A 113,375-nucleotide genomic window follows, 5' to 3' on the forward strand; every position below is an offset into this window, starting at 1 on the left:
TGAAGCCCGTCGTCATCATCGACTTCAACCGAACCGCGACCATGCAACTCGTCAAGGCGAACCTGCTCACGGTCGTCGACTTCGATTCCGGCCGCCGGCACGACATCCGCTATGCGACCTCGATCGACGAGATGCTGCGCGACCGCGCCAATGGCCAGCCGACGCGCAACCTGCATTTCCCCGTTGTCGTCGCCAAGCAACTCGTCACGTCGCAGGGCATACCCGGCCAGGTTCGCGCCCAGGTGCAGACGGACGAATATTTCTACCACAATCCATTCTACGACGTGATCAATCGCCGCTTTATCGGCTTCTCGGAGGTCGAGAAGGTCTCTTACGGCGACGAGAACGCGGCCGGCCAGCGCGTCACGCAGCGTTCAAGCCTCGATCGCGAACAGTATTACACCTTCGCCGAAGCGGCAGCCGACCTGAACCTCGCCGGCAAACTGAAGATCCGCAAGACCTATGAGGTGAAGCCCGAGGCGACGCTCGTTGCAAGCGCGGAGACAACCGAAACGCTCGATCCGGCGTCGGCGGCGCTGCATTCGCTGTCGACCGCCACGCGCAGCCAGAAGCTACCGACGACCGGCATGATGCTGAAATGCGAATCGTCGGTGTGGGAGGCATTTCCGCGTGGCGACGGCTCGTCCTATCTGAGGAAGGTGAAGGAGACGCTGACCGAGTCCGCCGGCGAGGCCGAACAGCAGGACGTGGCCGATCCCGAATGCAAGGATCCGGTCAAGACCCAGACCTATGCGGGTTTTGACGAATTCAACATGCCTGCGTCGGAGACGGTCAGGGTGCGCGACATTCCGGGACCGGAGAACCTGACGGTTCCTGGCTTCAGCCGGACGACCCAGACCGACTACACCCAGTCGCGCGCCGATCTGGCGGCGCTCGGCATCGTCAACGCGGCGTCCGAGCAGCGCATCCTGGCCGGGACCCGGCTGCTTAGCCGCGAGAGTTTCACCTACCTGCCAAATTCCGGCGGTCGGATGGGGTCGCGAACCCTGGAAGTGCTGTCGGGACTTGGCGCTCTGCCGCCCGCGCTCGAACAGTTCCGCAACGCCAGCCGCAAGCTGGCGAAGACCATGGGTTACGATCTCTTCGGCAACAGTATTTCGATCGCCGACGAACTCGGCATCACCGAGTCGGCGATCTACGACCCAACCGGTACCTTGACGCTCAGCTACACCAAGCCGTCAGGCGGTGCGGCCGAACTCGATCAGACGACGAAAATGACCTATGACGGGCCGCGCCAGGGCGCGGTGGCAACGACGACCACGCCCTTGGGCATGGTCGTGACGAACAGCTACGATGCCCTCGGCCGCAAAACCCGGGAAACCGCCACGGACGGCGCCGAACGCTTCTACACCTACAAGATCGGCGAGCATGGGCTGCCGTCGCTCATCCTGACGGCGCGCCGCCGCTATGCGAGCGCCGCCGAGACGCCGGAAGGCGAGAGCGAGTTCATCGCGGACCTCGCCGCCTATGACGCGCGTAGCGAAAAGGTCGCCGACCTGGAGAACGTCGCCGAAGGCGGGGTCCGGGTCAATAATTTCTCGCTCTACAACCGCAATGAGAAGCAGATCTTCCGCTGGACGCCCTTTGTGGTGACCAGCTTCGGCGGCGTTGATGATCTCAACCTGCAGAAGGTGTTCGATCTTGGCGACGTTCCGCGCCCCGATCACGAAGTCGGCAATGCCTACACCTATGACCCAGCCGGCCGGATGGTCCGCGAAACCCATCCGTCGGGCAAGACGTCCGACATGACCTTCCGACCCTGGGGTACGCTCACGGTCACGACCTACAACGACCAGTTCGACGGCGCCGTTCAAAGCAGCGAGTATTCGCTGAGGAACGAGAACGGCGTGACCGCGACTATCGCCAGCAATGGCGGCGGCACGGTTCATATTTCCCGCTTCGTGCGCGATTCTTTCGGCTACCTGAGCGAAATCTGGCTGCCGGGCGAGACGACGCCGCGGCGGCTGATCTACAACTCCGTCGGCGACATCGAATTCCAGTCGATCCCGGGAATGGGCGACCGCTACGCTTTCTACGATGCGCGCGGTCGCCAATCGGTGATCGGGCGGGTCGGCAGCAATGGCGAAACGTCGGTCCAGACCTTCACCTACGACTTCCTCAACCGCAAGCTGACCGAGGTGAACGATGGCGTGGTGCACCTAGAATACCGCTATGACCGCGCCGTTCAGGTCGCCTCAGCGGCCGGCTTCGAAACGCCGATAGCGCTGCCTCTCGACAAGACGACCGAGGTGATCATTCACGATCCCAATGGCGCGTTCGACGCCGTCCAGCGCTACGCCTACAATGCCAACGGCCGGATGGTCACCAACGAGGTCGAGATCGGTGGCGCGAAATACGCCGATCATTTCCATCACACGCTGGATGGCCGCATCGATTCGTCCGAAGGTCCGCGCGGCCTGGCGTCGAAATTCGCGCTGGGGCCCGACAAGAACCTGCGGTCGGTGACGGTCACGCATCCCGATTTTTCGGGACCGGAGAAGATCATCGAGAATATCACCTACAATCCCGAATCGCGGATCGAGCGGGTCGATTATCGTCTGGGCGCATTCACCCGGATGACCTACGACCCAGCGACCCTGTTCCTCACCCACATCGTTACGCAGGCCGGCGGCAAACCGCTGCAGGATTTGAGCATGACCTTTAACGGCAACGGCTCGATCACCCAGATCGTCGACGCGTTGGCGCAAGGCGCGGGCAGCGACGGACATGTCGACCGGTCGGGAACGTTCCACTACAATTTCAAGAACGAACTCGTGCGGATCGACCGTTACGGCCAGCAGGCGGAATTCGCCTATTCGGCGGCGGGAACGTTTGCCCGCAACGACGAGCTCGAGCCCGGCGCGCCGATAGCGCCGTCGACCGGCGCCGCGACCAACCTCATCCCGGCCGGCAGCGCATCGAAGCCCTACTCCTTTGACGGATTCGCCCAACTTGCGAAATCGCCGACCTTGACCGGAACGGTGTTCGACATCAACGGACGGTTGATCCGAGCCCAGACGGCGACCCATGAAGTGCTCTACGGCTACGATCAGACGGGGCGCCGCCTCTATAAGAAGGTCATCCCGACCGACGGATCAGGGCCCGAGCAGCTTTACCTCTACCCGGTTGAAACGTTCGAGATCGGTCCAAAAGGCGAGGAGAGCTACGTCAACATCGCATCCAGCAAGCTCGTTCGTCTCGAACACGGCACCGGCAAATGGTTCTACTATCTGAAGGATCATATCGAGAGCAGCGACTATGTCATCGCCTCCGACGGCGTTCCCGTCGAGCAGATGCTCTACAGGGCGTACGGCACTGAACACAAGCCGGAGACGCTGGCCTCTGCCTGGGCCAGCCACCTGGCAGATGTGGCAGCGGAGTTGCCGCGCGAGAAAACCCACCATCGTTTCACCGGCAAGTATCTCGATGACGATACCGGGCTCTACTACTACGGCGCCCGCTACTACGATCCGGCGCTGGGGCGGTTCATTTCACCCGATCCGCTTTATGTCGGCGATCCGGAGAAGTGTACCGGCAATTCCACGTCCTGCAATCTCTTTGCCTACGCCAACAACAACCCGATGGCGTTCATCGACCCGACCGGCCTGAAGGAGATCGTCGCCGGCGACGCGGCCTACCGGAGGCAGGTCGAAGAGGACATCCAGCGAATCGATCCGACTGCACGCGTCGACAGCAAGACTGGCGAGGTATCTCAAAGCTGGCTGCACGGCGCGTGGCTGGACGTGAAGAACTTCTTTGTCGGATCCAACTCCTTCGACAGCGGCCGCGACCTGATGCACCGGGTCATCGCCGACCCGCAAACCACGACGATCCAGAACGAGCCGGGCGTCACCGCGGCCCGCAACAAGGATCCGTTGGTGAACCCGGAAACGACGAAGGGCGACGTGATCATCGGCTATGACCCGGCTACGTCACGCACGCGCACGTCTGTCGAGTTCGACAAGGCCTCTGGAACGACTGCCTCCAATCCGGCGGATCCTGGCATCGTGCTCGGCCATGAGCAAATCCACGCAACGCACCGCATGGCCGGCCAGCATTCGGGGTTCAGCGATGCGCCCTACATAGGCCTCGATGGCAAGCCATATGCTTATCGCAACGAGGAAGCACGTACCATCGGTGTCGGCGGCACACGTCGACCCGACGACATAACGGAGAACCAGCTGCGCGACATGCTCGGCATTAAGCCGCGCGTCCATTGGTAACCGAACCAAGGATGGAGACTTTGACATGCGACGACTCCCGAAGCTCCCGGCGATCCTTGCCGGTTTCGTGCTCCTGTTTGCGGCAGCGGCGGCGGCCCAATCCATGAGTAAGCAACTCAAGGAACCGCAGGCCGTGCCGCTCGATTTCCTGACATGGATCAACCGCGATCCGGCTTGGCTGCAGCAACAGATGGCCACACTCGGCGCCACCGGCGGGGTGAAAATCGGCAATGACATGCTCGAAACAAGAGACGTGGAAGCGTTGAAGGCGGTTAACCGCATCCGCGGCTTCGCCTACCTCGCGGCGAAGGGATTGAATCCGCCCTATTTCGACCTGTCTGTCGCCGGCCCGGACGCGACCGTCCGATGCGTGACCTCTAATCCCAGGGGCATCGCGCCCGGCATCGGGCCGATGGACTTCGCCAGGGCGTCGTTTCCGGCGGAGGCCGCCGACCAAACCGAACTGAAATCCTGCACGGTCGCAGGCAAGGGCGGAGACTATGCCGAGCTTGATCGGGCGGCCTTTCGCGATCGTTACTTCAACGCGTCAGGCACATTGAAGCCGGAATTCCGGGATCTGGGCAACGATTCTGCCTTCAAGGCCAAGGCGATCGACGAGGGCTTCTTCCTGACGACGGAGGACTATAGCGGCCTGCTGCAGCTGGATCTGCGGTAGGCGGCTGAGACTTTTAGGCACAATGGCCGTGCCGGTGAAGGCAAGCTGGACGGTCGCTCTGTTTCGCGGCCTGGCCGCTGAGCAGCCAGGCATCACATCGCGAAAGCTGGGGCTCCGTCACGACTTGCCCGGGTGCGAGTGTCGAGCGCGAGCTGCCCGCTGGGTGCGCCACCGCGGCGGTTGTCTGATGCCTGAAGGAGACTTGGTTGCCCAAAGGCGACTTGGCGTAAGAGTGTCTACTCCACGCCTGTGGCCGGCATTCCGAAGACGCACCATACCCCGGCCTTGTTGGTCGCTTCAAGCGGATGCACCACAGTCGTGCGTGCGCTGAACGTGACGACCGCGAAGGAGCCTGCCGCCCCAGGCCATTCAGTGCGGGTCCAGTAATCGGTTTCGCTGCGGGCGAGCGGTGGCAGCTTGTATTGCGCGAACGCATCATGCTGTCTTGGCCAGTCCGCCGAATCGAGACTGGTCAGTTCCGCCATCGTCGGAAGCTGCCAGCCCATGTCGCCGTTCGGACCGCCTTGTCCGAGGGTGGCGCAGTGCCCCATCGCATCGCTCAGCGTGAGCGGCTGATCAACCCTGTCCAGCCTGGCGACAAGGCATGTGCGCTGGTCGACGAAGGCCTTGCCGTCATGTTCAGCAAGCAGCCAGAAATTCTGGTCATTCAGCGGCTGGCGGGTCAGTTTGTGGACTGTGCCACATGGTTCGGCTTGGGATGGCGGCACTGACAACATTGCAAAAAGCGCAAGTGCCGTGTTGAAAGTCGCAAGAGACGCGATCCGAAACATGCCTTCCTCCTCGCTGGTTTGGCATCATGACGGGCGTTCGACGTGGCAACCAAACAAGTATACTTGAAGCGGCGAACAATTGAAAGTCCTGTCACTTCCCGATACTTAACGTCATTGCCCCGGAATGAGTTGGAGCTCCGCAGGTCTCCTCTGCAAATTGGCGCCGGGCGGCAACTTGGAAGCCACCGCTCGACTTGGCCGCGACGCGTTGCAGGCCGCGGTGCCCCCCGGTTGAGACCGCAGGCAACCAGCCGGTAGGCAGCTGGGTTCCGGCAACTCATACCTATTGGCTTTGCTTAACCTAGGGGCATCTCAAAATGGCCTGCCCTCCACTTGCTGTAGCGAATTTTTCTACCTCGACGAGAGCAGACTGAGCCGAGGGACCCTGGCCGAGGAACGTGCTAAAGCACCGTTAGCGAGGAAACGTCACGCGAAAGGCATTTTCCATATATATTTCAAAGCGTTGACCTATAGAAAAGTACCGTCAGGAGCGGAAACCTGCGACGGTACTTTTTCTCGGACATCAAGCAGCACATGAAAAGTACCGTCAAATTGATCTAGTAGCCTTCACTTTCAGCGCAATCCTGGTTCGCACTAGCCATAAAAATCAGCGGCTTAGGTAGTCGATGACTTCGATTGGCAACATAGGTCCGATGGTGAATGAAATGAGCCGCAAAACATTGTTTTTTCTGCGAAAAACTACGTCGCAGTACTCCAAACTGCGCTAAACCCCTACTCCCACTCGATCGTACCAGGCGGCTTCGACGTCACGTCGTAGACGACGCGGTTGATGCCGCGGACCTCGTTGATGATGCGGGTGGCGGCGGCCCCCAGGAAGGCCATGTCGTAGTGGTAGAAGTCCGCCGTCATGCCGTCGACCGAGGTGACGGCGCGCAGCGCGCAGACGAATTCGTAGGTGCGGCCATCGCCCATCACACCGACGGTCTGCACCGGCAAGAGCACGGCGAAGGCCTGCCAGATGGCGTCGTAGAGCCCGGCCTTGCGGATCTCGTCGAGATAGATGGCGTCGGCCTCGCGCAGGATCTCCAGCTTCTCGCGGGTGATGCCGCCCGGGCAGCGTATGGCAAGGCCAGGACCTGGGAACGGATGGCGGCCGATGAAGCTTTCGGGCAGGCCGAGCTCCTTGCCCAGCGCCCGCACCTCGTCCTTGAACAGTTCGCGCAGCGGCTCGACCAGTTGCATGTTCATGCGCTCAGGCAGGCCGCCGACATTGTGGTGCGACTTGATGGTCACCGACGGGCCGCCGGTGAAGGAGACGCTCTCGATGACGTCGGGATAGAGTGTGCCCTGTGCCAGGAAGTCGGCGCCGCCGAGCTTTTTGGCCTCTTCCTCGAACACTTCGATGAACAGCCGGCCGATGGTCTTGCGCTTCTTCTCGGGGTCAACCTCGCCTTCCAGCGCCGAGATGAATTTTTCCGAGGCATCGACCAGGATCAGCGGCAAATTGTAATGCTGACGGAACATTGCCACCACGCCCGCCGCCTCATCCTTGCGCATCAGGCCATGGTCGACGAGGATGCAGGTGAGCTGGTCGCCGACCGCCTCGTGGATCAGCAGCGCGGCGACCGAGGAATCCACACCGCCCGACAGCGCGCAGATGACCTTGCCCTTGCCGACCTGCTTGCGGATCGCCTCGACCGCGTGTTCGCGATAGGCACGCATCGTCCAGTCGCCCTCGATGCCGGCGATGTTGTGGACGAAGTTCCGGAGCAGCCTGGCGCCGTCGGGCGTGTGCACCACCTCGGGGTGGAACATGATGCCGTACATCTTGCGCTCGACATTGCCAAAAATGGCGAAAGGCGAGCTTTCCGACTTGCCGAAAACCTGAAAACCCGGCGGCAAGGCAATGACGCGATCGCCATGGCTCATCCACACCTGGTGGCGCTGGCCGGTCGCCCACAGCCCCTCGAACAGTGGGCTGTCCTTCTCGATCTCGACGAAAGCGCGTCCGAACTCGCGATGGTTGGAGCTTTCGGCGACACCGCCCATCTGCACGCACATGGCCATCTGGCCGTAGCAGATGCCAAGCACCGGCACGCCGGCATCGAAGACGATCTGCGGCGCGCGCGGGCTGCCGATATCCGATGTCGAAGCCGGGCCGCCCGACAGGATGACGGCTTTGGGATTGATGCGCTTGAACGCGGCTTCGGCCGATTGGAACGGCACGATCTCGGAAAACACGCCGGCCTCACGGATGCGGCGGGCGATGAGCTGCGTAAACTGGCTGCCGAAATCGACAATCAGGACGGTGTCGGGATGATTGGCTGTTTTCATGGCGAGCGTTTAGAGAAAGAAATGAGTCGACGCAATGGGTTGCGTAGCCTGACTTTCAGACTGGTCTGGCCTGGTCGTTGGACGGAGCCGTCCGCAGCAGACCCGAGCCGATCGCCTGTTCGAGGCGCATGACGGCGTCGGCCAGCCTTTCGTCGATGACATGAAGATATTCGGTCCAGTCGCCGACATGCCTGAGATCGGCAGCGCCGTCAGAAATACCGCGCAGCCCGATCAGGGGCACATCGAACAGCTGGCAGGCGCGCAGGCAGGCGAAGGTCTCCATGTCGACCATGTCGGCCGCGATTGCGTCATAGGCAGCGCCGGTGATGATGGCGCCGCCGGTCGACAGTGTGGCTTGTCTGATTTCAGGAATACGAAACGGCAGCGGCACGGTGACCGGCAGATCGAGGAACGGCGTCGCACCTTTCTCGAAACCCAAAGCCGAGGCATCGATGTCGCGATAGCTGACCGAGACGGCCTGATAGATTTCCGTCTGTTCCAGCGTCCGGCTGCCGGCTGAGCCGAGCGAGACGACAAGGTCCGGCAACGCCTTCTGCGACTTCAGCCAGGACAGTTCCGCACCCAGCCGGACGGCTGCCTCGACCGGACCGACGCCCGTCATCAGCGGTGTGAACAGTTTTTGCAGATGCGAACCATATTCGGCCTGCGCCGCCATGACGAAGAGGACGTCCTTGCCGCCAATTCGCGTAACGTTGGCCATCACCCAGCAATCCCGTCACGCCCAACCACCGTCATCATCGTTCCGGTCATGGTGGCGATGAGCTTGGCCTCGCCATCGGCGGCGAAGGCGTAGGCCTGGCCGTCGGCGACGATGATGGTGCGGCCGGGCTTGGTCACCGAGCCGCGGAACAGGAAACGTTCGCCCCTGCCCGGCGCCAGTAGGTTGACCTTGAATTCGATGGTCAGCACGCCGGAATTCTCAGGCATCAGCGAAAAAGCCGCGTAACCGCAGGCCGAGTCCAGCGCCGTCGAGATGACGCCGGCATGGAGGAAGCCGTGCTGCTGGGTCAGTGCCGCCGAATAGGGCATCTCGATCTCGATGATGCCGGGCGTCACCAGCGTCAGTTCGGCGCCGATCGTCGCCATTGCCTGCTGGCGCGCGAACGACGCCCTGACGCGATCCTCATAGTCCGGGGCCGGTACGATCTTTGCTGCCATCGCAATTGCCTTCAGTTTTGCCGGGAAAGCTTATCGCAGAGGCACGCGCGGCAGGCAAATGCTTTTGCTGCACTGCAACAAAACGATCTGAAGCAGCTAGTTCAACCCCAGAAGCGAAGCATTGAGCACGGTGGCGAAGGCCACCCAGGCCGCGTAAGGCGCGAACAACCAGCCGGAAAGCCTGTCACGGTTCCAGACGCTGGCGATGAACAAGACGATGCTGGCGAGGAGACAGACGATGACGACCAAGGCAGGTCCCATCATTTTTGCGCCGAAGAAGGTTGGCGACCATGCGAAATTCAAGATGAGCTGGACGCCCCAGACCTTCATTGCCGCTCCCGTCGGCTCTCGTCTCCATGTCCGCCAGCCGGCTATCGCGATCAGCACATAGAGCAGTGTCCAAGCGGGCCCAAATACCCAGTTGGGCGGATTGAAGGGCGGTTTGACCAGCGATGCATACCAGGCGCCCGGCAATGTGGCATAGCCGATCAGCAGGCCTCCACCGAGCACCATGACAAGGAAAAGCAGCAGCGACAGATATTTCTTCAAGAATCCCACCCCAGTGGCGGCACGGCGCCGCGCAACTGCAACTGGGGCACGATCGCTACCTGTCAACGGCAGCGTTCAACTCACGTTGCGCATGGCGCAGAAGTAAAACCCGTCCGTGCCGCTCAGCGCCGGGGACAGCGATATATCCCCGCCAGCGCCGATCCGCGTTGCGGCCTCGTGGCCCGGAAAATAGCGATCCCACAACGCGCGGTGGTCCACCGGAACAAAACGGCTGTTGCGCTCGCGGAACGCGGCGATCTGCTCGTCATTCTCCTCGGAGAATACCGAGCAGGTGATGTAGACCAGCAGGCCGCCGGGTTTGACATAGGCTCGTGCGGCATCGAGGATCGCCGACTGCTCGCCCTTGCGGGCATCGAGCTGCCTTTGCGTCAGCCGCCATTTGGCATCGGGACGGCGCCGCCAGGTGCCGCTGCCGGTGCAAGGCGCGTCGACCAGCACGATGTCCATGTGATTGGAGAGCGGAGCGAGTTCGACCGGCTTGGTGACGACCTGCACGTTGCGGTTTTCTGAGCGGCGGATGCGATCGAAGATTGGCGCAAGGCGCGCCTTTTCGGCATCATGGGCAAAGATCTGGCCGCGATTGTCCATCGCAGCCGACAGCGCCAATGTCTTGCCGCCGGCGCCGGCACAGAAGTCGAGCACCTGCATGCCGGCCTCGGCGCCGGCAAGTGTTGCCGCTATTTGCGAGCCCTCGTCCTGGACCTCGAACCAGCCTTTCTGGAAGGCGGGCTCGACCTGCACGTTCGGGTGCCTGCCGTCGCCGTCGATGGGCGGAATGCGGATGCCGAGCGGCGCGATCCGCGTGGCCTGCGCCCCTGTATCGGCCAGTTCCTTGAGCACCCTGGCGCGATCGGCCTGCAAAGTGTTGACCCTTATGTCGAGCGGCGGGCGGGTCGCCAGCGCCGCGCCCTCCCCGACCCATGCCTCGCCGAAAGCCCGTTCGAAAAGCGGTTCACACCAATCTGGTATGTCGGCACGCACCGCGGGCGGCGCGTCGGCAAGCCGGCGACCGGCAATCGTCTGCATCTCGGTGGCGCTGAGCAGCGGCGGCGCGAACTTGTCGCCATCGAGTGCGTCGTTGAGCGACTGCGCTGTCTGGCCCCATTCGAGCAGCAATGCGCCGAAGCCGACGGCGCGCGGCGTGTCCTCGCCGAGCAGCCAGCCGGCGGAACGTTTGTGGCGCAGCGCGTCGTAGACGATGTTGCCGATCGCCGCGCGATCACCGCCACCGGCGAAGCGGTGTGACAGGCCCCAATCCTTCAGCGCATCGGCCACCGGCCGGTGCCGCCGGCCGATGTCCTCCAGCACTTCGATGGCCGCAGCCAGCCGTCCGCCCAGTCGCATTGATCATTCCATCAAATCAAGATTTATCGCCTGCTCTTAGAGCCTTTCGCGTCCGGATTGAACCCCGCTGCGTCACGCGACGAAGAGGTCGCCTGAAATCTTCCGATCGATAAATATCGCGGGCCGGCAACAGCAGATCGACCAATAAATGCAAGGTCTCTAATGTTCGCAACTGGCGACTGCAAGCACGGCCTGTGGCGCAACCGCTCTGCTTTCCAAGTTTTTCCGTTGGGAATACTCTTCACGCTATGATTCGCGGCGCGGAAAACGCGAACCGGCGGATCGCTACGAGGAGAGGGCAATGAAAACTTATCTGGCGGAAGTTCTAGGCACATTTCTGTTGGTGTTCATCGGCACGGCGTCGGTGGTGACGGGCGGCTTCGGCGGCGCGCTGCCGCTCGGTCAGGAAGGCATCGGTCTGGCATTCGGCATCGGCCTCATCGCCGCGGCCTATGCGATCGGCCCGATTTCGGGCGCGCATCTCAATCCGGCGGTGACGCTCGGCGTCTTCCTCGCCGGCCGGCTGCCGGCCAAGGACGTCATCCCCTACTGGATCGCGCAGATCATCGGCGCCATCCTGGCTTCGCTGGCACTGTGGATCATCGTCTCGGGCAAGGCCAGCGAACCCATCACCAACTTTGGCGCCAATGGCTGGGATGTGGCCAAATGGGGCATGAGCTCGGCGTTCCTGTGGGAGCTGATCGGCACCTTCACCTTCGTCACGGTGATCCTCGGCGTTACCGCTGAAAAGCACTCGACGGCATTTGCCGGTCTGGTCATCGGCCTGACGCTGGCGGGCATTCACTTCGCCATGATCCCGGTCACCGGCACCTCGGTCAATCCGGCCCGCTCCATCGGCCCGGCGCTGTTCACCGGCGGTGCAGCGCTCAGCCAGCTCTGGCTGTTCATCGTCGCCCCGCTGATCGGCGGCGCCATCGCTGGTGTCGTCGCCAAGGCACGCATCTTCGAGAAGGATTGATCTCGAGAGCCTCAATGCAAAAGGCGCGGGCCACGGCCCGCGCCTTTTTTGTTGGATAGAGCCTTGTCTGGATCAGCCGGCGATGTCGAAACGGTCGGCGTTCATCACCTTGGTCCAGGCCACGACGAAGTCCTTCGCGAACTTCGCCTTGGCGTCCGCCGTCGCATAGACTTCGGCCAGCGCGCGCAGTTGCGAGTGCGAACCGAAGATCAGGTCGGCACGGGTGCCGGTCCACTTGACTTCACCGGTCTTGCGGTCGCGGCCTTCGAACACGTCCTTGGCGTCCGATGTCGCCTTCCACTCGGTGCCCATGTCGAGCAGGTTGACGAAGAAGTCGTTGCTCAGCGTTTCCGGCTGTTTGGTGAACGCGCCATGCTTCGACTGCCCGGCATTGGCGCCGAGAACACGCAGGCCGCCGACGAGGACCGTCATTTCCGGAGCCGTCAGCGTCAGCAGCTGCGCCCGGTCGACCAGCGCTTCCTCGACGGTGAGCCGCTGCTTGCCGCTGACATAGTTGCGGAAGCCGTCAACAGTCGGCTCCAGCGGCGCGAAGGAGTGGATGTCGGTCTGCTCCTGCGAGGCGTCCATGCGGCCCGGCCAGAAGGGAACGTCGACGCTGTGGCCGGCGGCCTTCGCGGCCTTCTCGATCGCGGCGTTGCCGCCGAGAACGATCAGGTCGGCAAGCGAGACTTTCTTGCTGCCGGTCTGTGCGGCGTTGAAGTCCTTGGCGATCGTCTGGAGCTTGTCGAGCACCTTGGCGAGCTCGGCCGGCTGGTTGACGGCCCAGTCCTTCTGCGGGCTGAGGCGGATGCGCGCGCCATTGGCGCCGCCGCGCTTGTCCGAACCACGGAAGGTCGAGGCCGACGCCCACGCCGTCGAGACCAGCTGCGACACCGACAGGCCCGAAGCCAGTATCTTGGCCTTGAGCGCTTCGGCATCCTGCTCGTCGATCAGCACATGATCGACCACCGGGATGACGTCCTGCCAGGGCAGCTCTTCCTTCGGAACCAACGGGCCGAGATAACGGGCGACCGGGCCCATGTCGCGGTGGGTCAGCTTGTACCAGGCGCGGGCGAAGGCGTCGGCGAACTGATCCGGATTCTCGTGGAAGCGCTTCGAGATCGTTGCGTAGGAGGGATCGAAACGCAGCGCGAGGTCGGTGGTCAGCATGGAGGGTGCGTGGCGCTTGGCCGAATTGTGTGCGTCCGGCACCGTGCCGGCGCCGGCACCGCCCTTCGGCGTCCACTGATGCGCGCCCGCCGGGCTTTTGGTCAGCTCCCAGTCGAAGCCGAACAGATTGTCGAAGAAGTTGTTGCTCCATTTGGTCGGCGTCGTCGTCCAGATGACTTCCAGACCGCTGCCGATGGCGTCACCGCCCTTGCCGGTGCCGAATTTGCTCGCCCAGCCAAGGCCTTGCTGCTCGATATCGGCGCCTTCCGGTTCGACACCCACCAGGCTCGCATCGCCCGCACCATGGGTCTTGCCGAACGTATGGCCACCGGCGATGAGGGCTACGGTTTCCTCGTCGTTCATCGCCATGCGCGCGAATGTATCCCTGATATCGCGCGCCGCGGCCAGCGGATCCGGATTGCCGTTCGGCCCTTCCGGGTTGACGTAGATCAGCCCCATCTGCACGGCGCCGAGCGGGTTCTGCAGGTCACGGTCGCCGCTGTAGCGCTCGTCGGCCAGCCATTTGCCTTCGGGACCCCAGTAAACGTCCTGCTCGGGCTCCCAGACGTCGGCGCGGCCGCCGGCAAAGCCAAAGGTCTTGAAGCCCATCGATTCCAGCGCGACGTTGCCGGTGAGGATCAGAAGGTCGGCCCAGGAGATCTTGCGGCCATATTTCTGCTTGATCGGCCACAAGAGCCGGCGGGCCTTGTCGAGGTTGACGTTGTCCGGCCAGCTGTTGAGCGGCGCGAAACGCTGCTGGCCAGCCCCGGCGCCGCCGCGACCGTCGGCGATGCGGTAGGTGCCTGCGCTGTGCCAGGCCATGCGGATGAACAGCGGGCCGTAATGGCCAAAGTCGGCCGGCCACCATTCCTGCGAATCCGTCATCAGCGCATGCAGGTCCTTGATGACAGCGTCGAGGTCGAGGCTTTTGAATTCCTCGGCATAATCGAACGCCTCGCCCATCGGATCAGACAGGGATGACTGCTGATGCAGGATCTGGACGTTCAGCTGGTTCGGCCACCAGTCGCGGTTGGTCCTGCCAACGGCTCCGTGCGCAACCGGGCATTTGCCCGCGCTTTTGTCATCGGTGTTCGCGTCCATCTTCAGTCTCCGATTTTTGCCGAGTTTTGATCTTGCCAGGATTTTGGGTGCGGGCTGGTCGGCCGCACCATCTTGGAATGATTCCAGACTAGGCCGCATTGGCGATAAAAACAAATTGCCTTTCCTGTTCATTTCGATAGGATTTTCCTATGATCGGATTGACAGTTCGCCAGATGCATTATTTCGACGCGCTGGCGCAGACGCTGCATTTCGGACGCGCGGCAAAACTCGCCGGTGTCAGCCAGCCGGCGCTGTCCTCGCAGATCGCGGAGATGGAGCAGAGGCTGAACTGCCGGCTGTTCGAACGCGGCGGCAAGTCGGTGCGCATGACCGACGAAGCGATCGCGCTTTTGCCGCGCATCGAACGCATCCTGGCCGACATACGCGATGTCGAAACGACGGCAAGGCGCGGCCGCACCGCCATGGAGGGACGCTTCCGGCTGGGCATCATCCCGACGGTCGCGCCCTATCTCCTGCCGCGCGCTTTGCCCGAACTGAAAAAGCATTTTCCGGCCCTGCTGCTCGAATTGCGCGAGGCGGTCACCGCCACGCTGGTCGATGACATCGCATCGCGCAAGCTCGACGCCTTTATCGCAGCGCTTCCACTCGATCATCCGGGCCTGATCACCGAGGCGCTGTTTTCGGACCGGTTCTTCCTTGCCGTCCCGGCTGGCGACCCGGCCTTCGCCTCGCCGCCGGTTCCGCCCGAAAGCCCGGCGCTGGAAAGGCTCATGCTGCTGGAAGAGGGCCATTGCCTGCGCGAACAGGCGCTCGCGGTCTGCGGCAATGTGCGGCCGGTGGCGATGGCCAGCTACGGCGCCACCAGCCTGACCACGCTGTTGCAAATGGTGGCGCACGGGCTCGGTGTCACGCTGATCCCGGAAATGGCGACCGGCCCCGCCGGCACCATCCCCGACCTCAAGATCGTGCCGTTCCAGGAACCGATGCCGCAGCGCATGATCTGCCTCGCCTGGCGGCGCAACAATGCAAGACATGGCGAATGCGTCGAACTCGCCAAGATCATCCGCAGCCTCGGCGCGGCGGTGTTGGCCGCGTGAGAAATGATCAACCGGACGTCACAGAACGCGGGACAGAAACTCGCGGGTGCGCGGCGATTTCGGGTTGGCGATCATCTCGCGCGGCGCGCCACGTTCGACGATCACACCACCATCCATGAAGACGAGCTGATCGCCGATCTCGCGGGCAAAGCCGATCTCGTGGGTGACGACGACCATCGTCATGCCGCTCTCGGCCAGATCGCGCATCACCTGCAGCACCTCGCCGACCAGTTCCGGGTCGAGTGCCGATGTCGGCTCGTCGAACAGCAGCACCTTCGGCTTCATCGCCATGGCGCGCGCAATCGCCACACGCTGCTGCTGGCCGCCGGACAGTTCGCGCGGATAGCGGTCGACCTTGTCGACAAGGCCGACGCGCCTTAGCAGGACTTCCGCCTCGGCCTTGGCCTGGTCGACCGGGATGCGCCGCACCTGCGTCGGCGCCTCGATCAGGTTCTCCATCACCGTCATATGCGAGAACAGATTGAACGACTGGAACAGCATGCCGATCTCGGCCCGGCGCTGGCACAGGAGATCGTCCTTGACCTCGTAGAGCCTGTCGCCCTGGAGGTCGTAGCCGACGAACTGGCTGTCCACCAACAGGATGCCGCCGCTGAGTTTTTCCAGATGGTTGATGCAGCGCAGGAACGTGCTCTTGCCAGATCCCGACGGGCCGATGATGCAGGCCACCGAGCCCTCGGGCACGTCGAAGTCGACACCCTTGAGGACCTCGAGCGAGCCATAGGTTTTGCGCACGCCCCGCGCGAACACCATGGAATCGGCAGGCACGCCGAAGCGAGCGCGATTATCGGACTTCACATCGCTCATCGGGCAATGCCGCGCAGGCTGACCAGATTGCGCAAGGCGCGCATCGTCAGAGGTTCACGGCGCGTGTCGCTGCGGCCGAAATGGCGCTCCAGGAAATGCTGCCCCACCGACAGGATGCTGACCACGGCGAGGTACCAGAAGGCGACCACGATCAAGAGCGGGATCGTCTCGAAGGTGCGGGCATAGATGCTTTGCGCAGTGTAGAACAGATCGTCGACCGCAATGAAGGTCACCAGCGAGGTCATCTTCAGGAGATTGATCGCCTCGTTGCCGGTCGGCGGCAGCACGAAGCGCATGGCTTGCGGCAGGGTGATGCGCTTCAGGATCATCCTGTAGGGCATGCCGAGCGCGCTCGCGGCTTCCGCCTGGCCCGTCGGCACCGACTTGATGCCGGCGCGGATGATCTCGGCCATATAGCCGGCCTCGCACAGCGAAAGCGCCACGACGGCGGAGAAGAACGGGGTCATGAAATCATTGGTGCGCACGGAAAACAGCGTGCCCAGGAAAGGCAGAGTGAGCGAGATTTCTCGCACCAGCAGCGACAGGTTGAACCAGAAGATCAGCTGGATCAGCGCCGGGACACCCCGGAAGAACCAGACATAGACGCCCGCGAAGGCGCGCAGCACCGGACTTGGCGACACCCGCATGATGGCGATGACGGTGCCGACCACGATCGCCAGCGCCATGATGATGACGGTGAGCACCAGCGTGTTGCCAAGGCCGCGCATGATCGAGGGATGGAACAGGTAGCCGGCGGCCGTGCCCCAGGCGAAGGCCGGGTTGCTGGCGAAAGCGCGGATAATCAGGAAGGCCAGCAGCAAGGCGAACGCCGTGCCGACCCAGATGCCATAGCGGCGCTGCGGCACGACGGTCAGTCGTGACACGGCGGCGGCAACGCCGGGCTCGACGCCGATCTCGGTCGGGTGGGCCACGCCCATCAATGGTCTCCTGGTTGCTGGCCGGCGCCTGACCAGGATCAGGCGCCGGGTAATTCCTATTCGGCGCGAAGCGCGTCCATGGTGCCGACGAAATAGGGTTCCTTGATCGCGTAGGCGCCCATGCCGTATCTGCCGAGGATAGCCTTGTAGGTGCCGTTCTTGAACAGTTCGGCTAGTGCTGCCACCATCATGTCGGCGGTCTCCTTGTCGTCCTTGGCAATCGCCATGCCGAGCGGCGCGACGTCGTAAAGCGTCGGCAGCACCACCAGCTGGCCCTTGCTCGTCACCTCGAAATAGCTCGAAGCGGTCGCATCGTCCATGCGAGCGTCGACGCGATCCGACAGCACGGCCTGGACGATATCGGTCGAGGAGTTGAAGACCGACTTCTCGATGGCCGCCTGGCCCTTGTCCGTGCATTCCTTGCTCAGCTTGTCGACCAGGAAGTCCGAGGCGCTGCCGGCCGAAACGCCGATGCGCTTGCCGCAAAGCGGGGTGTCGCCGCTGAAGCTCGCCTTCTTGTCGGGCGATGTCGAGACGGCGAGGCCGGCCTTGAGGAACATGACGAAATCGACCTGCTTCAGCCGCTCCGGCGTCGCCGAGAACGTCTCCCAGGCGATCTTGAAACGGCCGGCCGCAAGGCCTGGGATCATCGAGGGAAAGGGCGTGCGCTGCACGTCGAGCTTGGCGTCGACGAGCTTGGCCACCTCGCCGGCCAGCTCGATGATGATGCCGGTCTGCTTGCCGTCGGCATCGAGATATTCGAACGGAGCATAGTCCAGCGTGTTGGCGACGGCGAGCGTTCCGCTCTGCTTGACCTCGGTGGATTTCGCAACCTCGGCGGCCCGGGAAACCCCGCCCCAGGCCACGGTGGATATCGCCAGCGCAAGGCCGGTCATTCGCAGATATGCATTCATTGCTGTTCCCCTTTCTCTTGCTTGTTTGCCGTTATGCGCCGGCGGCTTCCGCCGCCTTCTTCTTGCGATAGTGGTAGTTCTTGTCGATGCGCTCCATCAGATAGTCGCCGTAGAGCACCGGCCCGTATTTCGGCTGCGTGCCGGCCGGCACGCAGACCGACAGCGCCTCGATCGTCTCGTCCATGGATGGATCGAAGAAGAAGGGCTGCGAATAGCGCTCGCGTCCCGACCGGTTGATGACCCGGTGCGGCGTCGAGACGAACTGGTCGTTCGACCAGCGCGCCAGTATGTCGCCGACATTCATCACGAAGGAATCCGGGACGGGAGGTGCCGGAACCCAGTCGCCGGCCTTGTTCTTCACCTCAAGGCCGCCGACATTGTCCTGCGCCAACAAGGTGATGAAGCCATAGTCGGTGTGCGGCGCCGAGCCGAAGAGGCCTTCTTCCTGGGGCTGGGTCGGATAGTGCAGCAGCCGCAGGAAGGTGGTCGGCTGCTCGAAATGGCGGTCGAGACTGTCGGAGGGCAGTCCGAGCGAGAGCGCGATGGCGCGGACCATCTTGCGCGCGAGCGTTCCCATCTCCTCGACATAGCGCTCTATCGTCTCCCTGAAACCGGCAAGCGCTGTTTCGTCGGGCCATTGGTTGGGGCCTTGCAGCGGCTTTTCGGCCAGGGCCCTTGGATCGTCGGCGCCGACCTCGTGCATGAAGAAGATCGATTCGCTCTGGTTGGGCTTGCTGACGGTTGCCACCGACGAGGTGACGATGGTCGAACCGGCAAAGGGCAGATAGCCGCGGAAATTCCTATCGATCTTCAGCTTCGCCTTTTCCTCCTCGGGCAAGGCAAAGAAGCGCTTGCTGGCTTCGCGCACGGCTTCGACATCGGCGCGCGGAATGGGGTGCCCGGTTACATAGAGGAAACCGATCGTCTCGAGATAGCGGCGCAGCGTCGCCGCCGTTGCCCGGATGGCGCCCTCATCGTCGCCATAGAGCGCCGAAACGTCGAGGATCGGAATTTCGGAAAAATCGCCGCGCTCTTGTGCATCCATTTTCGAACACCCTGTCTTGAACATAAGATACAGTACTGTATTTCTACACATCCGAACGGCCTCATCAATAGGCTTTCGATCGCGAAAGGAAGAGCGCTGAAACATGGCACCACGCAAGATCATCATCGACACCGATCCGGGCCAGGACGACGCCTTCGCCATCCTCTTCGCGCTGGGGTCGCCGGCCGAGCTCGACGTGGTCGGCATCACCACGGTCGGCGGCAACGTGCCGCTTGCCCTGACGTCGAAGAACGCACTGAAGGTGGTGGAGCTTGCCGGGCGGCCTGATGTGCCGGTGCATGCCGGATGCCCGGCGCCGATGGTGCGCAAGCTGATCACCGCCGAATATGTTCACGGCGAAACCGGCCTCGACGGCGCCGATCTTCCCGAACCGGTGACGCCACTGCAGAGCGAACACGCGGTTAATTATCTCGTGCGCACCATCATGGACTCGCCGGAGGGCGAGTTGACCGTCTGCACGCTCGGGCCGATGACCAATCTCGCAACGGCCATGACCATGGAGCCGAGGATCGTGCCCCGGCTGCGCGAAGTCGTGCTGATGGGCGGCGGCTTCTTCCAGGGCGGCAACGCCACGCCTGCGGCGGAATTCAACATCTTCGTCGATCCGCATGCCGCGCATAAGGTATTCGACAGCGGCGTGCCTGTGACCATGGCAGGCATAGACTGCACCTACACCGCGCTGATGACGCCGGAATGGCTCGACCGACTGCGGGCAACCGGCAGCCGGGCGGCGATCGAGGCCGCCAATCTGGCCGACTTCTACCGCCAATACGGCACGCACAAATTCGAAACGCCGGCGCGCCCCATCCATGATGCCTGCGTCACCGGCTATCTGCTGGCGCCGCAAATCTATGAGCAGCGCCAATGCGCGGTGACGGTCGACATCGTCTCGCCGGAGACGATCGGCATGACCGTGGTCGACTGGTGGCATGTGACCGGCCGGCGGAAGAACTGCAACGTCCTGCGGCGCATCGATCCGGCGCCATTCTTCGAACTCATGCTGGAGCGGATCAGCGCATTGCCCTGAGCTGCGCCTTCCGCGATAGATGGACACTTGATGAGTCGCGAAGCGCATCGAAGCCGGCGAACGGGTTGCAGGCGTCGCATATGGCGATGAAGGTCTTGATCAGATGAAAGCGGACCCTGCCCCGGCCCGGGCCAAAAGACCGAAGGCCGCCCCGCCTGCGAAGCCGGCGCGGCAGACGCTCAGCCGCGAGGCCTGGATCACGGCTGCGCGCAAGGTGCTGGAGAAGCGCGGCATCGGTGAGGTCAAGATCGACCGCCTGGCGCACCAGTTCAAGGTGACACGCGGCAGTTTCTACTTCCACTTCGCCAGCCTGGCCGACCTTCGCGACGGCCTGCTGCAGGAATGGCGAAACACCAATTGCGCGCCGTTCTGGGCCATGCGCGACGTGCACGACATAGACGGCCTGCAATTCTTCACCGACATCGTGCATGTCTGGGTCGATGAGGCGCCTTTCAGCCCGCTGCTTGATCTGGCCGTGCGCGACTGGTCGCGAACGTCGAAGAAGCTGGCGCAGGAGGTCAAGGACATGGACGATCTGCGCATCGCGCTGTTGATCCGCTCCTTCCGCGCCATGGGCTATCCGGAGGACGAAAGCCTGGTCCGGGCGCGCATCACCTATTTCCACCAGATCGGCCAGTATGCGCTGTCCTTCAAGGAGGATCCGGCGGTGCGCAGGAGCTACCAGCCGCTGTTCGGAGAGGTGCTGCTTGGACCGCTCGTGCAGGAACCGGGCTCGGCGCCACGGCCGTCGGAGATTCAGAGCGGACGGCGTTAAAGGGCGTGCCAGCGATAGCGGGCTGCGGTGCGTCCAGCGACCTGCCAATCATCTAGGAAGCAGCCGCATCACCTGCCATGGCGCGAGTCGCGTTCTGCTGGGGACGTAGCAGAAAATAGAACGCGGCGACGTGCGTGATCATCAGCAGCGGCACGTAGATGACCGGGATCGCATAGGTCGCACCCAACAATCCCGCATGGGCGGGAAGACCGGCCTGGATCGCTTGGTAATAATCGACGATGAGGTCGATGGTCCCGACGACATTGAAGGCAACGACGAATAACCAGAAAAGCGGGCGTACCCTCACGGCAGACAGTGCCAGCATGGCCAGCACCCCGGTTGCGAAGTCGCCGTAGGCGGCGAAGGTAGCGAAGCTTGCGGGCAGGTCGGGGCTGACGACGCCCGGAAGGATGAAGACGAGCCCGAAGAAACGGAAACTGTGCAGGGTGGCAATGGCGCGTTGCGCTGCGACCCCGTCCATCGAGCTCAGCCAGGGCCAGATGTACACACCGAAGCACAGCAGCCATACAACATAGCCGAGAACGAGCTGGATCTGAAAAAGGACTTCCGTCGACATTGTGGTCTCCCGTCAGCTGTTGGTCGACGCGGCCTCGAACACCGCGGTCAGGATGCCGAGCCGGCCTTCCATGAGGTTTCGTCCCAGATTGGCTGCAAGCTCGGCGAAGTCCGGCCCCATCACCACGCCGAGATTTGGCGAAGGCGGCGGACCCGACGCCCGTAGTTGCGCGAACCAGGCCTTGGCGGCCTCGGTGTCGTCTTGCCATGCCAGCATACGGAAGCCGACCGGCTCGATCGCCTCACGCGTCGCATCGATTGTCATGAGGAAGCTCGTCGCCGGTGTTCGCGCCCAGGGAAGCGGATAGTCCGGCTGCCCGCCGCCTAACACGACATCGAAGGTGGCAAACCTGCCGCCTGATTTCAGCACGCGCCGAATCTCACGATAGAGCCGCCCCCGGTCGAAGATGTTCATTGCTACATGCTGCAGCAGCACGATGTCGAAACAGCCGTCATCGAACGGAAGCTCCAGGGCGTTGGCGGTCTGGAAAGACAGCCGCTCGCCCTGCCCCGTGCGCTCGGTCAGGTAGCGCGCGGCATCCACGAATGGCTCGCTGAGGTCCACGCCGGTAACCCGGCAGTCATAAGTCGCAGCCAGGAAGCGCGCCGGCCCGCCGACGCCCGAGCCGACGTCCAGAACCGACATGCCAGCGATGATGTCAGCCAATTGGGCAAGCTCGGCGGTGGCGGCAAGCCCACGGGTGTGAAACTGGTCGAGGGTGCCCAGTTGCTGCGGCGTGAGAAGCTGATCCTCAGGGCCAAGAGCAGCCAATACCGCCCTCAACCGTTCAGTCAGGCCGGTCGCGCGATAGTGGTCGCGCACTCCATCAAGTTCATCGGTCATGGCAAGATGCTCCTGTCTCAAGCTCTTACCTAAACCCGCTTCCATCGTTCGACTATCCGCTGTAATTACAACAACCCATGAAGCAGAACTACACAATCCGGCACGGGGCGCTGGAGGGCGTCGAGGTGTTCCTGGCTGTCGCCAGACACCGCAACTTCCGCCGCGCCGCCGCCGATCTCGGGGTGACGCCATCGGCTGTGAGCCAGGCGGTGCGCGTGCTCGAAGCGCGGCTTGGTGCGGCGCTGTTTGTCCGCACGACGCGCAGTGTCGGTCTGACCGAGGCCGGTCAGCGCTTCCTCGACCGTGCCGGCCCTGGCTTCGAGGAGATCGTCGCCGCAGGCGAGGCCGCGCGTGATGTCGGCCAACGACCGACCGGCCTGCTGCGCCTGTCGGTGCCGCGCGCCGTCGTGCCGTTGATCCTTGAGCCGGTGATCGCGTCGTTCTGCCAGGCCTATCCCGAAGTCGAATTGGAGATCGCCGCGAGCGACGAGATGGTCGATCTGGCGACAGGCGGGTTCGATGCCGGCATCCGCCTCGGCCAGTTCATTGCCACCGACATGGTGGCGGTGCGGCTGACCCCGTCCTTCCGGTTCGTCGTCGTCGGCAGTCCCGACTATCTCGATCGCCAGGGCCGCCCTGAGCGTATCGACGATTTGCGCCGGCATGCCTGCCTGCGCCTGCGCCGTTCCAACGGCGCCATCGCGCCGTGGACATTCGTCGACGGCAACGAAGCGATCGAGGCGATGGTCTCAGGTCCGCTGATCGCCCACGACTATCCGACATTGCTCGGCGCCGCGATGCGAGGGATTGGGCTGGCGCAGATCCCGCGACCGGTCGCCGAAGGTCCGATAGAACAGGGAAAACTCGAGCCTGTGCTGGACACCATCGCGGCGACGACGCCGGGCGTCTTCCTCTATCATCCCGGCAAGCGCCAGATCCTGCCGAAGCTGCGCGCCTTCATCGATCACCTCAAATCCTCGGTCTGAGGCAGCGAAGGATGTCGGAGCCTGATCGCTCACTTGCACCAAAGCTCTCATGGTATAAATATCAGAAATATATAGGTAAAAAATACGACAAGATGGACCATTCCGGTCAAGAACGTCGTTCTTTCCGTGCTGAAACTTACATTGCATATGAAAAGCGCCAGGACCAAAAGGACCGCATCAGCAGCCGGCAGCCCCAGGGTCAGTCCTCTCCCCGTCAGCAGGCTGGCGGCTGCGACTGCCGGTATGGTCAGGCCGATCGTGGCGCAAGCCGAGCCCATCGCGACATTCAAGCCGCGCTGCAGCTCGTTGTTGAGTGAAGCGCGCACCGCCGAAATGGCCTCCGGCATCAACACCAGCCCCGCGATCATTGCTCCGACAATGCTGTCAGCCTGGGTCACCTGGTAGGCAACGAGCGTATCTTCGACGCTTGCCGCGACCTGCTCGGCGAGCATGACAATTCCGATCAGCCCGGCCATCAGCAGCAGAGCGCTGGAAGAGATGTTCTCGTGAGGGGCAGCGCGCACCGAAATGTCGTGTGGTTGTCCTTGGATAAAGTCTTCCCGGTGCCGGACCGTCTGCGCGAACACGAAGCTTGCATAGAGCAGCACTGAAAGGACGCTGACGAAACCAAGTTGGGCTGCGGAAAACGTGCCGGGATCCGTGGTCTGGGTGTAGGTCGGCAGAATAAGCGTCATGACGGTCAGCGCGATCAGAACCGCCAGATAGGCACTGGTCCCCTGCCGCACGATGGCCTGCTTGCGATGACGCCAGCCGCCAAACGCGAGACACATGCCGACGACGCCGGTGGATGCGATCATCACCGTCGAGAAGACGGACTCCCGTGCCAGCGTCGGGTTGTTCTCTCCATGCAGCATCATGGAAACGATGATCGACACTTCAATTGCCGTGACGGCAAACGTCAGCACCAGCGTGCCGTACGGCTCCCCTACCCGCCGAGCTACCGCCTCGGCGTGGTCGAGCACCACGAAAATGGTGACGAACATGATCGCACTCGACAGCGCACCGACAAGGATCCTGGCGTTCAGCAAACCCTCGTCCACGGACAGCCCGCTGGCTCTGACCGCGACAGCCATCGCTAGCGCAGCGAGGGGCATCGCGTAGGAAATCGCCGATCGTCCGAAACCGCTCATCCAAGCCCCTGTGCGCTTCTGCGAACCTTGGCTGCATTCGCGCACCGACAGATCGAAGCGTTCACCCGTTCACGCCGTCTTCTGCGCCACCAGCCCCAATTCCTCGACCATCGCCTGACGCATCAGGAACTTCTGCGGCTTGCCGGTCACCGTCATCGGCAATTCGGTGCGGAAGCGGATGTGGCGCGGGATCTTGTAGTGTGCGATCTGGCCCGCACAAAAGGTTTTGATCTCCTGCTCGGTGGCGATCTGGCCGGGCTTGAGCACGATCCAGGCGCACAGCTCCTCGCCATATTTCTGGTCGGGAATACCGAACACCTGCACCTCCCTGACCTTGGGATGGCGGTAGAGGAATTCCTCGACCTCTCTGGGATAGACGTTCTCGCCGCCGCGGATCACCATGTCCTTGACCCGGCCGACGATGTTGCAATAGCCCTCGGCGTCGATGGTGGCGAGGTCGCCGGTGTGCATCCAGCCATCGGCGTCGATCGCCTCGCGGGTCTTTTCGGCGTCGTCCCAATAGCCCTTCATCACGGAATAGCCGCGTGTGCAGAGCTCGCCCGGCGCGCCGACCGCGACGGTGGAGCCGTCGGCGTCGATGGCCTTGACCTCGACATGAGGGTGGATGCGCCCGACGGTGGAGACGCGCTTTTCCAGAGGGTCGTCGACGCCGCTCTGGAAGGAGACCGGGCTGGTCTCGGTCATGCCGTAGGCGATGGTCACCTCGGACATATGCATCAGCGACACCACCTTCTTCATCACCTCGATCGGGCATGGCGAGCCGGCCATGATGCCGGTGCGCAGGCTGGAGAGGTCGAAGGTCGCGAAATCCGCATGGTCGAGCATGCCGACGAACATGGTCGGCACGCCATAGAGGCCGGTGCAGCGCTCCTGCGCCACGGCCTTCAGTGTGGCGCACGGATCGAAACCCTCACCCGGAAACACCATGGTCGCACCCTTGGTGACGCAGCCCATCGTGCCCATCGACATGCCGAAGCAGTGATAGAGCGGCACCGGGATGCAGAGCCGGTCGTCGACGGTGAGCTTGATCGCCGAGGTCACGAAATTGCCGTTGTTGACGATGTTGTGGTGGGTCAGCGTCGCGCCCTTGGGCGCGCCCGTCGTGCCCGAGGTGAACTGGATGTTGATGGCATCATTCGGCTTCAGCCCCTCGGAAATGCGGTCAAGACTATCATGCTCGTCGCGGCCGGCCATGGCCAGCACGTCGGCAAAATTGAACATGCCCGGCGAATTGTCCTCGCCCATGCGGATGACGATCTTCAGGGCCGGCAGTTTTTGCGCCTTCAGCTTGCCTGGCGTGGCCTTGGCGATCTCCGGCGCCAGCGTCTCGATCATGCCGAGATAGTCCGAGGTCTTGAAACTGGCGGCCGTGACCAAAGCCTTGCAGCCGACCTTGTTCAGCGCATATTCCAGCTCGGTCAGCCGGTAGGCCGGGTTGATGTTGACCAGGATCAGGCCGATGCGGGCGGTGGCGAACTGCGTCACCAGCCATTCCCAGCGGTTGGGCGACCAGATGCCGACGCGGTCGCCTTTCTCGAGACCCAGCGCCAGGAAGCCGGCGGCGAGCGCATCCACCGTGTCGGACAGTTCGCTCCAGGTGAAGCGCTTGTCCTGGCCGACGAAGACGGCGGCATCTTGCGTGGCGTATTTGCTTGCGGTGTCGGAGAAAAGCGCCGGAATGGTCTTGTCGAGCAGCGGCACCTTGCGCTCGCCCGAGACATGCGCCCTGCCATCGATGGGTGCGATAAAGACGCTGCCGGCGCGCGCAGCGCGGCCGCGCAGATTGGTGGCGTTCTTCAGCTCGTCGAGATTGACCGGCATCGCTGTTTCCTCCCCAGGCCGCGCCGAGTCTATCAGCCCGGCGGGGCAGTGGAAATCCTGTCGATGGTCGTGGAGTTCTGGTCCCTCGGACGGACGGGATGGCTATCCGACCGCCACCGCCATCTTCGTAGCGATGTCGCGCAAGACCGCCTCGTCAGCCGCCGAACGCGATTTGCGCGATGCCACCAGACAGGCCTGCGACTTCAAGACCACGCCGTCGCCCAGCACCTTGAGATGGTTGGCGCGCAGCGTCGAGCCGGTGGTGGTGATGTCGACGATGACGTCGGCCAACCCAGCCGCCGGCGCGCCTTCGGTGGCACCCAGGCTCTCGACGATGCGATAGACCTGGATGCCGTGTTTTTGCGAAAAGAACTGCTGCGTCAGCCGCCAATATTTGGTGGCGATGCGCAGCCGCCGGCCGTGGCGCTGGCGGAAATCGGCGGCGACGTCGTCGAGATCGGCCATGGTGTCGACATCGAGCCAGATTTCGGGCACCGCCACCACGACATCGGCATGGCCGAAGCCGAGACGGGCGACGATCTCGGCGCGGGCTTCCCAGTCGGCGAGATTTTCGCGCACCAGATCCTCGCCGGTGATGCCGAGATCGACCGCACCCTGGCCGATTTCGCCTGCAATCTCGGAAGCCGACAGGAAAGCGATCTCGACATTGTCCAGGCCCTCGACACGGGCATGATATTTGCGCTCGTCGCCGGGCAGGCTGATGGCGAGGCCGGCCTTGGCCAGCACTTCCAGCGCCTGTTCCTTGAGCCGGCCTTTCGATGGGATCGCCAGCGTGATCATGGTGCCGTCTCCCGCAACGCCTCGATGCGGTCGACCCAGACGGAAAAGCCGACGCCGGGGATCGCCGTCTTGGCGCCAAGCAGCGTCAGCAACCGATCGTAGCGGCCGCCACCGGCCAGGGGACGCTCGCCGCCTTGCGCCGCGATTTCGAAGACCACACCGGTGTAATAGTCGAGCGGACGGCCGAAGGCGGCATCGTAGCGGATTTTTTCCGCCGGCAAGCCATGCGCCTCGATCGCCTTGGCACGGGCAGCGAATTTCTCCAGCGCGGCACCCAGCGACAGCCCGGCACCGGCAGCAAAGGTTTCCAGCGCCTCAGCCGCACCATCGAGCGGCACGTCGATCGCCAGAAAATTCTTAAATGCCGCGAAGGCTTCGTTCGACAGCCGCACACTGCGCAATTCGGCCTTCTCGATCAATCGCCGCGCAATGTCTGTGGGCGCGCGTCCGGCCGATGCCGACAGGCCTGCCTCCTCCATGCCGCCGGCAATGTGCGTGGAAAGACTTTCGAGATCCCCGTCGAGGACAAGGGCGGCGACCTCGCCGGAGAGCTGGCCGTTGCGCGGCGGGTTGGCGAGGTCGGCAAGTGCCGCCTGCAGCATCGGCGCCGAGCCGAAGGCTCGGGCCAGCCGCATGCGCCAGCCGCGCGGCAGGCCGAGTGCGGCCAGCACCGCTTCGAAGATGCCCTGGTCGCCCAGCGTGACCGCCAGCGACCGGCCGGGCAGCACCAGCGACAGCAGCGCATGCGCGTCGGCCACGGAGCGGGCGTCGGCCTCAGCGGTGTCGCGGTCGCCAAGGTCCTCGATGCCGGCCTGGAAGAACTCGTTGCCGCCTTCGCGGCGCTGGCGAAACACTTCGCCGAGATAGGAATAGCGGCGCGGCGTGCCGGCCTGCGAGCTTATATGGTCGAGGCAGACCGGAATGGTGAATTCCGGCCGCAGGCACAATGTCTGCCCGGTCTCGCTTTCGGTGAGGAAGATGCGGCGGCGCAGATCCTCGCCGGCCATGTCGAGGAACGGGTCCGCCGGCTGCAGGATGGCGACCTCGACCGCGTGCGTGTTGCGCGTGGCGAAGAGGCTGGTGATGTCGGCCGCGATGGCGGGGAAGCGGGAGGTCATGTGGCGCGCCCTTCCCTTCTCCCCTTGTGGGAGAAGGTGTCGCCGAAGGCGACGGATGAGGGGTGTTCCAGCGAAGTGAGACGCTGGCATTCCCTGGAGCACCCCTCAACCGTCTCGGCGCTGCGCGCCGATCCACCTTCTCCCACAAGGGGGGAAGGGAAGAACAGCGCGGCGCTCATCATTTCGCCCGTTCCTCGGCCTGCGCCGCCAGGATCTTCTTCACCTCTGCGACCAACTCACTTTCCGCAACCGTCACCTGCGCCGGGCGCGCGGCGCGCCATTCGGCGTTGTCGGTGATTTCGGCGGACATGCGCGCGCCTTCGATCAGGTCCTTGATCTGCAGTTCGCCCTTGGCGCGCTCGTCGCCGCCCTGGATGACAGCGACCGGGCAACCGCGCCTGTCGGCATATTTCAGCTGCGCCTTCATGCCGGCGCCGCCGAGATACATTTCGGAACGAATGCCGGCGGCCCGCAACTCGCTGACCATCTTCTGGTAGCGGCCGAGGCTTTCGGTGTCCTTGTCCATGACCAGGACCACGACCGGCGCGATCACATCGGCGCTGTCGAGCTTGCCGAGGTTCTTTAGCGCCGTCATCAATCTGGAGACGCCGATGGAAAAGCCGGTCGCCGGCACCGGCTCGCCGCGGAAGCGCGAGACCAGGCCATCATAGCGCCCGCCGCCGCCGACCGAGCCGAAGCGCACGATCTGGCCGTCCTCATTGGGGATTTCGGCCAGGAGTTCGGCTTCGAAGACCGGGCCGGTGTAATATTCCAGGCCGCGCACCACCGAGCGGTCCATGGCGATGCGGTCTTCGCCGTATCCTGCCGCCCTGACCAGGGCTTCGATCGTCGCGAGTTCGCCGACGCCTTCCTGATAGGTCGCGTTGGAATTGACCACGGAATCCTGGCCGGCCTGCGCATTTCTCGCGGTTGCTTGAAGAACCGCCTCGGCTTGCCCGTTGTCCAAGCCCGCGCCCTTGGCGAAATCGCCTTCGCCTTCCTTGCCGCCATCCCAGCGCCCCGGGCCAAGCAGAAGCTTCACGCCTTCCGGCCCGAGCTTGTCCAGCTTGTCGATGGCGCGCAGCACGGTCAGCCGGCGTCCGGCATTCTCGTCGCCGCCAAGGCCGATCGCCTCCAGCACGCCGTCAAGCACCTTGCGGTTGTTGACGCGGATGACGTAGTCGCCACGCTTGATGCCGAGCGCTTCCATGACGTCGGCCATCATCATCGCCATTTCGGCGTCGGCGGCGACGCCCGGCGTGCCGATCGTGTCGGCGTCGAATTGCATGAACTGGCGGAAGCGGCCGGGGCCTGGCTTCTCGTTGCGGAACACCCAGCCCGAGCGGTAGCTGCGATAGGGCTTGGGCAGGCGCTCGTAGTTCTCGGCTACGAAACGCGCCGTCGGCGCGGTCAGATCGTAGCGCAGCGACAGCCACTGCTCGTCATCGTCCTGGAAGGAGAACACGCCCTCGTTCGGCCGGTCCTGGTCGGGCAGGAATTTTCCGAGCGCATCGGTGTATTCGATCAGCGGCTGGTCGGCCGGTTCGAAACCATAGAGCTCATAGACCGAGCGGATCGTCGCCATCATCTTCTCGACGGCGCGGATGTCCTCAGCGCTGCGGTCGGCAAAACCGCGCGGCAGCCGCGCTTTCGTCTTTTCCGATTTGTCGGCCATGAGATGGGTCTTTTTGCTAAGTAAAGGATGACTTATTTTCGAGTGCGCGTGTCCTAGCCGAAGCTACCGAGAGCGGCAAGGGTTAGCGCCTCTCCCTTCTCCCCTTGCGGGAGAAGGTGGCCTCGCGAAGCGAGGTCGGATGAGGGTGCTCCAGGGAATGCCAACGCCTCACTCCGTCACGCACCCCTCAACCGTCTCGGCGCTGCGCGCCGATCCACCTCTCCCACAAGGGGAGAAGGAAAGATGACTGAAACAGAAACGCACCGAGAATGAAACAATCCGCCACGGGCACGGCATCGTGCCGACACAATCGGCGCCGATACAGCGCAGGACACGAAGGGGTTCGGAACATGACCAGCGCAGCGGAATTCCATGCCAACAGCGATGCCGGCGAATTGCCTGGGCGGCTGCGCCCGGCCGGCACCCACGCGCCGAAACTGGTTGGCCAGGCTGCCGGGCCGTTCAATGTGCCCGCCGACACCGGCAAGGGCCCCTCCCTGCGCGATGCATTGGTGACCGGCCTGCTGGTGATCTATCCGACGGTGGCCACGGTGGTGGCAATCGTCGCCGGACTGTTCCTTGCCAGCGTCAACGGCACCTGAAACCGCCCGCTTCGTCGGGTTCCATATTTTCTGATCGAGGGATTGAGCAGGCGACTGGGCTTCTCCCCGTGAACGGGGAGAAAAATCGAAGCCGGCGAAGGCCTCGCGAAAATTCTCGCGCTTTCGCAGGATGGTCAGCCACGACAGGCCCGACTGAAAACCTTCAAGGCAGATCTTTTCGAACAGCCTGCGGTCGTCGGCCACCGGCCGCCCCCATTCATGATCATGATAGTGCAGATAGTCGGGCAGGTTGCCGTGCCAGAAGCAGCGCACGACACCGTCGGGTCCGGCGAGCAGGCCGGTGTTTTCATTGCTCATTGCGAAAAATCCATCCGTTAACGCGCTTTAGCGCTGCTTTTACCGTGGCTTTACCAGATTCCTGAACCCGGCGGTAACCACACCAAAAGGTTTACTGACAAAGCCGCATTTTACGCATTCCGATTCATGTTTCGGTTGCTGCTTGCGCGCCAATGATCGCTGGACCGGGGAGCGTTTCCACCCGGTGTATCAGACGATCTAAGGTGCGTTCCCGATGAAGAGAGTTGTGTTTTCCGTGTTCGGCGCCGTGGCTGTGTTTGCCGGCGTCACACCCTCGGCCGCTGGCGACCGCTATGCCGACAGGCCGCCTGTGATGGTGAGCCCCGACCTTTCCGCCCCCTGGGTGCTGCAGCTCGGCAATGCGCCCGGCACCGCGCAACCGGCACAGCCAGACCGCGTGCAGACGGCGGCAGTGCAGGCACCGGCGAAGCGCATGGTCATGCGCCCGCAGATCAATCCGATCTACCTGCCGCAGGAAGTCGCCTATGACGGCACGCAGAAGCCGGGCACGATCGTCATCGATACGACGCAGAATTTTCTCTATCTGGTCGAGAAGAACGGCAAGGCGCGGCGCTACGGCGTCGGCACCGGCAAGCCCGGCTTCGAATGGTCGGGCACGCACAAGATCACCAACAAGCGCGAGTGGCCGGACTGGCGCCCGCCGGCGCAGATGATCAAGCGCGAAGCCGCCAAGGGCCGTTATCTGCCGACCTATCTGGCCGGCGGCATCGAGAACCCGCTCGGCGCCCGCGCGCTCTATCTCGGCACGACCGAATACCGCATCCATGGCACCAACCAGCCATGGACGATCGGCGGCGCGGTGTCGTCTGGCTGCATCCGCATGCGCAACGAGGACGTGGTCGACCTTTATGAGCGGGTCAATGTCGGAACCACGGTCGAGGTGATATAATAGCTGCAGCGAATCACCTGGTAGGGAAGCACATCGTTTCCTGAAGTCGAGAGGAACAACGGGGGACGGGCCGTGTGGGGATGCGGTCAGTCAGGAAGGGCAGCACGGGAAACCGCGCTGCCCTTCTTCTTTGATCGGCGTCCTGTCCCAGCGACAAAGCCCGCGTCGTTGCGTCGCGCAGAAGGCATGGCGCTTCGCTTTCATGCTGCCATTTTCGGCGGTCCTTTGCTATGTCGGCGCCAACGCAAGCAAAGAGTCCCACCCATGTCCCTGCCCGACGACAGCCGCTATCTCAAGGGCGGCCCGGTTGCCCAGCGCATCATCGCCGCCGTGCGCGAGGATGCGGCGATTGCCAAGGCCGAGGGTTTTCCGCCCAAGCTGATCTCGATCACCGTCGGCGATACCGATGCCGTGGATGTCTATGTGCGCAACCAACGCGCCAAGGCGCAGCTTGCCGGCATCGATTTCGAGGAACGGCGTTTTCCCGCCACCATCACCTCGGGCGAACTGGAAGCGGCCATCCATGGCCTGAACGCCGATCCACGCGTCACCGGCATCATCATCCAGCGGCCGGTGCCGGCGCATATTTCGGTCAAGACGCTGCAGGCGGCTGTGCATCCGCTCAAGGATGTCGAAGGCATGCACCCGGCTTCGATCGGCAACATCGTCTACAACCAGCTTGATCTGGCGCCCTGCACGGCGGCTGCATCCGTCGAACTGCTCAAGGAGACCGGCCTTGACCTCAAGGGGCTGAAGTCGTCATCGTCGGCCATTCGGAAATCGTCGGCAAGCCGATCGCTTTCCTCTTGATGAGCGAAGGCGCGACGGTCACGGTCTGCCATCACATGACGCGATCGGTCGCAGCGCATGCGCGCCGCGCCGACGCGCTGTTCGTCGCCGTGGGCAAGCCGCGGCTGATCAAGGCCGATATGGTCAAGCCAGGGGCTGCCGTCATCGATATCGGCATCAATTCCGAGATCGGACCCGATGGGACGAGCCGCATCGTCGGCGACGTCGACACCGACAGTGTGAAAGACGTGGCCTCCTGGATTACGCCGGTACCGGGCGGCGTCGGCCCGATCACGGTGGCGATCCTGCTGCGCAACACGATGGTGGCGCTTAGCCGCCAGCGCGCGCTGTACGAGGCGACCTACGGCACCGCGGACAGGCTGGCGGCGGAGTAAGCGCCGATCCCTACTCCGCGGCGATTAGGCTCTCGTCGCGAACACCCTCCGGCTTTGGCCCGCCATAGGCCCAGTCAAGCAGCTTGATGGTATGTATGACGGGCATGCTGGCGGCCGACGCAATCTGGGTGATGCAGCCGATGTTGCCGGTGGCCACGATCGAAGCCCCGGTCGCCTCGATATTCCTGACCTTGCGGTCGCGCAGCTTGGCTGAAATCTCGGATTGCAGGATGTTGTAGGTGCCGGCCGAGCCGCAGCACAGATGACCCTCGCGCGGCTCGCGCACAATGAAGCCGGCCTTGGCCAGCAACTCTTTCGGCTGGCGTGTGATCTTCTGGCCGTGCTGCATCGAACAAGCGGAGTGATAGGCGACGATGGTACCTGGCTTGCGCACCGGCTCCGGCAAGTCGAGGCTTGCCAGATATTCGGTGATGTCCTTGGCCAGCGCCGACACCCGCGCGGCTTTCTCCGCATAGGCCGGATCGAGCCGCAGCATGAAGCCATAGTCCTTGATCGTCGTGCCGCAACCGGACGCGGTGATGATGATGGCGTCGAGCCCGCCCTGGTCTATGGTGCGCGTCCAGGCATCGACATTCTGTCTTGCCGAGGCAAGTGCGGCCTCTTCTCGCCCCATATGATGGACCAATGCGCCGCAGCAGCCCTCACCGGGCGGCACCACGACCTCGACGCCGAGGCGCGTCAGCAGCGAAATCGTCGTGTCGTTGATGGCGGGATCGAGTACCGACTGCGCGCAGCCGGTGAGAATGGCGACGCGGCCCTTTTTGGCCCCCTGCCCGGCATGGACGCCCGGCGAGGCCATCGGCGAGGCTGCCGGGATCGAGGCCGGCGCGAGCTTAAGCATGGCGGCGAGCGGCTTTAGCGCCGGCAGCTTCTCGAACAGGCCGATGAAGGGCTTGCCGAGTTTCGCCAGTCTGAGAGCGGCGCGAAAACGCCGGGGATAGGGCAGCACGAAGGCCAGCATGGCGCGCGTCAAGCGGTCGAGCAGCGGCCTGTCATAGGTCTCCTGGATGTGGGCGCGGGCATGGTCGACCAGGTGCATGTAGTTCACACCCGAAGGGCAAGTGGTCATGCAGGCAAGGCACGACAGGCAGCGGTCGATATGGGTGACGATCTCCTTGTCGGCCGGACGGCCGTTCTCCAGCATGTCCTTGATCAAATAGATGCGCCCGCGCGGCGAATCGAGCTCGTTGCCGAGCGTCACATAGGTCGGGCAAGTGGCCGTGCAGAAGCCGCAATGCACGCATTTGCGCAGGATCTTTTCGGATTCCGCGACATGCGGGTCGGCGAGCTGGGCGGATGAGAAATTCGTCTGCATCGCTGATGTCCTAGGCCATGCGGCCGGGATTGAGGATGTTCTTCGGGTCGAATTCCTGCTTCAGCCGCTGGCTGAGCGCTGCCAGCGCCGGCGGCTGCGGCTCGAACACCGGCAGCGCGGCGCGATGGGCAGGGGCGGCGCGCACCAGCGTCGCATGGCCGCCGCCATGTTTGCGCAACAGGCCGCGCAGCAGGGCGGCTTCGGGGTCGCCCTCTTCCATGCGCAGCCACACCAGCCCGCCCTGCCAGTCATAGAAGGCGCTGGCGGCCGCCTGCATGCGCAGGGTCAGCACCATCTGATGCGCGTGAAAGGGCGCCATCGACACGCGCCAGACCGGTTTCTCGCTGCCGTCGGCGAACGGCCTGATATCGCGCACATCGCGCCAGATCAGATGCGAAGCCTCGCCGGCAATCTCCTCCAGCGGCCCGGCCTTGCCGAGCAGCGTCTTCAGCGCGGCGATGCGATAGGCGACGGACGGGCCAAAACCTTCAACGCGCAGCAGCGTGGCGGCGTCGCTGCCGAGCGCACCGCCGGCGACGCGCGCGGCAATGCGCTCCGGCAGATGGGCAGCGCTCGACACTTCGGCACTGGACCCGAGCGCCAGCGCCATGGCACTTGCCGCGGCATCGTCGAGCAGCCCACGGATAGCGAGCGTCACCTCGGTCTCGGCTGATGGCAGCACCTTGAAAGTGACGTCGGTGAAAACGGCGAGCGTGCCCCAGCTGTTGGCCATCAGCTTCGACATGTCGTAGCCGGTGACATTCTTGACCACGCGGCCGCCGGACTTGAAAGCTTCACCACGGCCGGACACGACGTTGATGCCGAGGATATGATCGCGCGCCGCACCGGCCTTCAGCCGGCGCGGACCGGAGAGGTTCGCGCCAAGCACGCCGCCGATCGTACCTTTGCCCGGCTCGCCGCCGAGCAGCGGGCCATAGTCCATCGGCTCGAAGGCCAGCTGCTGGCCGTTTTCCGCCAGCAGCTTTTCGATATCGGCCAAAGGCGTACCGGCCTTTGCCGACAGCACCAGTTCGGCGGGTTCATAGAGGGTCACGCCGGTGAGTGTCGACAGGTCGAGCGTGTGTTCCGTCTGCAGCGGCCGGCCAATGCCGCGCTTGGAGCCGTGGCCGATAATTTCGAGCGGCGTCTCTTCCCCCACCGCCCAGGCGACGGTGGAAAGGACCTCGTCTGACGTGGTTGGGGTCAAAGTCGTCAAAGCCTGTGCTCCCTGAGCTTCTCGAGCACGGCTTCGCCCCTCGGCGACAGCCGGTAACCGCTCTCGAGGCTCTCGGTCAGGCCGAATTCCCCAAGCTTGCGGACACCCTGTTTGAACTTCAGCGTCTCGACCCCGGCCTTGGCCGCCAGGTCAGCCGCCCGCACTTCCGGATGGGCGCCGATTGCCCGCAGGATCGACGGGAAATAGCCGGGTGCCGTCTTGTCCCAGCGGGCAAAGCGTGCGGTCAGGGCGTGCCAGTCCGCATCGGAAAGCGAAGCCTCGCCGCGCAAGGCAACCCGTTCGTCGGGTTCAAGACCGATGAGTTCGATGCGATAGACCGGGGCGCCGTCGTCGGACCCCAGCATCTCCCGAAGAGCTTCGAGTGTTGGAAAGCCGGCGGCACTCGAATCCTTTTCCGACAATGCGGACATCTCCACGACCGCGATACCGCCGATCAGCACGACACCCGACGCCGTTCTCACCCGCCCGCCAGCCTTGACCGTCGGTCGCTTCCAGCGGCGAAAGGCGAGCGTCACTTCGCCCAACGCAATGGCCGCAAGGGTCTGGTCCCGGAACAGCATCCCCTCAAAACCTCGGAATGTCCGGAAATGCCACCTGCCCCCGGTGCACATGCATGCGCCCAAGTTCGGCGCAACGGCGCAGTTGCGGGAAGACTTTTCCCGGGTTGAGCAGATGGTTGGGGTCGAAGGCGCATTTGACGCGCATCTGCTGCTCGAGATCGACCTGGTTGAACATTTCCGGCATCAGATCGCGCTTCTCGACCCCAACCCCATGTTCGCCTGTCAGCACGCCGCCGACCTTGACGCAGAGGCGCAATATATCGGCGCCAAAACTTTCGGCCTTGTCGAGTTCGCCGGGAACATTGGCATCGTAGAGGATCAGCGGATGCAGATTGCCGTCGCCGGCGTGGAAGACATTGGCGACGCCGAGACCGTATTTTTCCGACAACTCGCGCATGCCGGCGAGCACGCGCGGCAATTCCTTGCGCGGGATGGTGCCGTCCATGCAGTAGTAGTCGGGTGAGATGCGGCCGACCGCCGGGAAGGCCGCCTTGCGGCCGGCCCAGAAGCTCAGCCGCTCCTGCTCGGATTGCGAGATGCGGCAGGTGGTCGAGCCGTTGCTTATGGCGATCGCCTCGACAGCGGTGATGAGGTGATCGACCTCGACGCCCGGTCCGTCGAGCTCGACGATCAGCAACGCCTCGACATCGAGGGGATAGCCGGCATGGACGAAATCCTCAGCGGCATGGATCGCCGGCCGGTCCATCATTTCCATGCCGCCGGGGATGATGCCGGCGCCGATAATGTCGGCGACGCACTGGCCGCCCTGCTCGCTGGTCGGAAAGCCGATCAGCAGCGCGCGCGCCGTTTCCGGCTTCTTCAGGATGCGCACCGTAACCTCGGTGACGACGCCGAGCAGGCCTTCCGAACCGGTCATCACGCCAAGCAGATCGTAGCCTTCGGCGTCGAGATGGCTGCCGCCGAGCCGCACCACCTCGCCATTCATCAGCACCATCTCGATGCCGAGCACATTGTTGGCGGTGAGGCCGTATTTCAGGCAGTGCACGCCGCCGGAATTCTCCGCGACATTGCCGCCGATCGAGCAGGCGATCTGGGAGGATGGATCGGGGGCGTAGTAAAAGCCCTCCTGCTCGACGGCGGTGGTGATGCCGAGATTGGTGACGCCCGGCTGGGCCACGACGATGCGATTTGGAAAATCGATCGCCAGGATGCGGTTGAAGCGGCTCATCACCAGAAGCACCGCGTCTTCCAGCGGCAGCGCACCACCCGACAGCGAGGTGCCGGAACCGCGCGGCACGACGCGGATGTTGCGGTCGTTGCAGTATTTCAGCACCCGGGAGACCTGCGCCACCGTCTCGGGCAGAACGACGACCAGCGGCAATTGTCGATAGGCGGTCAGGCCATCGCTCTCGAAGGCGCGCATGGCGTTGGCCGCGTCGACCACGCCCTCGCCCGGCACGATGATGCGCATGTCGGCGACGATCTCTTCGCGCCGACGCATCGTGGCGTCGTCTGGTTTCGGCATGGCCAGGCCGGACATCAGCAGCCTCATTTTGCTTCACTGGTCAAAATCTTTTACCAGTGAAGCGCGCTGCTTGCAAATGCCGCGGTGATGGGAGGCGCCCGCGTCGGGCCGGGACAGGTTTCCGCAGCGGCAATCTGCCGCTATTCGCCCGGGTGCTTGGCCGGCTCGGAATGCATCCGCCGCACGCGGCGCACGCCCCACCAGACCAGCAGGATGGCGACCGGCACCGAGGCGGCGGTGACGACTTCCGGCGCGAAAGCATGGCCGAAGATCGAGGCGCCCTTGGCGACATAACCGATGAGCCCGACGACGTAGTAGGAGACGGCGGCGACCGAGAGGCCCTCGACGGTCTGCTGCAGGCGCAGTTGCAGCCGGGCGCGGTTGTTCATCGAGGCGAGCAGGTCACGATTCTGCTTCTCGACCTCGACATCGACCCAGGTGCGCAGCAGCGTCGTGGCGCGGGTCAGTTTGCGCGACAGATTGGCTTGCCGCTCCTCCACCGAGCGGCAGGTGCGCATGGCAGGCGCAACGCGGCGCTGCAGGAACCCACCCCAGGTGTCATAGCCGGGCACGGCCTCTTCCTCGAGCGCTTCCAGCCGCTCGACGACAATGCCGTCATAGGCGCGGCTGGCGCCGAAGCGGTAGAGGCTGGAGGCAGCGTCGGCCTCCAGTTCGGCGGCAAGTTCGGTCAGGTCCGCCAGCAAAGTCTGGCTGTCGCGGGTCTCGGCGACCTTCATTTCCAGCGTGGTCTGCGCCAGCCTGTCCTCGATGCGGCGGGCGCGGCCGGACAGGGTCAGCGCCAGCGGCAGGCCGAGCATGGCGAGCGTGCGATAGGTCTCGATGTCGATCAGCCGCTGCGACAGCGCCCCGGTACGCGCCGGCGTCAGGCCACGGTCGAGCACCAGGATGCGGGTCATGCCGTCGCCATCCTGGCGGAAATCCGTGACGATGGCTGCGTTGCCGCGCTCAACCAGCGAGTAGCACAGGCTGGTCGGGTCGAAAGCCGCAATCAGCCGCTCGCTCGTCTGCGTCCATTTGCGGATCTCCAGCCGAATGCCCGAAATGACGGTGCCCGGCGGCGAAAAGCCGTTGCCGAAGGGCGTATCCTCCTGCGCCCTGCCGCTTTCGGAAAGCGGGCCTTCCCAGAGATAGGTCGAGAACTCCGTATGCCGTTCCCAACGCAGCGAACCCTTGCCCCACTTCATGGCATGGTGACGGGCCTGGCGATCGGGCGCGGCGATACCGAGGCGCCGCGAAAGTTCGGAAAGCACGGCATGGTCGACGCCGGAGCCACCCTCGGTCATGAAGGCGAGTTGCACCAGGACGCGCGGCTTCTCGATCAGCGGATGCGGCCGGGCATGGACCTCTCCCAGCGCGCCGGGCCGGCCCTCATGCGCGGGGAAACCCATGACGCTGCCCTTGGCGCGCGGCTGGAATTCGAGATTGGACGGGTCGTCTGACACGGCTTGCCCCCCGGGGTTCTCTAGACCCTCTTTCTCTGACCTTTTGGCAGTCGCGTCCCTCTAGAGCCAATAGGCTGACGACGCAAACAGCAAAGTTTAGCCGAAGATGATATTGCGCCGGGCGGCGAAACCGACACGCTTCGACCAATTGGATAAATAATTTGACCAGTTGGCGACGCAGGCTTTATCCTGCGCGACACCGGTTCAATTCCCAGGCACAGCTGTTGAGCGATATTTTTTCCCGGATCGAGCATTCGCGCACCGCCGACGAGGTGGTGCAGCAGATCGAAAGCCTCATCCTCGAAGGCGTGCTGCGCACCGGCGACCGGCTGCCGGGCGAGCGCGAGCTGGCACGCCAGTTCGACGTATCGCGGCCGATCCTGCGCGACGCGCTGAAGGCGCTGGAAGGGCGCGGGCTGCTGACGACCAAGGCCGGCGGCGGCACGCATGTCGCCGACATCATCGGCCAGCTGTTCACCAAGCCGGTGGCCGACCTGATCTCGACGCATCGCAAGGCGGTGACCGATTATCTGGAATATCGCCGCGAGATCGAAGGCATAGCCGCCGAATATGCGGCGCGGCGCGCCACCCCCGAGGATCTGGCGCTGCTCGACCGCATCATGGCGCGCATGGACGAGGCGCATCGCACCGGCGATTTCGACGACGAGGCCGAGATCGACGTCGAGTTCCACCAAGCGATCTGCGAATGCGCGCACAACATCCTGCTCTTGCACACGCTGCGTTCCTGCTACCGGCTTTTGTCGGAAGGCGTCTTCCAGAACCGTCTGCTGGTCTTCACCGTGCCTGGCGCGCGCGAGGCGCTGCTGGCGCAGCACAAGGCAATCCACGCCGCGGTCAAGGCCGGCGATCCCCACGCTGCCCGGCACGCGGCAATGGACCACATGACCTATGTCGAGCGGTCGATGGCCGAAGCCGAGCGTAGCGGCGACTGGCAACGCGTGTCACGGCTGCGGTTGCGGCAGCGTTCGGAAGCCGGCGACACCGAACCGGCGCGCAGGCGCTCCTAGTAGTACGATCAAGCAGGGACATCATGAGCGACATTCTCACCATCGCGGACCTCAAGGATCTCGCCCGCCGGCGCGTGCCCAAGATGTTCTTCGACTATGCCGATTCCGGCGCCTGGACCGAGAGCACCTATCGGGCCAACGAGCAGGACTTCCAGAAGATCAAGTTCCGCCAGCGCGTGATGGTCGACATGAGCAACCGCTCACTGGAATCGACCATGATCGGCCAGAAAGTGTCGATGCCGGTGGCGCTAGCGCCGACCGGCCTGACCGGCATGCAGCATGCCGATGGCGAGATGCTAGCGGCACAGGCGGCCGAGGAATTCGGCGTGCCTTTCACCCTGTCGACGATGAGCATCTGCTCGATCGAAGATGTCGCCTCGGCGACGACGAAACCGTTCTGGTTCCAGCTCTATGTGCTGCGCGACAAGGATTTCGTGCTCGATTTGATCGATCGGGCAAAAGCGGCGAAATGCTCGGCGCTGGTGCTGACGCTCGACCTGCAGATCCTCGGCCAGCGCCACAAGGATGTGCGCAACGGGCTTTCGGCGCCGCCCAAGATGACGCTGGCCAACATCATTGACCTGGCCAGCAAGCCGCGCTGGTGCCTGGGTATCGCCGGCACCAAGCGCCGCACCTTCCGCAACATCGTCGGCCACGCCAAGGGTGTCGGTGACGTCTCTTCACTGTCGTCCTGGACAAACGAGCAGTTCGACCCGCAGCTGTCGTGGAAAGATGTCGCCTGGATCAAGGAACGCTGGGGCGGCAAGCTGATCCTGAAAGGCATCCTCGACAAGGAGGACGCGCTGATGGCGGCCAAGACCGGCGCCGACGCGATCGTGGTTTCCAACCATGGCGGGCGCCAGCTCGACGGCGCATCGTCCTCGATCATGGCGCTGGAAGAAATCGCGGACGCGGTCGGCGACAAGATCGAGGTGCATATGGACGGCGGCATCCGCTCCGGCCAGGACGTGCTGAAAGCGCTCTGTCTCGGCGCCAAGGGCACCTATATCGGCCGGCCATTCCTTTACGGCCTGGGCGCGCTCGGCAAGGAAGGGGTTACCAAAGCGTTGGAAATCATCCGCAAGGAGATGGACATCACGCTGGCTCTGTGCGGAAAGCGTCTGGTCACCGACATGGGCAAGGATCAGCTCCGGCGCTAGGGTCCGGTGACAGCCTGACCACGGAGACCACGAGGCGTTGGCGGAACCCGGCATCCATTTTCTCGACGCGCATGGGCCGGAAGGTGTGCGTCTTTACGCCATCGGCGACGTGCATGGCCGGCTCGACCTGCTGGCAGCCATGCACCAGCGGATCGAGAGCGAGCTGGAGTGGAAACCGGTTCGCGACTGGCGGGTGATCCATCTCGGCGACTATGTCGACCGCGGACCGGATTCCAAGGGCGTCATCGATTTCCTGATCGCGGCGCGCGAACGCGATCCTCGCCATCTGATGCTCGCCGGCAACCACGACATCGGCTTTCTCGATTTTCTCAGGACCCCCGAGCCGGAAGGGCTTTTCATGCGCTATGGCGGCGTCCAGACGGCGCTGTCCTATGGCGTGTCGCTGACTGCTGACGCCAGCTGGTTCGGCAAGATGGAGACGATGAGACGCGGACATCAGGCCCTGCTTGAGGCGATGCCGCCGGGCCATGTCGATTTCCTGCGATCGCTGCCGTTCTCGCTAACGTTCGGCGACTTCTTCTTCTGCCATGCCGGCATCAGGCCGGGCATTCCGCTGGACAAGCAGAATCCGCAGGACCTGATCTGGATCCGCGACGTTTTCCACGATCACACCGGCCTGTTCCCGAAGATTGTGGTGCACGGCCACACACCTGTCCCCGAGGCCGAAGTGATGGCCAACCGCGTCAATGTCGACACGCTTGCCTGGCAATCAGGCATGCTGACCGCTCTCGTCGTCGACGGGGCGGACAAACGCATCCTGGAAATGGCTATGAAGGGAGCTTGAGCCCAGCCGCGTCGCAGGCATGCGTCGCGAGCGGGCCGGCTTTTCTAGCGAAGCGAGGCGGTGACGCCGTAGCCGTCGACGGCGTTGTGGTTGTTGGCGGCATCGGCGGAATAGATGCCGAGACCGCACAGCACGATGGCGGACAACATGGCAAAGGACAGAAGAGCTGCTTTCACGGACGTCATCTCTTGTTGAGCTTCCTGCATCTGTGCACCAGGCGGTTACCAATGCGTTGAAACGGAGAATTCGCTTCAAAGTTTCGACGATTTCGCGCTTCTAAGCGCGTTCTGTATCGGAGGTGTGTCGCACGGGTCACACAAAAGGTTCATCCCGGTTGCACAGCCGATGCAGAGCGCGCGCCTTCTAGGATGGCGGTCTGACACAAGCCAAGGATGAAAGGGGTTTTCCCCAGCCGGTTTCACGGCTGCGTGCCAATTATGTCACGTATGTCACGCGAGGCACGAGGCAGGCTCTTAGATCGTGGCTACCCAGGCGCGGGCAATCGCCATACCGGCGGCATCGGCGTCGGGTCCGTTAAGGGCCATTTCGCCATCGAGCCTCTCGGCCCAATCGGGATGCCGCGAAGCGATTGTCGACGCGAAGGAGGTACTCCAGTCCTTCACCATCGGCCGGTCGGCCTCGAAATGGAACTGGAAACCATAGATAGCGCGGCCGACACGGAACGCCTGGTTGTCGGCGACTTCGTTGCCGGCCAGCCGCACGGCGTTATGCGGCAGATCGAACGTGTCGTCGTGCCACTGGAAGATCGGGAACATTTCCGGCAGTTCAGCCAATACCGGATCGGCCCTGGCGTCTGGCGTCAGCGACACGCCGCACCAACCGAATTCATTGGCGCCGCCGATGCGGTTCTCGCCGCCGAAGGCGCGGCGGGCGACGAGCTGGCTGCCAAGGCAAATGCCGAGCACGGCGCGATCCTTGCCGGCGAAATCGCGGGTGAGTTCGAGCAGTGCTGGGAAATAGGGATACTCATCATCGGCCAGCGCATTCTGGCCGCCGCCGAGCACCACCATCGCATCATGCTCCGTGGTCGTCCGGCAGCGGATCACCCTTGTAAGGGAGACGCACGTCGAGATCGGCGCCGGCTTCAGCAAGTGCGGCACCGACCTGGCCGAGGCCGGTATTGTCGTAGTTCTGAACCACCAGCACCCGCATCGCAAAACCCTGCTGACATGAAAATGATGCCAGGAGCGATATCATGCCGCCCGCGTTGCAGCCAAGATCGTATTCTGGGAGAGAACTATGCCACTGCAGAACCGGGTCGATCCGTTCGGCACCATCCACGCCGTGCCCGAGCGCGGACTGTTCACCGGCAATCGCGGCATCATCCACGATCCCGCGACCAAGACGTTGCTGAAGAAGCGCTGGGCGCTTCAGGCCTGGATCATCTGCATATGCCAATTCCGCAATGTGCGGCGCGAGCCGATGGGCAAAAACCGTCCTGGTGGCAAGGCCGGCTGGACCGAGCTGTTCTTCCTCGACGAGGTGACGGCGCTTTCCGCCGGTCATCGGCCGTGCTTCTTTTGCCAGCGCGAACGGGCCAGGGATTTTGTCGGCCGCTTCGGCGAAGCCTTTGGCATTGCCGAACCCCGTGCGCCACAAGTCGACAAAAGGCTGCACAAGGAGCGGCTGGCGTCGAGTGGCAAACGCCCTGCTGTGGCGATGCATGAGCTGTCCAGCCTGCCCGACGGCGCGGTGGTCGCCACCGGCGGCAACGCCTATGCCTTGCGTCACGGCAAGGCGTTGCGTTGGTCCTTCGCCGGATATGGCCCACCCGCCGGCCTTGGCCAACTGGAAGACAAGGCGCTTATGCTGCTGACCCCGCAGACAACGCTTGCCGTCCTGCGGCATGGCTTTCGACCGGTTTGGCATCCGTCGGCCGAGGCTTGACGCCAGCCGCCGGCTCGCTCATTCCTCGGCCATGCGCGCCAATTACAAGATGCAACGTCTGTTCGTGCCTGACGACCTTGGGCCGGATGCCGAGTTCGACATCGACCAGCAGCAGAGCCATTATCTCATGCATGTGCTGCGGCTTGGCGAAGGCGCCGAAATCCTGCTGTTCAATGGCCGCGACGGCGAATGGTCGGCGGCCATCGCGGCGAAGTCGAAGAAAGCGGTCAGACTCAGGGTGCGGACCTTGCAGCGGCCACAGCCACCACTGCCCGACCTCATCTATTGTTTCGCACCGCTGAAGCAGGGCCGGCTCGACTATCTCGTGCAGAAAGCGGTCGAGATGGGCGCCGGCGTCCTGCAGCCTGTCATCACGCAGCACACGCAAGTGGCCAAGCCGTCCATCGATCGGCTGCGTGCCAATGTCGTCGAGGCCGCCGAGCAATGCGGCATCCTGGCGGTTCCGGAAGTACGCGAAGCAGAAAAGTTCGAACGCCTGCTGACCGGCTGGGACAAGGAGCGGCGGCTCGTCTTTTGCGACGAGGACGCCTCGACCAACAATCCGCTACCGGCCTTGCAGGCCGTAAAGGAGAAGAAGCTCGCGCTGCTGGTCGGGCCGGAGGGCGGCTTTTCCGACGATGAACGCAAGATGCTGCGCGCCCTGCCCTTCGTGACCGCCATTCCGCTCGGTCCGCGCATCCTGCGCGCCGACACGGCGGCGGTGGCCGCACTTGCGGTGATGCAGGCAACTGTCGGAGACTGGTAGGACGTCATGTCGTGCAAGAGGCCGCCCGGATCGTGGCCTTCAATTCCTCTTGACCTGTGGCTCAGGATTTTTCGCTTGATCGGCTACTGACATTTCGTCCATTTACCGCCGGCGGTCGCCCGACCGCCTCTGAGGGCTGAACCATGGCGCGCGACACAACCGATTTCCGGCCGATCGAAGGCGTCGACGAACTCGTCGACCACCTGGCCGAGGGCAACAAGCCGCGCGACAAGTGGCGCATCGGCACCGAGCACGAGAAATTCCCCTTCTATGTCGATGGCAACGCGCCGGTGCCCTATGGCGGCGAGCGCGGCATCCGCGCCATCCTCGAAGGCATGCAGTCAAAGCTTGGCTGGGATCCGATCATCGACGACGGCCGCATCATCGGCCTAGTCGAACCGACAGGCCAGGGCGCGATTTCGCTGGAGCCCGGCGGCCAGTTCGAGCTTTCCGGCGCGCCGCTGGAGACCATCCACCAGACCTGCCGCGAGGGCAATGCGCATCTGGCGCAGGTGCGCGAGATCGCCGAGCCGATGGGCATCCGCTTCCTCGGGCTCGGCGGCAGCCCGAAATGGTCGCTGGCCGAAACGCCGAAAATGCCGAAGTCGCGCTATGAGATCATGACGCGTTACATGCCCAAGGTCGGCACCAAGGGCCTCGACATGATGTACCGTACCTGTACGATCCAGGTGAATCTCGACTTCGAGAGCGAGGCTGACATGCGCCGCAAGATGCAGGTGTCGCTGAAGCTGCAGCCACTGTCGACGGCGCTGTTCGCCAACTCGCCCTTCACCGAAAGCCGGCCGAACGGCTTGCAGAGCTGGCGCGGCGACATCTGGCGCGACACCGACAACCAGCGCTCGGGCCTGCTCGAATTCTGCTTCTCGCCCGATTTCGGTTTCGCCGACTATGTCGAATGGGCGCTCGACGTGCCGATGTATTTCGTCATCCGTGACGGCCGCTATCACGATATGACGCGCATCACCTTCCGCCAGTTCATGGCCGGTGCCGCGCGAAACGAAGTGCCGGACGGCCTGCCGACCATGGGCGACTGGGCGAACCACCTGTCGACGCTGTTCCCCGACGTGCGGCTGAAGCGTTTCCTCGAAATGCGTGGCGCCGATGGCGGCCCGTGGCGGCGCATCTGCGCGCTGCCGGCCTTCTGGGTCGGACTGCTCTATGACGAGGCGGCACTCGATGCGGCCGAGGCGTTGACCGCGAGCTGGACCTACAAGGAAGTGCTGGCGATGCGTAACGCCGTGCCCGAGCTCGGCATTGCCGCGCCCTTCCGCAACGCCACGCTGCGCGAGATGGCGCGCGATGTGCTGGCCATTTCGCGCACCGGGCTGAAGAACCGCGGCAAGAAAAACCGCGACGGCTACGACGAAACCTCGTTCCTCAACACTTTGGACGAGGTGGTCGCCCGCGGCACGACCAGCGCCGAGGAGATGCTTTCAGCCTATCACACGCGCTGGGGCGGCTCGATCGAACCGGTGTTCATGGAATACGCCTATTAACCGCGCGCGTTAGGGAGCGGCAAAAGCCGCTTCAATCGAGCATTGAAACGAATTAGGCTCCCTTCCGAGGAATTCAGGAGGAGAAGCCGATGCCTACCTTGTTCGACATGCTGGCGCAGGCCCAGAACGGCAACGGCATGCAGGCCCTTGCCCAGCAATATGGGCTTTCGATGCAGCAGACACAGGCAGCGGTCGCCGCCCTGCTGCCGGCCTTTTCGCAAGGGTTGCAACGCAACACCGCCGATCCTTACGGGCTCGGCGCCTTCATGACGGCGATGGCAAGCGGCCAGCACGCCAAATATTTCGAGGACGCGACGCGCGCCTTCTCGCCGCAAGGCGTCGACGAAGGCAACGGCATTCTCGGGCATCTGTTCGGCTCGAAGGACCTGTCGCGCGCCGTCGCCAGCCAGGCGGCGCAGGCGAGCGGCGTCAGCCAGCAGATCCTGCAGCAAATGCTGCCGGCGATCGCCTCGATGGTGATGGGCGGACTGTTCAAGCAAACGACAAGTCAGATGCAGGCCGCAGGCGGTTTCGGCGGCGGCAACAATCCGCTCGGCGAGATCATCGAGCAGATGATGCGCCAAGGCGGCATGCAGGCGCCGGCGCCACAACAGCGCCAGGCACCTCAGCCCCAGAACCCGATGGACAACCCCCTCGGCAAGGTCTTGCAGGACATGTTCGGCGGCAGCGCACCGCAACCGCAGCCGCAGCCGGCACCCAATCCCTATGGCGACAATCCGTTGGGGAAGGTGCTGCAGGACATGTTCGGTGGCGGTACCCCGCAACCGCAAGGCCGGGCGCAGCCGCAGCAGACGCAGAGCCCCTATGGCGACAACCCGCTCGGGAAAATCTTCGAGGAGATGCTGCGCGGAGGTGGTGGAGGTGGCTTCGGCATGCCTGGGGGGCAGCCGGCGCCGCAGCCGCAGGCACCGCAGCAGCGCCAAGCCCCACAGCCGCAAACCAATCCGAGCGGCAGGCCAAGAAACCCGTTCGACGATCTGTTCGGCAAGATGTTCGAGACCGGCGCCCAGCAGCGTGACGACTACCAGAAGGGCGTGGAAACGATCTTCGACCAGTTCAAGCGAGACATGGACCGTCGGTAGGCGCCAAACCTACGGCCCTTTCTGAGCAAGCCAGAAAAGAAAAGCCCGGTCCTTGGGAGGACCGGGCAACGTGCAGGCAGGCCGGCGGGGACCGGCAGGGAGTGGGGAGCCTGCATAATCCTTGGTCGCGCTGAACCCTGAAAAGGTTCAGCAGGACCGAAATCAGCCGATCAGGCCACCTTGCGGGCGATGTCCTCGATCGTTTCGACGCGATCGCTGGCGATTTCGCGCAGGATCGCGGTCGGGTCGCGGCCGAATGGCACGTCGATGGCGACATGCAGGTCGGCGCGCGTCAGACCGATATCGGCGAGCTCAGCGTCCGACATCTCGCCAAGGCGATAGAAGGCGCGACGGTTTTTCCAGGCGCGGTAGAAATTGAAGACGGTATTGGCCACGCGCATCGCAACGGCCGGACGCGAGGTGATGCGCGAGGTCTCGGTGGCGAAATCGATCGTGGTCATGTCGGTCTCCTTCAGTCTCGAACAGACAAAGCCAAGCAGTCGGCGCTGGCGACAGCGGCCGTTCCGGCTTCGATTCACATGCCTTCATGTGGATGTCAGCAATTTGCCATCGACCGATTGATTAATCCAACGAATGTTTTTAATCTTTACCATCAACACCAGTGATGGATCACGCCGATGAAAGCGCCGCTCGATCTCGATCAGTTGCAAACCTTCATCTCGATCGCCGATACCGGCAGCTTCACGCGGGCGGCCGAAGAGGTGCACCGGACCCAGTCGGCGGTGTCGATGCAGATGCGCCGGCTGGAGGAGCGGATCGGCAAGCCGCTGTTCGAGAAGGAGGGGCGCTCCAACAGGCTGACGGAGGAAGGCGACAAGCTGCTCTCCTATGCAAGAAGGCTGCTCTACCTCAACCGCGAAACGCTCGCCGCCTTCGACGACCAGCGGCTCGAAGGCACGATCCGCATCGGCACACCGGACGACTATGCCGACCGTTTCCTGCCCGAGATCATGGCGCGCTTCACGCGCTCCAACCCGCGAGTCGAGCTGACAGTCATCTGCGAGCCGACACCGGGACTGGTCGAGCACATCAAGCGCGGCAATCTCGACCTGGCGCTGGTGACGCACAATGATGTGCGCGGCCAGTCGGAGGTGGTGCGGCGCGAGCCGCTGCTGTGGGTCACCTCGGCCAATCATGCGACGCATGAACAGGAAACGCTGCCGATGGCCTTTGGCCGCCCCAACTGCATCTGGCGGCGCGCCGCCGTCGATGTGCTGGACCAGCAGAACCGCGACTATCGCATCCTGTTCACCAGCTTCTCGGCGACCGTCATCACCGCCGCCGTGCTATCGGGCCTGGCGATCTCGGTGCTGCCGGAATGCGCGCTCAGGCCCGGCATGCGGGTGCTGGGCGAAGCCGACGGCTTCGGCGCCCTGCCCGACTGCCGCATCGGCATCATGCGTGGCCAAACCTCGCGGCCTGAAATCGTCGATGCGCTCGCCCGCCACATCTCGGAGAGCCTGGACAACATCTCGGTGCCGCTCGTCGAAGAGGCCGGGACGTTCGATTTCGCCGCACTTGCCTACGCCAAGATCAGGCGGACCAAGGCAAACCAGATCCTGCCGGGCTGGTAGGACGGCTCTCAGGCACGGGCAGTGGCTTGACCGCCCTGCTCGCCGGGCAAAGCCAGACCCGGCAAGCCAAGCAACTGAACCGGCTCCAGCGGCGGCGACAGCAGGTAGCCTTGCAGTTGATGGCAACCCATGCCGACGAGCAATGCCTTTTGCTGCTCGGTCTCGACGCCTTCCGCGGTGACATCGACGTTAAGCGCGATTGCAAGGTCGATCAGCGCCTTGACGATTGCCGTCGAATTGCCCTCGGTGCCGAGCAGGCGCACGAACGAACGGTCGATCTTGAGCTTGTCGATGGCGTGACGCCGCAGATAGCTCAGCGACGAATAACCGGTGCCGAAATCATCGAGCACGATGCCGATGCCGGCCTGGCGCAGAGCCACCAGGGCCGCCGCGGTCATATCGTTGTTTTCCAGGAGGACGTTTTCGGTGATCTCAAGCTGCAGACGTGTCGGCGCAAGGCCTGTCTCGGCAAGGATCGCAGCGACCATTGTGGGAAAGCCGGCATCGCGCAGCTGCAGCGGCGACACATTGACCGCCACCCATGGCAGCGCCGATCGAACGGCGAACCGGCAGGCTTCCAGCAGCACCCATTTCCCGAGTTCGCCGATCAGGCCGCGTTCCTCGGCGATGGCGATGAACTGCGCCGCCGGTAGGGCGCCATGGACTTCGTGGCTCCAGCGGATCAATGCCTCCGCGCCAAGGATCGCCCTGCCGTCAACGGCAAACACAGGCTGATAGTTGAGCTTGATGCCCGTGCCACCGATCAGCGCCTTGCGCAGTTCGCTTTCGACCTTACGCTTGCGCAGCAGCAGATCGTCCATGTCGCCGGCAAAGACCTGGTAGCGGCCGCGGCCATTTTTCTTGGCTTCGTAGAGCGCGATGTCGGCCTTGCGCAGCAGATCGTCGGCGTCGGCCTCGGGACCTGTCGACACGGCGATGCCGATGCTGGCACTGACAAAGACCTGATCGTCCATCAGTTTGAACGGTTCCCGCAACCGCTGCTGAAGCAGCTCCGATACATCCTCGGCATCACGCACGCCGCGGATGTCGACGAGAATGACGGCGAACTCATCGCCGCCAAGCCGCGCCACGGTGTCGACGTCGCGAATGGTCCGTTGCAGCCTGGCCGCGGTCTGGCGCACCAGTTCGTCGCCGGCCGGATGACCGAGCGTATCGTTGACATGTTTGAAGCGGTCGATATCGAGATAGAGTAGCGCCACCTTGGCGGCATCATGGCCGGCAGTCAGCAAGGCGCGGCGCAGCCGGTCCTCGAACAGCGCTCGGTTGGGCAAGCCTGTAAGCGTATCATGAAAGGCAAGATACTGGGCTTCGTTGCGGCTGGTCTGCAGCGCCGTGGATGCGCGACGCAGACGCCGCAGTAGAAATGCCAGCACGCTCGCCGCAAGGAGCATCGCGGCGATCAAGGCTGGGCCGGCCTTGCGCATCAGCGTCAGGCCGGGGCGCTCCTGATCCCAAGCGATATAGCCCAGGATAACCCCACGCGAGTCGAGCAGCGGGATGGCGGCCGAGCCAGTCGGCTGCGACAACGACAGGAGATGCGCGCCGTCCAGCAGATATTTTCGGGCGATCTTGTCGATAACGGTGTCGTTGATGAACTCGACGGAAACATACAGATATTCGCTGCCCCGCGCTTGGGTGACGCGGTCGGAGCTCGGTATCAACGGCATGACGCTGAGGATGGCCGGCTTGCCGCCGAGCGATATCAGATCCTCCGCAACCATCTTGACCGGGCCGCCGGCCACAGTCTCGTCCGGTGGCCGGTCGATCAGGCCACGCAGCTTTTCGACGGTGGATCGCAAGGCAGTTTCGTCCTCGGCATAGAGGTCCGGCGCCACCACCTTGCCCTCACGCATGGCGTGGATGGGACGGTTGGCCTCATCCAGCACGTAGACGCGGTTGTGGCCGTAGTAGGAGTACATCCAGACGCTGAGGTTTTCGGCCATCCACGTCTGATTGCCTGATTTGGCATTTATGACGGAATCGTCCCAGACCGAGACACTTTCCTGCTCTCGCTCAACGGCAGCGATCTGGTCCTGCAAGCCATTGGCGAAGAATATCTTTTGGCGCTCAAGCGAAACGTGATCAGCCTGCACGGCGGCGTAGAACCCAAATCCTACGACCATGACGAACGAGAAAGCGGCAAGCGCCAGCACGGTCAGCGTGACCTGATACGTCAATGGGCTCCGATGTGCGCGTGTGCTCATGCGTCCTTGGCCAGCTGCTTCGGGCGCCAGTCAACTAAAATAGGCTTAAGATCGCGATAAGATCGCGCTATGACATGCGGGCCGACACCGGCGCCTTGACGCGAGGCGCCAACCAGCCCCCAATCGGCCGATGAGCGAAGCAGCATCCGAATCACGCACCAACGCCACCGAATACACGGTGAGCGAGATTTCCGGCGCACTGAAGCGCACGGTCGAGGACGTCTTCGGCAATGTGCGGGTGCGCGGCGAAATCTCGGGCTATCGCGGCCCGCATTCCTCCGGCCATGCCTATTTCGCACTGAAGGACGACCGCGCACGGCTCGATGCCGTGGTGTGGAAAGGCACGATGAGCCGGTTGAAATTCCGCCCCGAGGAAGGGATGGAGGTGATCGCCACCGGCAAGCTCACCACCTATCCCGGCAAATCCAACTACCAGATCGTGATCGACAATCTGGAGCCGGCCGGCGCCGGCGCGCTGATGGCGCTGCTGGAAGAGCGCAAACGCCGGCTGCAGGCGGAGGGGCTTTTCGACGCCGGCCGCAAACGCCGGCTGCCCTTCATGCCGCGCGTCATCGGCGTCGTCACCTCGCCGACCGGGTCCGTCATCCGCGACATCATCCACCGCATCAAGGACCGCTTTCCGCTGCATGTGCTGGTCTGGCCGGTGCGCGTTCAGGGCGAGACTTCGGGCGTGGAAGTGACCAATGCCGTCAACGGCTTCAACGCGCTGGCCTGGGATGGCTCCATCCAGCGCCCCGATCTCCTGATCGTCGCGCGCGGCGGCGGCAGCCTCGAGGACCTCTGGGGCTTCAACGACGAGGCGCTGGCCCGCGCCGTTGCGGCCTGCGGCATTCCGGTGATTTCCGCTGTCGGCCACGAAACCGACTGGACATTGATCGACCTCGTCGCCGATGTGCGGGCGCCGACGCCGACGGGCGCCGCCGAAATCGCCGTGCCGGTGAAGGCCGACCTCGAAGCGACGCTGGCCAGCCTTGGCGCACGGCTCAAGGCGGCGGTGTTGCGCAATTTCGAACGCAAGCGGCAGGCCGCCCGCGCGGCGGCGCGGGCCCTGCCCTCGCCCGACCAATTGCTGGCGCTGCCGCGCCGGCGCCTCGACGAGGCGACATCAAGGCTCGGCCGTGGCCTGTCCGTCAGCGTCGATCGCAAGCGGGCGCGTCTCCAGGGCCAGAGGCTGACTCCGGCCACGCTGTCGCGGCGCATCAACGAGGCGCGCACGCTGACCGGGCGTGACCTTGCCCGCGCGCAGGCGGCGTTCGTCGCCATTGTGCGCGAACGGCGCGCGCGCTTCGCGCGCACCGCGACGCGGCTGTCGCCGGCACCGATCGCGCGCAGGCAGAAACTGCAGGCCGACACGCTGGCGGCGCTCGCCAGGCGGCAGGATCGGGTCATCTCGCTGCGGCTCGAGCGCCTGCGCGGCCAGTTGAGCCAGGCCGAACGCCTCTTGACCACGCTTTCGCACAAGGCCGTGCTCGCGCGCGGCTTCGCGCTGGTGAAGGATGCCGACGGCGCCGTCATCAAGCAGGCGGCTGACGTGGCATCGGGGATGGCGCTTTCGCTGGAGTTTGCCGACGGCACGGCGGACGCGGTGGCAACCAGCGGTGCGGCGCGCCCAAAGCCGGCAGCCAAGCCATCAACAAAGGCCAAAGAACCCGGAAATCAGGGATCGCTGTTCTGATCATGACCGATAATCCCCACCATCTGGCAACGCCCAGTGGCAAGCCGCGCGTGCGCAGCTTCGGCATCGGTTTCGACGGAACGCCCGGACCGTTCAATGCAATCACCGACGTGCCCGGTGTCGCGGTCGGCTATGCGACGCTGATTTCAGGCGACGGGCCGCTCGTCGTCGGCAAGGGGCCGGTGCGCACCGGTGTCACGGCGATCCTGCCCAGACCGCGCGCCGACCTGGCTACACCGGTCTTCGCCGGCATCTTCAGCCAGAACGGCAATGGTGAGTTGACCGGCTCGCACATCATCGAGGAAACCGGCGCTTTCAACTTCCCCATCACCATCACCAACACGCATTCCTGCGGTGTTTCGCGTGACGGCACGCTGCGCTGGATGCAACGCGTACTGCCCACCGCGCTCGACAGCGCCTGGGGCCTGCCGGTGGCCGCGGAAACCTATGACGGGTTTCTCAACGACATCAATGGCCACCATTTGACATCAGAGCACGTCGCCCAGGCACTCGATGACGCAAACGGCGGCCCGATCGAGGAAGGCAGCGTCGGCGGCGGCACCGGCATGATCACTTTCGGCTTCAAGGCTGGCTCGGGCACGGCGTCGCGCATCATAGGGTGGCAGGGAAATTCCTACACGGTCGGCGCCTTCGTGCAGTCGAATTTCGGCAAGCGGCGCAATTTCACCCTTCGTGGCCTGTGCGCCGGATCCGAACTCGCGGAGCCCGCGATCCGCGAAGGCACGCCACGCGCCGAAAAGGGTTCGATCATCGCCGTTGTCGCCACCGATGCGCCGTTCCTGCCGCACCAGATGAAGCGGCTGGCACGCCGGGTGCCGCTGGGCGTCGCTATGACCGGCGGCTTCGGCTATCACAGCTCAGGTGACATCTTTCTCGCCTTCTCGACAGCCAATCCTGCCGCCGCACTTGCGCCGTCGGGCCGTATCGCCACGGCCGATTTCATTCCCGATACAGACATCGATCCATTCTTCGATGCGGTGATCCAGACGGTGGAGGAATCGATCCTCAACGCCCTGGCCGCCAATGACGACATGACCGGGCGCGACGGCAATTTCGTGCCGGCGCTGCCGAAGGCGTGGCTGAAAGAAAAATTTGGGCTGATAGAAAAGTTCGACTGAAACGAAAACGCGGGCCAAAAAGCCCGCGCATTCAGACAAACAGAAAGTTCAGGGTAGAATCTATTCCGCGGCCTTGCTGACCGCCTGCTGGTTCTCGTCGGCCTCGGCGGCTTCCTCGAGCCGGGAGGCAATGAGCTCCTGGATGTCGCCGACTTCTTCCTGGATATCCTCCAGGGGAATACCGACTTCCGCAGCCTTGGCGGCACATTCCCTGGCCAAGGTCTCGGCCTGCTTGTCGATCCTGGCCTGGGACTGGCAATGGACCTTTTCGCCGATCCATCCCCGCAAGAACTCGATCGCGTGTTCACTCATACTGCTGTTCCCTGGCGGCAAAGCCGGTTGGTAATCATAAACGTCGGCATCCCGCAAAGGATGCATGCTCCCATTCCAGCCGAGTCGCGGCCAGCCGGCAAGTCAATGCCGTGCAGGGTCCACAGAGCCGAAGGAAATCGAGGGTTCAAGCACATTTCTGATTCTGGAGGGTTGCTTCCGTGAGCTGGATCAACCCAGCTTCGCGCCACTGTTTCTATTTGCTTTTCCGGTTTTCCAGCCGATTTTTGGTCACAAATGATGGCGCAATGCGTAACACATTTTTACAGTCGCTCCGGAGGGCTGCGCTGGGCGCGCCGGTCGAAGCCGCCGCTATATAGTGATATCCCCATGCAATGTCGACTCCCGGAACGTCGCACCTCGCCGGCCCCATCAGAAGGTCTCAACCCAGGGCCTGAGCTCCATTTCCCAAGTCCAGGCGCTGCGGTGCTGGCGATGGATGGAGAGATAGGCCTCGGCGATCGCGCCCGGGGACAGCCGGCGATCCTGCGGCCCGGACTCCTGTCCGGACGCGGCCGAGGCAATGGCGCCATCGATGATGAAATGCGCGACGTGGATGTTCTTCGGCGCCAGTTCACGGGCCATGGACTGGGCCAGGCCGCGCAAGCCGAATTTTGGCATGGCAAAACCGGCGGAGCCGGCGAACCCCTTCACGCTGGCCGTCGCGCCGGTGAAAAGGATCGAGCCCGATCCTCGCGCGACGAGCCGGCGAGCCGCCTGCTGGCCAACCAGGAACCCGCCATAGGCCCCAACCAGCAAAGCTTGACGGACGGCCTCGGGATCGAGCTCCGCTATTGGTCCGCGGGCGCGTCCGCTGGCGTTGAAAATCACCAGCGAGAGCGGGCCGGCCTTGTCGGCGACATCGAACAGGTGCTCCACCGATGCGGGATCGGAGACATCCGTTGCCACGGCCTGCGCGCCGGTCTCGGCCTGCAAGGCACCAAGCTTCTCAATGTTGCGGGCGGCCAGAACGACGCTGAACCCTTCCTTCGCGAGGAGGCGCGCCAGCGAGGCGCTCAAGCCGGAACCCGCACCGGCGATGATTGCGACATTGGATGTCATGAAACCTCTCCTTCTTTCCACGGGACTGCGGTCGATGGCAGGCGAATGAGCTGTGGTGAAACTTGCCGGATCGGCGCGGCGACGGCAACGCGCAACGTGGCTAGAAAAAGGCCGGGCGCGAAACCGGCCCGGCCAAAAAGAAGGTCATAACCTTCAGAGGGGAACACCGCTCGGTGAAATGGGAGGAAAACACCGAACGGATTTTTCTCTTTTGAACCGATTCGCGGGTAGATACGACGAATTGTTTTCCAAAGATCGGACAGAATGGCGAAAATCCTATCCTTTGTTCGCCAGGAAGCTCAGCCAACCCGGCTTTCCCCTTCGAGCAGATCCGCATAATGGCGCCGCGCGACGTCGGGATGCGAGCGCAACCGGCTTTTCAGCACATTGGTTCCGACATCGCGAAACAGCGGATTGTCCGGATCGCTGGCCGGCCCCCGCGCCTGCGCCGCCAGTTCCTCGGAAAGGCCAAGCAGCGGGATCGTCGCATCGAGTCTGGCGCTGAAGAAGAACGGCACCGAAATGCGCTCGACGCCGGCGGGCGGCGTCACGACACGATGCACGGTCGCGCGCAAATAGCCGTTGGAGGCCAGTTCAAGCAATTCGCCGATGTTGACGACGAGCGTGCCGGGAATGGGGTCCACATCCACCCAGCTGCCGTCATAATCGACCTGCAGCCCCCTATTGTCATCCTGGAGCAGCAGGGTCAGGAAGCCACCATCCTTGTGCGCGCCGACACCCTGGTCGCCGCCGGTTGCATCACGGCCGGGGTAGCGCACGATCTTCATGCGATGGTTGGGCTCGCTGCTGTAGATCGGGTCGAAGGCATCCTCGGGCTGATCGAGCGACAGGGCGAAGGCTTTCAAGAGCCGGATCGCCACGGCCGTCACCTTGCTCTGCCAGGCAAGCAGAGCCGGTTTGAGATCCGGCAGCGCCGCGGGCCACTGGTTCGGTCCCTGCAGCCGCGTCCAGGCGGGAATTCCTGGCCCTTGCGCGATTGCCTGGCGTTCAACGCCGATGTCGAGCTGCTCGCGCCAGTCCTCCTTGCCCTTGGTCAGTTCGCCGCCGGCGCGGGTGTAGCCGCGAAACTGCGAGGACTTGAGCATCTCGATCGCCCGCTTGTCGGCCTCCGGCAAGGCAAAGAACTGGCGCGATGCGGTGAGCACCTCTGTGATCTCCGCCCAGGAGATGCCATGTCCGGCCAGATAGAAAAAGCCAATGTCGCGCGAAGCGGAACGAAGATCCGCCAGAAATGTCCGGCGTTCCGACGCGCCTTGTTCAAGACGGCTCAGATCGAGCACAGGCACTATTCTGGGCATATCAAGCTCCTTTCCCAGTGCTTTCCGGATGTTGCTTGAAATTTCCGTCCGAAAAACCCAGCCGATTGAACATGCGGCACTTTTGCGCGACCCTGGCCGCCATCATTGCGCGCTAGTCTTATCGACTTCGAATGGCCGGGAAAGGAACGATCGGCCCTTCGGCGCGGCCGTGACGAACAATTTTTCCATTCGCAGGGGCAAGCGGATGATGATCGCGATCCGAGGGAATTCAGGCGGAGTGGGAGTCGCTCTGCCTTGCGCGGCGGCTGCTTCGATATCACCGTCCCTTCAGCTGGCAAGTCCAAGGCCGTAGGGCGAAATATTGGTGGTCGCTCACGATTTGATTGGGCCACATCAATCCACCCTCTCATCGACCACTATGAAAATAAAGATAAAATAATATCTGCATTGTAACTATGATTACGCACAAAATCACTCGACTGAACAGTCGCTGATATTGGCGACCACCTTTCAACTACCCGTTCCTGTCGACTTGAGAGCTATTGTATCGAGGGCGACTATCCCGACCGGCGTTAATCGCTTTGGTCCCGCTCCCCTGAGGGGCCGATCGCTCAAGAGGAGATCTCGAGATGGACGGGTATGACGAATCGATGTTCGACGACCTTGCCTTTGATGAAGCGGAAGGCCCTGCCGACAGTTACGACGAATTCGACGAAATGGACGAGGGCGACGGCTTCGATGAGGCCGACGAAGGCGACGAGTTCGACGAAGGCGACGAATTCGAGGCCTCGGGCTTCGACGAGATGGACGCCGGCGACGAATTCGATGCCGGTGACGAGTTCGACGAAGGCGACGGTTTCGATGAAGGCGATGAGTCCGACGACGATGCCTGGGACCAGGCCATGAGCTACGCGCTTGCGGCTGAAGACAGCGACGAGTTCTTCCGTCGCATCGCCCGCGGCGTGCGCGGCGTCGTACGCACCGTCAGGCGTGCCGCTCCCACAATTGGACGCATTGCTCGCGCGGTGGCACCAGTCGCCAGCCTTATTCCCGGCTACGGCACCGCGATTGGTGGCATCGCCAATGTCGTCGGCCAGTTGATGGCGGACGAAGCCTCCGAGGACGAGGCGCTTGACGCCTTCGCCGAGCTCGCGGTGCGCAATCGTGCCGCCATTCCCGTTGTGGCCGCGCTTGCGACGAGGCGAGTGCTTGGCCCGGTGGCGGTGCGCATGCCCGCGGCCGCACGCACCCAGGCGGTTCGCACCGTGCGCCGCGCCGCCACCCAGCTCGTCAATCGTGGCGGGCCGACAGCGATCCGCGCTCTGCCGCGCATCGCCAACAGCGTCCGCCGAACGGCCGTGACGCGCCGCACCCCGGCGTCTGTCCGGCCGCTGGTCCTGGCGCGTACCGCGCGCCGTGTCGCGGCGCGCGGGCACGGCCTGCGCCGGCAGTTGACCAGGCCCTTGCCGGCTGGTCGCCAGATCGTGCGCCGCACCGCGGCGGCGGTTCGCGCCGGCATGGCCCCAGGACGCAACCTGGCGCGTATCGCCGGACGGGCCTTGGGGCGGACTGCCGGCGGATGGCCAGGCGGTTGGACTGGCGGATATGGCCCAAATCACGGGCGCCGGCGGCGTATCGTGATCCGCGGTCCGGTCAGCATCACCATCCGGCCCAATTAAACCCAGTCGGTGCAACAAGAAGGATCGCGGCGATGCGCACGGGTTCTTCGACCAGGCGGTTCCTGGACACCAAGCTGCGGGCTTTGAAGGCTCGCGCACAACGCCTCAACCGCCTGACACCGAGGCGCATCGGACTTCGTCCCGAAGACCTGCCCTATGCGCCGTCGCGGGCCCACTTCCATGCCGCCAACAAGCGGCTGGCGACCATCGGCAACGCCATCAACCGGCATATCGCCGAGATCGAGCGCGGCTGGCCGCCCGCGACGGCCGAGGTCGCGCTCACCCAGATGGCGATGCTCGACCGCAGGATCGATCGGCTGCGCCGGACCTTCGGCATGTTCTTCGAGGTGATGTCGCAGCGCGGCTCGGGCTTCGCGCCGGCGCTCGCCGCCCATGATGCGATCGCCCTCGACTGCTACACGGTCGTCCGCGCGGCCTTGCCGGGCGTCTTCGGCGGCCCGCTGCTCAAACCGCTGACCTACATGGAACACGGCTATTCGCCTGCCACGCAGCGTCGCGGCGTCGCCCTTGCCCGCTTGCTCGGCGACAGCAACCCGTTCCCGGTGATCCGCATTCCGTGGGATCGCGACAATCCCTGGCAGTCGGTCTTCCTGCACGAGGTCGCCCACAATCTGCAGGCCGACATGGGCCTATGGCAGGAGAACGCGCAAGCGGTCGCCAACCGCCTGGCCTCGATGCGTTTCGACCCGTTGGTGGTGACGATCCTGCGCCGCTGGCACAAGGAAATCTTCGCCGACCTCGCCGCACTGCTGCTCGGCGGCACCGCGTCGGTCTGGGGTATGATGGAATTCCTCGCCCATCCTGGCGCGCGGGCCCTCACCTATCGCCCCGGCGGGGCGCATCCAACCGGCTGGATCCGGGTTCTGATCTTGACCGAGATGTTGCGTCGCATGGGCTTTGCCGCCGAGGCGGCGCGCGCCGAACGCGTCTGGCGTGGCCTTTACAATCCGGCGCGCGGCCACAGGCTGCCTCCGGTCCTGCTTGCTTCGGTTCCTCGCGTCGTTCCGGCGGTGGTCGACGAGATCGCCTACCAGCCGCGCCGGGGTCTTGGGCAGCACGCGCTGGCCGACGCCATCCCTTTCACGCGCGCCGACGAAGCCCGCATCCGCCGTGGCGGAATCCAGATCGCGGCGGGGCAAGTGCCCGACCTGCCGCCACGTTTTCTTGTGTCGGCCAGCCGTTTCGCGCTGGAGGCCGGCGCCGAACCGGACGCCATTGCAAAGCTTGTCATCAGAAACCTGGCCCAGCGTCAGGCAAACCGACGGCCTACTGCGCAACCGTCCCCAGCCGCACTCGTTGCATGAGGTGAGATGTCATGGTCGACGTATTTACAGCCGCCGCCAGCCCGGTCTCGAAATTTCGGTCTCCTGCCACGGTTGCCGTGGACAATCTGCTGCGCAAGACGCTTCGCGTCAGTGACCCGCGCGATCCCGACCAGATCGCCAACGCTCTCTTGAACTTCTATCCCGAGGAAGCAGACAGGGATCGACGCGAACAAGCCGGCCTGCCTTATTCGAGCGTGCCCGACTATGTGCCGCAAGCCCGCAACACGGGCCCGTCTTCCGTCGAGATGGCACAGGCGCAGGACGATCTCGAACGCGACCTGCAGACGCTTTCGACCTCCTCGCCGCTGAAGGACATCCGCATCGAGATGGTCGGCTGGGGCCGCTCGATCCGGCAGCTCGCCAATGATGGACTGGCTGCCGCCAGGCTCGCTCTCGATTCGGTCAATCACGACCGTGCCATGTCGGCGCGTCGCCAACTCGGCGAGTATTCGCGCCTGGCGCGCTATGTCGGCACGCTCACCGACGGCAGCGCCATCCTGTTCAGGCGGTTTGCCCAGAGCTGCGATGTGCTGGCCGGGCTCATTCTTGTCGCCATCGGCGAGGGGCTGGCGTCCAACGGCATCACCCGCAGCACCTCGATCGTGCGTTCGGCCGCCGGAGAACTGCAGGCACGCCGCAACGCCGTCATCATGGCGCTGCGCAGCCTGACCGGTTCGGTCGAAAGCACGCTTGGCCAGGAAGACTGGCCGCGCGGCATCGAGGCCTACCGAAATCTGGTGCAGCAGCTGGAGGCCGGCGGCCAGGCTGATCTGCGCGCGCTGCTGGAAGAGAACGCACTGTCGCAAGCGATGGACGACCTTGTCGACCTCTCGACCGGGGCAAGCGTCGAAGGCTTGCGCGAGCTGTCGACCGCGTCGGCGATGCTGGTCCACCGCTTCCAGCGCCTGATCCAGTTCGGCCAGAGCATCCCGGTTCCGATCGACGTGCCGATCACTTCAGGCCCGCCGGAATCGCCGCCGCTGGTGGCATTCGTCTCCAGCCTGCAGCTGTTCGTCGACGCCTTCGTCTCGAAAGGCAGCTCGCGGCTGCTCTACGTGGCGCGCCCGCCGATCATCGTCTATGGCCTCTACGGCGCCGGCGGACCGGACCAGGGTGCCATCCGCCTGATGAACCTGACCATCGCGCGCGGTTTCCTGCTCGAGCAGGTCGACTGCTTTGCCGGCTGCGGCTGCGATGACGACGACATCTCCTGCCAGGTGCTGCTGGATTACCTGCTGTTCCTGCTCGACAGAGCGATCGACCTCTATGCGGTCGGCACGGATCCGGACGGCCTCGGCGAACAGGAAAGGCGGGCTACCGCCGTTGGCCTCGCCATCGGCGCGGCGCTGGACCTGACCGACCAGTTGAAGAATCCGGGCGTGCTTCTGTGTGAATTCAGCGACAAGCTGAAAAACAAGCTCGGTGTCATCCGTGATGAGTTGCTCGACCCATTCGGCGCTCCTGGGGCTTGGGACCCGGGCCTGAAGTCGCTGATGGTGCGTGAGCTGCGTATCGCCTACCAGGCTGAGGACCAGACGGAACGCCTGGTGCGTTCGCTGACGCCGCAATGCGACTTCAACGTCTTCAATTTCCGCAACAATCAGTCGCTGATCCGCTGGATGATCCGCGCGATCCTCCAGGATATGTTCGGCCTTGGCACCAATCTGCCGAGCCCGGTCCAGATGCCCTCGCCGATCGCCAGCTCGATGGCGAGCATGGGTCAGAACCGTCCCGACTACTGGTCGGCCTGAGCTGGCAGGAGAGGAGCACGACAATGGCTGCGAAGATTCCGTTTCCCTACCACCCGGCCAACAAGTTCCACGCCGGGGTCAAGGCCCGCTTCGAGGTCGAGGCCGAGACACCGCAATCGATCGATCGGCTGACCGACAAGGTCGTCACCAGCGGCGACGGGACCATGACCGCCATCGGCGACGTTGCCAGCGCAATCAGGGAGTTCCCCGATGGAAAACGGTCGAAGCAGATTTTCGACCGGCTGATAGCCGCGATCGAAACCATCGCGACTGGACTGCCCGATGGCGACGCCATCGACAAGAAGCTCGGCGAGATCACCACGGCGATCAACAGGTTGGATGAAACGGTGCAGTCGCTTGGTCTGCGCGACAAGGACAATGTCACGGCGCTCTATGCCGCCGCTGTCGACACGTCGGGCGACATTGTCGGCCGGACGATCGCTGGGCGTTGGTTCAACCAGGCGAAATTCGCGTCGTTGCAGGACATCGTGTCATTCCAGAAGGGCAAGCCGCAGGAGAATCGCCGCAACGAGTTCGTCAAGCGCCTGCGCGATGCCAACACGTTCAGCGGCGGCCTGCCGTCGGTCGTCACCGATAGCGAACTGGTTCGCTTCTTCGACCTCGCGCCAGCCGTGATGAACGCGATCGCCGCCAGCCAGGACGCAGCGTCCGGCGGCCAACAGCCGCCAAGTGCCTGAGAACCCAAGTGCCTGAGATCCCAAGTGCTTGAGAAACCAAGTGCCTGAGAACTATGAGCAGCCAATTCGAGCAAGATGAGGTCTGATTATGGCTAGTGAATCCAACCAGGTCATCCAGCGGCTGTTCCAGCGCTTCTTCAGGGACGAGCTGGCGGGTTTGTCGCCGGCTGACCGCGCCGCTTTCGAGAGCGAATTCGAGGGTCGTTACGGGGAACTACTTGATCGCTCGTCCAGTGCCAAGACCACCAGTTTCGCCGACCTGGTCGGCTTCGGCGACGGACCGATCAAGCCGTTCGATTCGCTGCAGATGCCGCTGCTGCGCAACGATTTCGACGAATCGATCATACCGCCGCAGCTTCAGGCATCGGCCGAGCTTTACTACATCTACCAGATGGACCGCATGAAGCTGTTCCAGGTTGTCGATGTGCTGCGCCGGCTGTTCCAGAACGGCCAGATCCGCATCCAGCGCGGCCCCGGCGCGCGCGGGCTCTACATCCTCGAGAAATGGCGCCCCATCCGCTACAAGCGCCGCGACCGGCTGATCGCCTATCGACGCGTCTTCAACTACGGTCGCGCCCCGGTGCCCGCCGGAGCCATCGTCAACCGCAGCTTCCACTTCCAGCTGGTCGCCTTCATGAATGCGATGTCGCAGTACTTCCAGGATCTGACCATCGGTCAGGTTATTCGCGGCAGCTCCACCATCAACGACCGGCCCTTCGCAGCGCTGGCCACGGTGCAGCGCGTCGGCACCGACCTGCGCTATCACCTCGACCGTTCGAGCTATGGCAACATCCTGGCCCTGACCCGTGAAACCGGACAGTACGTACAGCAGATCTTCGAGCTGTTCGACGCACCGGACATCAAGAAATCCTTCGACGCCAACACCAAATGGGACGTTATCGAAGCCGTCGCCAACCGTCATCTGGGCGGCGCTACCGAGATGTCGGAGCGCGCCAAGATGGCCGATGCGGGGCGCAGGATCCTGCAATACATCGCCGAGAACGATTTCCGCACGACGATCACGCCGGAGGAGTTCGACGCGGATGCCAAGAAGATGGGCGCGCAGGCCGACGCATGGCTGGCGGCCTACCGGCTGACACGCGAAGGGCGGCGCTTCCCCGGCCTCGACGGCGATCGTGTGCACTGGTCATATGGGCTGAACCGCAACACCGCGTCGCGAATAGCCGCCTGAACCGTTCGCCGGGACTGAAGGGTGTCTGCGATGGACCACCAACTTGCTCTTGCGGGGCGTTTCGCGGCCAAGCCGCCGAACATCGTCATCGACGCCCCGCTGGCGCTGTCGCCGATGGGGCTGCTTGTGACGGTAACGCTTTCGCAATCAGCGCGGGTGTGGCTGCCGCGCGGCTTCTACACCTTGCTCGACAACGACGAGTACTATCGGCGCCGGCCCGATCAGATGGGAGGCGGCTGGCTCGCCCCCGGCACGCGCGATGCCATCCTCAGGGAATTGACCCTGGAGCTCGAACCGTGGCGCCGGGCGTGGCAGAACGGCCGCCTGTCATCGCGGGTGCACTGGATCGGCGACGCTCAGTATGAGAGCGCGCTGCCCGAGCGCGAGGAAACAGCCCTGTTACCGCGCTTTGAAGGCTGCTGCGCCGCGCTTGAAACACGTCTTGGCGATGCGGCCGGCACCGCCGCTCCGCTCGACGAATGCGCGCGCGACGTGATCGCGCTCTCCGCCGCGCTTCAGCCCGATAGCACCTACATTCTCACCATCGCCGGCAATGACGGCGCCAGGCCGCCATTGTGCGACTATCTCGAGCGGCTGGCATTTCCCGCCAAACGCCATCCTGGAGCAACCCCCGGATGGTCCGGCCCGGCGCTGTGGCCCGCCGCGGCTCCAATCGCCGCGAGCGGCCGCAATGCGGCGATCGTGCAGGTGGTCGCCCCGGTCATCCTGGCGCTGCCCGACGGATGGAGCGAGACCGACTGGGCGCTAGAAGATCCGGCCGACCACGATGACGGGACGCCGGACGATCCCTGGCGCAATGCCTGCGCGCTCTGGTACGATGTCGTGCCGGCGGAGGCCGCGGCATGAAACCGCCCCGCATCCACCCGGTGCATGGGCTGCGCACCAATGCGCGCGACCTGGTGATGATCAGCGTCGCCGGACAAGTGGCATCGCCGACCGAGAGGGGCACGCCATGGCGCATCGGTTACGACGGCAGGCCGCGCTCGCTGCCGGGTACCGGCGGCATCGTGCTCAACCATCGCGTCGGCGACCCCTGTGTCGGGCTGGCCGGCGACCATGTCGAACCGGCGGTGTCGATCCGCAACGAAGCGCGCGCCGCCGGCGGCAACCCCGACGCCGCGAACCAGGCGCTACAGAGCTATTCCTGCGTCGGCAACCACGCCATCGTCACGTCAGGACGCGCGGTCGGCGCACGCGGCGTGGTGACCGGCAAGCATGGCGGCGTCGACACCGTGCTGATCGACTTTCCGCTGCCGGCGATGCGGCAGATGGCGATCGGCGACCGGATCCAGGTCTGGGCTTACGGGCTTGGCCTGCGCCTGACCGACTATCCCGACGTCGCGATCTGGAACTGCTCGCCAAGGCTGCTGGCGCGCTGGCGCCCGGTCGAGCGCAACGGCAGGATCCACGTCAAGGTGACGCACCGCATCCCTGCCCGCGTCATGGGCTCGGGTCTCGGCCGCAACAATGTGCTGCGCGGCGACTACGACATCCAGATGTCCGATCCCGGCATGGTGCGGCGCTACAAGCTCGGATCGCTGCGCTTCGGCGACATTGTCGGCATCATGGATGCCGACAACCGCTATGGCCGGTCGCGGCTGGGAGGACATGTGTCGGTTGGCGTCATCGTGCACAGCGACTCCACTGTCGCGGGTCACGGCCCGGGCGTCGTCTCGCTGCTTTCAGCGCCTGCCTCTGTTCTCCAGCTGGAGCTCAGCCCGGACGCCAACATCGCGCGCTACCTGGACATTCGCCCACCCCGACCGGCACGGCCGTCCTTTCCCTTGCCGACCGTCGAGCAGAGGGAACGAACCGTGGCAAGGCTGCGCCGGCGGGCGACGGCGTCGGACGCAAGCATGGTGGCCGGATCCGGCTAGATCCGAGCCCGAGCGGAAAAACGAGTTACGAGAAAGGGATCGGCATGTCATATCTCGACGAACAACTCGACGCGCTGGTCAACGAGGCCGCGCAAACAGTCGCTCACCGCTCGCCATGCGGCTGCGCGCGCTGTCGCCGGCAGCAGGGCTTTTGCGCCGTCGAGGTCAGGCGCCGGCATTTTCCGAGTTGCGGCTGCGGCAGTTGCGGAGACGTCGCTTCCTTCGACGAGACAGCCACACGGCGCGGGCGCACCCCGAGGCCGGCACGCGGCCAGACTTCGATGCGGGCGCACGGGTCGCAACTGCCGGGCTGGCGCGGCTGGACGCCGCCGGTCTCGCTGGCGGCGATCGACGCGGCGCGCACCGCCGTGAGCCGGGGCGGACACGTCGATGCTTTGCTGCGGCCGTTCCTGGCACCGGGGCCGCAGGTCTATCGCATCACCCGCGCCGGCATCGACCGCGACCGGCCGCTCAGCATCGGCATGACCAAGGGCAACAATTCGATCGCGCAGAGAATTATCGAACACTACCGGCAGCCGAGCCGGGCCGACCCCAGGGTAAACACCGCGATCCGCAATCTGCAGCCGGGCCAGATCCTGGTCCAGGCAGCCCGGCTCACCCGCCAGGCCATGCATCCAAGGCGGGCCAGGAACTACGAAGGCTGGCTGCAGGACCGGGAGCGCCCGCTGCTCTACGACCCCAACAGCACGACATTCGATGAAACGGCGCTGATGCGCAACAGTTGAACCAAGGGAGATTCCCATGCACGGGCAAGCCGCAACTCATGCAAGGTCGGTATGGGCCGACCTCGACGCCATCGTTCTTCAGGAGGTCAAGGCGCTGCACGCCGCGTCGCCGCGCCCAGCTGAAACACCCTTCGGCTCCGACGAGGAATTCATGGACCGCGCGGCGGCCTATCTCGAAGGCCGTGGCGACGAGGCTCATCTTCTGATGGAGCGCCTGCGCGGCCTGCTTGGCCTCACTGCAAGTGCTGGCGCGGATCAGGGCGAGGCGTCGCAAGAGCCCGCGCATGAAGGTGGGATCGATGATGCGGCGCAACCGGGAGCCATGCCGGCGGATGCCGCCTCGCCGGGAGCCGAACACGAGCAAGAAACATGACGCTGTTCTCGACCGCGCCATTCGAACTCGACCGGCTGGCGGACGAAGCGGACTATGCGGTGGTTGGACCGACCGACGGGCGCGCCAGGGTCACCCACACCAACCGCTTTCCGCACAGCGCGGTCTGCCACATCGAGCGCGATTTCGGCGACGGCAGGTTGACCGGCTGTACCGCCTTCCTGATTTCGCCGACGCGGCTGTTGACCGCGGCGCACTGCATCACCAGCCCGATCCGTCAGCGGCTTGGCCTGCCCAATCTTGCCGTGCGCATTCGTGTCACGCCGGGTCGGGCCTCGCGTGACGCGCGGCCCTTCGGCTGGCAATGGGCCAAGCAATGGCACGTCAACCCGCCTTACCGCCGCCGTCCGTCAGGCCTGCACGATGTTGGATTGATCGAACTCGAGCGGCCGTTTTCGCCATCGCCCGGACACTTCCAGCTCTGGTCGCCGAACCGTCAGGACCTCGAGCGGCTTCGCACCACGCGCCTGCTGCACATTTCGGGTTATCCGGCCGACAAGCCGGACGGCACGCAATGGGAGCATTCCGAGCGCCTGGACCGGATCACCGAACGGCAGCTTTTCTACAGTGTCGATACCTGTCCGGGGCACAGCGGCGCTCCAGTATGGATCCATCGCCAGCAGGCCGGCGTACCCGTGGTGATCGCGGTTCACACCGCCGGTCCACGTCCACATTCGGGTGGGGCCTGGGGATGCCGGCCCGGCGTGCCGCTTGCCCCAGCGGGCCTGTTCAACCGGGGCGTCAGGCTGACCCCCGATCTCTTGCGTTCGATCCGCGCCGGGTTCAGGCGCTGAACTGGGAAAATTGACGACCCAACGATAATTTTTGGAATGCTAATATTTCGAAAAGTGCTATAGTCCAGACTATCTATGCAGCATTCATACTGGTCGCGCCGGGGTTCGGCGGCGTGGCAGTTTTGTTGGGACGCCAGGGGCTTGTGATTGTACTGAGTTTCCTGCCAACTGGGGCGTTCGGCCATGATTGCACGTGCCGAGAACTTGCAGAGACTTTCCGACTTCGCTGATGAGATTTCCGCGTCACGAAAAGAGTGCGACCCGGAAACGGATACTTCGAGCTTTGTCGTGAACGGCCATTCGCTGGTCGCCATCCGTTACGCGGACGATCGCGGTGATCCAAACAATCATGCAGATCAGCGCCGGCCAGTAGGACGCATCGTCTGCGCCGGCACGCAATACCTGATCTATGACGCCGTCTGCATGCCGGGCGCCACCGCCGATCTTCCGCTCTCGGCCGCCGAGATATTGACCCGGCGTGAGCTGCAGATAGCCCTGCTGATCAGTGACGGAAAAGTCGACAAGGAGATCGCAAGGCAGCTCGGCATCAGCGGCTACACCGTACGCGAGCATATCCGGCGGATTTTCGCGAAGCTGAATATCGGTCGCCGCTCTGCGATTGCATCCTGCGTGCTCGCGGGTCGGGCGGACTTTCGCCAAGACGCGCGATAGGGTCAGTCGAACGGCTTTTCGAGGGATCCCCGCCGTCCTCGTCGAGATCCGGCAGGATTTGCTGGCGAGCCGGGCCGGCATCGAGGAGTGGGCGAACCGGCTGGCGACGGCGCTGCCCGCGCATGAGACCGAGACGGTTTCGTGAGGACCAGCGCCTGACGCGGTGGCAGTCCATGTGAACTGAGCCGCTGAAGAGCCAGACCCATGGCCATGCGAAAGCCCACGCCTGTGGCGGAGACGCGGGCTTTTCGTCACTGCCATGCGGGCGGCTCAGGCGGCCTGCTGGCTTTGTTTCGGCCGCAAATTCTGGTTCATGCGGAACAGGTTCAGCGGGTCATAGCGCTGCTTGATCTCCAGAAGCCGCTGGTAATTGCCGCCATAGGCCGCTTCCACCCGGTCGACCTCGTCCTCAGGCATGAAGTTCACATAGGCCGTGCCGGCAGCATAGGGCTTGGCCGCCTCATAGAGGCCGCGCGCCCAGCCGATGCAGGCCCTGTCCATTGCCGGTTCGCGCCAGCGGGCATGAACATTCATGACGAAGTGCGAGCTGCGTTGCGGAAACGCCGTCGCGTTCTGCGCCACACGGCCCGCCGCACCGCCGACATGGCCGATGAATATCTCGCATTCCGGGCCAGGAAGCTCACGTATCGCTTCGGTGACGACCTCAACTGCCCTGTCGGAGAGCTCGGTGAAGTCGTGGCTCTTCCAGTAGTTACGGGCGCCGGAGGCGAGCAATGGGTCGAATGCCTGCTGCCAGCCGGCAAACGGGTTGGGGCCAACGACATCGGCAATCGGCGAGCCGATGGCGCGAAGCTTCTTCGTCGCCTTTTCACCCGCCTGGAGATCACCGCAATAGCACATGGCCAGCACCAGAACATCCTTGCCATGCCACTCCGCCGGCAGGAAGGGCAGTGGCGGCGCTTGCCGCATGACCACCCAGCAGGTCAGTTCGTCGGGCGCTGTTTCGAGCGCGTTGCGATACTCCTCCAGCACCTTCTCGGCATCGGCGAAAGGATGCACGACAAGCCCCGACAGAACCTGGGGACCCATCTGGTGGAGCTGAAACTCGAATGCCGTGACAATGCCGAAATTGCCGCCGCCGCCACGCAGTGCCCAGAACAGGTCCGGATTTTCCGTCTGGCTGGCGCGCAGCAACTTGCCGTCGGCGGTGACGACATCGGCGGAGACCAGATTGTCGATGGTCAGGCCGAATTTGCGGGTGATCCAGCCAAAGCCACCGCCCAGGGTCAAGCCCGATATGCCGGTGGTCGAATTGATGCCGGTCGGCACCGCCAGCCCGAAGGCCTGCGTTTCGCGGTCGACATCGGCGAGCGTGGCGCCGGGTCCAACCCATGCCCGCCGTGCGGCGGGATCGACCCGCACCGACTTCATAGGCGACAGATCAATCATCAGGCCGCCATCGCAGACGGCGCTGCCGGCAATGTTATGGCCGCCGCCGCGCACGGAGACGAGAAGCCTGTTTTCCCTGGCGAAATTCACGGCACGAATGACGTCGGAGGCGCCGACGCAACACACGATCAGCCCGGGCCGCCGGTCGACCGTGGCATTCCAGATGGTGCGGGCTTCGTCGTAGGCAGCGTCCCCCTGCTGAAGCAGTGTGCCGCGCAATTGTGCCGAAAGCGCTTCGATGGCTGCAGCGTCGACTGTCGTCTTGCCGCGGTCAAGCGTGGTGAGGCTCATGGTGTTCATGGTTTCCTCCCGATTTGCTTATGAGCCGATCTCCTTCAAACGCCTTCAATTCTGCTCTTATATTAGGCATCGCGCAAGTTATGAGCCAGACGGTGGGCCGCCGAATGACGCGCATCAACGGACGAAAATTCTGGCGTGCATGTCACACTGGCAGATGCTGCTTCGTCATGTGGTCGGCACCAACAGAAGGAAGCCCACCATGACTGCAAAAATCGACCTCTTCGCCGCTGCCCCTTCGCTGATGAAGAACTGGCAACGCTCTTCGATCGAGCTCTCCGCCGCCGCCAGTCTCGAGCACGCCAACTGCATCAATCTTCACGCCACCGAGGCGCGTGAGAACGGGGAAACCGAGCAGCGCATTTACCTTTTGCCGGCCTGGCGCGAGGCGCCCTGCTACAGCGACCGCGAACGCGCGGCACTTGGCTGGACCGAGGCCTTGACCCGACTCTCGGAAGGTACCAGCCATGCAAGCGCCTTTGACGAGTTGAAGGTGCATTTCACGGAGGAGGAGCAGATCAAGCTCACCTTGACGATCAACATCATCAACGCCTGGAACCGTATCGCTGTCGGTTTCGGCCTCTATGCCGACCCGGCTGCCGTGAAGGCCGCCCGGGTGGCCGCGGCCTGATGACGAGCTCAGCGCCCGACGACGCCGCTGCGGGCTTCGGCCCGCTGCGCCCCAAGCTCATGCGCGTCGCCTACCGCATGCTGGGTTCGGTGTCGGACGCCGAGGACGTCGTGCAGGAGGCCTTCATCCGCTGGATGAAGGCCGACCGCGCCGCGGTGCGCGAGCCCGAGGCATTCCTGCGCCGCACGGTGACGCGGCTGTGTCTCGACCAGCTCAAATCCGCGCGACGCAAACGCGAGACCTATGTCGGCCCCTGGCTTCCCGATCCCGTTGTGGAAGAGGACGAGGTGGAGGACGTCACCTTGCCGCTGATGCTGGTGCTGGAGCGCCTGTCTCCGCTCGAGCGTGCGGCCTTCCTGCTGCACGATGTGTTCGGGCTTGGGTTCGACGAGGTCGCGGCCGCCATCGAGCGCGACCCGGCGGCCTGCCGCCAGCTGGCGGCCCGGGCGCGTGGCCATGTCCGCGAGGCGCGGCCCCGCTTCACGGTGGAAAGGCAACGCGGCCTAGCGCTTGCCGAGGCCTTCTTCACGGCCTCGCGCAGCGGCGACATGAAGGCGCTTGGCGCCATGCTCGCGACCGATGTCATCGCCCATGCCGACGGTGGCGGCAAGCGTCCGGCGGCCACCCAGCCGGCCCTGGGCTTCGATGCCGTCATGAGACAGTATGAACAGGTCGCGGCCTGGTTGCGCACGCATGGCTCGAAGCTTGTCCGCGTCGGTTTCATCAACGGGTTGCCGGGGTTCGTCACCCTGGAAGCCGATGGAGAATTCCAGACCACCGCACTCGACATCGAAGACGGCAAGATCGCGGCCATCTATGTCGTGCGCAATCCCGACAAGCTCAGACATCTCCACTAGGCGCCGCTCAGGCCAGCTCGAACTGCTCCACGGCGCGCATGATGCCACGCAACTCGGCGAGACCCTTCAGCCGGCCGATCAGCGAGTAGCCGGGATTGATCTTCTTCTTGCCGATGTCGTCGGCAAGAAGGTGGCCGTGGTCCGGCCGCATCGGGATGCGCCAGTCGGCACGGCCCTCCTTGCGGCGGCGCGCCTCCTCCTGCATCAGAGCGAGGATGACATGCGCCATGTCGGTGCCGCCCTCGAGATGCTCGGCTTCATAGAACGAGCCGTCCTCCTCGATGGTGATGTTGCGCAGATGGACGAAATGGATGCGGTCGGCGAATTCCTTGACCATGGCGACGATGTCGTTGTCGGCGCGCGTGCCGTAGGAGCCGGTGCAGAAGGTCAGCCCATTGGCCGGGCTGTCGACGGCGTTGAGGATGAAGCGCGCATCCTGCGCGGTGGAAACGACGCGCGGCAGGCCATAGAGCGAAAAGGGCGGGTCGTCGGGATGGATGCACATGCGCACCCCCTCCTCTTCAGCGACCGGAATGATCTCGCGCAGAAACCAGGCGAGGTTGTCGCGCAACTCCTTCGGCCCGATCCCGTCATACTCCGCCAGAGCCTCGCGGAAACTGTCGCGGTCATATTTGCGCTCGGTTGCTGGCAGGCCGGCGATGAGGTTGCGCTCGATCTGATCGACCTGCTCTGACGTCAACGCCTTCAGCCGCTTCTCGGCTTCGGCGATCCGCGCCGGCGTATAGCTGGCGGCGCCGTTCTTGCGCTGCAGCACGAAAAGATCATAGGCGGCAAAATCGATGGCGTCGAAACGCAAGGCATAGCCGGTAGTCGGCAGGCGATACATCAGGTCGGTGCGCGTCCAGTCCACCACCGGCATGAAATTGTAGCAGATTGTTTCGATGCCGGCCTTGGCGAGCGTGCGGATGCTGTCGCGATAGTAGCCGGCGTAGCGCTCGCGTTCCGGCGCGCCGATCTTGAAGGAATTGTGGACCGGGATGCTTTCGACCACCGACCATGTCAGGCCTGCAGCCTCGATGATCCGTTTGCGCTCGAGCACATCGGCTTCGGGCCAGGCTCTGCCGTCGTAGATGTGGTGAAGCGCCGAAACCACGCCGGTGGCGCCAGCCTGTCTGACATGATCGAGTGTCACCGGATCATCCGGACCATACCAGCGCCAGCACTGTTCCATTGCAACTTTCCTTTTTGCGAGAGACCGGCAACCTATTGTTTGACACCGATGAGTGTCAAACTCAGAACCACGTTTTGATAGCGCATGAAGGAGCTCCCGCGATGAAGGATTTCGACGGCAAGGTGGCATTGGTAACGGGGACGACCGGCATCGCGCTCGCTACCGCAAGGCGGCTGGCGCAGGGCGGTGCGGCGATCATCGCCTGCGGCATCGATCGGGCCGCCAATACCGCCATGCAGGAAAGCCTTGCCAAGGCCAGAGCGGACGCGCTGGTGCAAACAGTCGACGTGTCCGTTTCCGACCAGGTGCGTGACGCGGTCGCGGCCGGCGTCAAACGATTCGGCGGCATCGACGTCATCGTCAATTCCGCCGCGGTCCATCCGTACGGAACCGCGACGACGACCGATTGGGAAACCTGGAACCGGGCGATGACGGTCAATGTCGGCTCGATCTACCTGACCGCACATTTCGGCATTCCGGAAATGATCAAGCGCGGCGGCGGCGCCATCGTCAACGTCGCTTCGGTGCAGGGCTTCGCCTGCCAGCAGAATGTCGCCGCCTATGCCACGACCAAGGGCGCCATCCATACGCTGACACGCTCACTGGCGCTCGACTACGCGGCAGCAGGCATAAGGGTGAATTCGGTCAGCCCGGGCTCGATCCGCACGCCCATCCTGGAGAAGGCCGCGCGTGGCGACCACGGCAGCGACGCCGATGTCGAGGAAGCCTACAAGCGCTTCGGCGCGGCTCATCCGCTTGGCCGCATCGGCGAGCCGGAGGAAGTGGCGGAGTTGATCGCTTTCCTGTGCTCGTCCAAGGCCGGCTTCTGCACCGGCGCCGACTACAAGATCGACGGCGGCCTGACCGCCGGCATCGGAGTGAAGTAGAGCCTCGGCAATCGGCCTGGCCTTTCATCGCCGGAGTGATGTTCAGGGGATTTGTGACCGCAGCGTCCGCAGGGTGATCGAGTAGCGATGCTCGGCAAGCGGCGGAATGCTGTGCTCCCACTCCGTGCGCGAAGGTCCCGTCATGAGATAGGCCGATCTTGGCTCTACAATGATGGTCCGGCGCTCCCATCCGTCACCGCTCTTTCGCCGCAGCCGGAAACTGCAGGGCGCCAGCAACGAAACACCGGCGACATCCTCGAAATGCGGCTTGTCGCGATGCCAGCCAATACCGGCGCCGGGCCGGTATTCATTGATCAGCACCTGCGCGAAAGCATCGGCAGGCCGGCGCGCAAGGGCCGCGACCTTGTCGCGCACAGGCAGCAGGAAGTCGGGGATCGGCAGCGCCTCGACCACTTCGCGCCGGTCATAATCGTAGCGCAGGCCAAACCCGACGACACGCCGGTTTGCCAGATGGCCGTGGAAATCGAACGCCTGGAACGGCAGTCCCTCGAGATGCCCGGCAAGCTCCGCCTCTTCCTGCGGCGTGATCAATCCGGGCTGGTAGGCAAAACCTTCGGGCAGATCCTGCGCGGCACCAAAGAGATCATGCTGGAATGCCGGAGTGCGACCGGTGGCTTTCGATTTGAGTGACGACATCCCGCCTAGATGGTGAGGGCCGTGCCGCAGAGCAATATCGAGGCTCCCCGTGCGCGGCAGATAGTGCAATGGCAAAGGCAGGGAACCGGACCATTTCTGGCGGATTTATCTGGCTGAGCAGTCAGGTTGCCAACATGCCGTCGACCGCGATCCGGAGCACACAATACGATCCCGCGACCAGAATCCTCTCCGTCTGGTTCGTGCCGAGCGGCCATCGCTACGACTATGCGGACGTTGCCCCGGCAACCTATGCCGCTTTCAGGAAGGCTGCCTCGAAAGGCCGCTTCTTCAATGAATTCATCAGGGATCACTACAGCTACCGCCGCGTGGCATGACGCTGGCGGCAAGATCGTCTTTTGCGCAAACCTTTTCGTCCGACGCGCGTTGTTCTTCCTCGAAGCCGAGGAGACAGACATGCAGAGCAAGACAGCCAGCGAAGCCGCCAAGCAGCGTCGCATCCAGCGTGGCATCGATGCCAGGGACAAATCGAAAGGCAACGGCAAGGGCCAGCACGCCATGCAGGCCGGCGCCCGAAAATATCCGGAGCCACCCTTTCCCGAGCAACATCATCCCAAGCCGGGGGATGAATGGGCGATCGACCCGGCGCCGCTCTACGATGCGCCCTTCTATCTCGGATCGAAAAAACTCGAAGACAAAGTCGCTCTCATCACCGGCGGCGATTCCGGCATCGGCCGTTCGGTGGCGGTTCTGTTCGCCCGCGAGGGCGCTGACATTGCGATTGTCTATCTGGCCGAGGACAGGGATGCCAAGGCGACAAAATCCGCCGTCGAAGCGGAAGGACGGCGCTGTATCCTGGTGAAGGCAGACGTCAGCGAACGCGACCAATGCCGCAACGCGGTGGCGCAAACGGTCAAGGCATTCGGGCGCATCGACGTGCTGGTCAACAATGCGGCATTCCAGATTCATTCAAGCGAGTTCGCCGAACTGACCGAAGAGCATTTCGACACGACGCTGAAGACCAACCTCTACGGCTATTTCCATATGGCACAGGAAGCCGTGCCGCATATGAAGCCGGGCTCGGCCATCATCAACACCGGTTCGGTCACCGGCATAGACGGGTCGAAGGCGCTGGTCGACTACTCCATGACCAAGGGAGGCATCCATGCCTTCACCCGCGCCCTCTCCGGCAATCTTCTCGGCAAGGGCATCCGGGTGAACGCGGTTGCACCGGGTCCGGTATGGACCCCGCTCAACCCTTCGGACAAGGAAGCCGATGACGTTTCGAAGTTCGGCGCGGATACACCGATGAAGCGGCCGGCGCAGCCGGAAGAACTCGCACCGGCCTATGTGTTTCTCGCCTCGCCGCATTGCTCGAGCTACATCACCGGCGAGATATTGCCCGTGGTCGGCGGCTACTGAGGTCCGTGCAATGTATTTCATCGCATTGGCGACGGACTACGACGGCACGCTGGCGCATGACGGGATCGTCTCGAAGAAGACTCTTGCCGCGCTGGAGCGGTTCAAGAAAAGCGGCCGCAAGCTCATTCTTGTGACCGGGCGCGAGCTGCCTGACCTCAAGCGCGTCTTTCCCGAGATCGGCCTGTTCGACAAGGTCGTCGCCGAGAACGGAGCGCTGATCTACACGCCGGCCAGTGAGGAAGAGCGGGTCATCTCACCATCGCCGGAAGCCGAATTCGTCTCCAGACTGAAGAAGCAGGGCGTCAAGCCGCTGTCGGTCGGCCGGTCGATCGTCGCGACCTGGGAGCCGCATCAGGCCACGGTGCTCGAAACCATCAAGAAGATGGGGCTCGAACTCGAAATCATCTTTAACAAGGGCGCGGTGATGATCCTGCCGAGCGGCATCAACAAGGCCACCGGGCTGGCCGCGGCGCTGCAGGATCTCCGGCTGTCGCCACACAATGTGGTCGGTGTCGGCGACGCCGAGAACGACCATGCCTTCTTGAAGGCCTGCGGCTGCAGCGTCGCCGTCGACAATGCGATTCCCGCGGTCAAGACCACAGCGGATATGGTCACGCGTGGCGCACGCGGGAAAGGCGTGGAGGAGCTCATCGACAGGCTAATCAAACGCGATCACGACATCCTGCCAAGGCGGCATGACGGCATCGTGCTGGGCTCCGCCGGCGGCGACGATATCTATCTGTCGCCAACCGACACGGTCCTCATCGCCGGCAGCTCCGGCATTGGCAAGTCCACCCTGGCCACCGCGCTGACGGAACGCTTCGTCGAGAGCGGGTTTCAATTCTGCATCTTCGATCCCGAAGGCGATTATGACGGCCTCGAAGGCGCCGTGCGTCTGGGCGACGGCTCAAGCGCGCCGACCAAGGCGCAAGTGCTGGACCTCATCGAGAAAGCCGACAGCAATGTCGTCATCAATGGATTGGCGCTGCGCGTCAATGAACGCCCAGATTTCTTTGCTGACCTGCTGCCTGGCCTCGGCAGTTTTCGACGTCGAACGGCCAGGCCACACTGGCTCGTCATCGACGAAGCGCACCATCTTCTGCCCAAACGACGCGATGACACGCGCACGATCCTGTCCCTGGAATTGCCGGGCACGGTGCTGATCACAGTGCATCCCAAAGCGATCTCGACCGACGCGTTGCGCCTGGTGACCGCCATCATCGCCCTTGGCCCCAAGGCGAAGGATGTCGTCAAGGCCTACTGCAGCGAGACCGGCATCGACCCGCCCAAGGACATGGCCCCGCCCAAGGGCGAGCGCGTGCTGTTCTGGCGACCGCAGAAACGCAAGAAGATCGCCGTGGTCAAGGTCATCGAGCCGCGTCAATCCCTTAAGCGGCACAGCCGCAAATATGCCGAGGGGCAACTCGACGAGGCGGGCAGTTTCTATTTCCACGGCCCGGACGATGCGATGAACCTCAGGGCCCATAATCTGATGATTTTCGCTCAGATCGCCGAGGGCATCGACGACAGGACCTGGGAGTTCCACCTGCGTGCCGGCGACTATTCCAAATGGTTCCGCAACCAGATCAGAGACAAGGATCTGGCGCGCGAAACCGCCGAGGCGGAGAACGATAAAAAGCTCTCCGCCGAGGAGAGCCGCAAGCATGTGCTGGAAGCAGTGCGCCGCCGCTACACGGCTCCCGCCACGGCACCGGAAGACTAGCGCGCAACGTGTCGCTCCGCCTGTCCATGAGCCTTTCAGGCATCGGTTGGAACTCACCCGGCGGCTTCACGTTCAGACCCTGTTCAACAGGAGATACGGCCATGCCACGAGGCGACAAATCGAAATACACCGACAAGCAGGAACGCAAAGCCGACCACATTGCGGAAGGCTATGAGAAGCGCGGCGTCTCCGAGAAGGAGGCCGAACGCCGCGCCTGGGCGACCGTCAACAAGGATGATGGCGGCGGCAAGAAAGAAGGCGGCTCCGGGCGCGGCAAGCACACCGGCCACCCGGCGGCACACAAGGGCGGCAAAAGCGGCGGCAAGGCGTCAGCCGCGCGCCCAGCTGCAAGTCGGTCGGAATCGGCGAGGAAGGCCGCGGCAACGCGCAAGCGGAATGCCGAGCACCATGCCCATTGACGTCGACAAACACCCTTTGGTCTGTCCTGAAAGACCAACATGATGAGGGCACAGGCATGAAATCGCGGCTCGTCAGCGAGGCCGGTGGACAGCGAACATTTGTCGTGGTGCTCGACCCCGGCGAAGAAGCATTCGCCGCGCTGACCGCCTTCGCGATCGACCAAGGAGTCGACAGTGCTTCCCTGACAGCGATCGGCGCCTTTGAAAGAGCGATCGTGGGCTGGTTCGACCCCAATGCGAAGACTTAACGCAAAATCCCGATCGACGAACAATGCGAAGTTCCGTGCGCCATCGGCGATGTGGCGCTGGGCGATGACGGCAAGCCCAGCCTCCACGTTCATACGGTGTTGGGATTGAGCGAGGGCACGACCCGGCGTGGACACCTGCTTCAGGCCATGGTGCGACCGACGCTGGAAGTGACCCTGGTGGAGGCGCCCGGCCATCTGCGCCGTAGCAGGCGTCCGGAATTGGGCGTTGCGTTGATCGATCTGGACGGTTGATTTCGAGCCCGACTGCGGAGTTCAGCCTGCCCCTGTCATGCCTTCTTGTCCAACTCCGTCGGTGCCTTGTCCGGCGGCGGCTCCCAGCCAAAGACACTGCGGCCGCCAAGCAGGTGCGACTGGTCGAATTCGCCGGCAACGATTTCCTTCAGGCTGGGGCCGGTGACATATCGTTCGACCTGCCGCGACTGATCGTCGAGCCGCTTCAACGCGCCGATTTCCTCCTCGCGGCCAAGCCTGGCTTTCTGCACAGCCGACTTCAGCACGCCGATCGTCTCATCATAGACCTTGAGCGGAACGGGGAACGGGTGCCTGTCCTTGCCGCCATGGGCGATTGAAAACCGGCCCGGATCCGAAAACCGGCACGGCGCGCCATGCACCACTTCGGCGACCAGCGCCAGCGCGCGCACCGTGCGCGCGCCCACGCCAGGAACCAGAAGAAGTTCGGAGAAATCCGCCGGGCCGCGTTCGGCGGCGGCGGCCATGTTTCCATGCAGGCGGCGCATGACGATGTCGCTTTCGCGCACATCATGGTGAGCCGGCATGATCAGATGCGGCAGCATCGGCTGTTCGGGAGCCGCCGCTGTGCCGGCATCCAGGGCAGCGAATTCGCGCAGGATGCGGTCCGGGCCGAGATCCTGGAGCAGGTCCAGCTGTCCCTGGCGCGAGGCCTCGGCACGATGGTCGGTCAGGTTGACGATCTCGCCCTGGTTGGCGCCCTCGATGGCGGCGTGCGGCTGATCGACGAAACTCTTCAAACCTTCGGACAGCCAATGGTAGCGGCGCGCCACCTTGCTGTCGCCGTTCATGCCTTGCTGCACCACCACCCAGTCGCCGTCATCGGTGACGATGAAGCCGTGCAGATAGAGGTCGAACCCATCCTGGACGGCGGCACTGTCCACCTTGGCGACAAGCCGGCTGACGCTTGCCAGGCGGGTTCCGTCGAAGCCGATGCGCTCGCCGATGGCGGCCAACTCATGCGGGGTTTTGCGCGAGTGGGCGCCACGGCCGCCGCAGACATGAATGCCGAGTTCGCCCGACAGCGGCGTCAGACCGCGTTTCAAGGCGCCGACGACGCTGGTCGTGATGCCGGACGAGTGCCAGTCCATGCCCATGACGGCACCGAAGGACTGGAACCAGAAGGGATGCGCCAGACGCCGCAGCAGCTCGTTGCGGCCATAATGATGGATGATCGCCTCGCACATCACGGCGCCAAGGCGCGTCATGCGGTCGCCGAGCCATTTCGGCACGCGTCCGCCGTGAAGTGGAAGATCAGCACTGCCCGATCGTTGCGCCAATTCCGTTGCCTGTTCCGATCTCTGTCTTGTCTCGACAGATAGGTATCCGAGCCCGCGCGAAGAAGCACCTGATGCTTCTGCCTCCTCGACGCCTGGTGACATTCAAGTCCAGTTTGAAAGAACCGTCTCCATCTCGACCGTCTCGACCTGCTGCGCGAAACGTTGGTGATAGACGGTGAGCAGGGCGTCATGCGTTGCATCGGAAGAACTGCACAGCGCGTCCGTGACGAGAACGACACGGTAGCCGAAATCGATGGCGCCGAGCACTGTGGCCAGTACGCACACGTCGGTTTCACCGCCGGTGATGACCAGCGTATCGATCTCGTGTTCCATCAGAAAGGCTCGCAGACGGCCTTCAAACCAGGGCGAATAAATATGCTTGTCGATGACCGCCGCCGGCGGACAGCAAGCAGCCAATGACGGCAACAGCTCGACCATTTCCGGGCCGATATTGTCGATCGCCATCGAAGACCAGCGCTCATAGTAGCGCTTCCATGCCCCGACACCCTGCCCCGCCCTCTGCGCGGGAAGGAAGCGCGTGAAGACCGTCTGTTCTGCCCGTCTTTCAACGAGCCTCTCAATCTGAGGGAGGACACGCGTGATCCAGGGCGTCGCCCACGGCGACGGTTCCGCGAACAGCCGCTGCATATCCACGCAGACATGCATGCAGCCGTGACCCAACGGCCCATATGCCAAGCCCGGCACCGACATCAAAGAATATCCAGCTGGTGGTGTCTTCTCATGGACTTCTCCCATTGCTGCCCAGGACACGGGAACGCCATAAGCCAGGACTCGTTCCTGGTGGACCGGCGGCAACCAACGCGATTGGTCGACGCGTTCAGCCTGTGGATCGCCGCTCAGCCCGACCTACGATGCATCGCCCAACCAAGGTAGCGATGCATGTCGGCACGTTCGACGATCCGGCCTCGTGACAGCCCCACTACAATTATGGATCAAGCCAGCGGCTTATCTGGGTTTGCTGCGGAATAGACCTGCCGCACCACGACACTGAAGAACGACGGTTGAGCCTACCTCACCACGCGTTTCTCGAGCTTGCGAGCCAAAGTGCGTCGGTGCAGGCCGAGCCGGCGCGCGGTTTCGGAGATGTTGAAGCCGGTCTCGACGAGCGTCTCGTGGATACGCTCCCATTCGAGGTTCTTGATCGAGGTGGGACGATTGCTGACGGAAACCGAGACATCGCCCTCGGCCCGGCCGAAGGCGGCTTCGATATCGTCGGTGTTGGCGGGCTTGGCCAGATAATGACATGCGCCAAGCTTGATCGCCTCGACCGCAGTGGCGATGCTGGCGAAGCCGGTCAGCACGACGATCCTCATCGACGCATCGCGGGCGCTGAGCAGTTTCACGCATTCCAGCCCCGAGCCCCCGGCGCCAAGCTTGAGATCGACGACGGCGTAGGAAGGAACCGCCGTTTCGAGGGCGCCGAGCAACTCTTCCCTGCCGTGGCAGACCACGACGTCGTAGTCGCGCTTTTCGAAAGAGCGTTTCAGCGTCTTCGCGAAGGTGGCGTCGTCCTCGACGATAAACAGGGATCGATCAGGCCTCATGATCATCTCCATCGGTCAGGGCCGCGAGCGGCAACGAGAGCGTAACACAGGCGCCCTGCTCCATGTTGCGCGCCGAAAAGTCGCCTCCCAGCTTTCGAACCACGTTGACGACGAGGAAAAGGCCAAGGCCGCCGCCGGGCCTTCCCTTGCTCGACATATAGGGCTGGCCGAGTGCAGCCAGAATATCCTCGTCAAAGCCCGGCCCGCGGTCGCGCACCGAAATCACCAGTTTCTCGCCCTGCCGCCCGGCGGCGACCCCGACCCAATCCTGCGATGCCTCCAGAGCATTGTCGAACACATTGAAGATGACCTGCTTCAGCGCCGTGTCGGAGACGATCTGCTCGTCAGGTTCGAAATCGTTCTTGTACTCCAGATTGAGCGGCTGGCGGCTGACCCGCCATTCCTGGACCAGATCGTCGAGGAAATGACGGATGCTGGTGCGGATCGTGCCCTCGCCCCGTGCCTGCCCCGACGACATCAGGATGCCCGAGACGATGCTTTTGCAGCGTTCGATCTGCGCCTGCATTTCGGCGACGTCCCCGGCCAATTCGCGGTTGCGGGTGACGCTGCGGATCTGGCGCCAGTCGGAGAGGATGACGGAGATGGTCGACAGCGGCGTGCCCAACTCATGCGCGGCACCGGAGGCCAGCAAGCCCATGCGCACGATGTGGTCCTCCTCGGCCGAGTGCTGGCGCAGATCGGCGAGATAGGCATCGCGTTCGCGCAGATTGCGGTTGATGCGCGTCATGAAGATGACGATCAGGCCGGCCGCCAGCACGAAGCAGATGAACATGCCCCTGATATGCAGGGCCAGCAGGTCGCTGCCGCCGTGATGCGGGATGGCGATCGGCTGGAACTGGAAGGTGAGGAAGACGAAGCAGGCGGAGGCGGCCGCCACCAGGCTCCAGGTGGACCAGGGCGTCAAAAGCGCGGCGCCAAGCGTGATCTGCAAGAGATAGAGCGACACGAACGGGTTCGAGGCACCGCCACTGAGGTAAAGCTGGGTCGTCAGCGCCGCCATGTCGAAGATGAGCGCGACGAACAGCTGCGCGTTGCTGATCGGCCGCTGGCCGCGCAAAGCGAGCAGGCTGAAGATGTTCAGCCCGACCAGGAAAACCACCACCCCGGCCATCTCCCCCAGTGGCAGCGGGATGTCGAACCAGTATTGCGTCACCAGGATGGTGAGCACCTGACCCGCCACCGCCAGCCAACGCAGTTGGATGAGCAGGAGCAGGTTTTTTCTGTTCGCCGCGTCGGGATCCGAGGCCGTGCCGCCGTTGCCCGCAAGCGATGCGGCCGCGAAGGATTTGTCGTTGCGAAGCGTATGCGTCGGGGCGCTCATCGTGCCGGTCCTTGCCGCTGGCGGGCGCCGATCATCGGCGCGGCCAAGGCCGCGGCAAGCATCGCAGCGAGCGTGAACCAGGTCAAAGCATAGACGAGGTGGCTGTTGCGGAACGTCACGACCGTCAGGCCGCCGCGCGGCCAGCCCGCGGATGCTTCCGCATCGACGAAATAAGGGGCGATGTCGTTCGTCAAGCCGCGCGCGACTGCGATGGCGACGACGTCGCGCGAATACCAGCGATTGCCCGCCGCATCGTTGCTGCGCAGGAAGCCGCCGCCGCGCTCGCTCATGCGCAACAGGCCGTCAATGACGGTCGACGAGCCGAGGCCGCCGCTCTCTTGTTCGAACTCGGCCTTGCGCCCCTGTGGGATGAAGCCGCGGTTGACCAGCACGACGAAGCCACGGTCTGTCCGCATCGGCGTCAGCACCCAATAGCCGCCGCCAAGCTCCGTCACCGCCTGCACGAGCGTGTTCTTGCCGCCCAAAAAGCGTCCGGCCAATCGCACATGGCTATACTCGTCGCCGGCCGCGGTCATGCCACCCCATGCCGCCGGACCCGGCGCATCGACAACCGGCGCATGGATGCGCTGGTCGACGCGGGCGATCAGGTCGAGCTTCCAGACCCGCCTTTCCAGCTGCCAAATGCCGAGCCCAAGGAACACCGCCACGCCGACGAGCCCGAGCAATGCGAGAAAAAGCCGCGACGCGGACCACCTGCCGGCATCCTTTCCTGGCGCGGCGGGCAAGCTGATGCCGGCCTGTCCGATCCTTACTTCGGCAGTGGTCCTCCCCGCGCCCGGCGCCGGGCTCATGGCATCTCGCGCATGTCGTGAAGCCCCGGCATCATGTTGGCGTTGAGGTGGTACATCACCCAGAGCGAGCCGGTCAGCACGATGACGACCAGGATCAGCGTGAAGATCAGCGCCAGCATCGACCATCCGCCTTCCGAGGCGGTGTTCATGTGCAGGAAGAAAACCATGTGGACGACGATCTGCACCACCGCGAAAGCCATGATGACGATGGCCGTGGCCTGCTTGTTGTCGATGGCGCCGCTCATGACCAGCCAGAACGGAATGGCGGTCAGGATCACCGACAGGACGAAGCCGATCAGATAGCCTTTGAACGATCCGTGCGCGGCGCCGCCATGGGCGTGGCCGTGACCCTCGGCATGATCATGAGCGCTCATCGCAACATTCCCATCAGATAGACGAAGGTGAAGACGCCGATCCAGACGACGTCGAGGAAATGCCAGAACATCGAGAGGCACATCAGTCGGCGGCGGTTGGCCTCGGTGAGGCCGAACCGGGCGACCTGCGTCATCAGCGTCACCAGCCAGACGGTGCCGAAGGTGACGTGCAGCCCGTGCGTTCCGACCAGCGTGAAGAAAGACGACAGGAAGGCGCTGCGCTGCGGCGTGGCGCCTTCATGGATCATGTGGGCGAATTCGTAGAGCTCGATCGACAGGAAGGCCAGGCCGAACAGGCCGGTCACGGCAAGCCACGCTTGCGTCGCCGCGACGCGGCCTTTGTCCATGGTCAGCATGGCAAAGCCATAGGTGATCGAGGAGAAGAGCAGCATGGTGGTGTTGACCGCCACCAGATCGAGATCGAACAGGTCCTTCGGCGCGGGTCCCGCCGCGTAATTGCCGCCGAGCACGCCATAGGCCGCGAACAGCATGGCGAAGATCAGGCAGTCGCTCATCAGATAGAGCCAGAAGCCGAGCATGGTGCTGCTGCCTTCGGCATGCGCATGCTCTTCTTCCAGGTGGAAGACCGGTCCGGTGCCGGCCGTGGTTACACTCGAAGCCATGCTCAAACCCTAGCCCTGGGCGGCGAGGAGCGTCGTCCTCGCCTCCTCCGTCTGCGTGACCTCGGCAGCCGGAATGTGGAAATCGCGGTGATAGTTGAAGGTGTGGCCGATCGCGGTGGCGATCAGGCAGACGAAGCTCAGCGCCGCCAGCCACCAGATGTACCAGATCAGGCCGAAGCCGAGCGCGACGCTGAAGGCGGCCAGGACGACGCCGGTGCCGGTATTGCTGGGCATATGGATCGGCTTGAAGCCTGAGAGCGGCCTGGCGTAGCCGGCCTTCTTCATGTCCCACCAGGCATCGTTGTCGCGCACCACGGGCGTGAAGGCGAAGTTGTAGGCGGGCGGCGGCGAAGAGGTCGACCATTCGAGCGTGCGGCCGTCCCAGGGATCGCCGGTCGGATCGGTCAAGGCCTCGCGCTTGCGGATGGAGACGACGATCTGGATCAGGAAGGCAGCGATGCCGGCAGCGATCAGCACCGCGCCGAAGGCGGCGATGACGAACCATATCTGCAGCGAGGGATCGTCGAAGACACGCATGCGGCGCGTCACGCCCATCAGGCCGAGTATGTAGAGCGGCATGAAGGCGAACCAGAAGCCGACCACCCAGCACCAGAACGACACCTTGCCCCAGAACGGATCGAGCTTGAAGCCGAAGGCCTTGGGCCACCAATAGGCGATGCCGGCGAACAGGCCGAACAGCACGCCGCCGATGATGACATTGTGGAAATGCGCGATCAGGAACAGGCTGTTGTGCAGCACGAAATCCGCCGGCGGCACGGCAAGCAGCACGCCGGTCATGCCGCCAACGACGAAGGTGAGCATGAAGGCTATCGTCCACATCATCGGCAGTTCGAAGCGGATGCGGCCGCGATACATGGTGAACAGCCAGTTGAATATCTTCGCTCCCGTCGGGATCGAGATGATCATCGTGGTGATGCCGAAGAAGGAATTGACGCTGGCGCCGGAGCCCATGGTGAAGAAATGGTGCAGCCAGACCAGGTAGGATAGGATGGTGATGACCACCGTGGCGTAGACCATCGAGGTGTAGCCGAACAGGCGCTTGCCGGAGAAGGTGGAAGTGACCTCGGAAAAGACGCCGAACAGCGGCAGGATAAGAATGTAGACTTCCGGGTGACCCCATATCCAGATGAGGTTCACATACATCATCGGGTTGCCGCCGAAGTCGTTGGTGAAGAAGTTGGTGCCGACATAGCGGTCGAGCGCCAGTAGCGAGAGCACGGCCGTCAGCACCGGGAAGGACGCCACGATCAGCACGTTGGTGCAGAGCGACGTCCAGGTGAAGACAGGCATGCGCATCATCGTCATGCCGGGCGCGCGCATCTTGATGATCGTGCAGATCAGGTTGATGCCCGACAGCGTCGTGCCGACGCCCGCCACCTGCAGCGCCCAGATGTAATAATCGACGCCGACGTCAGGACTGTAGCCAATGCCGGAGAGCGGCGGATAGGCGAGCCAGCCGGTGCGGGCGAATTCGCCGACGAACAGCGAGGCCATGACCAGGATGGCGCCGCCGACCGTCATCCAGAAGCTGAAATTGTTGAGGAACGGGAAGGAGACATCGCGCGCGCCGATCTGCAGCGGCACGACAAAGTTCATCAGCCCGGTGACGAAGGGCATCGCCACGAAGAAGATCATGATCACGCCGTGCGCGGTGAAGATCTGGTCGTAGTGATGCGAATTAAGGTAGCCCTCGGAGCCATTGAAGGCGATGGCCTGCTGCAGGCGCATCATGATGGCGTCGGAGAAGCCGCGCAGCAGCATGACGAGACCGAGCACCATGTACATGATGCCGATCTTCTTGTGGTCGACGCTGGTGAACCACTCGCGCCACAGATACGTCCACAGCTTGAAATAGGTGATCGCTCCAAGAAGGGCGATGCCGCCGAGCGCCACCGCGACGAAGGTGGCGACGACGATCGGCTCATGCAGCGGCAGCGAGTCTAAGGTGAGACGGCCGAAAATGAATTTGGTCAGCGTATCGGGCATCGGCTGTCTCTCACAATTCGCGCCGCAGCAGGCCGAGCGACGGCGTATCCGCCTCGGCGCGACGGCTCTCGGTCCCGGGCCTCAGCAGCCCTGCCCCGCGCAGCGGGGAAAGATTCCTGGCCGGCCAATCCTTCGGCGTGACATCGCTGGCCGCGCGCGCCGCGGCAGCCGCTTCCTCCGCCGTGCAGATGCTGGCGACATAGGACGGATCGTTGCCGAACACCGCGCCGCGCCGCGCGAGCTTGTCGTATTGCAGCGGCAGCGTGTTGCGCACTCCCGCGAGGCCGAGGCCACCCTTGGCGTCGATCGACATCATCTCGTTCATGCACATCTTGCCGCGCTCGACGCACAGATTGAGGATGGCGCCAAAAAGGCCGGGATCGACGGAGGCATAGTGGCGGACCGGCTCGTTCTCGCTCGGCTTTTCAAGGTCGAGATAGTTTTCGCGGCTGAGCGTCGCCGGCGCGGTTCTGGCCTGCGTCACCCACTGATCGAAAGCCTGGTCGGACAGGCCGTGGAAGGCAAAGCGCATTCCGGAAAAACCGGCGCCGCTGTAGTTGGCCGAGAAGCCGCTATAGGTGCCAGGCCGGTTGATGACGGCGTGCAGCTTGGTTTCCATCGCCGGCATGGCATAGATCTGCCCGGCAAGGGCTGGAATGTAGAAGGAATTCATCACCGCCGACGAGGTGATGCGGAAGTCGATCGGCTGGTTGACCGGCGCCGCCAGCTCGTTGACGGAGGCGATGCCGTAATCCGGATAGATGAAGAGCCATTTCCAGTCGAGCGCCACGACCTCGACCCGGAGCGGCTTGTGCGCTTCAGTGACCGGCTGGCCGGGCTCGATCCGGTCGATGCGGCGGTACGGATCGAGCAGATGCGTGCCGAGCCAGGTCAGCGCGCCGAGGCAGATGATGATGAGCAGGGGCGCCGCCCAGATCACCAGCTCCAGCTTCGTCGAATGATCCCAGTCCGGCGCATAGGTCGCCGCGGCGTTGGATTGCCGGTAGCGCCAGGCGAAGAAGACCGTCAGCGTCATGACCGGGATGATGATGACCAGCATCAGCAGGGTCGAGACCACGAGCAGGTCGCGCTGCTGGGCCGCGACGTCGCCGGCGGGCGCCAGAACGACCAGATCGCAGCCGCTCAACAGCCCGGCCAGGGGGAACAGAAGCAAGGCTCCAAATCGTTTCATCAAGCGCTGCCCTCGAAGGATCGCCGCAACCGTTCATGTTGCAGTGCGGTATCGATCCAAGGGCTACTGCTCGCGGCGCTGTGGTAACATTGGACAATTTGTCCAATGCCCAGCAGGCATGGCTTTGGCGCAGTGTGCAGTGCACAATAGACCCCCCCCGGGGGAATCCCCGGAATTGGGTTCCGGACAGTTCATTCCACGCGGTGGCGACGGATAAGATGGCTCAGACTTCGACTGCCGAAACAAACAGCGAGTTGATCGGCTCGCATCATGGCCAGGTCAGCGCGGGCGATATCGCGGTCGGCGTGATCGTGGGCAGGACGTCGGAATTCTTCGACTTCTTCGTCTATGCGATCGCCTCCGTCATCGTGTTTCCCAAGCTGGTGTTTCCGATGCACGATCCGCTCGTCGGCACGCTCTATTCCTTCTGCATCTTCGCGCTGGCCTTCGTCGCGCGCCCGTTCGGCTCCGTGCTGTTCATGGCGATCGACCGCGCCTATGGACGCGGCGCGAAACTGACGATCGCGCTGTTCCTGCTCGGCACCTCGACCGTCGCCATCGCGTTTCTGCCGGCCTATGGCGACATCGGCGCGGTCGCGGTGTGGCTTTTGGCGCTTGCCCGCATCGGCCAGGGGCTGGCGCTCGGCGGAACATGGGACGGACTGCCCTCGCTGCTGGCGCTGAACGCGCCGCAGAACCGGCGCGGCTTCTATGCCATGATCCCGCAGCTGGGCGCGCCGATCGGGCTCATCGTGGCAAGCTCTCTCTTCGCCTTCTTCGTCGCCAATCTGTCGGCCGACGACTTCTTCTCCTGGGGCTGGCGCTATCCCTTCTTCGTCGCCTTCGCCATCAATGTCGTGGCCCTGTTCGCCCGTCTGCGCATTGTCGTCACGCCTGAATTCTCGAAATTGTACGAGGGCGGCGACCTGCAGCCGACGCGCATCAGGGACACGATCCGGGCCGAGGGCCACAACGTCGTCATCGGCGCCTTCGCGCCGCTGGCGAGTTTCGCCCTGTTCCACATGGTGACGGTGTTTCCGCTTTCCTGGGTGTTCCTGTTCACCAATGAGGGGCCGGCACGCTTCCTGATGATCGAGGCGGTGAGCGCGCTGTTCGGCATTGCGGCCATCGTCGCATCGGGGCCATTGGCCGATCGCGTCGGGCGCCGCGCGCTGCTCGGCGGTTCGGCGATCGCCATCGCGACCTTCAGCGGCTTTGCCCCACAGCTTCTGGATGGCGGCGCCGTCGGCGAGGCGCTGTTCATGGTGCTGGGCTTCATCCTGCTGGGGCTGAGCTTCGGGCAATCGTCGGGCGTCGTCGCCTCGCGCTTTTCCCGGCAGTATCGCTATACCGGCTCGGCGATCACCTCGGATCTGGCGTGGATGTTCGGTGCCGGCTTCGCGCCGCTCGCCGCCCTGCTGCTGGCCGGCAATTTCGGCCTCATCGCCGCCGGCGCCTATCTGCTGTCGGGCGCTGCCTGCACGTTGCTTGCCCTGTGGATCGACGGGCGCCGTCCGGCCGCGGACCGTCAGCCCGACTAGATGTTTGATCCCGGTTTTTGATGGTGCATCCTTATCTTCCGAATCAAAGGATGCGCTATGGGCCAAATTCTGCATGGGAGCGCCACAACGACAGAGGCGGTCCGTCGAGCGATACAGCATAGTCAAGAGAGCCTGAGGACGCTGGCCAAGCGCTACGGGATCAACCAGAAGACGGTTGCGAAGTGGAAGAGGCGAGCTTCGGTCGCCGATCTACCGACTGGTCCGAAGGAACCGAGATCGACGGTGCTCTCGATTGAGGAGGAGGCGGTCATTGTCGCTTTCCGCCGCTACACGCTGCTGCCGCTCGACGACTGCCTATATGCGCTTCAGACGACCATCCCGCACCTGACGCGGTCTTCATTGCATCGCTGCCTGCAACGCCATGGCATCGGTCGGCTTGCGGATGTCGAGGGCGACAAACCGGCGAAGAGGAAATTCAAGAGCTACCCGATCGGCTACTTCCACATCGACATTGCCGAGGTCAGGACCGAGCAGGGCAAGCTGCACATGTTCGTCGCTATCGACCGTACCTCGAAGTTCGCCTTCGTCGAGTTGCACGAGAAGGCCCCCACAGCCATCTCTAAAGACTTCCTGCTCCGGCTGATCGCGGCCGTTCCCTACAAGATCCACACTGTGCTTACGGACAATGGCATCCAGTTCACCACCCCCGGTGCCGGTGGCTCGGCCGTGCCGCTGATCAAGGAGGCAATCGCTAATGGCGAGATCTTCCGCGCTCACGCCTTCGAATACGCCTGCGCCAGGAATGACATAAAGCACCGCACGACCAAGGCCAGGCATCCGTGGACCAATGGCGAGGTCGAGAGAATGAACCGGACTATCAAGGACGCCACCGTCAAGCGCTTCTATTACGAGAGCCACGACCAACTCCGCATCCATCTCGCCGACTTCGTCGCAGCCTACAACTTTGCCCGTAGGCTCAAGACCCTCAAAGGTCTCACACCCTACGAGTTCATCTGCAAGGCGTGGGTCTCACAACCGGAAAGGTTCAAACTCAATCCGCTCCAGCAAATGCCGGGACCACCCGGCTGCCTTCGGCCATTCAGTCAGAGCGAGTCGTAAACGGCGTCGATCAACATCTTGCGGCGTGGGTCCATGTCGTCAAAACCCAGCATGCGGTTGGTGACATAGCCGAAACCGACGCCGGCACCGGGATCGGCAAAGCCGATGGCGCCGCCCCAGCCGGTGTGGCCGAACGTTTGCCGCGATGCACGGCCGGCATAGACCGGATCTTCCATCTGATAACCGGCGGCGAAGGCAGTGGGGGCGGCGAAGCTTTCATCCATGCCGCGAACACGCTGACGCGCCGCCGCTTCGATTGCCGCGCGGCCGATCAGTGGATGGCCCTCCCAGACGCCACCGGCTGCCATCATGCCGTAAATACGCGCCAATGCGTGCGCCGTCGACTGGCCATTGCCGCCCGGCACCTCGGCGGCGCGCCAGACGCGGTCGTTGGGGGCCAATGCACGGGGCGCCGGATTGTCGCCTGCGTGGGGAAATGGCGAGGCGCGGACAAATTCGACCCAGTCCGAAGCCCCGGGGCCTTCGATCATCTCGGCGACCCTGGATTCCTCGCGGTCCGGCAGACCGACATGAAAATCGGCTCCGAGCGGGCCTGCTATCTCCTGCGCGATGAAGCGGCCGATGCTTCGCCCGTCGACGCGTCGCAAAACTTCGCCAGCAAGGTGGCCATAGGTAAGCGCGTGATAGATGCAGCGGCTGCCGGGCTCCCATAGGGGCGGCATGGCGGCGAGCGCGTCGACAAAGGGCGTCCACGCGAACATGCCCGCTTCGTCCATCGGCACGGCAAGACCATTCAGCCCGGCCTGGTGCGACATCACCTGGTCAAGCGTGATGCGCTCCTTGCCGCCGGCCGCGAATTCCGGCCAGTAGCGGGCAATGGGTGCGGCATAGTCCAGTCTGCCGCGCTCCACCAACATTGCGATCGCCAGCGCGACGACGCCCTTGGTGGAGGACCAGACATTGATCAGCGTGTCCTGCCGCCACGGACGGGTTCGCGCGGCATCCGCATGACCGCCCCACAGGTCAACAACGGTCTTGCCGTGGACCACGACGGATACGCCTCCGCCATGTTCCAGCCCTTGGGCGAAACACTCGGCGAATGCCGCGCGCACGGCGCCAAAGCGCGGATCGCAGATACCATCCATGTTCATGCGTGAACTCTCACCAGGCTGATATGACGGGAATGCCGCCGTTGACCATTCTGGCTCGGCGGGAACCCGCCAGTCCAGCGAATTGCCGACACTCAAGATCGTCGCCCACATGATGCGACCCGAAAATCATGGCAACCAGGGCAATCGACGGGCCGGCTCAGGCCTACTGCTTCACCGAGGTGGAGGTGCCCCAGGTATCCGACAGCACGTAGCCTTGAGGGTATGGATCCGTCGGATCGAGATAGTAGCTGTGCTCGCCGGTGATCCAGGCCCGGCCGGTGATCTCCGGAACGATCGCCTTGCGCCCGGCGATTTCCGTCAGTTCCACGATCCTGCCGGTGAAGCGTGAGCCGATGATCGATTCATGGATCAACACGTCGCCAACGCCCATCAAGCCGCGCGCCTGCAGCACGGCCATGCGGGCCGAAGTGCCCGTTCCGGTCGGGCTGCGGTCCGAGCGGCCCGGCGAGACGATGCAGGTGTTGCGCGTGACATTGCCCGGTCCCTGGAACGGCATGGCGAACTGGACGATCGACACGCCGCGCACATGGTCGAATTGCGGATGGATGACATCGAGCTGCTCGCGCGCAGCCCGCCTGATCTTCTCGCCGGCCACTGCCAGCTCGCGCGCCTCGTCGGGCGCGACCGAGAAGCCAAGCACCTTGGCATCGACGATGGCGTAGAACATGCCGCCATAGGCGATGTCGACGGTGAGCGTTCCGAGCCCTTCAACCTCGATGTTGGCATCCAGGCGGTCAACAAAGGCCGGCGCGTTGCGCAAGGTGATCGAGACGCATTTGCCGTCGCGGCATTGGGCGCGCACCTCGATGACGCCACCCGGCATGTCGAGCTTGAAGCGCGTCTCGGGCTCCTGCATCGGCACCATGCCGGTCTCCAGCAGCACCGTGGCGACGCAGATCGTGTTGGAACCGGACATCGGAGGATATTCCGTCGGCTCCATGATGATGGCGCCGGCGGCGCAATCCTCGCGCGTCGATGGAACGAGCAGGTTGACGTGGCGCGCGACGCTGCCGCGCGGCTCGCAGATCAGCATGCGCCTGATATGGTCGTGATCGCGCTCCATCGTGATCATCTTGTCCATCATCGTGCGGCCAGCCGGCGGCAGAACACCGCCTATGATGACGTCGCCGACTTCACCTTCGGCATGGCAGCCGACGACACGAATGCTGGTTTTGCTGCGCATTGCTGTTCCTGCGTTTGTCCCTGCCGGCCACGACTATTTTGCTTGGCAAGCCGTGCCGCTTCGGGACAAACTGATCAATCCGCGTGCAAGCCTCAAGGAGAATCCGAAATGACCTCTAATGTTTTTTCCGGCTGCATGCCGGCGTTGATGACCCCGTGCACGCAGGACCGCCAGCCCGACTTCGACGCGCTGGTGCGCAAGGGACGCGAGCTGATCGCGGCCGGCATGTCGGCCGTCGTCTATTGCGGCTCGATGGGAGACTGGCCGCTCCTGACCGACGAGCAGCGCATGGAAGGCGTCGAGCGCCTGGTGAAGGCCGGCGTGCCGGTGATCGTCGGCACCGGCGCGGTCAACACCGCCAAGGCCGTGGCGCACGCGGCGCACGCCCAGAAGGTCGGCGCCCGGGGCCTGATGGTGATCCCGCGTGTTTTGTCGCGCGGGCCTTCGGTGACGGCGCAGCGCCATCACTTCAAGGCAATTCTTGCCGCCGCGCCTGATCTGCCGGCGGTCATCTACAACAGCCCCTATTACGGCTTTGCCACACGTGCGGACCTGTTCTTCGCCCTTCGCGCCGAACATCCGAACCTCGTCGGCTTCAAGGAGTTCGGCGGCCCGTCGGATCTGCGCTACGCGGCGGAAAATATCACCAGCCGCGACGATGAGGTCGCGCTGATGATCGGCGTCGACACCGCCGTCTTCCACGGTTTCGTCAATTGCGGCGCGTCCGGCGCCATCACCGGCATCGGCAACGTGCTGCCGAAGGAGGTGCTGCACCTTGTGGGCTTGAGCCAGGCGGCGGCCAAGGGCGATGCCGAGGCCCGCCAGCGCGCGCTGGAACTGGACGCCGCGCTCGCCGTGCTGTCCTCCTTCGACGAAGGCCCAGACCTTGTGCTCTACTTCAAGCACATGATGGTGCTGAAGGGCGCTCCCGAATACAAGCTGCACTTCAACGAGACGGATGCCCTGACCGACAGCCAGCGCGGCTATGCCGAGGCGCAGCTCAAATTGTTCGACAGCTGGTATGCCCAGTGGTCGAGGCAACCCGGCGTGATCGCAAGGTCCGCAGCCTGACCCGGCAGGCGCGACAGGCGGCCATAGTACGGCCGCCTTTGCATTGCGGGGCTGAGCAGCCGCTGTCTGACTTAGTGCCTGACCATCCCGGCGTCGACATTCAGCGTCTGGCCGGTGATCCAGCGCGCATCGTCGGAGGCCAGGAACGAAACCACGTCGGCGATATGTTCCGGCTGCCCCTTGCCCTTCATCGCCTGCAGCATTTCGACAAAGCCGAACGCCTCGTTGTGCGGGCTCGCCTTGACGCCGTCGCTCTCGATCAGGCCAGGCGTCACCGCGTTCGCCGTGATGTTGTATTTGCCGAGTTCGGTGGCGAGCGCCCGGGTGAAGCCGATGACGCCGCCCTTGGCCGCGACATAGGCCGCCATGTTCGGCGTGCCGGCAAAGAAGGTGTTGGAGGCGATGCTGATCACCCGCCCGGCCTTGCCAGCCGCGCGCATCTGGTCCGTACCCGCGCGGGTGACGATGAAGGTCCCTGTCAGATTGACGTCGATGATCTTGCGCCAATGGTCGAGATCGACGTCGTCCCAGGCGACGAACGGCACGATGCTGGCATTGTTGACCAGGATATCGACGCCTCCGGTCAGTGCCTGGATTTCGGCGAAGAGTGCCTTGACCGAGGCCGGATCGGAAATGTCGGCGGCGATCGCCCTCGCCTTCCCGCCGATCGACACGGCGGCAGCCTTGGCGCCTTCGGCGTTGATGTCGCTGAGGATGACGGTTGCCCCGTCGGCGGCAAGCCGCGCGGCGATCGCCTTGCCAATACCCTGTGCGGCGCCGGTAACCAGGGCCGTCTTTCCCGCAAGCCGTTCAGTCATGAAAATGCTCCCTCAATCCGTATCTGTTGATGTCTGTTCAGGCGTCGGCGTCGATAACGGCCAGCGCCGCCTCGATGCCTTTGCCGATCGCGAGTTTCTGGCCAGCCGCGTTCACGGCGCCGCCAAGTGCCGTCAGCGCCGCGATCGCATAGATCGGCTGCGCCGTCGGCCCCATATGGCCGATCCGCGTCAGCTTCCCCAATGTCTCGCCGCGGCCCGACGAAAACACCACGCCGTAGCGGGCGCGCGCGGCCTGGCGAAGCGCCGTCTCGTCGACACCATCGGGGGTGCGGACGGCGGTGGTGGTCGGCGACGCGATGCTGTCGCTGGCCGCCCAGATCGATAGGCCCATCGCGGTGACGCCCGCGCGCATGGCCTTGGCGGTGAGCGCGTGGCGCGCCCATACAGCCTCAGGCCCCTCATTGAGATAGAGGTCGAGCGCGACGTCGAGCCCGTTGATCTCCGAGACCGACGGCGTGAACGGAAACGGCTTGTCCCTCGACCAGGCAGTTTCCCAGTCGACAATGCTCAGCATCGATGCGCGCGGCGCCAGGGGATTGGCCTTCATCTTGCCCCAGGCCCGCTCGCTGACGCCCATCATTGTGAGGCCGGGAGGGGCACCCAGGCATTTGTTGGGGCCGGTGACATAGATATCGGCCTTGCAATCCTCGGGATGCGTCTTCATGCCGCCAAAGGACGAGACCGCGTCGACGATGAGATAGCCGCCATGTGCCGAAACCAGCGCGCCGATGGCGTCGATCGGGTTGATGGTGCCCGACGGCGTGTCGTGATGACAGACCGACACGATGGTGATCTCCGGATGCGCCTTGAGCATGTCGGCGACCGCCTGCGGATCGATAGCCTCATTGTAGGGCACTTCAATCTCGAGCAGATGCGGCGAGTACCGCTTCGCCCAGTAGCCAAAGCCCTTGCCGTAGACGCCCGAGGCAAGATTGAGCACGACATCGTCGGGCGCGATCAGCGACGCCGCCGCCGCTTCGAGGCCGAGCACCGGTTCGCCATGCAGGATGACCGGCTTGTTCGACAGCCGCATCGCCTTCTGCGCCTTGTCGACCACACCCTCGTAGAAGAGCTGGAACGCAGGATCATAGTCGTAGAGCACCGTGCGGCCGAGGCCGCGCAGCACTTCTGGATAGGCGTTTACCGGACCCGCGGTCAGGGTGATGACCGGATCGGCATGATCGGAATAGCGCATGGTGTTGTCTCCGGATTGGCGGCGGTCAGCCGTAGAATTGCGTGCCGGTCCTGTAGGTCTTGAAGTTTTCCATGTCGTGCGAGTACATCAGCTCGGCGCCATGGTCCTCGGCGAGCTTCTTCACCTTGCGCATCGAATTGACGCCTGCCACCGGGTCGATGTGGAAGGCAGCCTGGCACAGCGTCTCCAGGCTCTTCTGGGTGTAGGCGGCGTCGATGGTGAACATGATCGGCTTGCGCTTGGGGAACTCGACCAGCAGGCTGTAGTGGCCGATCGAATGGCCGGGCGTCGAGATCAGCTTGACGCCCTTGGCGAGATCGACGTCGCCGTCGATGCCCTCGAAGGTCGAGTTGGCGCGCGTCGTGCCTTCCAGCAGTTGCGCCGTCGCGCCTCGCGCTTCGGCGGCCTCCGCCGAGAAGCTCAGGTCCGAATAGCCGAGATGTTCGAAAGGCTGCGGATTGCAGGCCTGCGGCACCTCCGAGCGATGGCAGATCTTCTTGGCATGCGGAAAATACTTGTTGCCGCCGCAATGGTCGAAATGGAAATGCGAGTTGACGACGACGTCGATATCCTTCGGCTCGAGGCCGAGCAGCGCAAGCGCGCCGGGGATGGTCTGGTGCTTTTCCTGGATCGGCTTCTCGAAGGGCAGCACCTTCATGACGTGATCGTAGTCGTAGCCGGTGTCGATCAGGAACCGGCCCTCGGCATGCTCGATCAGGATCGAATAGACGGGGAAGCGCACTTCGCCGCCAGGGCCTCGGTTCCAGAACACGTGGTAGCCGTCGAGAACGAGCGAGCCGCCGTCGAGCAGGTAGACTTTGGTATCCGACATTCTTGCCTCCTGTTTGGCGCGGGTCCCTTCCGCGCATCTGATTGTGGTCAGCGCGCGCCGCGCTCGTATGGAATGCCTAGTGCCGCCGGCAGGCTGGCACGCCGGCCAAACAGCACCAGCATGATCATCACCGCCAGGAACGGCAGCATCTGGATGACGTCGGTCGGTATGTTGATGCCCGCCACCTGCATAGCCGTTGTCAGCGACAGGCAGACGCCGAACAGCAGGGCGCCGAACAGCACCCAGACCGGACGGCCGCGCGCCAGCATGGCCAGCACGATGCCGAGAAAGCCGGCGCCATTGGTGATGAACGGAATGAACAGGCCCGCACCGACATTGGCGAGATAGGCGCCGCCGAGCCCGGCCAGCGCACCGGTCGTCAGCACCGCGATGGTCCGGGTCCTGATGACGTCGATGCCGGCGACGTCGAGTGCTGCCGGCTTGTCGCCCGCTGCCTGCAGATTGAGGCCGAGCTGCGTGCGCCGATAGAGGTAGCCCATGCCGAACACCAGCGCGACCGCCAGATAGACGATCAGATGATGTTTGAAGAAGGCGGGTCCGATGACAGGAATATCCGACAGCAGCGGAATGATGGTGGCGTCCGCCGCCGGCAGGCGGGGATAGCTGCGCGAGAACTGGAAATGATGAAGCAGCGCCGTCAGACCTTCGAGACCGAGCGTCAACGCGATGCCGATGACGATCTGGTTGAGCCCGATGCGCACGCACAGCAGCGCCATGATCATCGCCACGGCGACACCGCCGGCGGCACCGGTAAGGAACCCCAGCCACAGCGACCCGGAATAGAAGGCGCCGACAAAGCCGAGATAGGCGCCGGCCAGCATCATGCCTTCGATGCCGATGTTGAGCACGCCGGCTTTTTCCGACATCTGCTCGCCGAGGCCGGCCAGCAGCAGCGGGATGGCGGCGGTGACGGCGCCGAACAGCAGCGCGCTGAGAAAGACTTCGCTGAAGAGCCCGGTCATGCCCTAAGCCTTTCTCGACTGGTTGTAGCGATGGTCGACATATTCGGCGAGCGCGAGCACGATCAGCACGATGGAGACCAGCACCAGCGTGAAATGGTTGGGCACGCCAAGCCGCCGCGCCGCGCTTTCGCCGCCGATCGACAGCACCGAAAGCAGGAACACGAAACCGATAGCGGCAAAGCCGTTCATGCGGGCGAGGAACACGGCTGGAATGACGGCAAGCCCGTAAGCGGGATTCCAGTCGGCGCGGACATTGCCCTGGACGCCGATGATGTCGACAGCGCCGGCAAGGCCGGCCAGCCCGGCCGAAATGGCGAAGACGGTGACGGTCAGGCCAGACACGCCGAGCCCCGCGTGGACCGCGGCGCGCGGATTGGCGCCGACGATCCGCAATTTCAGCCCGAACGCCGTGCGCGTCATCACCAGATGCACGATGATGATTGCCGCCAGGCCGAGCAGCAGGCCGCTGGTGATGGTCGTTTCGAACAGGCGCGGCAGCCTGTCTTCCACCGGCAACGTACGCGTCTGCGGCACGGTCGTGCTGGGGTCGCGAAACATGAGCTTGACCAGCACATTTGCGAGCGAGGTGCCCAGGAACGTCATCATCAGCGTGGTGATGATCTCGTTGACGCCCTGATAGGCACGCAGCAGAGCTGGGATCAGCGACCAGATCATCGCCACCGCCATGGCGATGAGGAACGAAAAGGTCAGCGCCAGCCAGGATGGCATGATCTGAACGAGTACGGGCGCGCTGGCCGCCGCCGTCACCGCGCCAAGCAGGAACTGGCCGTCGCCACCGAGATTCCACATGCCCGCGCGAAAGGCGACGATGAGGCCGGCGGCAAGAAACAGCAGCGGCGCCATCCGCGTCAGCGTCTGCTGGATACCGAGCGGGGAGAACAGTCCTTTCTCCAGCACGAAACCGTAATAGGCGAGCGGGTCGACGCCGACGGCAAGCAGGATGCAGCCAGCTATGATGAGGGCGATGAGGATCGGGCCGAGCGTCATCAGCAGCCGATGCAGGATGTCGCGGCGCGTCGCCGTCCCGCTCGTGGCATCGAGCGCGGTGGCACTGGCCGTGGGGGCGGTGTCGATGCTCATGCGGCAAGTCCGATCATCAGGCGGCCGATCCTGGTGCGGGCATCGTCGGTGTTCTCGACCGTGCCGACGAGCGCTCCGTTGGCGATGACGGCGAGGCGGTCGCACATAGCAAGCAACTCCTCGAGGTCGGTGGAAATGAGCAGCACGGCAAGGCCGCGGGCCGCCGTATCGCGGATGCGCTGGCGCGATGCCAAAGTATTGGCGAGATCGAGTCCATAGGTCGGCTTGTTGAAGATCACCACCTTGGCGCCCTCTGCCAGTTCGCGTGCCAGAAGCACTTTCTGGATGTTGCCGCCCGACAGCCGGGCGACCGGCGTCTTCAGGCTTGGCGTGCGCACGTCGTATTCGCGCACGAGCTGGGCGGCGCGCTCGTCGATCTCGCCACGCTGCTCGACGCCGTGGCGCCAGAACGGGGCAGCGCCGACCTGCTTGAGGAAAAAGTTGATCGAGACCGGGAAGGTGCCGACAGTGCCTTCGCCGAGCCGGTCGTCGGTCAGGTAGCGCAGACCGCGCCGGCGGCGTTCGCCGACGCTCAGCGCCTCGATGGCGACGCCCTCCAGCCGCACCGAACCGCCTGTCGCGGCGCGCTGGCCGGCCAGCGCTTCGGCAAGCTGCTTCTGACCGTTGCCGTCGATGCCGGCGATGCCGAGGATCTCGCCCGGGCGGATGTCGAAGGAGATCGACGACAGGCCGGGCGCATTGTCCGTCGGCGCGACCGCCAGATCCGCGACCTGGAGCAACGGCGCCGCTTCGGCCTGGACTGTACGGACCGGACGCTCGACGGCTTCCGGATCGTCCTTCTGCTTGCCGAACATCAATTCCACGATCTCCGAGATGATGGCCTGCTCGCCCAGCGCGCGAAACCGCTCGGGTGGGATCTCGCCGACCTTGCGGCCGAGCTTCAGCACCGAGATGCGGTCGCCGAAGGCCGCCGCCTCCTTGAGCTTGTGGGTGATGAAGACGATGGCCAGACCCTGCTCGACAAGGCGGCGCATCAGTGCGCCCAGTTCGTCGATGCCTTTCGGCGTCAGCATGGAGGTGGACTCGTCCAGGATCAGCAGTCGGCTGTTGCGCACCATGGCGCGCAGGATTTCGACCTGCTGCTGCTCGCCGAGCGAAAGCTCCGACACCTTGGCATGCAGCTTCACAGTGATGCCGAGACGGCGGGTGATCTCGGCGACGCGCGCCTCAAGCTCCTCGGTCCTGGGGCGTTGCCACCAGGGCCCGCCAAGCAACAGGTTTTCCGCCACCGTCAGCGTCGGCACCAGCATCATGTGCTGGAAGACAGTGCCGATGCCCAGCGCCAGCGCATGGCGCGGCGATGTGATCGGCGTTGGCTTGCCGTCGACCAATATGCGCCCTTCGTCCGGCTGCTGCAGGCCAGACAGCATGCCGATCAACGTCGATTTTCCCGCGCCGTTCTCGCCGAGCAGCACATGCACCTCGCCGGGACGGATCGACAGGTCGACGCTGTCATTGGCGACAATGCCGGGAAACCGCTTGGTCACGCCCTCAAGCGCGACGATGTCGCGGCCGGCAACGGACGATGAAAAAGAACCGCTCATGAAAGCCTGCACCAAGAAAATGGTAATCGGCCGGAGAGGCGAACGGATCACCCCTCCGGCAGCTAACCCGTGATCGCCTTACTGGGCGACGCTGGTCATCAGCGCCCTTACGGCGGCCGCGTCATAGACCGGATCGACCTTGATCTTGCCGGAAATGACGTCTTCGCGCAGCGTCTGGATTTCCGCCCAGACATTGTCCGGAATGGCGGCGGTTTTCAGCAGCTTCACCGAGTCGTCCTTGAGGCCGATCGTATAGTGCTTGGTGCCGAACGTGTCGGCCTTGATGTCGGCGATCATCGCCGCATAGACCGGCTCGATGTTCCACACCACCGACGACAGCAGGAAGCCCTTGTCGATCGGCGATTTGTCACCGATGACGTCGATGAAATAGACCTTGCCGCCATCTGCTGCCTTGGTCGTCTCGACCGCCTGCAGCATGCCGAAGCTCGAACCGTTGCCCTGGCCGAAGATGATGTCGGCGCCCGACGCGATCACGCTTTCGGTGACCCGCTTGCCGCCGGCCGCATCGCTGTAGGCGGCCGGTCCGATCACCGCATAGGTGATCTTGACGTCCGGGTTTTCCGCCTTCACGCCTTGCGCGAACGCCGCCGACTGCGAATTCCATGATGGCGGTTCGCCCGAGACGACGATGCCGACCGACTTGGAACGCGACATCTTGGCGGCGAGACGGCCGGCGAGATAGGCGCCCTGGTGGCCACTCAGCGTGTAGTCGGCGACGAGGCCCTTCTCCAGGCCGTTCGGCGTGTCGACGATCGCCACCGGAACCTTCAACTCCTTGGCGATTTCAGGCGCCGAGGTGTTGTAGCCGCTGGCGTGGGCGATCAGCAGGCTGGCACCGTCTGACGCAAGTTCCCGCAGGGTCGGACGAACGTCGCCATAGCCGAGGCCCTGGGCCACGACCACTTCGACGCCGGCGGCCTTGCCAGCCGCCTTGGCGGCGTCGATGCCTTGCTGGTTCCAGCCGTAATCAGTGCCTTCTTCGGGTGTCAGGATGGCGATCGACTTGACTTCGCCAGCAAGCGCGCCACCCATCAAGATACCAATCAGTATAACTGCACTTACGCTGCTTTTAAGAATCTTTAACATGTTACCCTCTCTGTTGATTTGCCAATCAATATTCTTATTGTTATTGCGCAGAAGCGAGGTAGACTGCCTGATAAAGTTTACCATTGGAGTTCAGGCAAAGTGAAGATTCGTTATGTTCTCCCTGTCGCGCTGGCGTTCACATCCTTCGCCAACGCGGTCGAGTTGCACCATGTCATCGTCCGCAAGGGCACCGACGGGCTCGACATGGTGCCGTTGACGATTTCGAATGCGAGCAAGGAAGGGCTGTCCTGCAATGCCGACTTCGCCCACTGGTATTCGGCCGGGATCGCGACGGTCGAGCCGGGCAAGAGCGCCCGCGTCGAGCTCTGGTTCGACGCCAAGACCGGCACGTTCACGATCCTCAACGACAAGCGCGAGAACCTGCCGGTCGAGCGGCTGTGGTGCGGCCTGTCGGGCCGCGCATATGCCACACGGGTGCAGATCACGCTTGACCGCAACGACGCGGCCAAGGGAGCGCGCGCCGTGTCCTGCGGCGTGGAGCGGGACACGCTGGCGTGCCGGTAGGCGCTCATCGATCCGTTGGCCCGCGACATAGCGCGGCCTACTCCTTGGCCAGGAATTTGTCGGTGAAGACGTCGTCCGCCGACAGGGCCGCCTTGAGCACGCCCTGATCGGTGAGCGTCTTCAACGTTTCCTCCCACTGCCTCTTCGTCATCCAGCCGAGGCCGTGTTCCTTGGTGTCCGGACTGGTGAAGGTCGACGCGATGTCGGCGTTGATCTGCGCCAGAAGCACGTCTTTCTTGTCGGCGTATCCGGGTGCGGCCTTGGCGGTGATCTCAGCTGCCTCTTCGGGGTGTGCCACGACATAGTCGAAGGCCTCCCTGTACGCCTTGACGAAGCGGGCGACGATTTCGGGCTTGTCCTTGATCATCTTCTGCGAGGTGAACAGGCCTGAGCCATAGGCCTTCCAGCCATGGTCAGAACCCATCATGATGCTGAGCGAACCGGGACCGCCGGCCTTGGCCTCAAGTTCGGGAACCTCGGCGTCGACATAGCCGACCACCGTCTGGACCCGTCCCAGAAGCAGGTAGCTTTCATAGGGCGGCGAGACGCTGTTCAGCGTCATGTCCTTCTCGGTCAGGCCATTGGCCGCCAGGAAGCCCTTGAAGAAGATGTAGGTCGAACCGGCCGGATGAATGCCGATGGTGAGACCCTTCAGATCCGCCGGCTTGGTGAGCTTCATCGTCTTCGCCAGCGAGATGATCGCCAGGGGCGAGTGCTGGTTGACGGCCGCCAGCGCCACGACGGGAACATTCTGCGACCGCGCGACGGCGAGCGTGGGAAGATCGCCGAAACCGAAATCCGCGTTCTCATTGCCCACCAGCCGCATGGCGTCCGGCGAGCCCGACCCCTTGCGGATCTCGGCGACGTCGATGTCGTTCTTGGCGAAGAAGCCTTTCTCCTTGCCGACGAAGAACATGGCGTGGTTGCCGCGCACCACCCAGTCGAGCTGGACGTTGACCTTGTCGGCCGCCAGGGCCACGCTGGAGAAGCCGAGTGTCCCGACACACGCCGCAAGCGCGGCTGCCTTGATGAGTGAGCGTCTGAGCATTTTTGTTCCCTTTTTCGTTTGTTGAGAGCGGACCTAGGACTGGCTGAATTTCGGCGCCCATGGCACCACGATGCGTTCGAGAATTTCGGCCGCGTAGTAGAAGGCGATGCCCAGCACCGAAACGAGGAGCAGGGCAGCGAAGACCAGCGCGGTATCGAGCTGGGTCGAGGCGAACTGGATGACGTAGCCGAGCCCGTCCGAGGCGCCGGCGAATTCGCCGACGATGGCGCCGATGACGCTGAGCGTCGCGGCGATCTTGGTGCCGGCCATCAGGTTGGGCAGCGAATGCGGAACGCGGATCCTGAACAGGATCTGCGTGCGGCTGGCGCCGACCGAATTCATCAGCGACAGCAGCGAACGATCGACCGACTGCATTCCCGCCAGCATCGACAAGGTCACCGGGAAGAAGGCGATGACCAGGATCAGGCCGATCTTGGGCGCGAGCCCATAGCCGAACCAGAGGATGAAGATCGGTGCCAGCGCCACCTTGGGCACATTTTGGAACAGCACCACCAGCGGATAGAGCGCTCGCCCCAGCCAGTCGAAGCGTACGATGACCAAGGCGATGGCAATGCCGACCACGACAGAGACAAGGAATCCGAACAGGATCTCGCCCGCCGTCACCAGCGTCGCCTGCATCAGCGTTCCCCATTGCGCGACCAGCGATTGCGCGATCTCGGACGGAGCGGGAATGATGAAGGCGGATATCGCGAAAATCCGCACCACGGCTTCCCACACCACGATCGTCGCCAGCAGAAGGATGACCGCGGGAAGCCAGCTGCCGGTCGCTGCGCCCCAGCTTGAGGCAAACCGCGACTCGGGCCTCGACTCGGAGAAATTGGTGACGGGTTGATCGCTCATGATGCGTCTCCCGGTTGATGGCTGGCGCGCAGCATGGTGCGCAGTTGAACCACGAGCCTGACGAACTCCGGATCCTCTGTGACCGTCAGGTCGCGCGGATAGGGCAGACCAATGTCGAGGCTTTCGGTGATCCGCCCAGGCTTGATCCCCAGCACGTGGACATGGCGCGACAGGTGAATGGCCTCATCTATCGAATGGGTGACGAGCACGATGGTCTTGCCGGTGCGCTGCCAGATCTCCAGCAGCGACTGGCCCATCGCATCGCGGGTAATGGCGTCGAGCGCGCCGAACGGCTCGTCCATCAGCAGCACCGCCGGATCGAGCGCCAGGGCCCGCGCGATGGCGACGCGCTGGCGCATGCCGCCGGACAATTCATGGGGGCGCTTGTGGGCACTGTCGCCCAACCCCACCAGTTCCAGCATCTCCTGGCCGCGCCCGCGCAACTCAGCGCGCGAGAGCGACTTGTCGGCGATACTGAGCAGCATCGATGCGTTGTCGACGGCGTTCTTCCAGGGAAGCAAATTGGCGTCCTGGAAGACGAGGCCGATCATGCGCTTGCGCGCCGCTTCGACCGGCGAAAGCCCAGCGATCGAAACGCTGCCGCTCGTCGGATTGACAAGCCCGGCCAGGACCTTGAGCAAGGTGCTCTTGCCGCAGCCGGACGGACCAATAAGGGACACAAACGACCCCTTCGGCACCGAAAGATCGATATTCTGCAGAACCAGCTGCTTGGCCATGACCACCGACACACCCTTGGCGGAGATCAGGTCGTCATGGCGGATATGGGCCGGCCGGCCGCCGGCCGCTCGAATGGTTTCAACGCGCATGGCTTGCCACCTCATGCACTGCCGTCAGTCTCGACCGCACCGTCCAGTCCCCGACGGCATGCCTGTCTTTGTGAGCTCGATAAACCATTGGCTACTCCCGGCCTTCCAGGATGCGTCGCACCGCGACGAGTTTGCGCGCCCTTTCGCCTTGCAGCGCCTTGGTCTGCTCGGGCGTATAGGAGAACATGCCCTCGCCCGACTTGATGCCGAACTTCGACGCGTTGGTCTTTTCCAGCACCATGGGCGCGACATCGCCGCGATTGGAGAGATCGGCGTTGAGGAAGGACGAGACGGACTTGTAGATATCCAGCCCCGCCATATCGAGCAGAGCCATCGGCCCGATCACGGCGATCTTGTAGCCGATGCCCCAGGACACGCAGGTGTCGAGATCTTCCGGATCGATGACGCCTCGCTCGACGAGGTCGACCGCCTCGCGCAGCAGCGCATAGAGCACGCGGTTTTCGACGAAGCCTGGAACATCCTTCTTCACCACCACCGGCAGCAAACCTATCGAGCGGATGAGGTCGCGGATCGTCGCCACGGTTTGCGGCGCGGTCTTCTCGCCGGCGATCACCTCGATCATCGGGATGATGTGCGGCGGGTTCGACCAGTGCATGCCGACCATCCGCTCGGGATGCGAGATATGCGCCTGCAGCTTGGTGATCGGGATACCCGACGTGTCGGACGCGACGATCGTATCCGGGCCGATCAGGCCGTCGACGGTGCGATAGACATCGGCCTTGACCGAAATGTTTTCAGGAACGTTCTCGATGACGAGGTCGGCGCCGGATATCGCATCGCCGATATCGTCGGTGAAGCGAACCGTCCCGACGCCGGCCGACGGTGGCGCGATGCCCAAGGCGTCCAGAACGGTCTCGGCCACGCTCAGCATGGATCGCGCGCGCTCGATCGCTGCCGGGGCAACATCGTAGGCGACCACCTGCAGGCCGCCTCTGGCGAGCCGGGCGGCCATGCCCGGCCCCATCGTACCCAGGCCGATGATGGCGATATTTCGGATCATTGCACTGCCCTGCTTTCTTTTGAGCTCGCGATGAGGTCGGCGGCCTTTTCGGCAATCATGATCACTGCCGCGTTGATGTTTCCGCAGACCAGGTCGGGCATGACGGAAGCGTCCACCACTCTAAGCCGGTCGACGCCGCGAACCCGCAATTGCGGGTCGACGACCGAGGCCGCATCGGCCCCCATCCGGCAGGTCCCGGCCGGGTGATGCACGGTGATGGAGGTCTTGCGGATATGCTCGTCGATCTCGTCGTCGCTCTGGCACTTCGGACCGGGAAAGAACTCCGCCTCGATGAAGGGCTGCATGGAGGGCTGCGCGGCCAGATCCCTTGCCACCCGGAAACCGGCCCGCAGCGACTCCCAATCCTTCGGCGAGGCGAGGAAATTCTGGTGGATCAGGGGCGCCGCGGAAGGATCGGCCGAGGCCAGTTTCACGGCTCCGCGGCTTTCGGGCTGTGTCGCCACGATGCGCGTTGCGAAGCCGTCCGCAAACGGCGCCTTGAACGGCTTGAAGTATGGCCATGCCGCAAGCGGCGCCGCCGTGAAGAGCAATTGCACGTCCGGCAATGGTCGCGCCGGGCCGCTCTTGAGGAAGGCGACGACACCGCCGGGCACGTCGCCCGAAAAACCGCGTCCCGTGAGGTAGGTCTTGACGAAATCGAAGCCGATGCGATCGGCACGCATGTTGCGCAGGAAAGGGCCGCCCGGAGCCCGGCGCCGGTACATGAGGATGACCGAGACGTGATCCTGCAGGTTCTTGCCGACCGCCGACAGATTGACCCGCGTCTGGATACCGTGCGCGGCAAGCTCATCCTGCGCCCCGATACCCGACAGCATCATCAGTTGCGGCGTGTTGATCACGCCGCCGGCAAGCAGCACTTCCTTGCGGGCGAGAACCGTACGTTCGCCACCGCGATGGTTGATGATGACGCCGGTTGCGCGCGCACCCTCCAGTACGATCCTGGTTGCGTTCGCTTCCGTCAGAACGGTCAGATTGGGCCGCTTCAGCACCGGCCGCAGATAGGCTGACGCGGTCGAGGCGCGCCGACCTTTCGAAATCGTCATCTGGAGGCGGCCGAACCCTTCCTGCCGCTCGCCATTGTAGTCCTTCGTCTGCGCATAGCCTGCCTGCACGCTGGCTTGCGCGAAGGCGTCGATCAGCGTGTCCTTGTAGCGGCAGAACTGGGTGCTGACCGGGCCGGCGCCGCCGCGATACTGGTCCTCGCCCCCTTCCCAGCTTTCCTGCTTGCGGAAATACGGCAGCACCTTGTCGTACGACCAGTCGCTGAGACCTGTCGCCGCCCAACGATCGTAGTCCCCGCGATTGCCGCGCACATAGGCCATGGCGTTGGTCGACGATGATCCGCCAATGACCTTTCCGCGCGCACACTCGACCCTGCGCCCGCCTACATTGTCTTCCGGCTCGCAGAAATACATCCAGTCATGGCGGCGCTCGGTCAGGATCTTGCCCCATCCAAGCGGAATGTGGATCATCGGATCGCGGTCCCAGCCGCCGGCCTCCAGCAGCAGCACCGAACATCTCGGATCGGCGCTCAGCCGGTTGGCGAGCACGCAACCGGCCGATCCGGCTCCAACGATGATGTAATCGTAACTTTCCGCGTGCGGCATGGTTTCATTGCTTTCGTCCGACGCCCCGGCGCCAGAGAACTAGTGCGATTGAGGCTGGGAAGTCCTGGCCGACACCAGGCTTCCCAGCTGATGTTCAAAGCCTGATGGACATCAGGCGAGGCCTGCTTGCCTGAGGCGCTGCGACCAGTGGTTCCATCCTCGATCGATCTGGGCGCCGACGAGTTTTCCTGCCGTCTTGATCTCGCCCGGCGACAGGTATTTGACATTGCCGATCTTCAAGCCGGCGGTGAGCGCTGCTGCTTCCTGCTCGAGATAGAAGGCCCGGAAGACGACCTCCCGCACGGAGTTGCCTACATTGACGACGCCATGCCGCGCCATGAGAACCACGGTCTGGCTGCCGAGACTCTCGGCGATATCAGCGCAAACGTCTGGGCTGCCGCCGAAGAGATCCGTTTCGTCGCCGTGTTTGTCGCGAATCTCGTAGACCGGGACCGACTCGCCGATAAAAGCTCCCATGTGGGTGACCGGCCGAAGCGGCGTGTCGACGAAGCAGTACGGCAGGACAGCCGGAGAATGGGTGTGGAGTACACACTGAACGTCGGGCCGCGTTTTGTAGATCTCGCTGTGGATGTACCGCTCGAGATAGGACGGCCGGTTGTCCGAGGTCTCGCCATCCAGATTGAAGCGTTGGATGTCGTCGACGGTGATCAAGCTAGGGGCCAGTTTCTGCGCCAGGAAGAAACTAGCGGGATCCTCGGGGTCACGGGCACTGATATGCCCGAACGTATCCATGATGCCTTCGTTCAAAAGGATCTTGGTCGCTGTGACCAGCTCTTCGAAGACCTTCCGACGCACTGGGCTGTTGTCTGTCATTTCCAATTCTCCCATTGCGGCGATGGCGACCATTCTTGTTGTTGTTATCGGTCGCCAGGGCCGCGGATTTCACTTGTTTTCGTAGATGCCGACGATCCGGTTCTGCTCGATGATGTTGCCGGCGTATTTCTGCAGGAACTCCTCCCTGGTGGGCGTCCCGTCGACCTTCGTGTCCAGGGCATAGACCCAGAAATAGTAGTGATGCTCTCCATGGCCAGCGGGCGGCTGGGGTCCGTAATATTGCTTGCCGCCGGCGCCGTTGGGTCCCACGCGGAACTTTTCCTGTGCTCCAGAAAGATCCGTCGTCGACGGATCGATGCCGTAAACTACCCAATGCGTGAAGCCATTGGGCAGGGGCGCGTCGGGATCGTGGCAGATGACCGCAAGCTCTTTCGTCCCTGCCGGGACGCCGCTGACCCTAAGCTTGGGCAATACGTTGCCCTTGTCGCCGGCATGCTCGTCGCGCATTTTACCGAGCGGCTGGAAATCCGCTGACGTAATCTTGAGGTCCTTGATGTTCAGGGGCATGGAATTCGTCCTTCCGTAATTTCGATCGAGCTAGGCGCCGGCCTTGAGGTCGGCGACAGATTTGCCGCCGACGCGCTGGTGCACGCGCGGACCCGATGCGACGGCGACGCAGATCAGAAGTTCGTCCGGGCGCGGGGCATCCGGCACGCAAAAGGTGACGGCATCGTAGTGGGAACGGATGTAGAGCTCGTCCTTGTGGGCAAGCGGGATATCGATGGTCGTGCCGGCGACAGCGACCTTGCTGACCGAGGAGATCCAGGCCTTGCCGCCCCCCACCTGCTGGCGCAGCGGATCTCCGAACACCGTGGTGATGCAGGCGACGACATGTTCCTGTTCGCCTGATGTACCCGCGATACCGCCCTTGCCATAGCTTTCGACCGGCCTGTTGCCGAGCAGCGCCACCGCCCTCTCGCCGAGCGCATGACCGATCGCTGCACTCGGATTGGTCAGATCGGACAGTTCGGCGACGAACTTTCCGGCGAAGGGATTGCGTATGACAACGCCAGTCGCGACTTTGACGAGGGTTTCGCCAGGCGTGCCACCGTCATGCCGGCTTTCCTGGACCGAGGAATACCATCCCCTGACATCATAATCTCTTTCGACTTCACTGGAATAGTTCATCTTTATCTCCTGAAAGGCGCGCGCTGTTTCCGCACGCACCGATTAATTCGTTGACCGGCTCGCCCGACGCTACTGCGGCCACGAGTAGACACGGCGCAGCGGGTCGTAGCGGGCGGCTTCCAGCGCCGCCGGCGTGAACATGTTTCCCTTCGAGAGCGAGCGGTTCGCCGCATAGTCGCCAGACAGGGCCTGGCAGCGATCGGTGATCGGGCGAATGCGCGTCTCCCAAGCGACCAGCGCATCCTCGACCAAAGCGCCCTCCTCCAGGTCCTGCGACAGGCTGAAGGCGTTGACCATCCCGCAACCGGCGCCCTGGGCAAGAGCCGGGCACATGGCATGCGCGGCATCCCCGACAAGGGCGACCTTGCCTCTTGTCCAGCTATCCAGCTTGGTCGTTTCGTACTTGTCGTACCTGGCGGTTTTCAGCTTGGCCGCCTCGACCAGGCATGGCTCCAGGAAAGGAAACATCTCGACCCAGACTTCGAGATCGATCGGAACGCTCGATCCACGAGGATCGGCGGCCGGAGCCATCAAGCCGAGGTAGAGCTCATTCTCATTGCAGGGCGAATAGAGAATCCGCTGAACACGCGGCCAGAAGTTCCACATGTCGATGGTATTGTCCCACTCGCCATGACCGAGCTCTTTCTTCATGCGCGGGACAATCAGCCGGATGAGGCCATCTTTCGAAACCCAGCGATCCTGTTTGAAGCCGATGGAATCCCTGACCTTGGAACCAACGCCATCGGCGCCAACGATCAGGTCGGCTTCGAGAACCTCGCCGGTCTGGAGCGTCAGGCGCCCTTCCGGGTCGGCGGCGACCGCCTCGGAATTGACGCGGATGTCGACGCCCAAGGCGCGGGCCCGGTTGACCAGGGCATCGTGCAGGTGGCTGCGGGTCATGATGCGCCATGGGAGACCGTTGAACGTCTCCTTGGAAACCGACTTGTTGTGCATCCAGGTCTCGTAGGTCGGAGGCGTGTGCGAGCCCTGGAGAACATCGTCCAAGGCGCCCAGCCCTTCGAGCACGCGAAGGCCATTGTGCCAGAGATAGATGCCCGCGCCGAATGCCCGCAGTTCCGAGCTCTTTTCGTGCAGCCTGACATCCCAACCCTTCTGCTTGAGAGCGATGGCGGCTGTCAGCCCGGCAAAGCCGCCGCCGGCTACCTCGGCACGACGCGTTTTACCCGGAGTTTTGTTTAGATTGGCCATTTTCTATCCTGATGCTGCGTGCAAGAAGACGGCGCTTGGCCGTCAGGCGTCTATGAAGTTGGTGATGGCTTTCAACGTGATCTCGGGAGATACCTCGTTGACGTAGTGGTCGGCGCCCGGAACGACGACGACAGGCAGATCGGGCCGCAGTCGGCTTGTCTTCGCCAGCGCCGCCGCCGAAACCAGCTTGCTCGCCTCACCCCGAACGATGAGGACGGGCTTCGTCACGTCTCGGTAGGCGGGTACTAGATCCGATCGCAGGCCCTTGGCGGTCTGCGCCATGGCCGCGGGCGATGCCAATGGACGCAATCCGCCGTCGACCGGCTGATAGCCGCTTTCAGCCCTGATCCTGATGGCGTCGGCGGGAATGTTCGGATAGCGGCCGGCTAGGTATGCTTCGACGGCCTTCACATCCTCGAAAAGCTGGCTCCCCGCGTTCACGCGCGCTTCCAAGGCGTCCAAGGCGTCGGTCTCGATGTAGGGCGTAAAGTCGATCGCAACGACCGACCGCACCAGATCCGGGTATTTCGTCGCGGCCGTGACGGAGTTTCGAGCACCAAGCGAATGTCCGACGAGGATGGCACGGCCGCGATCGAGCGTGCGTATTAGGCCGGCGATGTCGTCCGCGTAGTCATTCGCCTCGTAGCCGGTTTCCGGCTTGTCGCTGAGGCCATGCCCCCTCTGATCAACCGCAATCGTCGTAAACCGGTCCGAAAGCCGGATCATCAACGGTTCGAAGACGGCGGAGTTGGAGGTGATGCCGTGGAAGAACAGCATCAAGGGACCGCTGCCCTTCTCGCGCACGTTCAAGGTGACGCGGCCAATGTCGACGCGTCGCGAGATGAAGTGGTCGGAAGCTATGTCTGCCGCCATGTCCATGATCCCTGGATCCTCGCTTCGCTGCGCGTCTCCTGCAAAAGGATCATACAGACCGGGGTCACGTCAAGCCGATTGTCTGACAATCTTCATATTTGACAATCTGGCTATCCTGCTGTCAAATTTACGCGGCGTGGCGTATGCTGCTTCAGTTTTGCGACTCAAAGGCCATGAGACGTTACCGATGCCCCCAGATTTGAATTTGCGAATTTCGCCACGGACCGTGCAACGGGAAACCGTCGACAAGTTACGGCTGGCCATCTTCTCCGGTTTGTTCCAGCCGGGAAGCCGCCTCATCGAAAGCCAACTGTGCACACAACTCGGCATCAGCCGCCCCTCGCTGAGGGAGGCTTTGCGCAGTCTTGAGGCGGAACGCCTGATCGAGATCGTGCCCAACCGCGGGCCGTCGATACCGGCGCTTTCGTGGGAGGTGGCAACCGCCATCTACGAGGTTCGAGAGTTGCTGGAAGTCGAGGCAGCAGGACGATGCGCGTTAAGGATTTCCCCGGAACAGTTGCGTGAACTCGAGAAATCGCTTTCCGCTTTCGAAGAGGCGGCATCCAGCAATGACAGCCTGGCGCAGGTCATGACCGCCGCGGATTTCTATTCGATCATACTGGCGAATTGCGGCAACCCGATCCTGGAGGAAGTCCATCGCGGTCTGGTGGCCAGGATCAGCTTCTTTCGAGGACGATCGATGTCCCTGGAGGGCAGAGCACAAAGCAGCCTGGCGGAGATGAGGGAGATATTCGAATCCATCGCCGCCGGCGACGAGAAGGCCGCCCGCAAAGCCTCCAAACAGCATGTCTTGAGGGCGAAAGCGGCAGCGAAGATATCCATGGACAACGGGATTTGAGGTCTTCGATGGACTGTCGTTCCGCCTGAAGACTCGAAGTCCTTCATGACGTTTCGGATCGGCCGAACGCGGATTCGTGCGCGGGCCTTCTCCGTGTCGGTGTCAGACATGACGGCTATCGCAACCGGCAAATGGCAGATGGAGTGAGGATGACCAGGGCCAATGTTGAGCACGCACCGAATTGCGATATCGTCATCGTCGGCGGCGGGTCGGCCGGGTCGTTGCTCGCCGCGCGGCTGAGCGAAGATCCGGGCAGCCGCGTTCTGCTGATCGAGGCAGGCGAGGAGGCGACAGATCCCGATATCTGGAACCCCGCCGCCTGGCCGGCACTTCAGGGCCGCAGCTACGATTGGGACTATCGCACGGAGCCACAAGCCGGCACCGCGGGCCGGGTGCATCATTGGGCGCGCGGGCGGTTGATCGGCGGCTCGAGTTGCCTGCACGCGATGGGCTACATGCGCGGTCATCCCTCAGACTTCCAGGCCTGGGTCGACGCAACCGGGGATCGCCGATGGAGTTGGGATGAACTTCTGCCCGTTTTCCAGGCTATCGAAGACCATCCGCTTGGTGGCGACGGCATTCACGGCAAGGGTGGGCCGTTGCCGATCCATTTGCCGGCGGACGAAGTCAGTCCACTTGCTCGCGCCTTCATCGAGGCAGGCGCATCGTTGGGTCTGCCTCGCCTTGAAGGCCACAACAGCGGAGAGATGATCGGCGTCACCCCGAACTCCATGAACATTCGCGACGGGCGCCGGGTTACGGCGGCGGACGCCTGGCTCACAAAGGCGGTTCGAGGCCGCGAGAACCTGACCATCCTCACGGGCTCCCGGGTGCAGCGGCTCAAGCTGGAGGGCAATCAGGTCCGCAGCCTGGAGGTCGTGGGGCGACAGGGTTCGGCCGAAGTGTTTGCGGATCAGATTGTGCTTTGTGCCGGAGCGTTGGAAAGCCCGGCCTTGCTGATGCGTACGGGCATCGGTCCGCGCGATGTGCTCGATGCGGCGGGCGTCGGCTGCCTGATCGATATGCCTGACATCGGTCGAAACCTTCAGGATCACCTGCTTGGCGCCGGCAACCTTTACGCGGCCCGCCAGCCAGTGCCGCCATCGCGCCTCCAACATTCGGAATCGATGGCCTATATGCGGGCTGACAGCTTCACCGCTGGCGGGCAGCCTGAAATTGTCGTTGGCTGCGGTGTCGCGCCGATCGTGTCGGAACGCTTTAAGGCACCCGCCGCCGGCACCGCCTACTCGCTGCTGTTCGGCATCACCCATCCGACGAGCCGCGGCAGCGTGCGCATCAGCGGGCCTGAGCTCGGGGACCGGTTGATCATCGACCCGGGATACCTGCAAACTGATCGGGACCGCGAACGGTTTCGCAGAGCACTTGAGGCAGCACGGACCATCGGGCACAGAGAGGAACTCGCCGGCTGGCGAGAGCGCGAACTCCTGCCAGGAACGCTGAACAGTGAGGCCGAGATGGACGACTTCATCGCGCGATCGGTCATCACGCACCACCATCCCTGCGGCACCTGCAGAATGGGCAGGGACCCGGACGCCGTCGTCGATGCAAATCTGCGGCTCAAGGCGCTCGACAATCTTTTTGTCGTGGACGCGTCGATCATGCCCAACCTCACCGCGGGACCGATTCATGCCGCGGTCCTCGCGATCGCCGAAACTTTCGCCCGACGGCGCTAAGCCACCGAGGCCGTCGGCTCGGCTGGCAGAACCGTCGGCCGGCGCGCCGCCTTGGCATATTTCTGGGCGATCATGGCGCAGACCATGAGCTGTATCTGGTGGAAGAGCATCAGCGGCAGAACGATCGCGCCGACACCCTGGCCGGCAAAGATCACATTGGCCATCGGCACGCCGCTCGCCAGGCTCTTCTTCGAACCGCAGAAGGTGATCGTGATCTGATCGGGCCTGT

Annotated in this window: 104 protein-coding genes and 4 pseudogenes (2 of these 108 cut by a window edge); 45 read left to right on the forward strand and 63 right to left on the reverse strand. The window is 63.7% G+C overall.

The features are described from left to right. Together D3242_RS03255 and D3242_RS03260 are read left to right on the forward strand one after the other, a co-directional pair. Positions 1–4,244, forward strand: partial view of an RHS repeat-associated core domain-containing protein gene (locus D3242_RS03255; RefSeq protein ID WP_064983507.1) — the 3' portion only. Its footprint begins 2,215 nt before the window's first position; the window shows 4,244 of its 6,459 coding nt (coding positions 2,216–6,459); its start codon lies beyond the left edge, outside the window; it ends in the stop codon at positions 4,242–4,244. Between the two features lie 67 nt (positions 4,245–4,311). Beyond that, complete coding sequence (locus D3242_RS03260; RefSeq protein ID WP_147377449.1) at positions 4,312–4,920, forward strand: hypothetical protein; 609 nt, start codon at positions 4,312–4,314, stop codon at positions 4,918–4,920. Between the two features lie 236 nt (positions 4,921–5,156). Here the strand turns inward: D3242_RS03260 and D3242_RS03265 are convergent, their stop codons facing one another. The 6 genes from D3242_RS03265 to D3242_RS03290 all read right to left on the reverse strand — a co-directional run bounded on the left by D3242_RS03265 (position 5,157) and on the right by D3242_RS03290 (position 11,099). Next, positions 5,157–5,711, reverse strand: coding sequence for an Lcl domain-containing protein (locus D3242_RS03265; protein ID WP_069091483.1), 555 nt, complete (start codon positions 5,709–5,711; stop codon positions 5,157–5,159). A gap of 732 nt (positions 5,712–6,443) precedes the next feature. Further along, complete coding sequence (guaA, locus tag D3242_RS03270; RefSeq protein WP_010914447.1) at positions 6,444–8,006, reverse strand: glutamine-hydrolyzing GMP synthase; 1,563 nt, start codon at positions 8,004–8,006, stop codon at positions 6,444–6,446. Positions 8,007–8,061: 55 nt separating this feature from the next. Further along, entirely contained in the window at positions 8,062–8,727 is a 666-nt protein-coding gene (locus D3242_RS03275; RefSeq protein ID WP_038644938.1) for a 5'-methylthioadenosine/S-adenosylhomocysteine nucleosidase, read from the reverse strand. Then, complete coding sequence (locus D3242_RS03280) at positions 8,727–9,185, reverse strand: PaaI family thioesterase (protein ID WP_023686843.1); 459 nt, start codon at positions 9,183–9,185, stop codon at positions 8,727–8,729. Before D3242_RS03280 ends, D3242_RS03275 begins: the two co-directional genes overlap by 1 nt. 96 nt (positions 9,186–9,281) lie before the next feature. Then, positions 9,282–9,734 (reverse strand): TspO/MBR family protein, encoded by a 453-nt coding sequence (locus tag D3242_RS03285; RefSeq protein ID WP_064986472.1) that lies wholly within the window; start codon positions 9,732–9,734, stop codon positions 9,282–9,284. 75 nt (positions 9,735–9,809) lie between these two features. Next, on the reverse strand, positions 9,810–11,099 hold the full coding sequence (locus tag D3242_RS03290; RefSeq protein ID WP_064986471.1) for an RsmB/NOP family class I SAM-dependent RNA methyltransferase: 1,290 nt from the start codon (positions 11,097–11,099) through the stop codon (positions 9,810–9,812). A 301-nt stretch (positions 11,100–11,400) separates the two neighbouring features. Here D3242_RS03290 and D3242_RS03295 point away from each other — a divergent pair, with 301 nt between their 5' ends. Further along, complete coding sequence (locus D3242_RS03295) at positions 11,401–12,078, forward strand: MIP family channel protein (protein ID WP_019860000.1); 678 nt, start codon at positions 11,401–11,403, stop codon at positions 12,076–12,078. A gap of 72 nt (positions 12,079–12,150) precedes the next feature. On the opposite strand, the gene katG is transcribed toward D3242_RS03295, so the two are convergent. Further along, on the reverse strand, positions 12,151–14,349 hold the full coding sequence (katG, locus tag D3242_RS03300) for a catalase/peroxidase HPI (RefSeq protein ID WP_064986469.1): 2,199 nt from the start codon (positions 14,347–14,349) through the stop codon (positions 12,151–12,153). 149 nt (positions 14,350–14,498) lie between these two features. Between katG and D3242_RS03305 the strand changes: the two genes are divergently transcribed. Continuing rightward, complete coding sequence (locus D3242_RS03305) at positions 14,499–15,407, forward strand: hydrogen peroxide-inducible genes activator (RefSeq protein WP_019860002.1); 909 nt, start codon at positions 14,499–14,501, stop codon at positions 15,405–15,407. A gap of 18 nt (positions 15,408–15,425) precedes the next feature. Here the strand turns inward: D3242_RS03305 and D3242_RS03310 are convergent, their stop codons facing one another. The 4 genes from D3242_RS03310 to D3242_RS03325 are packed head-to-tail and all read right to left on the reverse strand — an operon-like array spanning position 15,426 to position 19,129. After that, the gene (locus D3242_RS03310) at positions 15,426–16,178 is read right to left on the reverse strand and encodes an amino acid ABC transporter ATP-binding protein (RefSeq protein ID WP_167470412.1); all 753 of its coding nucleotides are present in this window, start codon (positions 16,176–16,178) and stop codon (positions 15,426–15,428) included. Positions 16,179–16,228: 50 nt separating this feature from the next. Next, the gene (locus D3242_RS03315) at positions 16,229–17,170 is read right to left on the reverse strand and encodes an amino acid ABC transporter permease (protein WP_019860004.1); all 942 of its coding nucleotides are present in this window, start codon (positions 17,168–17,170) and stop codon (positions 16,229–16,231) included. A 56-nt stretch (positions 17,171–17,226) separates the two neighbouring features. Further along, positions 17,227–18,084 carry an ABC transporter substrate-binding protein gene (locus D3242_RS03320; RefSeq protein WP_064986466.1) on the reverse strand — a complete coding sequence of 286 codons (858 nt, stop codon included), beginning with the start codon at positions 18,082–18,084 and terminating at the stop codon, positions 17,227–17,229. Positions 18,085–18,115: 31 nt separating this feature from the next. After that, entirely contained in the window at positions 18,116–19,129 is a 1,014-nt protein-coding gene (locus tag D3242_RS03325; RefSeq protein WP_064986464.1) for an isopenicillin N synthase family dioxygenase, read from the reverse strand. A gap of 103 nt (positions 19,130–19,232) precedes the next feature. Here D3242_RS03325 and D3242_RS03330 point away from each other — a divergent pair, with 103 nt between their 5' ends. Together D3242_RS03330 and D3242_RS03335 are read left to right on the forward strand one after the other, a co-directional pair. After that, positions 19,233–20,177 carry a nucleoside hydrolase gene (locus D3242_RS03330; RefSeq protein ID WP_064986462.1) on the forward strand — a complete coding sequence of 315 codons (945 nt, stop codon included), beginning with the start codon at positions 19,233–19,235 and terminating at the stop codon, positions 20,175–20,177. Positions 20,178–20,280: 103 nt separating this feature from the next. Then, positions 20,281–20,952 carry a TetR/AcrR family transcriptional regulator gene (locus D3242_RS03335; RefSeq protein WP_019860008.1) on the forward strand — a complete coding sequence of 224 codons (672 nt, stop codon included), beginning with the start codon at positions 20,281–20,283 and terminating at the stop codon, positions 20,950–20,952. A gap of 52 nt (positions 20,953–21,004) precedes the next feature. Here D3242_RS03335 and D3242_RS03340 read toward each other — a convergent pair whose 3' ends face one another. Both D3242_RS03340 and D3242_RS03345 read right to left on the reverse strand, forming a co-directional pair. Continuing rightward, a complete protein-coding gene (locus D3242_RS03340; RefSeq protein ID WP_064986461.1) occupies positions 21,005–21,529 on the reverse strand; it encodes a hypothetical protein in 525 nt (174 codons plus the stop codon). 12 nt (positions 21,530–21,541) lie between these two features. Beyond that, entirely contained in the window at positions 21,542–22,372 is an 831-nt protein-coding gene (locus D3242_RS03345) for a class I SAM-dependent methyltransferase (RefSeq protein ID WP_064986459.1), read from the reverse strand. A 77-nt stretch (positions 22,373–22,449) separates the two neighbouring features. On the opposite strand from D3242_RS03345, the gene D3242_RS03350 reads away from it, so the two are divergent. Next, positions 22,450–23,358: a LysR family transcriptional regulator gene (locus tag D3242_RS03350; protein ID WP_038644917.1), complete on the forward strand. Its 909-nt coding sequence runs from the start codon at positions 22,450–22,452 to the stop codon at positions 23,356–23,358. 47 nt (positions 23,359–23,405) lie between these two features. Here D3242_RS03350 and D3242_RS03355 read toward each other — a convergent pair whose 3' ends face one another. The 5 genes from D3242_RS03355 to hisS form a co-directional block, all read right to left on the reverse strand. Beyond that, entirely contained in the window at positions 23,406–24,509 is a 1,104-nt protein-coding gene (locus D3242_RS03355) for a calcium:cation antiporter (RefSeq protein ID WP_064986457.1), read from the reverse strand. Between the two features lie 69 nt (positions 24,510–24,578). After that, positions 24,579–26,351: an AMP-binding protein gene (locus D3242_RS03360; protein ID WP_038644913.1), complete on the reverse strand. Its 1,773-nt coding sequence runs from the start codon at positions 26,349–26,351 to the stop codon at positions 24,579–24,581. Between the two features lie 102 nt (positions 26,352–26,453). Further along, positions 26,454–27,152: an ATP phosphoribosyltransferase gene (hisG, locus tag D3242_RS03365; protein ID WP_038644911.1), complete on the reverse strand. Its 699-nt coding sequence runs from the start codon at positions 27,150–27,152 to the stop codon at positions 26,454–26,456. Further along, on the reverse strand, positions 27,149–28,270 hold the full coding sequence (locus D3242_RS03370; RefSeq protein WP_038644909.1) for an ATP phosphoribosyltransferase regulatory subunit: 1,122 nt from the start codon (positions 28,268–28,270) through the stop codon (positions 27,149–27,151). The genes hisG and D3242_RS03370 overlap by 4 nt, the downstream gene beginning before the upstream one ends. 178 nt (positions 28,271–28,448) lie before the next feature. Then, on the reverse strand, positions 28,449–29,945 hold the full coding sequence (gene hisS / locus D3242_RS03375; RefSeq protein WP_064986455.1) for a histidine--tRNA ligase: 1,497 nt from the start codon (positions 29,943–29,945) through the stop codon (positions 28,449–28,451). A gap of 350 nt (positions 29,946–30,295) precedes the next feature. On the opposite strand from hisS, the gene D3242_RS03380 reads away from it, so the two are divergent. Beyond that, positions 30,296–30,547 (forward strand): hypothetical protein, encoded by a 252-nt coding sequence (locus D3242_RS03380; protein ID WP_064986453.1) that lies wholly within the window; start codon positions 30,296–30,298, stop codon positions 30,545–30,547. 81 nt (positions 30,548–30,628) lie between these two features. Here the strand turns inward: D3242_RS03380 and D3242_RS03385 are convergent. Further along, a pseudogene (locus D3242_RS03385) lies at positions 30,629–30,865 on the reverse strand (DNA-3-methyladenine glycosylase I); the annotation flags it as partial. Positions 30,866–31,079: 214 nt separating this feature from the next. On the opposite strand from D3242_RS03385, the gene D3242_RS03390 reads away from it, so the two are divergent. After that, positions 31,080–31,775: a L,D-transpeptidase gene (locus D3242_RS03390; protein WP_064986451.1), complete on the forward strand. Its 696-nt coding sequence runs from the start codon at positions 31,080–31,082 to the stop codon at positions 31,773–31,775. Between the two features lie 264 nt (positions 31,776–32,039). Beyond that, positions 32,040–32,959, forward strand: a pseudogene (locus tag D3242_RS03395) (bifunctional 5,10-methylenetetrahydrofolate dehydrogenase/5,10-methenyltetrahydrofolate cyclohydrolase). A 10-nt stretch (positions 32,960–32,969) separates the two neighbouring features. On the opposite strand, the gene glcF reads toward D3242_RS03395, so the two are convergent. From glcF to D3242_RS03420, 5 genes are all read right to left on the reverse strand, one after another. Then, entirely contained in the window at positions 32,970–34,295 is a 1,326-nt protein-coding gene (gene glcF / locus D3242_RS03400) for a glycolate oxidase subunit GlcF (RefSeq protein ID WP_064986449.1), read from the reverse strand. Positions 34,296–34,305: 10 nt separating this feature from the next. Then, positions 34,306–35,511, reverse strand: a complete 1,206-nt coding sequence (locus D3242_RS03405; RefSeq protein ID WP_064986448.1) for an FAD-binding protein — start codon at positions 35,509–35,511, stop codon at positions 34,306–34,308. After that, complete coding sequence (locus tag D3242_RS03410) at positions 35,508–36,092, reverse strand: ASCH domain-containing protein (protein ID WP_064986446.1); 585 nt, start codon at positions 36,090–36,092, stop codon at positions 35,508–35,510. Before D3242_RS03410 ends, D3242_RS03405 begins: the two co-directional genes overlap by 4 nt. A 4-nt stretch (positions 36,093–36,096) precedes the next feature. After that, positions 36,097–37,593, reverse strand: coding sequence for an FAD-linked oxidase C-terminal domain-containing protein (locus tag D3242_RS03415; protein ID WP_064986505.1), 1,497 nt, complete (start codon positions 37,591–37,593; stop codon positions 36,097–36,099). Positions 37,594–37,718: 125 nt separating this feature from the next. Further along, positions 37,719–39,041: a DUF3422 family protein gene (locus D3242_RS03420; protein ID WP_010914419.1), complete on the reverse strand. Its 1,323-nt coding sequence runs from the start codon at positions 39,039–39,041 to the stop codon at positions 37,719–37,721. A 224-nt stretch (positions 39,042–39,265) separates the two neighbouring features. On the opposite strand from D3242_RS03420, the gene D3242_RS03425 reads away from it, so the two are divergent. The 3 genes from D3242_RS03425 to D3242_RS03435 are packed head-to-tail and all read left to right on the forward strand — an operon-like array spanning position 39,266 to position 42,034. Continuing rightward, entirely contained in the window at positions 39,266–40,069 is an 804-nt protein-coding gene (locus tag D3242_RS03425; RefSeq protein ID WP_019860026.1) for an FCD domain-containing protein, read from the forward strand. Positions 40,070–40,092: 23 nt separating this feature from the next. Next, on the forward strand, positions 40,093–41,229 hold the full coding sequence (locus D3242_RS03430; protein ID WP_019860027.1) for an alpha-hydroxy acid oxidase: 1,137 nt from the start codon (positions 40,093–40,095) through the stop codon (positions 41,227–41,229). A 37-nt stretch (positions 41,230–41,266) separates the two neighbouring features. Further along, entirely contained in the window at positions 41,267–42,034 is a 768-nt protein-coding gene (locus tag D3242_RS03435) for a metallophosphoesterase family protein (RefSeq protein ID WP_038644895.1), read from the forward strand. 44 nt (positions 42,035–42,078) lie between these two features. On the opposite strand, the gene D3242_RS34245 is transcribed toward D3242_RS03435, so the two are convergent. Beyond that, positions 42,079–42,210, reverse strand: a complete 132-nt coding sequence (locus D3242_RS34245; protein ID WP_257784452.1) for a hypothetical protein — start codon at positions 42,208–42,210, stop codon at positions 42,079–42,081. Between the two features lie 297 nt (positions 42,211–42,507). After that, positions 42,508–43,207, reverse strand: a pseudogene (locus D3242_RS03445) (type 1 glutamine amidotransferase). Between the two features lie 87 nt (positions 43,208–43,294). Between D3242_RS03445 and D3242_RS03450 the strand changes: the two are divergent. The 4 genes from D3242_RS03450 (at position 43,295) to D3242_RS03465 (ending at position 47,328) form a co-directional block, all read left to right on the forward strand. Then, the gene (locus D3242_RS03450; protein WP_064986444.1) at positions 43,295–43,942 is read left to right on the forward strand and encodes a hypothetical protein; all 648 of its coding nucleotides are present in this window, start codon (positions 43,295–43,297) and stop codon (positions 43,940–43,942) included. A 31-nt stretch (positions 43,943–43,973) separates the two neighbouring features. Beyond that, positions 43,974–44,708, forward strand: a complete 735-nt coding sequence (locus tag D3242_RS03455) for a 16S rRNA (uracil(1498)-N(3))-methyltransferase (RefSeq protein WP_064986443.1) — start codon at positions 43,974–43,976, stop codon at positions 44,706–44,708. Between the two features lie 143 nt (positions 44,709–44,851). Next, entirely contained in the window at positions 44,852–46,225 is a 1,374-nt protein-coding gene (locus tag D3242_RS03460) for a glutamate--cysteine ligase (RefSeq protein ID WP_019860032.1), read from the forward strand. 89 nt (positions 46,226–46,314) lie between these two features. Further along, entirely contained in the window at positions 46,315–47,328 is a 1,014-nt protein-coding gene (locus D3242_RS03465) for a DUF937 domain-containing protein (RefSeq protein ID WP_019860033.1), read from the forward strand. A gap of 170 nt (positions 47,329–47,498) precedes the next feature. Here the strand turns inward: D3242_RS03465 and D3242_RS03470 are convergent, their stop codons facing one another. After that, positions 47,499–47,789: a DUF1127 domain-containing protein gene (locus D3242_RS03470; protein WP_019860034.1), complete on the reverse strand. Its 291-nt coding sequence runs from the start codon at positions 47,787–47,789 to the stop codon at positions 47,499–47,501. Between the two features lie 177 nt (positions 47,790–47,966). On the opposite strand from D3242_RS03470, the gene D3242_RS03475 reads away from it, so the two are divergent. After that, on the forward strand, positions 47,967–48,923 hold the full coding sequence (locus D3242_RS03475) for a LysR substrate-binding domain-containing protein (RefSeq protein WP_019860035.1): 957 nt from the start codon (positions 47,967–47,969) through the stop codon (positions 48,921–48,923). A gap of 8 nt (positions 48,924–48,931) precedes the next feature. Here the strand turns inward: D3242_RS03475 and D3242_RS03480 are convergent, their stop codons facing one another. Further along, a complete protein-coding gene (locus tag D3242_RS03480) occupies positions 48,932–51,121 on the reverse strand; it encodes a bifunctional diguanylate cyclase/phosphodiesterase (RefSeq protein ID WP_019860036.1) in 2,190 nt (729 codons plus the stop codon). 157 nt (positions 51,122–51,278) lie between these two features. Here D3242_RS03480 and xseA point away from each other — a divergent pair, with 157 nt between their 5' ends. Both xseA and D3242_RS03490 read left to right on the forward strand, forming a co-directional pair. After that, a complete protein-coding gene (xseA, locus tag D3242_RS03485; RefSeq protein ID WP_064986441.1) occupies positions 51,279–52,844 on the forward strand; it encodes an exodeoxyribonuclease VII large subunit in 1,566 nt (521 codons plus the stop codon). A gap of 2 nt (positions 52,845–52,846) precedes the next feature. Next, complete coding sequence (locus tag D3242_RS03490; protein WP_064986439.1) at positions 52,847–53,983, forward strand: DmpA family aminopeptidase; 1,137 nt, start codon at positions 52,847–52,849, stop codon at positions 53,981–53,983. 60 nt (positions 53,984–54,043) lie between these two features. On the opposite strand, the gene D3242_RS03495 is transcribed toward D3242_RS03490, so the two are convergent. From D3242_RS03495 to D3242_RS03505, 3 genes are all read right to left on the reverse strand, one after another. Then, positions 54,044–54,295 carry a DUF768 domain-containing protein gene (locus D3242_RS03495; protein WP_064986437.1) on the reverse strand — a complete coding sequence of 84 codons (252 nt, stop codon included), beginning with the start codon at positions 54,293–54,295 and terminating at the stop codon, positions 54,044–54,046. Positions 54,296–54,685: 390 nt separating this feature from the next. Beyond that, the gene (locus D3242_RS03500) at positions 54,686–55,375 is read right to left on the reverse strand and encodes an SDR family NAD(P)-dependent oxidoreductase (protein WP_064986435.1); all 690 of its coding nucleotides are present in this window, start codon (positions 55,373–55,375) and stop codon (positions 54,686–54,688) included. Positions 55,376–55,674: 299 nt separating this feature from the next. Next, complete coding sequence (locus D3242_RS03505; RefSeq protein WP_019860041.1) at positions 55,675–56,694, reverse strand: isopenicillin N synthase family dioxygenase; 1,020 nt, start codon at positions 56,692–56,694, stop codon at positions 55,675–55,677. A gap of 590 nt (positions 56,695–57,284) precedes the next feature. Here D3242_RS03505 and D3242_RS03510 point away from each other — a divergent pair. The 11 genes from D3242_RS03510 to D3242_RS03560 all read left to right on the forward strand — a co-directional run bounded on the left by D3242_RS03510 (position 57,285) and on the right by D3242_RS03560 (position 67,822). Continuing rightward, entirely contained in the window at positions 57,285–58,334 is a 1,050-nt protein-coding gene (locus D3242_RS03510) for a hypothetical protein (RefSeq protein WP_019860042.1), read from the forward strand. Between the two features lie 32 nt (positions 58,335–58,366). Continuing rightward, positions 58,367–59,659, forward strand: coding sequence for a hypothetical protein (locus tag D3242_RS03515; protein ID WP_064986434.1), 1,293 nt, complete (start codon positions 58,367–58,369; stop codon positions 59,657–59,659). 11 nt (positions 59,660–59,670) lie between these two features. Continuing rightward, complete coding sequence (locus D3242_RS03520) at positions 59,671–61,431, forward strand: hypothetical protein (protein WP_223217881.1); 1,761 nt, start codon at positions 59,671–59,673, stop codon at positions 61,429–61,431. A gap of 23 nt (positions 61,432–61,454) precedes the next feature. Then, entirely contained in the window at positions 61,455–62,129 is a 675-nt protein-coding gene (locus tag D3242_RS03525) for a hypothetical protein (protein WP_064986430.1), read from the forward strand. An 88-nt stretch (positions 62,130–62,217) separates the two neighbouring features. Then, positions 62,218–63,321 (forward strand): hypothetical protein, encoded by a 1,104-nt coding sequence (locus tag D3242_RS03530; RefSeq protein WP_019860046.1) that lies wholly within the window; start codon positions 62,218–62,220, stop codon positions 63,319–63,321. A 30-nt stretch (positions 63,322–63,351) separates the two neighbouring features. After that, a complete protein-coding gene (locus D3242_RS03535) occupies positions 63,352–64,188 on the forward strand; it encodes a hypothetical protein (RefSeq protein ID WP_038644874.1) in 837 nt (278 codons plus the stop codon). Then, positions 64,185–65,219 carry a DUF4438 domain-containing protein gene (locus tag D3242_RS03540; protein WP_019860048.1) on the forward strand — a complete coding sequence of 345 codons (1,035 nt, stop codon included), beginning with the start codon at positions 64,185–64,187 and terminating at the stop codon, positions 65,217–65,219. The genes D3242_RS03535 and D3242_RS03540 overlap by 4 nt, the downstream gene beginning before the upstream one ends. A 44-nt stretch (positions 65,220–65,263) precedes the next feature. Further along, entirely contained in the window at positions 65,264–65,965 is a 702-nt protein-coding gene (locus D3242_RS03545) for a hypothetical protein (protein WP_064986428.1), read from the forward strand. A gap of 16 nt (positions 65,966–65,981) precedes the next feature. Then, positions 65,982–66,338, forward strand: a complete 357-nt coding sequence (locus D3242_RS03550; RefSeq protein WP_064986426.1) for a hypothetical protein — start codon at positions 65,982–65,984, stop codon at positions 66,336–66,338. Further along, positions 66,335–67,150: a trypsin-like serine peptidase gene (locus D3242_RS03555; protein ID WP_064986425.1), complete on the forward strand. Its 816-nt coding sequence runs from the start codon at positions 66,335–66,337 to the stop codon at positions 67,148–67,150. Before D3242_RS03550 ends, D3242_RS03555 begins: the two co-directional genes overlap by 4 nt. Positions 67,151–67,333: 183 nt before the next feature. After that, positions 67,334–67,822, forward strand: coding sequence for a response regulator transcription factor (locus D3242_RS03560; RefSeq protein ID WP_064986423.1), 489 nt, complete (start codon positions 67,334–67,336; stop codon positions 67,820–67,822). A 270-nt stretch (positions 67,823–68,092) separates the two neighbouring features. Here the strand turns inward: D3242_RS03560 and D3242_RS03570 are convergent, their stop codons facing one another. Further along, positions 68,093–69,532 carry an FAD-binding oxidoreductase gene (locus D3242_RS03570; protein ID WP_064986421.1) on the reverse strand — a complete coding sequence of 480 codons (1,440 nt, stop codon included), beginning with the start codon at positions 69,530–69,532 and terminating at the stop codon, positions 68,093–68,095. 199 nt (positions 69,533–69,731) lie between these two features. Here D3242_RS03570 and D3242_RS03575 point away from each other — a divergent pair, with 199 nt between their 5' ends. After that, on the forward strand, positions 69,732–70,160 hold the full coding sequence (locus tag D3242_RS03575) for a carboxymuconolactone decarboxylase family protein (RefSeq protein WP_064986504.1): 429 nt from the start codon (positions 69,732–69,734) through the stop codon (positions 70,158–70,160). Further along, positions 70,160–71,017 (forward strand): sigma-70 family RNA polymerase sigma factor, encoded by an 858-nt coding sequence (locus D3242_RS03580; protein ID WP_038644866.1) that lies wholly within the window; start codon positions 70,160–70,162, stop codon positions 71,015–71,017. Before D3242_RS03575 ends, D3242_RS03580 begins: the two co-directional genes overlap by 1 nt. Before the next feature lie 7 nt (positions 71,018–71,024). Here D3242_RS03580 and uxuA read toward each other — a convergent pair whose 3' ends face one another. Beyond that, positions 71,025–72,209: a mannonate dehydratase gene (gene uxuA, locus D3242_RS03585; RefSeq protein WP_064986418.1), complete on the reverse strand. Its 1,185-nt coding sequence runs from the start codon at positions 72,207–72,209 to the stop codon at positions 71,025–71,027. A 101-nt stretch (positions 72,210–72,310) separates the two neighbouring features. Here uxuA and D3242_RS03590 point away from each other — a divergent pair, with 101 nt between their 5' ends. Continuing rightward, a complete protein-coding gene (locus D3242_RS03590; RefSeq protein ID WP_019860056.1) occupies positions 72,311–73,096 on the forward strand; it encodes an SDR family NAD(P)-dependent oxidoreductase in 786 nt (261 codons plus the stop codon). Positions 73,097–73,138: 42 nt separating this feature from the next. Here D3242_RS03590 and D3242_RS03595 read toward each other — a convergent pair whose 3' ends face one another. Then, positions 73,139–73,753, reverse strand: a complete 615-nt coding sequence (locus D3242_RS03595; RefSeq protein WP_019860057.1) for an alpha-ketoglutarate-dependent dioxygenase AlkB — start codon at positions 73,751–73,753, stop codon at positions 73,139–73,141. 68 nt (positions 73,754–73,821) lie between these two features. On the opposite strand from D3242_RS03595, the gene D3242_RS03600 reads away from it, so the two are divergent. From D3242_RS03600 to D3242_RS03620, 5 genes and pseudogenes are all read left to right on the forward strand, one after another. After that, the gene (locus D3242_RS03600; protein ID WP_019860058.1) at positions 73,822–74,088 is read left to right on the forward strand and encodes a KTSC domain-containing protein; all 267 of its coding nucleotides are present in this window, start codon (positions 73,822–73,824) and stop codon (positions 74,086–74,088) included. Between the two features lie 79 nt (positions 74,089–74,167). After that, positions 74,168–75,133 (forward strand): SDR family oxidoreductase, encoded by a 966-nt coding sequence (locus tag D3242_RS03605; RefSeq protein ID WP_064986502.1) that lies wholly within the window; start codon positions 74,168–74,170, stop codon positions 75,131–75,133. A 10-nt stretch (positions 75,134–75,143) separates the two neighbouring features. Further along, on the forward strand, positions 75,144–76,856 hold the full coding sequence (locus tag D3242_RS03610) for an HAD family hydrolase (protein ID WP_064986416.1): 1,713 nt from the start codon (positions 75,144–75,146) through the stop codon (positions 76,854–76,856). A gap of 101 nt (positions 76,857–76,957) precedes the next feature. Further along, positions 76,958–77,275 (forward strand): hypothetical protein, encoded by a 318-nt coding sequence (locus tag D3242_RS03615; RefSeq protein ID WP_019860061.1) that lies wholly within the window; start codon positions 76,958–76,960, stop codon positions 77,273–77,275. Between the two features lie 56 nt (positions 77,276–77,331). Then, a pseudogene (locus D3242_RS03620) lies at positions 77,332–77,775 on the forward strand (PPC domain-containing DNA-binding protein). 35 nt (positions 77,776–77,810) lie between these two features. On the opposite strand, the gene D3242_RS03625 reads toward D3242_RS03620, so the two are convergent. The 9 genes from D3242_RS03625 to cyoA form a co-directional block, all read right to left on the reverse strand. Then, a complete protein-coding gene (locus D3242_RS03625) occupies positions 77,811–79,073 on the reverse strand; it encodes a DUF763 domain-containing protein (RefSeq protein ID WP_064986414.1) in 1,263 nt (420 codons plus the stop codon). A gap of 102 nt (positions 79,074–79,175) precedes the next feature. Beyond that, the gene (locus D3242_RS03630) at positions 79,176–79,784 is read right to left on the reverse strand and encodes a cysteine hydrolase family protein (protein ID WP_027047187.1); all 609 of its coding nucleotides are present in this window, start codon (positions 79,782–79,784) and stop codon (positions 79,176–79,178) included. A 317-nt stretch (positions 79,785–80,101) separates the two neighbouring features. Then, positions 80,102–80,638, reverse strand: coding sequence for a response regulator transcription factor (locus D3242_RS03635; protein WP_027047188.1), 537 nt, complete (start codon positions 80,636–80,638; stop codon positions 80,102–80,104). Further along, complete coding sequence (locus D3242_RS03640) at positions 80,628–81,980, reverse strand: ATP-binding protein (protein ID WP_064986412.1); 1,353 nt, start codon at positions 81,978–81,980, stop codon at positions 80,628–80,630. Before D3242_RS03640 ends, D3242_RS03635 begins: the two co-directional genes overlap by 11 nt. Further along, positions 81,977–82,792 carry an SURF1 family protein gene (locus D3242_RS03645; RefSeq protein ID WP_081296251.1) on the reverse strand — a complete coding sequence of 272 codons (816 nt, stop codon included), beginning with the start codon at positions 82,790–82,792 and terminating at the stop codon, positions 81,977–81,979. The genes D3242_RS03640 and D3242_RS03645 overlap by 4 nt, the downstream gene beginning before the upstream one ends. Next, positions 82,789–83,166, reverse strand: a complete 378-nt coding sequence (gene cyoD, locus D3242_RS03650; protein ID WP_038644851.1) for a cytochrome o ubiquinol oxidase subunit IV — start codon at positions 83,164–83,166, stop codon at positions 82,789–82,791. The genes D3242_RS03645 and cyoD overlap by 4 nt, the downstream gene beginning before the upstream one ends. After that, positions 83,163–83,789, reverse strand: coding sequence for a cytochrome o ubiquinol oxidase subunit III (gene cyoC, locus D3242_RS03655; RefSeq protein WP_064986410.1), 627 nt, complete (start codon positions 83,787–83,789; stop codon positions 83,163–83,165). Before cyoC ends, cyoD begins: the two co-directional genes overlap by 4 nt. Positions 83,790–83,798: 9 nt before the next feature. Beyond that, positions 83,799–85,796: a cytochrome o ubiquinol oxidase subunit I gene (cyoB, locus tag D3242_RS03660; protein WP_064986383.1), complete on the reverse strand. Its 1,998-nt coding sequence runs from the start codon at positions 85,794–85,796 to the stop codon at positions 83,799–83,801. Between the two features lie 10 nt (positions 85,797–85,806). Beyond that, a complete protein-coding gene (cyoA, locus tag D3242_RS03665) occupies positions 85,807–86,988 on the reverse strand; it encodes a ubiquinol oxidase subunit II (RefSeq protein WP_064986382.1) in 1,182 nt (393 codons plus the stop codon). A 218-nt stretch (positions 86,989–87,206) separates the two neighbouring features. Here cyoA and D3242_RS03670 point away from each other — a divergent pair, with 218 nt between their 5' ends. Then, on the forward strand, positions 87,207–88,529 hold the full coding sequence (locus tag D3242_RS03670) for an MFS transporter (protein WP_064986381.1): 1,323 nt from the start codon (positions 87,207–87,209) through the stop codon (positions 88,527–88,529). 57 nt (positions 88,530–88,586) lie between these two features. After that, positions 88,587–89,609, forward strand: coding sequence for an IS481 family transposase (locus D3242_RS03675; RefSeq protein WP_064986379.1), 1,023 nt, complete (start codon positions 88,587–88,589; stop codon positions 89,607–89,609). Here D3242_RS03675 and D3242_RS03680 read toward each other — a convergent pair. Further along, positions 89,594–90,721: a serine hydrolase domain-containing protein gene (locus tag D3242_RS03680; RefSeq protein ID WP_038644841.1), complete on the reverse strand. Its 1,128-nt coding sequence runs from the start codon at positions 90,719–90,721 to the stop codon at positions 89,594–89,596. The genes D3242_RS03675 and D3242_RS03680 overlap by 16 nt on opposite strands. Positions 90,722–90,884: 163 nt before the next feature. Continuing rightward, a complete protein-coding gene (locus tag D3242_RS03685) occupies positions 90,885–91,925 on the reverse strand; it encodes a proline racemase family protein (RefSeq protein WP_064986378.1) in 1,041 nt (346 codons plus the stop codon). Positions 91,926–92,033: 108 nt separating this feature from the next. Here D3242_RS03685 and D3242_RS03690 point away from each other — a divergent pair, with 108 nt between their 5' ends. Next, positions 92,034–92,996, forward strand: coding sequence for a dihydrodipicolinate synthase family protein (locus tag D3242_RS03690; RefSeq protein ID WP_019860081.1), 963 nt, complete (start codon positions 92,034–92,036; stop codon positions 92,994–92,996). 71 nt (positions 92,997–93,067) lie between these two features. Here the strand turns inward: D3242_RS03690 and pldH are convergent, their stop codons facing one another. From pldH to D3242_RS03725, 7 genes are all read right to left on the reverse strand, one after another. Further along, complete coding sequence (gene pldH, locus D3242_RS03695) at positions 93,068–93,814, reverse strand: pyridoxal 4-dehydrogenase, SDR-type (protein WP_064986367.1); 747 nt, start codon at positions 93,812–93,814, stop codon at positions 93,068–93,070. Between the two features lie 37 nt (positions 93,815–93,851). Continuing rightward, positions 93,852–95,030, reverse strand: a complete 1,179-nt coding sequence (gene ppaT, locus D3242_RS03700) for a pyridoxamine--pyruvate transaminase (protein ID WP_019860083.1) — start codon at positions 95,028–95,030, stop codon at positions 93,852–93,854. A gap of 25 nt (positions 95,031–95,055) precedes the next feature. Then, positions 95,056–95,862 (reverse strand): 4-pyridoxolactonase, encoded by an 807-nt coding sequence (gene pldA, locus D3242_RS03705; protein WP_019860084.1) that lies wholly within the window; start codon positions 95,860–95,862, stop codon positions 95,056–95,058. A 47-nt stretch (positions 95,863–95,909) separates the two neighbouring features. Next, positions 95,910–96,845, reverse strand: coding sequence for a putative B6 ABC transporter permease subunit 1 (locus D3242_RS03710; RefSeq protein ID WP_019860085.1), 936 nt, complete (start codon positions 96,843–96,845; stop codon positions 95,910–95,912). 3 nt (positions 96,846–96,848) lie between these two features. Next, entirely contained in the window at positions 96,849–97,946 is a 1,098-nt protein-coding gene (locus tag D3242_RS03715; RefSeq protein ID WP_064986365.1) for a putative B6 ABC transporter permease subunit 2, read from the reverse strand. Then, positions 97,943–99,511 (reverse strand): putative B6 ABC transporter ATP-binding protein, encoded by a 1,569-nt coding sequence (locus D3242_RS03720; RefSeq protein ID WP_064986498.1) that lies wholly within the window; start codon positions 99,509–99,511, stop codon positions 97,943–97,945. The genes D3242_RS03715 and D3242_RS03720 overlap by 4 nt, the downstream gene beginning before the upstream one ends. 78 nt (positions 99,512–99,589) lie before the next feature. Further along, positions 99,590–100,564 (reverse strand): putative B6 ABC transporter substrate-binding protein, encoded by a 975-nt coding sequence (locus tag D3242_RS03725; protein ID WP_223217880.1) that lies wholly within the window; start codon positions 100,562–100,564, stop codon positions 99,590–99,592. Positions 100,565–100,717: 153 nt separating this feature from the next. On the opposite strand from D3242_RS03725, the gene D3242_RS03730 reads away from it, so the two are divergent. Continuing rightward, positions 100,718–101,143 (forward strand): hypothetical protein, encoded by a 426-nt coding sequence (locus tag D3242_RS03730; protein WP_027047190.1) that lies wholly within the window; start codon positions 100,718–100,720, stop codon positions 101,141–101,143. Positions 101,144–101,180: 37 nt separating this feature from the next. Here D3242_RS03730 and D3242_RS03735 read toward each other — a convergent pair whose 3' ends face one another. The 10 genes from D3242_RS03735 to D3242_RS03780 all read right to left on the reverse strand — a co-directional run bounded on the left by D3242_RS03735 (position 101,181) and on the right by D3242_RS03780 (position 110,599). Then, on the reverse strand, positions 101,181–102,191 hold the full coding sequence (locus D3242_RS03735; RefSeq protein ID WP_064986362.1) for an ABC transporter substrate-binding protein: 1,011 nt from the start codon (positions 102,189–102,191) through the stop codon (positions 101,181–101,183). A gap of 33 nt (positions 102,192–102,224) precedes the next feature. Further along, positions 102,225–103,052: an ABC transporter permease gene (locus D3242_RS03740; protein WP_019860091.1), complete on the reverse strand. Its 828-nt coding sequence runs from the start codon at positions 103,050–103,052 to the stop codon at positions 102,225–102,227. Beyond that, the gene (locus D3242_RS03745; protein ID WP_019860092.1) at positions 103,049–103,879 is read right to left on the reverse strand and encodes an ABC transporter ATP-binding protein; all 831 of its coding nucleotides are present in this window, start codon (positions 103,877–103,879) and stop codon (positions 103,049–103,051) included. The genes D3242_RS03740 and D3242_RS03745 overlap by 4 nt, the downstream gene beginning before the upstream one ends. 91 nt (positions 103,880–103,970) lie before the next feature. Further along, a complete protein-coding gene (gene fhmpcd1 / locus D3242_RS03750; RefSeq protein WP_019860093.1) occupies positions 103,971–104,900 on the reverse strand; it encodes a 5-formyl-3-hydroxy-2-methylpyridine 4-carboxylate 5-dehydrogenase in 930 nt (309 codons plus the stop codon). Beyond that, on the reverse strand, positions 104,897–106,528 hold the full coding sequence (locus D3242_RS03755) for a GMC family oxidoreductase (RefSeq protein WP_064986360.1): 1,632 nt from the start codon (positions 106,526–106,528) through the stop codon (positions 104,897–104,899). The genes fhmpcd1 and D3242_RS03755 overlap by 4 nt, the downstream gene beginning before the upstream one ends. A 111-nt stretch (positions 106,529–106,639) precedes the next feature. After that, positions 106,640–107,362 (reverse strand): class II aldolase/adducin family protein, encoded by a 723-nt coding sequence (locus D3242_RS03760; RefSeq protein WP_027047192.1) that lies wholly within the window; start codon positions 107,360–107,362, stop codon positions 106,640–106,642. A 69-nt stretch (positions 107,363–107,431) separates the two neighbouring features. Beyond that, positions 107,432–107,890: a YbhB/YbcL family Raf kinase inhibitor-like protein gene (locus D3242_RS03765; protein ID WP_019860098.1), complete on the reverse strand. Its 459-nt coding sequence runs from the start codon at positions 107,888–107,890 to the stop codon at positions 107,432–107,434. 30 nt (positions 107,891–107,920) lie between these two features. Beyond that, complete coding sequence (locus tag D3242_RS03770; protein ID WP_019860099.1) at positions 107,921–108,511, reverse strand: amino acid synthesis family protein; 591 nt, start codon at positions 108,509–108,511, stop codon at positions 107,921–107,923. Between the two features lie 69 nt (positions 108,512–108,580). Further along, complete coding sequence (locus D3242_RS03775; protein WP_064986358.1) at positions 108,581–109,720, reverse strand: FAD-dependent oxidoreductase; 1,140 nt, start codon at positions 109,718–109,720, stop codon at positions 108,581–108,583. Between the two features lie 42 nt (positions 109,721–109,762). Further along, positions 109,763–110,599 carry a 2-(acetamidomethylene)succinate hydrolase gene (locus D3242_RS03780; RefSeq protein WP_064986356.1) on the reverse strand — a complete coding sequence of 279 codons (837 nt, stop codon included), beginning with the start codon at positions 110,597–110,599 and terminating at the stop codon, positions 109,763–109,765. A 181-nt stretch (positions 110,600–110,780) separates the two neighbouring features. Between D3242_RS03780 and D3242_RS03785 the strand changes: the two genes are divergently transcribed. Beyond that, entirely contained in the window at positions 110,781–111,452 is a 672-nt protein-coding gene (locus tag D3242_RS03785; protein WP_010914325.1) for a GntR family transcriptional regulator, read from the forward strand. 131 nt (positions 111,453–111,583) lie between these two features. Further along, complete coding sequence (locus D3242_RS03790; RefSeq protein WP_064986354.1) at positions 111,584–113,146, forward strand: GMC family oxidoreductase; 1,563 nt, start codon at positions 111,584–111,586, stop codon at positions 113,144–113,146. Here the strand turns inward: D3242_RS03790 and D3242_RS03795 are convergent. Next, positions 113,143–113,375, reverse strand: the final stretch of a protein-coding gene (locus D3242_RS03795) for a bile acid:sodium symporter family protein (protein ID WP_064986352.1). It continues 811 nt past the right edge of the window; the window shows 233 of its 1,044 coding nt (coding positions 812–1,044); its start codon lies beyond the right edge, outside the window; it ends in the stop codon at positions 113,143–113,145. The two genes, D3242_RS03790 and D3242_RS03795, sit on opposite strands and share 4 nt — an antisense overlap.

The sequence above is a fragment of the Mesorhizobium jarvisii genome, assembly GCF_003601985.1.
In the GTDB taxonomy this organism is placed as follows: Bacteria; Pseudomonadota; Alphaproteobacteria; order Rhizobiales; family Rhizobiaceae; genus Mesorhizobium; species Mesorhizobium jarvisii.

What these genes read in the sequence shown, in the direction of transcription:
- D3242_RS03280 (WP_023686843.1), bottom strand. Translation starts at nt 9,185, where the DNA reads ATGGCAGCAAAGATCGTACCGGCCCCGGACTATGAGGATCGCGTCAGG.
- D3242_RS03465 (WP_019860033.1), top strand. Translation starts at nt 46,315, where the DNA reads ATGCCTACCTTGTTCGACATGCTGGCGCAGGCCCAGAACGGCAACGGC.
- D3242_RS03710 (WP_019860085.1), bottom strand. Translation starts at nt 96,845, where the DNA reads ATGACCGGGCTCTTCAGCGAAGTCTTTCTCAGCGCGCTGCTGTTCGGC.
- D3242_RS03720 (WP_064986498.1), bottom strand. Translation starts at nt 99,511, where the DNA reads ATGAGCGGTTCTTTTTCATCGTCCGTTGCCGGCCGCGACATCGTCGCG.
- xseA (WP_064986441.1), top strand. Translation starts at nt 51,279, where the DNA reads ATGAGCGAAGCAGCATCCGAATCACGCACCAACGCCACCGAATACACG.
- pldH (WP_064986367.1), bottom strand. Translation starts at nt 93,814, where the DNA reads ATGACTGAACGGCTTGCGGGAAAGACGGCCCTGGTTACCGGCGCCGCA.
- D3242_RS03685 (WP_064986378.1), bottom strand. Translation starts at nt 91,925, where the DNA reads ATGCGCAGCAAAACCAGCATTCGTGTCGTCGGCTGCCATGCCGAAGGT.
- cyoD (WP_038644851.1), bottom strand. Translation starts at nt 83,166, where the DNA reads ATGAGCGCTCATGATCATGCCGAGGGTCACGGCCACGCCCATGGCGGC.
- D3242_RS03605 (WP_064986502.1), top strand. Translation starts at nt 74,168, where the DNA reads ATGCAGAGCAAGACAGCCAGCGAAGCCGCCAAGCAGCGTCGCATCCAG.
- D3242_RS03410 (WP_064986446.1), bottom strand. Translation starts at nt 36,092, where the DNA reads ATGCTGTTCCGGGACCAGACCCTTGCGGCCATTGCGTTGGGCGAAGTG.
- pldA (WP_019860084.1), bottom strand. Translation starts at nt 95,862, where the DNA reads ATGTCGGATACCAAAGTCTACCTGCTCGACGGCGGCTCGCTCGTTCTC.
- D3242_RS03740 (WP_019860091.1), bottom strand. Translation starts at nt 103,052, where the DNA reads ATGAGCGATCAACCCGTCACCAATTTCTCCGAGTCGAGGCCCGAGTCG.
- D3242_RS03455 (WP_064986443.1), top strand. Translation starts at nt 43,974, where the DNA reads ATGCGCGCCAATTACAAGATGCAACGTCTGTTCGTGCCTGACGACCTT.
- D3242_RS03545 (WP_064986428.1), top strand. Translation starts at nt 65,264, where the DNA reads ATGTCATATCTCGACGAACAACTCGACGCGCTGGTCAACGAGGCCGCG.
- D3242_RS03670 (WP_064986381.1), top strand. Translation starts at nt 87,207, where the DNA reads ATGGCTCAGACTTCGACTGCCGAAACAAACAGCGAGTTGATCGGCTCG.
- D3242_RS03535 (WP_038644874.1), top strand. Translation starts at nt 63,352, where the DNA reads ATGGACCACCAACTTGCTCTTGCGGGGCGTTTCGCGGCCAAGCCGCCG.
- D3242_RS03745 (WP_019860092.1), bottom strand. Translation starts at nt 103,879, where the DNA reads ATGCGCGTTGAAACCATTCGAGCGGCCGGCGGCCGGCCGGCCCATATC.
- D3242_RS03350 (WP_038644917.1), top strand. Translation starts at nt 22,450, where the DNA reads ATGAAGCAGAACTACACAATCCGGCACGGGGCGCTGGAGGGCGTCGAG.
- D3242_RS03325 (WP_064986464.1), bottom strand. Translation starts at nt 19,129, where the DNA reads ATGGATGCACAAGAGCGCGGCGATTTTTCCGAAATTCCGATCCTCGAC.
- D3242_RS03380 (WP_064986453.1), top strand. Translation starts at nt 30,296, where the DNA reads ATGACCAGCGCAGCGGAATTCCATGCCAACAGCGATGCCGGCGAATTG.
- D3242_RS03550 (WP_064986426.1), top strand. Translation starts at nt 65,982, where the DNA reads ATGCACGGGCAAGCCGCAACTCATGCAAGGTCGGTATGGGCCGACCTC.
- D3242_RS03310 (WP_167470412.1), bottom strand. Translation starts at nt 16,178, where the DNA reads ATGGTGTTCGCGCGGGGCGTGCGCAAAACCTATGGCTCGCTCGAGGTC.
- D3242_RS03630 (WP_027047187.1), bottom strand. Translation starts at nt 79,784, where the DNA reads ATGTCGGTGCCGGGCTTGGCATATGGGCCGTTGGGTCACGGCTGCATG.
- D3242_RS03790 (WP_064986354.1), top strand. Translation starts at nt 111,584, where the DNA reads ATGGCAGATGGAGTGAGGATGACCAGGGCCAATGTTGAGCACGCACCG.
- D3242_RS03345 (WP_064986459.1), bottom strand. Translation starts at nt 22,372, where the DNA reads ATGACCGATGAACTTGATGGAGTGCGCGACCACTATCGCGCGACCGGC.
- D3242_RS03770 (WP_019860099.1), bottom strand. Translation starts at nt 108,511, where the DNA reads ATGAACTATTCCAGTGAAGTCGAAAGAGATTATGATGTCAGGGGATGG.
- D3242_RS03275 (WP_038644938.1), bottom strand. Translation starts at nt 8,727, where the DNA reads ATGGCCAACGTTACGCGAATTGGCGGCAAGGACGTCCTCTTCGTCATG.
- D3242_RS03370 (WP_038644909.1), bottom strand. Translation starts at nt 28,270, where the DNA reads ATGACCTCCCGCTTCCCCGCCATCGCGGCCGACATCACCAGCCTCTTC.
- cyoC (WP_064986410.1), bottom strand. Translation starts at nt 83,789, where the DNA reads ATGGCTTCGAGTGTAACCACGGCCGGCACCGGACCGGTCTTCCACCTG.
- D3242_RS03640 (WP_064986412.1), bottom strand. Translation starts at nt 81,980, where the DNA reads ATGAGCGCCCCGACGCATACGCTTCGCAACGACAAATCCTTCGCGGCC.
- katG (WP_064986469.1), bottom strand. Translation starts at nt 14,349, where the DNA reads ATGGACGCGAACACCGATGACAAAAGCGCGGGCAAATGCCCGGTTGCG.
- hisS (WP_064986455.1), bottom strand. Translation starts at nt 29,945, where the DNA reads ATGGCCGACAAATCGGAAAAGACGAAAGCGCGGCTGCCGCGCGGTTTT.
- D3242_RS03570 (WP_064986421.1), bottom strand. Translation starts at nt 69,532, where the DNA reads ATGAACACCATGAGCCTCACCACGCTTGACCGCGGCAAGACGACAGTC.
- D3242_RS03575 (WP_064986504.1), top strand. Translation starts at nt 69,732, where the DNA reads ATGACTGCAAAAATCGACCTCTTCGCCGCTGCCCCTTCGCTGATGAAG.
- D3242_RS03760 (WP_027047192.1), bottom strand. Translation starts at nt 107,362, where the DNA reads ATGACAGACAACAGCCCAGTGCGTCGGAAGGTCTTCGAAGAGCTGGTC.
- D3242_RS03515 (WP_064986434.1), top strand. Translation starts at nt 58,367, where the DNA reads ATGCGCACGGGTTCTTCGACCAGGCGGTTCCTGGACACCAAGCTGCGG.
- D3242_RS03600 (WP_019860058.1), top strand. Translation starts at nt 73,822, where the DNA reads ATGGCAAAGGCAGGGAACCGGACCATTTCTGGCGGATTTATCTGGCTG.
- uxuA (WP_064986418.1), bottom strand. Translation starts at nt 72,209, where the DNA reads ATGGAACAGTGCTGGCGCTGGTATGGTCCGGATGATCCGGTGACACTC.
- D3242_RS03305 (WP_019860002.1), top strand. Translation starts at nt 14,499, where the DNA reads ATGATCGGATTGACAGTTCGCCAGATGCATTATTTCGACGCGCTGGCG.
- D3242_RS03715 (WP_064986365.1), bottom strand. Translation starts at nt 97,946, where the DNA reads ATGAGCATCGACACCGCCCCCACGGCCAGTGCCACCGCGCTCGATGCC.
- D3242_RS03265 (WP_069091483.1), bottom strand. Translation starts at nt 5,711, where the DNA reads ATGTTTCGGATCGCGTCTCTTGCGACTTTCAACACGGCACTTGCGCTT.
- D3242_RS03355 (WP_064986457.1), bottom strand. Translation starts at nt 24,509, where the DNA reads ATGAGCGGTTTCGGACGATCGGCGATTTCCTACGCGATGCCCCTCGCT.
- D3242_RS03525 (WP_064986430.1), top strand. Translation starts at nt 61,455, where the DNA reads ATGGCTGCGAAGATTCCGTTTCCCTACCACCCGGCCAACAAGTTCCAC.
- D3242_RS03555 (WP_064986425.1), top strand. Translation starts at nt 66,335, where the DNA reads ATGACGCTGTTCTCGACCGCGCCATTCGAACTCGACCGGCTGGCGGAC.
- D3242_RS03755 (WP_064986360.1), bottom strand. Translation starts at nt 106,528, where the DNA reads ATGCCGCACGCGGAAAGTTACGATTACATCATCGTTGGAGCCGGATCG.
- D3242_RS03330 (WP_064986462.1), top strand. Translation starts at nt 19,233, where the DNA reads ATGGCACCACGCAAGATCATCATCGACACCGATCCGGGCCAGGACGAC.
- D3242_RS03460 (WP_019860032.1), top strand. Translation starts at nt 44,852, where the DNA reads ATGGCGCGCGACACAACCGATTTCCGGCCGATCGAAGGCGTCGACGAA.
- D3242_RS03490 (WP_064986439.1), top strand. Translation starts at nt 52,847, where the DNA reads ATGACCGATAATCCCCACCATCTGGCAACGCCCAGTGGCAAGCCGCGC.
- D3242_RS03475 (WP_019860035.1), top strand. Translation starts at nt 47,967, where the DNA reads ATGAAAGCGCCGCTCGATCTCGATCAGTTGCAAACCTTCATCTCGATC.
- D3242_RS03560 (WP_064986423.1), top strand. Translation starts at nt 67,334, where the DNA reads ATGATTGCACGTGCCGAGAACTTGCAGAGACTTTCCGACTTCGCTGAT.
- D3242_RS03505 (WP_019860041.1), bottom strand. Translation starts at nt 56,694, where the DNA reads ATGCCCAGAATAGTGCCTGTGCTCGATCTGAGCCGTCTTGAACAAGGC.
- D3242_RS03725 (WP_223217880.1), bottom strand. Translation starts at nt 100,564, where the DNA reads ATGGGTGGCGCGCTTGCTGGCGAAGTCAAGTCGATCGCCATCCTGACA.
- D3242_RS03765 (WP_019860098.1), bottom strand. Translation starts at nt 107,890, where the DNA reads ATGCCCCTGAACATCAAGGACCTCAAGATTACGTCAGCGGATTTCCAG.
- D3242_RS03540 (WP_019860048.1), top strand. Translation starts at nt 64,185, where the DNA reads ATGAAACCGCCCCGCATCCACCCGGTGCATGGGCTGCGCACCAATGCG.
- D3242_RS03690 (WP_019860081.1), top strand. Translation starts at nt 92,034, where the DNA reads ATGACCTCTAATGTTTTTTCCGGCTGCATGCCGGCGTTGATGACCCCG.
- D3242_RS03680 (WP_038644841.1), bottom strand. Translation starts at nt 90,721, where the DNA reads ATGAACATGGATGGTATCTGCGATCCGCGCTTTGGCGCCGTGCGCGCG.
- glcF (WP_064986449.1), bottom strand. Translation starts at nt 34,295, where the DNA reads ATGCAGACGAATTTCTCATCCGCCCAGCTCGCCGACCCGCATGTCGCG.
- D3242_RS03785 (WP_010914325.1), top strand. Translation starts at nt 110,781, where the DNA reads ATGCCCCCAGATTTGAATTTGCGAATTTCGCCACGGACCGTGCAACGG.
- D3242_RS03780 (WP_064986356.1), bottom strand. Translation starts at nt 110,599, where the DNA reads ATGGACATGGCGGCAGACATAGCTTCCGACCACTTCATCTCGCGACGC.
- ppaT (WP_019860083.1), bottom strand. Translation starts at nt 95,030, where the DNA reads ATGCGCTATTCCGATCATGCCGATCCGGTCATCACCCTGACCGCGGGT.
- cyoA (WP_064986382.1), bottom strand. Translation starts at nt 86,988, where the DNA reads ATGAAACGATTTGGAGCCTTGCTTCTGTTCCCCCTGGCCGGGCTGTTG.
- D3242_RS03610 (WP_064986416.1), top strand. Translation starts at nt 75,144, where the DNA reads ATGTATTTCATCGCATTGGCGACGGACTACGACGGCACGCTGGCGCAT.
- D3242_RS03430 (WP_019860027.1), top strand. Translation starts at nt 40,093, where the DNA reads ATGAGCGACATTCTCACCATCGCGGACCTCAAGGATCTCGCCCGCCGG.
- D3242_RS03510 (WP_019860042.1), top strand. Translation starts at nt 57,285, where the DNA reads ATGGACGGGTATGACGAATCGATGTTCGACGACCTTGCCTTTGATGAA.
- hisG (WP_038644911.1), bottom strand. Translation starts at nt 27,152, where the DNA reads ATGATCACGCTGGCGATCCCATCGAAAGGCCGGCTCAAGGAACAGGCG.
- guaA (WP_010914447.1), bottom strand. Translation starts at nt 8,006, where the DNA reads ATGAAAACAGCCAATCATCCCGACACCGTCCTGATTGTCGATTTCGGC.
- D3242_RS03500 (WP_064986435.1), bottom strand. Translation starts at nt 55,375, where the DNA reads ATGACATCCAATGTCGCAATCATCGCCGGTGCGGGTTCCGGCTTGAGC.
- D3242_RS03595 (WP_019860057.1), bottom strand. Translation starts at nt 73,753, where the DNA reads ATGTCGTCACTCAAATCGAAAGCCACCGGTCGCACTCCGGCATTCCAG.
- cyoB (WP_064986383.1), bottom strand. Translation starts at nt 85,796, where the DNA reads ATGCCCGATACGCTGACCAAATTCATTTTCGGCCGTCTCACCTTAGAC.
- D3242_RS03520 (WP_223217881.1), top strand. Translation starts at nt 59,671, where the DNA reads ATGGTCGACGTATTTACAGCCGCCGCCAGCCCGGTCTCGAAATTTCGG.
- D3242_RS03580 (WP_038644866.1), top strand. Translation starts at nt 70,160, where the DNA reads ATGACGAGCTCAGCGCCCGACGACGCCGCTGCGGGCTTCGGCCCGCTG.
- D3242_RS03735 (WP_064986362.1), bottom strand. Translation starts at nt 102,191, where the DNA reads ATGCTCAGACGCTCACTCATCAAGGCAGCCGCGCTTGCGGCGTGTGTC.
- D3242_RS03615 (WP_019860061.1), top strand. Translation starts at nt 76,958, where the DNA reads ATGCCACGAGGCGACAAATCGAAATACACCGACAAGCAGGAACGCAAA.
- D3242_RS03495 (WP_064986437.1), bottom strand. Translation starts at nt 54,295, where the DNA reads ATGAGTGAACACGCGATCGAGTTCTTGCGGGGATGGATCGGCGAAAAG.
- D3242_RS03645 (WP_081296251.1), bottom strand. Translation starts at nt 82,792, where the DNA reads ATGAGCCCGGCGCCGGGCGCGGGGAGGACCACTGCCGAAGTAAGGATC.
- D3242_RS03415 (WP_064986505.1), bottom strand. Translation starts at nt 37,593, where the DNA reads ATGTCCGGCCTGGCCATGCCGAAACCAGACGACGCCACGATGCGTCGG.
- D3242_RS03335 (WP_019860008.1), top strand. Translation starts at nt 20,281, where the DNA reads ATGAAAGCGGACCCTGCCCCGGCCCGGGCCAAAAGACCGAAGGCCGCC.
- D3242_RS03340 (WP_064986461.1), bottom strand. Translation starts at nt 21,529, where the DNA reads ATGTCGACGGAAGTCCTTTTTCAGATCCAGCTCGTTCTCGGCTATGTT.
- D3242_RS03295 (WP_019860000.1), top strand. Translation starts at nt 11,401, where the DNA reads ATGAAAACTTATCTGGCGGAAGTTCTAGGCACATTTCTGTTGGTGTTC.
- D3242_RS03290 (WP_064986471.1), bottom strand. Translation starts at nt 11,099, where the DNA reads ATGCGACTGGGCGGACGGCTGGCTGCGGCCATCGAAGTGCTGGAGGAC.
- D3242_RS03590 (WP_019860056.1), top strand. Translation starts at nt 72,311, where the DNA reads ATGAAGGATTTCGACGGCAAGGTGGCATTGGTAACGGGGACGACCGGC.
- D3242_RS03470 (WP_019860034.1), bottom strand. Translation starts at nt 47,789, where the DNA reads ATGACCACGATCGATTTCGCCACCGAGACCTCGCGCATCACCTCGCGT.
- D3242_RS03320 (WP_064986466.1), bottom strand. Translation starts at nt 18,084, where the DNA reads ATGAATGCATATCTGCGAATGACCGGCCTTGCGCTGGCGATATCCACC.
- D3242_RS03450 (WP_064986444.1), top strand. Translation starts at nt 43,295, where the DNA reads ATGCCACTGCAGAACCGGGTCGATCCGTTCGGCACCATCCACGCCGTG.
- D3242_RS03775 (WP_064986358.1), bottom strand. Translation starts at nt 109,720, where the DNA reads ATGGCCAATCTAAACAAAACTCCGGGTAAAACGCGTCGTGCCGAGGTA.
- D3242_RS03675 (WP_064986379.1), top strand. Translation starts at nt 88,587, where the DNA reads ATGGGCCAAATTCTGCATGGGAGCGCCACAACGACAGAGGCGGTCCGT.
- D3242_RS03315 (WP_019860004.1), bottom strand. Translation starts at nt 17,170, where the DNA reads ATGGGCGTGGCCCACCCGACCGAGATCGGCGTCGAGCCCGGCGTTGCC.
- fhmpcd1 (WP_019860093.1), bottom strand. Translation starts at nt 104,900, where the DNA reads ATGATCCGAAATATCGCCATCATCGGCCTGGGTACGATGGGGCCGGGC.
- D3242_RS03360 (WP_038644913.1), bottom strand. Translation starts at nt 26,351, where the DNA reads ATGCCGGTCAATCTCGACGAGCTGAAGAACGCCACCAATCTGCGCGGC.
- D3242_RS03390 (WP_064986451.1), top strand. Translation starts at nt 31,080, where the DNA reads ATGAAGAGAGTTGTGTTTTCCGTGTTCGGCGCCGTGGCTGTGTTTGCC.
- D3242_RS03530 (WP_019860046.1), top strand. Translation starts at nt 62,218, where the DNA reads ATGGCTAGTGAATCCAACCAGGTCATCCAGCGGCTGTTCCAGCGCTTC.
- D3242_RS03635 (WP_027047188.1), bottom strand. Translation starts at nt 80,638, where the DNA reads ATGAGGCCTGATCGATCCCTGTTTATCGTCGAGGACGACGCCACCTTC.